General features: G+C 59.3%; 114 protein-coding genes, 4 tRNA genes and 1 other RNA gene (2 of these 119 cut by a window edge). 59 read left to right on the top strand and 60 right to left on the bottom strand.

What is annotated here, in order from left to right:
- From GBCGDNIH1_RS14175 to GBCGDNIH1_RS14145, 7 genes are all read right to left on the bottom strand, one after another.
- A protein-coding gene (locus tag GBCGDNIH1_RS14175) for a nonribosomal peptide synthetase MxaA (protein ID WP_157691963.1) crosses the window boundary here: on the bottom strand, positions 1 to 89 show its start. It extends 787 nt beyond the left edge of the window; 89 of the gene's 876 nt are visible here — the first part of the coding sequence; its start codon is at positions 87 to 89; the stop codon falls past the left edge of the window.
- Positions 90 to 183: 94 nt separating this feature from the next.
- Positions 184 to 1,047 carry a DUF58 domain-containing protein gene (locus GBCGDNIH1_RS14170; protein ID WP_011631057.1) on the bottom strand — a complete coding sequence of 288 codons (864 nt, stop codon included), beginning with the start codon at positions 1,045 to 1,047 and terminating at the stop codon, positions 184 to 186.
- A gap of 8 nt (positions 1,048 to 1,055) precedes the next feature.
- On the bottom strand, positions 1,056 to 2,087 hold the full coding sequence (locus GBCGDNIH1_RS14165) for an AAA family ATPase (RefSeq protein ID WP_025285913.1): 1,032 nt from the start codon (positions 2,085 to 2,087) through the stop codon (positions 1,056 to 1,058).
- 26 nt (positions 2,088 to 2,113) lie between these two features.
- Positions 2,114 to 2,425, bottom strand: a complete 312-nt coding sequence (locus GBCGDNIH1_RS14160; RefSeq protein ID WP_011631055.1) for a methanol dehydrogenase [cytochrome c] subunit — start codon at positions 2,423 to 2,425, stop codon at positions 2,114 to 2,116.
- Between the two features lie 29 nt (positions 2,426 to 2,454).
- On the bottom strand, positions 2,455 to 3,072 hold the full coding sequence (gene moxG, locus GBCGDNIH1_RS14155) for a cytochrome c(L), periplasmic (protein ID WP_011631054.1): 618 nt from the start codon (positions 3,070 to 3,072) through the stop codon (positions 2,455 to 2,457).
- A 66-nt stretch (positions 3,073 to 3,138) separates the two neighbouring features.
- Positions 3,139 to 4,032, bottom strand: coding sequence for a methanol oxidation system protein MoxJ (gene moxJ, locus GBCGDNIH1_RS14150; protein WP_011631053.1), 894 nt, complete (start codon positions 4,030 to 4,032; stop codon positions 3,139 to 3,141).
- 81 nt (positions 4,033 to 4,113) lie between these two features.
- Positions 4,114 to 5,991: a methanol/ethanol family PQQ-dependent dehydrogenase gene (locus GBCGDNIH1_RS14145; protein WP_011631052.1), complete on the bottom strand. Its 1,878-nt coding sequence runs from the start codon at positions 5,989 to 5,991 to the stop codon at positions 4,114 to 4,116.
- Between the two features lie 280 nt (positions 5,992 to 6,271).
- Between GBCGDNIH1_RS14145 and GBCGDNIH1_RS14140 the strand changes: the two genes are divergently transcribed.
- Both GBCGDNIH1_RS14140 and GBCGDNIH1_RS14135 read left to right on the top strand, forming a co-directional pair.
- Positions 6,272 to 6,814 carry an SRPBCC family protein gene (locus tag GBCGDNIH1_RS14140; RefSeq protein WP_011631051.1) on the top strand — a complete coding sequence of 181 codons (543 nt, stop codon included), beginning with the start codon at positions 6,272 to 6,274 and terminating at the stop codon, positions 6,812 to 6,814.
- 66 nt (positions 6,815 to 6,880) lie between these two features.
- Entirely contained in the window at positions 6,881 to 7,474 is a 594-nt protein-coding gene (locus tag GBCGDNIH1_RS14135) for a DUF1643 domain-containing protein (protein ID WP_050748380.1), read from the top strand.
- Here GBCGDNIH1_RS14135 and GBCGDNIH1_RS14130 read toward each other — a convergent pair.
- From GBCGDNIH1_RS14130 to GBCGDNIH1_RS14120, 3 genes are all read right to left on the bottom strand, one after another.
- The gene (locus GBCGDNIH1_RS14130; protein WP_011631050.1) at positions 7,417 to 8,358 is read right to left on the bottom strand and encodes a CDP-alcohol phosphatidyltransferase family protein; all 942 of its coding nucleotides are present in this window, start codon (positions 8,356 to 8,358) and stop codon (positions 7,417 to 7,419) included. The two genes, GBCGDNIH1_RS14135 and GBCGDNIH1_RS14130, sit on opposite strands and share 58 nt — an antisense overlap.
- Positions 8,355 to 9,026 (bottom strand): phosphatidylserine decarboxylase, encoded by a 672-nt coding sequence (locus GBCGDNIH1_RS14125; RefSeq protein ID WP_043452650.1) that lies wholly within the window; start codon positions 9,024 to 9,026, stop codon positions 8,355 to 8,357. Before GBCGDNIH1_RS14125 ends, GBCGDNIH1_RS14130 begins: the two co-directional genes overlap by 4 nt.
- Positions 9,027 to 9,116: 90 nt before the next feature.
- Entirely contained in the window at positions 9,117 to 10,169 is a 1,053-nt protein-coding gene (locus GBCGDNIH1_RS14120) for a hypothetical protein (protein WP_011631048.1), read from the bottom strand.
- 121 nt (positions 10,170 to 10,290) lie between these two features.
- On the opposite strand from GBCGDNIH1_RS14120, the gene GBCGDNIH1_RS14115 reads away from it, so the two are divergent.
- From GBCGDNIH1_RS14115 to GBCGDNIH1_RS14055, 14 genes are all read left to right on the top strand, one after another.
- Complete coding sequence (locus tag GBCGDNIH1_RS14115; protein ID WP_011631047.1) at positions 10,291 to 10,989, top strand: cytochrome b/b6 domain-containing protein; 699 nt, start codon at positions 10,291 to 10,293, stop codon at positions 10,987 to 10,989.
- Positions 10,990 to 11,055: 66 nt separating this feature from the next.
- Positions 11,056 to 11,667: a TIGR00730 family Rossman fold protein gene (locus GBCGDNIH1_RS14110; protein WP_050748379.1), complete on the top strand. Its 612-nt coding sequence runs from the start codon at positions 11,056 to 11,058 to the stop codon at positions 11,665 to 11,667.
- 113 nt (positions 11,668 to 11,780) lie between these two features.
- Positions 11,781 to 13,118 carry a hypothetical protein gene (locus GBCGDNIH1_RS14105; protein WP_011631045.1) on the top strand — a complete coding sequence of 446 codons (1,338 nt, stop codon included), beginning with the start codon at positions 11,781 to 11,783 and terminating at the stop codon, positions 13,116 to 13,118.
- Positions 13,119 to 13,341: 223 nt separating this feature from the next.
- Positions 13,342 to 13,418 (top strand) — tRNA-Pro (locus GBCGDNIH1_RS14100).
- Positions 13,419 to 13,475: 57 nt separating this feature from the next.
- Positions 13,476 to 13,946 (top strand): hypothetical protein, encoded by a 471-nt coding sequence (locus GBCGDNIH1_RS14095; protein WP_157691962.1) that lies wholly within the window; start codon positions 13,476 to 13,478, stop codon positions 13,944 to 13,946.
- 148 nt (positions 13,947 to 14,094) lie between these two features.
- Positions 14,095 to 14,610, top strand: a complete 516-nt coding sequence (locus GBCGDNIH1_RS14090) for an adenine phosphoribosyltransferase (protein ID WP_011631044.1) — start codon at positions 14,095 to 14,097, stop codon at positions 14,608 to 14,610.
- Between the two features lie 217 nt (positions 14,611 to 14,827).
- Positions 14,828 to 15,970, top strand: a complete 1,143-nt coding sequence (locus GBCGDNIH1_RS14085) for a hypothetical protein (protein ID WP_011631043.1) — start codon at positions 14,828 to 14,830, stop codon at positions 15,968 to 15,970.
- 36 nt (positions 15,971 to 16,006) lie between these two features.
- Positions 16,007 to 17,188 (top strand): OpgC domain-containing protein, encoded by a 1,182-nt coding sequence (locus GBCGDNIH1_RS14080; RefSeq protein WP_011631042.1) that lies wholly within the window; start codon positions 16,007 to 16,009, stop codon positions 17,186 to 17,188.
- Complete coding sequence (locus GBCGDNIH1_RS14075; RefSeq protein ID WP_025318124.1) at positions 17,188 to 18,093, top strand: hypothetical protein; 906 nt, start codon at positions 17,188 to 17,190, stop codon at positions 18,091 to 18,093. The genes GBCGDNIH1_RS14080 and GBCGDNIH1_RS14075 overlap by 1 nt, the downstream gene beginning before the upstream one ends.
- Positions 18,094 to 18,264: 171 nt before the next feature.
- Positions 18,265 to 18,387, top strand: coding sequence for a hypothetical protein (locus GBCGDNIH1_RS25055; RefSeq protein WP_257786266.1), 123 nt, complete (start codon positions 18,265 to 18,267; stop codon positions 18,385 to 18,387).
- A gap of 90 nt (positions 18,388 to 18,477) precedes the next feature.
- Complete coding sequence (locus tag GBCGDNIH1_RS14070) at positions 18,478 to 18,987, top strand: hypothetical protein (RefSeq protein WP_011631039.1); 510 nt, start codon at positions 18,478 to 18,480, stop codon at positions 18,985 to 18,987.
- Between the two features lie 61 nt (positions 18,988 to 19,048).
- Complete coding sequence (locus GBCGDNIH1_RS14065) at positions 19,049 to 19,894, top strand: carbon-nitrogen hydrolase family protein (RefSeq protein ID WP_011631038.1); 846 nt, start codon at positions 19,049 to 19,051, stop codon at positions 19,892 to 19,894.
- 29 nt (positions 19,895 to 19,923) lie between these two features.
- On the top strand, positions 19,924 to 20,727 hold the full coding sequence (locus GBCGDNIH1_RS14060; protein WP_011631037.1) for an NAD kinase: 804 nt from the start codon (positions 19,924 to 19,926) through the stop codon (positions 20,725 to 20,727).
- A gap of 15 nt (positions 20,728 to 20,742) precedes the next feature.
- Positions 20,743 to 21,672, top strand: coding sequence for a glycosyltransferase family 9 protein (locus GBCGDNIH1_RS14055; protein ID WP_043452643.1), 930 nt, complete (start codon positions 20,743 to 20,745; stop codon positions 21,670 to 21,672).
- A gap of 6 nt (positions 21,673 to 21,678) precedes the next feature.
- Here the strand turns inward: GBCGDNIH1_RS14055 and GBCGDNIH1_RS14050 are convergent, their stop codons facing one another.
- On the bottom strand, positions 21,679 to 22,824 hold the full coding sequence (locus GBCGDNIH1_RS14050) for a glycosyltransferase family 4 protein (RefSeq protein ID WP_011631035.1): 1,146 nt from the start codon (positions 22,822 to 22,824) through the stop codon (positions 21,679 to 21,681).
- Between the two features lie 88 nt (positions 22,825 to 22,912).
- Here GBCGDNIH1_RS14050 and radA point away from each other — a divergent pair, with 88 nt between their 5' ends.
- Positions 22,913 to 24,295 carry a DNA repair protein RadA gene (gene radA / locus GBCGDNIH1_RS14045; protein WP_011631034.1) on the top strand — a complete coding sequence of 461 codons (1,383 nt, stop codon included), beginning with the start codon at positions 22,913 to 22,915 and terminating at the stop codon, positions 24,293 to 24,295.
- Between the two features lie 2 nt (positions 24,296 to 24,297).
- Positions 24,298 to 25,272, top strand: a complete 975-nt coding sequence (locus tag GBCGDNIH1_RS14040; RefSeq protein ID WP_011631033.1) for a retroviral-like aspartic protease family protein — start codon at positions 24,298 to 24,300, stop codon at positions 25,270 to 25,272.
- An 18-nt stretch (positions 25,273 to 25,290) separates the two neighbouring features.
- Here GBCGDNIH1_RS14040 and GBCGDNIH1_RS14035 read toward each other — a convergent pair whose 3' ends face one another.
- The gene (locus GBCGDNIH1_RS14035; RefSeq protein WP_043452641.1) at positions 25,291 to 26,256 is read right to left on the bottom strand and encodes a glycosyltransferase family 2 protein; all 966 of its coding nucleotides are present in this window, start codon (positions 26,254 to 26,256) and stop codon (positions 25,291 to 25,293) included.
- Between the two features lie 884 nt (positions 26,257 to 27,140).
- On the opposite strand from GBCGDNIH1_RS14035, the gene GBCGDNIH1_RS14030 reads away from it, so the two are divergent.
- On the top strand, positions 27,141 to 28,340 hold the full coding sequence (locus tag GBCGDNIH1_RS14030) for a hypothetical protein (RefSeq protein ID WP_157691961.1): 1,200 nt from the start codon (positions 27,141 to 27,143) through the stop codon (positions 28,338 to 28,340).
- 34 nt (positions 28,341 to 28,374) lie between these two features.
- On the opposite strand, the gene GBCGDNIH1_RS14025 is transcribed toward GBCGDNIH1_RS14030, so the two are convergent.
- The 7 genes from GBCGDNIH1_RS14025 to htpG all read right to left on the bottom strand — a co-directional run bounded on the left by GBCGDNIH1_RS14025 (position 28,375) and on the right by htpG (position 38,162).
- Entirely contained in the window at positions 28,375 to 29,112 is a 738-nt protein-coding gene (locus GBCGDNIH1_RS14025) for a YoaK family protein (RefSeq protein WP_011631030.1), read from the bottom strand.
- Complete coding sequence (gene gyrB / locus GBCGDNIH1_RS14020) at positions 29,105 to 31,537, bottom strand: DNA topoisomerase (ATP-hydrolyzing) subunit B (RefSeq protein ID WP_011631029.1); 2,433 nt, start codon at positions 31,535 to 31,537, stop codon at positions 29,105 to 29,107. Before gyrB ends, GBCGDNIH1_RS14025 begins: the two co-directional genes overlap by 8 nt.
- 130 nt (positions 31,538 to 31,667) lie before the next feature.
- Complete coding sequence (gene recF / locus GBCGDNIH1_RS14015) at positions 31,668 to 32,777, bottom strand: DNA replication/repair protein RecF (protein ID WP_043452635.1); 1,110 nt, start codon at positions 32,775 to 32,777, stop codon at positions 31,668 to 31,670.
- A 67-nt stretch (positions 32,778 to 32,844) separates the two neighbouring features.
- Entirely contained in the window at positions 32,845 to 33,972 is a 1,128-nt protein-coding gene (dnaN, locus tag GBCGDNIH1_RS14010) for a DNA polymerase III subunit beta (RefSeq protein ID WP_025318118.1), read from the bottom strand.
- 215 nt (positions 33,973 to 34,187) lie between these two features.
- The gene (locus tag GBCGDNIH1_RS14005) at positions 34,188 to 34,571 is read right to left on the bottom strand and encodes a MarR family transcriptional regulator (protein ID WP_011631026.1); all 384 of its coding nucleotides are present in this window, start codon (positions 34,569 to 34,571) and stop codon (positions 34,188 to 34,190) included.
- Between the two features lie 205 nt (positions 34,572 to 34,776).
- Entirely contained in the window at positions 34,777 to 36,225 is a 1,449-nt protein-coding gene (locus GBCGDNIH1_RS14000) for a leucyl aminopeptidase family protein (RefSeq protein ID WP_011631025.1), read from the bottom strand.
- Entirely contained in the window at positions 36,222 to 38,162 is a 1,941-nt protein-coding gene (htpG, locus tag GBCGDNIH1_RS13995) for a molecular chaperone HtpG (RefSeq protein ID WP_025318117.1), read from the bottom strand. Before htpG ends, GBCGDNIH1_RS14000 begins: the two co-directional genes overlap by 4 nt.
- A 165-nt stretch (positions 38,163 to 38,327) precedes the next feature.
- On the opposite strand from htpG, the gene GBCGDNIH1_RS13990 reads away from it, so the two are divergent.
- The 4 genes from GBCGDNIH1_RS13990 (at position 38,328) to GBCGDNIH1_RS13975 (ending at position 42,371) form a co-directional block, all read left to right on the top strand.
- On the top strand, positions 38,328 to 40,886 hold the full coding sequence (locus GBCGDNIH1_RS13990) for a helicase-related protein (RefSeq protein WP_043453418.1): 2,559 nt from the start codon (positions 38,328 to 38,330) through the stop codon (positions 40,884 to 40,886).
- A 22-nt stretch (positions 40,887 to 40,908) separates the two neighbouring features.
- A complete protein-coding gene (locus tag GBCGDNIH1_RS13985; protein ID WP_025318115.1) occupies positions 40,909 to 41,334 on the top strand; it encodes an RNA-binding S4 domain-containing protein in 426 nt (141 codons plus the stop codon).
- Between the two features lie 102 nt (positions 41,335 to 41,436).
- Positions 41,437 to 41,769: a ferredoxin FdxA gene (fdxA, locus tag GBCGDNIH1_RS13980; RefSeq protein WP_025318114.1), complete on the top strand. Its 333-nt coding sequence runs from the start codon at positions 41,437 to 41,439 to the stop codon at positions 41,767 to 41,769.
- Between the two features lie 107 nt (positions 41,770 to 41,876).
- The gene (locus GBCGDNIH1_RS13975; protein WP_025318113.1) at positions 41,877 to 42,371 is read left to right on the top strand and encodes a DUF2165 family protein; all 495 of its coding nucleotides are present in this window, start codon (positions 41,877 to 41,879) and stop codon (positions 42,369 to 42,371) included.
- A 98-nt stretch (positions 42,372 to 42,469) separates the two neighbouring features.
- Here the strand turns inward: GBCGDNIH1_RS13975 and GBCGDNIH1_RS13970 are convergent, their stop codons facing one another.
- The 3 genes from GBCGDNIH1_RS13970 to GBCGDNIH1_RS13960 all read right to left on the bottom strand — a co-directional run bounded on the left by GBCGDNIH1_RS13970 (position 42,470) and on the right by GBCGDNIH1_RS13960 (position 46,145).
- Entirely contained in the window at positions 42,470 to 43,660 is a 1,191-nt protein-coding gene (locus GBCGDNIH1_RS13970; RefSeq protein WP_011631020.1) for a phosphoglycerate kinase, read from the bottom strand.
- 16 nt (positions 43,661 to 43,676) lie between these two features.
- A complete protein-coding gene (gene gap / locus GBCGDNIH1_RS13965) occupies positions 43,677 to 44,690 on the bottom strand; it encodes a type I glyceraldehyde-3-phosphate dehydrogenase (protein WP_025318112.1) in 1,014 nt (337 codons plus the stop codon).
- Positions 44,691 to 44,906: 216 nt separating this feature from the next.
- Positions 44,907 to 46,145, bottom strand: a complete 1,239-nt coding sequence (locus GBCGDNIH1_RS13960; protein WP_043452632.1) for a Zn-dependent hydrolase — start codon at positions 46,143 to 46,145, stop codon at positions 44,907 to 44,909.
- A 98-nt stretch (positions 46,146 to 46,243) separates the two neighbouring features.
- On the opposite strand from GBCGDNIH1_RS13960, the gene GBCGDNIH1_RS13955 reads away from it, so the two are divergent.
- From GBCGDNIH1_RS13955 to GBCGDNIH1_RS13940, 4 genes are all read left to right on the top strand, one after another.
- Entirely contained in the window at positions 46,244 to 46,753 is a 510-nt protein-coding gene (locus GBCGDNIH1_RS13955) for a hypothetical protein (RefSeq protein ID WP_011631017.1), read from the top strand.
- Between the two features lie 237 nt (positions 46,754 to 46,990).
- The gene (hemA, locus tag GBCGDNIH1_RS13950; protein ID WP_025318111.1) at positions 46,991 to 48,244 is read left to right on the top strand and encodes a 5-aminolevulinate synthase; all 1,254 of its coding nucleotides are present in this window, start codon (positions 46,991 to 46,993) and stop codon (positions 48,242 to 48,244) included.
- Between the two features lie 248 nt (positions 48,245 to 48,492).
- Positions 48,493 to 48,831, top strand: coding sequence for a hypothetical protein (locus GBCGDNIH1_RS13945; RefSeq protein WP_011631015.1), 339 nt, complete (start codon positions 48,493 to 48,495; stop codon positions 48,829 to 48,831).
- Positions 48,832 to 48,962: 131 nt separating this feature from the next.
- Complete coding sequence (locus GBCGDNIH1_RS13940) at positions 48,963 to 49,349, top strand: helix-turn-helix domain-containing protein (RefSeq protein WP_025285873.1); 387 nt, start codon at positions 48,963 to 48,965, stop codon at positions 49,347 to 49,349.
- 86 nt (positions 49,350 to 49,435) lie between these two features.
- Here GBCGDNIH1_RS13940 and GBCGDNIH1_RS13935 read toward each other — a convergent pair whose 3' ends face one another.
- A complete protein-coding gene (locus GBCGDNIH1_RS13935; RefSeq protein ID WP_011631013.1) occupies positions 49,436 to 49,822 on the bottom strand; it encodes a DUF6481 family protein in 387 nt (128 codons plus the stop codon).
- A gap of 271 nt (positions 49,823 to 50,093) precedes the next feature.
- Between GBCGDNIH1_RS13935 and GBCGDNIH1_RS13925 the strand changes: the two genes are divergently transcribed.
- Entirely contained in the window at positions 50,094 to 50,381 is a 288-nt protein-coding gene (locus GBCGDNIH1_RS13925) for a hypothetical protein (protein WP_025285871.1), read from the top strand.
- A gap of 7 nt (positions 50,382 to 50,388) precedes the next feature.
- Positions 50,389 to 50,778, top strand: coding sequence for a hypothetical protein (locus tag GBCGDNIH1_RS13920; protein WP_011631011.1), 390 nt, complete (start codon positions 50,389 to 50,391; stop codon positions 50,776 to 50,778).
- Positions 50,779 to 50,783: 5 nt separating this feature from the next.
- On the opposite strand, the gene GBCGDNIH1_RS13915 is transcribed toward GBCGDNIH1_RS13920, so the two are convergent.
- On the bottom strand, positions 50,784 to 51,929 hold the full coding sequence (locus GBCGDNIH1_RS13915; RefSeq protein WP_050748378.1) for an AI-2E family transporter: 1,146 nt from the start codon (positions 51,927 to 51,929) through the stop codon (positions 50,784 to 50,786).
- Between the two features lie 161 nt (positions 51,930 to 52,090).
- A complete protein-coding gene (locus tag GBCGDNIH1_RS24990; protein WP_011631009.1) occupies positions 52,091 to 52,564 on the bottom strand; it encodes a CsbD family protein in 474 nt (157 codons plus the stop codon).
- 68 nt (positions 52,565 to 52,632) lie between these two features.
- Between GBCGDNIH1_RS24990 and thiM the strand changes: the two genes are divergently transcribed.
- The gene (gene thiM / locus GBCGDNIH1_RS13905) at positions 52,633 to 53,550 is read left to right on the top strand and encodes a hydroxyethylthiazole kinase (protein ID WP_011631008.1); all 918 of its coding nucleotides are present in this window, start codon (positions 52,633 to 52,635) and stop codon (positions 53,548 to 53,550) included.
- A gap of 21 nt (positions 53,551 to 53,571) precedes the next feature.
- Here the strand turns inward: thiM and GBCGDNIH1_RS13900 are convergent, their stop codons facing one another.
- Positions 53,572 to 54,357 (bottom strand): class I SAM-dependent methyltransferase, encoded by a 786-nt coding sequence (locus tag GBCGDNIH1_RS13900; RefSeq protein WP_011631007.1) that lies wholly within the window; start codon positions 54,355 to 54,357, stop codon positions 53,572 to 53,574.
- Positions 54,358 to 54,475: 118 nt separating this feature from the next.
- Between GBCGDNIH1_RS13900 and GBCGDNIH1_RS13895 the strand changes: the two genes are divergently transcribed.
- The gene (locus tag GBCGDNIH1_RS13895; RefSeq protein ID WP_011631006.1) at positions 54,476 to 55,282 is read left to right on the top strand and encodes an AraC family transcriptional regulator; all 807 of its coding nucleotides are present in this window, start codon (positions 54,476 to 54,478) and stop codon (positions 55,280 to 55,282) included.
- Positions 55,283 to 55,289: 7 nt separating this feature from the next.
- On the opposite strand, the gene GBCGDNIH1_RS13890 is transcribed toward GBCGDNIH1_RS13895, so the two are convergent.
- The 4 genes from GBCGDNIH1_RS13890 to GBCGDNIH1_RS13875 form a co-directional block, all read right to left on the bottom strand.
- Positions 55,290 to 56,099, bottom strand: coding sequence for a nucleotidyltransferase domain-containing protein (locus tag GBCGDNIH1_RS13890; protein WP_011631005.1), 810 nt, complete (start codon positions 56,097 to 56,099; stop codon positions 55,290 to 55,292).
- A 79-nt stretch (positions 56,100 to 56,178) separates the two neighbouring features.
- Positions 56,179 to 56,418, bottom strand: a complete 240-nt coding sequence (locus GBCGDNIH1_RS13885) for a ribbon-helix-helix domain-containing protein (RefSeq protein WP_011631004.1) — start codon at positions 56,416 to 56,418, stop codon at positions 56,179 to 56,181.
- Entirely contained in the window at positions 56,415 to 57,464 is a 1,050-nt protein-coding gene (gene queG, locus GBCGDNIH1_RS13880; RefSeq protein ID WP_043452625.1) for a tRNA epoxyqueuosine(34) reductase QueG, read from the bottom strand. Before queG ends, GBCGDNIH1_RS13885 begins: the two co-directional genes overlap by 4 nt.
- Positions 57,465 to 57,492: 28 nt before the next feature.
- Positions 57,493 to 58,419: a LysR family transcriptional regulator gene (locus GBCGDNIH1_RS13875; RefSeq protein WP_025318104.1), complete on the bottom strand. Its 927-nt coding sequence runs from the start codon at positions 58,417 to 58,419 to the stop codon at positions 57,493 to 57,495.
- A gap of 105 nt (positions 58,420 to 58,524) precedes the next feature.
- On the opposite strand from GBCGDNIH1_RS13875, the gene wrbA reads away from it, so the two are divergent.
- The gene (gene wrbA, locus GBCGDNIH1_RS13870; protein ID WP_025318103.1) at positions 58,525 to 59,124 is read left to right on the top strand and encodes an NAD(P)H:quinone oxidoreductase; all 600 of its coding nucleotides are present in this window, start codon (positions 58,525 to 58,527) and stop codon (positions 59,122 to 59,124) included.
- Here the strand turns inward: wrbA and GBCGDNIH1_RS13865 are convergent.
- The 7 genes from GBCGDNIH1_RS13865 to GBCGDNIH1_RS13835 form a co-directional block, all read right to left on the bottom strand.
- Positions 59,088 to 59,567 (bottom strand): acyl-CoA thioesterase, encoded by a 480-nt coding sequence (locus GBCGDNIH1_RS13865; RefSeq protein ID WP_011631001.1) that lies wholly within the window; start codon positions 59,565 to 59,567, stop codon positions 59,088 to 59,090. The genes wrbA and GBCGDNIH1_RS13865 overlap by 37 nt on opposite strands.
- Before the next feature lie 2 nt (positions 59,568 to 59,569).
- Positions 59,570 to 60,361, bottom strand: coding sequence for a fumarylacetoacetate hydrolase family protein (locus tag GBCGDNIH1_RS13860; protein WP_011631000.1), 792 nt, complete (start codon positions 60,359 to 60,361; stop codon positions 59,570 to 59,572).
- Positions 60,362 to 60,366: 5 nt separating this feature from the next.
- Positions 60,367 to 60,828, bottom strand: coding sequence for a preQ(1) synthase (gene queF, locus GBCGDNIH1_RS13855; protein WP_011630999.1), 462 nt, complete (start codon positions 60,826 to 60,828; stop codon positions 60,367 to 60,369).
- Positions 60,821 to 61,948 (bottom strand): tRNA guanosine(34) transglycosylase Tgt, encoded by a 1,128-nt coding sequence (gene tgt / locus GBCGDNIH1_RS13850; RefSeq protein WP_025318099.1) that lies wholly within the window; start codon positions 61,946 to 61,948, stop codon positions 60,821 to 60,823. Before tgt ends, queF begins: the two co-directional genes overlap by 8 nt.
- Before the next feature lie 18 nt (positions 61,949 to 61,966).
- Positions 61,967 to 63,052, bottom strand: coding sequence for a tRNA preQ1(34) S-adenosylmethionine ribosyltransferase-isomerase QueA (queA, locus tag GBCGDNIH1_RS13845; RefSeq protein ID WP_011630997.1), 1,086 nt, complete (start codon positions 63,050 to 63,052; stop codon positions 61,967 to 61,969).
- Positions 63,053 to 63,115: 63 nt separating this feature from the next.
- A complete protein-coding gene (locus GBCGDNIH1_RS13840; RefSeq protein WP_011630996.1) occupies positions 63,116 to 63,517 on the bottom strand; it encodes a VOC family protein in 402 nt (133 codons plus the stop codon).
- Between the two features lie 65 nt (positions 63,518 to 63,582).
- Positions 63,583 to 65,691, bottom strand: a complete 2,109-nt coding sequence (locus tag GBCGDNIH1_RS13835; protein ID WP_011630995.1) for an NAD(+) synthase — start codon at positions 65,689 to 65,691, stop codon at positions 63,583 to 63,585.
- Positions 65,692 to 65,844: 153 nt separating this feature from the next.
- On the opposite strand from GBCGDNIH1_RS13835, the gene GBCGDNIH1_RS13830 reads away from it, so the two are divergent.
- A complete protein-coding gene (locus GBCGDNIH1_RS13830; protein WP_011630994.1) occupies positions 65,845 to 66,090 on the top strand; it encodes a hypothetical protein in 246 nt (81 codons plus the stop codon).
- A 41-nt stretch (positions 66,091 to 66,131) separates the two neighbouring features.
- Here the strand turns inward: GBCGDNIH1_RS13830 and GBCGDNIH1_RS24965 are convergent, their stop codons facing one another.
- Entirely contained in the window at positions 66,132 to 66,440 is a 309-nt protein-coding gene (locus GBCGDNIH1_RS24965) for a hypothetical protein (protein WP_011630993.1), read from the bottom strand.
- Between the two features lie 189 nt (positions 66,441 to 66,629).
- Between GBCGDNIH1_RS24965 and GBCGDNIH1_RS13820 the strand changes: the two genes are divergently transcribed.
- A complete protein-coding gene (locus GBCGDNIH1_RS13820; protein WP_011630992.1) occupies positions 66,630 to 67,181 on the top strand; it encodes a biliverdin-producing heme oxygenase in 552 nt (183 codons plus the stop codon).
- Between the two features lie 72 nt (positions 67,182 to 67,253).
- On the opposite strand, the gene GBCGDNIH1_RS13815 is transcribed toward GBCGDNIH1_RS13820, so the two are convergent.
- From GBCGDNIH1_RS13815 to GBCGDNIH1_RS13805, 3 genes are all read right to left on the bottom strand, one after another.
- Positions 67,254 to 68,252, bottom strand: a complete 999-nt coding sequence (locus GBCGDNIH1_RS13815) for a c-type cytochrome (RefSeq protein WP_157691960.1) — start codon at positions 68,250 to 68,252, stop codon at positions 67,254 to 67,256.
- A gap of 161 nt (positions 68,253 to 68,413) precedes the next feature.
- Positions 68,414 to 68,489 (bottom strand) — tRNA-Lys (locus tag GBCGDNIH1_RS13810).
- 153 nt (positions 68,490 to 68,642) lie between these two features.
- Positions 68,643 to 71,348 carry an Rne/Rng family ribonuclease gene (locus GBCGDNIH1_RS13805; protein WP_043452622.1) on the bottom strand — a complete coding sequence of 902 codons (2,706 nt, stop codon included), beginning with the start codon at positions 71,346 to 71,348 and terminating at the stop codon, positions 68,643 to 68,645.
- Between the two features lie 646 nt (positions 71,349 to 71,994).
- On the opposite strand from GBCGDNIH1_RS13805, the gene GBCGDNIH1_RS13795 reads away from it, so the two are divergent.
- The 4 genes from GBCGDNIH1_RS13795 (at position 71,995) to GBCGDNIH1_RS13780 (ending at position 78,490) form a co-directional block, all read left to right on the top strand.
- Positions 71,995 to 72,798 (top strand): N-acetylmuramoyl-L-alanine amidase family protein, encoded by an 804-nt coding sequence (locus GBCGDNIH1_RS13795; RefSeq protein WP_408874644.1) that lies wholly within the window; start codon positions 71,995 to 71,997, stop codon positions 72,796 to 72,798.
- 168 nt (positions 72,799 to 72,966) lie between these two features.
- Positions 72,967 to 75,741, top strand: a complete 2,775-nt coding sequence (locus tag GBCGDNIH1_RS13790) for a penicillin-binding protein 1A (protein WP_080504528.1) — start codon at positions 72,967 to 72,969, stop codon at positions 75,739 to 75,741.
- Between the two features lie 44 nt (positions 75,742 to 75,785).
- Positions 75,786 to 76,917, top strand: a protein-coding gene (gene prfB / locus GBCGDNIH1_RS13785) for a peptide chain release factor 2 (RefSeq protein ID WP_096912883.1) whose coding sequence is annotated in 2 segments (ribosomal slippage) — positions 75,786 to 75,854 and positions 75,856 to 76,917 — 1,131 coding nt in all. Because the reading frame shifts where the segments join, the coding sequence is not laid out codon by codon here.
- Positions 76,918 to 76,984: 67 nt separating this feature from the next.
- Complete coding sequence (locus GBCGDNIH1_RS13780; RefSeq protein ID WP_050748506.1) at positions 76,985 to 78,490, top strand: MFS transporter; 1,506 nt, start codon at positions 76,985 to 76,987, stop codon at positions 78,488 to 78,490.
- A 38-nt stretch (positions 78,491 to 78,528) separates the two neighbouring features.
- Here the strand turns inward: GBCGDNIH1_RS13780 and GBCGDNIH1_RS13775 are convergent.
- Positions 78,529 to 78,604, bottom strand: a tRNA-Ala gene (locus tag GBCGDNIH1_RS13775).
- Between the two features lie 217 nt (positions 78,605 to 78,821).
- On the opposite strand from GBCGDNIH1_RS13775, the gene GBCGDNIH1_RS13770 reads away from it, so the two are divergent.
- Genes GBCGDNIH1_RS13770 through GBCGDNIH1_RS13760 form a run of 3 tightly spaced genes read left to right on the top strand, consistent with a single transcriptional unit; the run spans position 78,822 to position 80,642 of the window.
- The gene (locus GBCGDNIH1_RS13770; protein WP_025285847.1) at positions 78,822 to 79,142 is read left to right on the top strand and encodes a YggT family protein; all 321 of its coding nucleotides are present in this window, start codon (positions 78,822 to 78,824) and stop codon (positions 79,140 to 79,142) included.
- A 22-nt stretch (positions 79,143 to 79,164) separates the two neighbouring features.
- Positions 79,165 to 79,488 (top strand): DUF167 family protein, encoded by a 324-nt coding sequence (locus GBCGDNIH1_RS13765; RefSeq protein ID WP_011630985.1) that lies wholly within the window; start codon positions 79,165 to 79,167, stop codon positions 79,486 to 79,488.
- Positions 79,485 to 80,642, top strand: a complete 1,158-nt coding sequence (locus GBCGDNIH1_RS13760; protein WP_080504474.1) for an MFS transporter — start codon at positions 79,485 to 79,487, stop codon at positions 80,640 to 80,642. The genes GBCGDNIH1_RS13765 and GBCGDNIH1_RS13760 overlap by 4 nt, the downstream gene beginning before the upstream one ends.
- A gap of 32 nt (positions 80,643 to 80,674) precedes the next feature.
- On the opposite strand, the gene GBCGDNIH1_RS13755 is transcribed toward GBCGDNIH1_RS13760, so the two are convergent.
- From GBCGDNIH1_RS13755 to GBCGDNIH1_RS13740, 4 genes are read right to left on the bottom strand one after another with little or no spacing between them, the layout of a single operon-like run.
- Positions 80,675 to 80,854: a DUF1674 domain-containing protein gene (locus GBCGDNIH1_RS13755; RefSeq protein ID WP_050748377.1), complete on the bottom strand. Its 180-nt coding sequence runs from the start codon at positions 80,852 to 80,854 to the stop codon at positions 80,675 to 80,677.
- 39 nt (positions 80,855 to 80,893) lie between these two features.
- Positions 80,894 to 81,250: a Rieske (2Fe-2S) protein gene (locus tag GBCGDNIH1_RS13750; RefSeq protein ID WP_011630982.1), complete on the bottom strand. Its 357-nt coding sequence runs from the start codon at positions 81,248 to 81,250 to the stop codon at positions 80,894 to 80,896.
- A 2-nt stretch (positions 81,251 to 81,252) separates the two neighbouring features.
- Positions 81,253 to 81,714, bottom strand: a complete 462-nt coding sequence (locus GBCGDNIH1_RS13745) for an EVE domain-containing protein (protein WP_011630981.1) — start codon at positions 81,712 to 81,714, stop codon at positions 81,253 to 81,255.
- A complete protein-coding gene (locus tag GBCGDNIH1_RS13740; RefSeq protein WP_011630980.1) occupies positions 81,711 to 82,004 on the bottom strand; it encodes a YciI family protein in 294 nt (97 codons plus the stop codon). The genes GBCGDNIH1_RS13745 and GBCGDNIH1_RS13740 overlap by 4 nt, the downstream gene beginning before the upstream one ends.
- A gap of 183 nt (positions 82,005 to 82,187) precedes the next feature.
- Here GBCGDNIH1_RS13740 and GBCGDNIH1_RS13735 point away from each other — a divergent pair, with 183 nt between their 5' ends.
- The 8 genes from GBCGDNIH1_RS13735 (at position 82,188) to acs (ending at position 89,639) form a co-directional block, all read left to right on the top strand.
- Complete coding sequence (locus GBCGDNIH1_RS13735; protein WP_157692047.1) at positions 82,188 to 82,967, top strand: heme ABC transporter permease; 780 nt, start codon at positions 82,188 to 82,190, stop codon at positions 82,965 to 82,967.
- Positions 82,964 to 83,125: a hypothetical protein gene (locus tag GBCGDNIH1_RS24730; protein WP_157691959.1), complete on the top strand. Its 162-nt coding sequence runs from the start codon at positions 82,964 to 82,966 to the stop codon at positions 83,123 to 83,125. The genes GBCGDNIH1_RS13735 and GBCGDNIH1_RS24730 overlap by 4 nt, the downstream gene beginning before the upstream one ends.
- 81 nt (positions 83,126 to 83,206) lie before the next feature.
- On the top strand, positions 83,207 to 83,734 hold the full coding sequence (gene ccmE, locus GBCGDNIH1_RS13730; RefSeq protein WP_025318088.1) for a cytochrome c maturation protein CcmE: 528 nt from the start codon (positions 83,207 to 83,209) through the stop codon (positions 83,732 to 83,734).
- Between the two features lie 3 nt (positions 83,735 to 83,737).
- A complete protein-coding gene (locus GBCGDNIH1_RS13725; RefSeq protein WP_011630977.1) occupies positions 83,738 to 85,690 on the top strand; it encodes a heme lyase CcmF/NrfE family subunit in 1,953 nt (650 codons plus the stop codon).
- Positions 85,691 to 85,713: 23 nt separating this feature from the next.
- Positions 85,714 to 86,298, top strand: coding sequence for a DsbE family thiol:disulfide interchange protein (locus GBCGDNIH1_RS13720; protein ID WP_011630976.1), 585 nt, complete (start codon positions 85,714 to 85,716; stop codon positions 86,296 to 86,298).
- On the top strand, positions 86,295 to 86,843 hold the full coding sequence (locus GBCGDNIH1_RS13715; RefSeq protein ID WP_011630975.1) for a cytochrome c-type biogenesis protein: 549 nt from the start codon (positions 86,295 to 86,297) through the stop codon (positions 86,841 to 86,843). The genes GBCGDNIH1_RS13720 and GBCGDNIH1_RS13715 overlap by 4 nt, the downstream gene beginning before the upstream one ends.
- Positions 86,840 to 87,556: a c-type cytochrome biogenesis protein CcmI gene (gene ccmI / locus GBCGDNIH1_RS13710; RefSeq protein ID WP_011630974.1), complete on the top strand. Its 717-nt coding sequence runs from the start codon at positions 86,840 to 86,842 to the stop codon at positions 87,554 to 87,556. Before GBCGDNIH1_RS13715 ends, ccmI begins: the two co-directional genes overlap by 4 nt.
- Positions 87,557 to 87,704: 148 nt before the next feature.
- On the top strand, positions 87,705 to 89,639 hold the full coding sequence (gene acs, locus GBCGDNIH1_RS13705) for an acetate--CoA ligase (protein WP_011630973.1): 1,935 nt from the start codon (positions 87,705 to 87,707) through the stop codon (positions 89,637 to 89,639).
- A gap of 54 nt (positions 89,640 to 89,693) precedes the next feature.
- On the opposite strand, the gene GBCGDNIH1_RS13700 is transcribed toward acs, so the two are convergent.
- The 3 genes from GBCGDNIH1_RS13700 to GBCGDNIH1_RS13690 form a co-directional block, all read right to left on the bottom strand.
- Entirely contained in the window at positions 89,694 to 90,371 is a 678-nt protein-coding gene (locus GBCGDNIH1_RS13700; RefSeq protein WP_011630972.1) for a MarC family protein, read from the bottom strand.
- A gap of 30 nt (positions 90,372 to 90,401) precedes the next feature.
- The gene (locus GBCGDNIH1_RS13695; RefSeq protein WP_025319514.1) at positions 90,402 to 91,631 is read right to left on the bottom strand and encodes an argininosuccinate synthase; all 1,230 of its coding nucleotides are present in this window, start codon (positions 91,629 to 91,631) and stop codon (positions 90,402 to 90,404) included.
- Positions 91,632 to 91,726: 95 nt separating this feature from the next.
- Positions 91,727 to 92,011, bottom strand: coding sequence for a hypothetical protein (locus GBCGDNIH1_RS13690; protein WP_025318083.1), 285 nt, complete (start codon positions 92,009 to 92,011; stop codon positions 91,727 to 91,729).
- A 172-nt stretch (positions 92,012 to 92,183) separates the two neighbouring features.
- Here GBCGDNIH1_RS13690 and ffs point away from each other — a divergent pair.
- The 5 genes from ffs to GBCGDNIH1_RS13665 all read left to right on the top strand — a co-directional run bounded on the left by ffs (position 92,184) and on the right by GBCGDNIH1_RS13665 (position 95,801).
- Positions 92,184 to 92,281: signal recognition particle sRNA small type (gene ffs / locus GBCGDNIH1_RS13685), an RNA gene on the top strand.
- A gap of 51 nt (positions 92,282 to 92,332) precedes the next feature.
- Positions 92,333 to 94,393, top strand: coding sequence for a DNA polymerase III subunit gamma/tau (locus GBCGDNIH1_RS13680; RefSeq protein ID WP_011630969.1), 2,061 nt, complete (start codon positions 92,333 to 92,335; stop codon positions 94,391 to 94,393).
- A 20-nt stretch (positions 94,394 to 94,413) separates the two neighbouring features.
- Complete coding sequence (locus GBCGDNIH1_RS13675; protein WP_011630968.1) at positions 94,414 to 94,737, top strand: YbaB/EbfC family nucleoid-associated protein; 324 nt, start codon at positions 94,414 to 94,416, stop codon at positions 94,735 to 94,737.
- A 71-nt stretch (positions 94,738 to 94,808) separates the two neighbouring features.
- Positions 94,809 to 95,417 (top strand): recombination mediator RecR, encoded by a 609-nt coding sequence (gene recR, locus GBCGDNIH1_RS13670; RefSeq protein ID WP_011630967.1) that lies wholly within the window; start codon positions 94,809 to 94,811, stop codon positions 95,415 to 95,417.
- A 39-nt stretch (positions 95,418 to 95,456) separates the two neighbouring features.
- Complete coding sequence (locus GBCGDNIH1_RS13665) at positions 95,457 to 95,801, top strand: hypothetical protein (RefSeq protein WP_011630966.1); 345 nt, start codon at positions 95,457 to 95,459, stop codon at positions 95,799 to 95,801.
- A gap of 6 nt (positions 95,802 to 95,807) precedes the next feature.
- Here GBCGDNIH1_RS13665 and GBCGDNIH1_RS13660 read toward each other — a convergent pair whose 3' ends face one another.
- A complete protein-coding gene (locus GBCGDNIH1_RS13660) occupies positions 95,808 to 96,806 on the bottom strand; it encodes a sulfonate ABC transporter substrate-binding protein (RefSeq protein ID WP_157691958.1) in 999 nt (332 codons plus the stop codon).
- 133 nt (positions 96,807 to 96,939) lie between these two features.
- On the opposite strand from GBCGDNIH1_RS13660, the gene ssuD reads away from it, so the two are divergent.
- A complete protein-coding gene (gene ssuD, locus GBCGDNIH1_RS13655; RefSeq protein WP_011630964.1) occupies positions 96,940 to 98,124 on the top strand; it encodes an FMNH2-dependent alkanesulfonate monooxygenase in 1,185 nt (394 codons plus the stop codon).
- 206 nt (positions 98,125 to 98,330) lie between these two features.
- On the opposite strand, the gene GBCGDNIH1_RS24925 is transcribed toward ssuD, so the two are convergent.
- The gene (locus tag GBCGDNIH1_RS24925) at positions 98,331 to 98,477 is read right to left on the bottom strand and encodes a hypothetical protein (protein ID WP_162288467.1); all 147 of its coding nucleotides are present in this window, start codon (positions 98,475 to 98,477) and stop codon (positions 98,331 to 98,333) included.
- Positions 98,478 to 99,004: 527 nt separating this feature from the next.
- On the opposite strand from GBCGDNIH1_RS24925, the gene GBCGDNIH1_RS13650 reads away from it, so the two are divergent.
- Complete coding sequence (locus GBCGDNIH1_RS13650; RefSeq protein ID WP_162288466.1) at positions 99,005 to 100,687, top strand: hybrid sensor histidine kinase/response regulator; 1,683 nt, start codon at positions 99,005 to 99,007, stop codon at positions 100,685 to 100,687.
- Between the two features lie 8 nt (positions 100,688 to 100,695).
- On the opposite strand, the gene GBCGDNIH1_RS13645 is transcribed toward GBCGDNIH1_RS13650, so the two are convergent.
- The 4 genes from GBCGDNIH1_RS13645 to GBCGDNIH1_RS13630 form a co-directional block, all read right to left on the bottom strand.
- Positions 100,696 to 101,577 carry an aldo/keto reductase gene (locus GBCGDNIH1_RS13645; RefSeq protein WP_011630962.1) on the bottom strand — a complete coding sequence of 294 codons (882 nt, stop codon included), beginning with the start codon at positions 101,575 to 101,577 and terminating at the stop codon, positions 100,696 to 100,698.
- 86 nt (positions 101,578 to 101,663) lie between these two features.
- On the bottom strand, positions 101,664 to 102,053 hold the full coding sequence (locus GBCGDNIH1_RS13640; RefSeq protein WP_011630961.1) for a gamma-butyrobetaine hydroxylase-like domain-containing protein: 390 nt from the start codon (positions 102,051 to 102,053) through the stop codon (positions 101,664 to 101,666).
- Positions 102,050 to 102,289: a Trm112 family protein gene (locus GBCGDNIH1_RS13635; RefSeq protein ID WP_011630960.1), complete on the bottom strand. Its 240-nt coding sequence runs from the start codon at positions 102,287 to 102,289 to the stop codon at positions 102,050 to 102,052. Before GBCGDNIH1_RS13635 ends, GBCGDNIH1_RS13640 begins: the two co-directional genes overlap by 4 nt.
- Before the next feature lie 29 nt (positions 102,290 to 102,318).
- On the bottom strand, positions 102,319 to 103,350 hold the full coding sequence (locus tag GBCGDNIH1_RS13630) for a tetratricopeptide repeat protein (protein WP_011630959.1): 1,032 nt from the start codon (positions 103,348 to 103,350) through the stop codon (positions 102,319 to 102,321).
- A 179-nt stretch (positions 103,351 to 103,529) separates the two neighbouring features.
- On the opposite strand from GBCGDNIH1_RS13630, the gene GBCGDNIH1_RS13625 reads away from it, so the two are divergent.
- Positions 103,530 to 103,604: transfer RNA gene (locus GBCGDNIH1_RS13625), tRNA-Gly, on the top strand.
- 95 nt (positions 103,605 to 103,699) lie between these two features.
- Here the strand turns inward: GBCGDNIH1_RS13625 and lptG are convergent.
- Positions 103,700 to 104,767 carry an LPS export ABC transporter permease LptG gene (gene lptG / locus GBCGDNIH1_RS13620; RefSeq protein ID WP_011630958.1) on the bottom strand — a complete coding sequence of 356 codons (1,068 nt, stop codon included), beginning with the start codon at positions 104,765 to 104,767 and terminating at the stop codon, positions 103,700 to 103,702.
- On the bottom strand, positions 104,764 to 105,951 hold the full coding sequence (gene lptF / locus GBCGDNIH1_RS13615) for an LPS export ABC transporter permease LptF (RefSeq protein ID WP_157691957.1): 1,188 nt from the start codon (positions 105,949 to 105,951) through the stop codon (positions 104,764 to 104,766). The genes lptG and lptF overlap by 4 nt, the downstream gene beginning before the upstream one ends.
- 137 nt (positions 105,952 to 106,088) lie before the next feature.
- Here lptF and GBCGDNIH1_RS13610 point away from each other — a divergent pair, with 137 nt between their 5' ends.
- The gene (locus GBCGDNIH1_RS13610; RefSeq protein ID WP_011630956.1) at positions 106,089 to 107,360 is read left to right on the top strand and encodes a glycosyltransferase family 4 protein; all 1,272 of its coding nucleotides are present in this window, start codon (positions 106,089 to 106,091) and stop codon (positions 107,358 to 107,360) included.
- Positions 107,353 to 108,792: an oligosaccharide flippase family protein gene (locus tag GBCGDNIH1_RS13605; protein ID WP_011630955.1), complete on the top strand. Its 1,440-nt coding sequence runs from the start codon at positions 107,353 to 107,355 to the stop codon at positions 108,790 to 108,792. The genes GBCGDNIH1_RS13610 and GBCGDNIH1_RS13605 overlap by 8 nt, the downstream gene beginning before the upstream one ends.
- Before the next feature lie 2 nt (positions 108,793 to 108,794).
- Here GBCGDNIH1_RS13605 and GBCGDNIH1_RS13600 read toward each other — a convergent pair whose 3' ends face one another.
- The 3 genes in view from GBCGDNIH1_RS13600 to GBCGDNIH1_RS13590 are tightly spaced (at most 16 nt apart) and all read right to left on the bottom strand, a layout consistent with a single transcriptional unit that may run on beyond the window.
- Complete coding sequence (locus GBCGDNIH1_RS13600) at positions 108,795 to 109,790, bottom strand: radical SAM protein (protein ID WP_011630954.1); 996 nt, start codon at positions 109,788 to 109,790, stop codon at positions 108,795 to 108,797.
- Positions 109,791 to 109,806: 16 nt separating this feature from the next.
- On the bottom strand, positions 109,807 to 110,706 hold the full coding sequence (locus GBCGDNIH1_RS13595; RefSeq protein WP_157691956.1) for a hypothetical protein: 900 nt from the start codon (positions 110,704 to 110,706) through the stop codon (positions 109,807 to 109,809).
- Positions 110,678 to 111,048: the 3' portion of a glycosyltransferase gene (locus tag GBCGDNIH1_RS13590; protein WP_043452611.1), read on the bottom strand. The gene runs 766 nt beyond the window's last position; the window shows 371 of its 1,137 coding nt (coding positions 767–1,137); its start codon lies off the right edge, out of view; the stop codon is at positions 110,678 to 110,680. Before GBCGDNIH1_RS13590 ends, GBCGDNIH1_RS13595 begins: the two co-directional genes overlap by 29 nt.

Genomic DNA, 111,048 nt, shown 5'->3' with positions numbered 1-111,048 from the left:
AGAACATCCCCGATATAATAGCCGAACAGACGATCAGGTGGATGAAATGCCAGAGAAGCACCTTTCATGGCGGCATCATGATGCGTCATGTCGGCCGCCCTGACGGGACAGGAGGGATGTACGGTCGCAGCTGTTATTGCCAACAGCAACGCAACCGCCGATCTGTGCGAAAAAGCATTCATCTCAGCCTGCCAGCAAATGTTCGCTCAAGCGTTCGTAATTGATCCGGTCCCAGGCAAAGAAAGGAGGCCGGCCATATGTAGACAATAACTGTCCCAGCATCCGCATATTCTCGGCTGCCGCCTGCGACCATCGTCGACGCAGAGCGGGACGCAACAGCAGACTGCGCGGCTGCCCGGTTTCCACGTCCCGCACATGGATAAAGCCAAAACCGGATGGCAATTCGCGCTCGCGCCGATCCCGCAAAACAATGGGGACGATGTCATGACGCCCCAGCGCCGCCAATGACGGTTCCAGCACTGATCGCGGGGCATGAAAATCAGACACCAGCAACACCAGACGCCGGCGGGTACCCAGATAGGCAGCAACATCCTTCAGGCCATTGATGTTGCGTGCCGTCAGCGGCTCCGTCTGCAAACGCTCAAGAACAGCCTGCTCTGCTCCCCTGACGCGGGAAGCCTTGAGAAGGTCGTCCCGCATTACAGTTTCCCCGAAACCGATAAAGCCGAACGCATCCCCGCTTCTGCGGGCTGATTGTGACAGAGCCTTCACCAGTTTGGCAATTTCGGCGCGGCGTGCACCATCTTCGGTCGGATCCATCGACGCCGACAGATCGGCGATAACGTAGACATCAATGGCGCTGCGTTGCTCAATCTGGCGGACCATCAGCGTGCCGTCCGGCTCCTTCGCCGAGCGGGCAAAGTCGATACGCCGTGTGTCGGGAGAGGACCAGAAGGGAACATATCCCCTCAGCTCCCCTCCGCTGCCATTCTGGCGGCCCCGGTGACTGCCGGGTCTGGCCCCCGGCACTCGCCAACGCACTTTATAGGCCAGATCAGGCAACGCGGCGTCATCGAACGCCGGCATTGCGTCGCTCACGGGGCCGGAACGCGCTCTAGCACCTGACGGCACAGCGCCGGCACCAGAGTCTCCCGTCGAAGTTCATAGAGTGGATCAAGGAAGATGCGATGTGCCATGGATTCCATGAACACGGCACGGAGATCTTCCGGCACGACCATATCGCGCCCATTGAGGAAGGCATTGACCCTGGCCGCACGCACCAGATAGCTGAGACCACGCGGGCTGGCACCTCCCTGCACCAGACGATCCATATCGACACCATCCAGCATGATGCCATGCTGACCGGGATAGCGCAGAGCATTCCAAAGCCGTACCACATACGCTTCGAACGCATCTGAAGAATGGATACGGGCCTGAATAGCCCTTGCCACCCCATCCAGTGTGGTATGAGGCAGAATATTGGTCTCAACCGCACCGATCAGACTGTCCACATCGTGGAAACGACGATCGAAGATCAGCTGTCGCCTAATGGTATCATCGGCAGGGGTTTCAACCGGGATTTCCATAAAGAAACGATCGCGGGCCGCAGCAGGCAGCTCATAGGTTTCTTCACGCTCCAGACGGTTGCGGTCTGCAAAAACCAGAAGATGCGGCAGCAGAATTTCGCGATTAAACGCCGTTACGCTCCGCTCAGCCATCAGACGCAGCAGCAGGGAATGCACCTGCGGACGGGCACGATTGATTTCATTGAAGAAAAAAACGGCCAGATCTTCACCATGATGCAGCACCGGCCCCGGCTCCAGCCTAGGCTTACCATCATCGCCAATGGCTGCATGGTAAATCAGATCACCAGGCATCAGATCGATCGTGCCTTCGACACGCTCGTATGGACCGCCAATCGCTCTTGCAACAGCTCTTAAAAGAGTGGTTTTACCGACACCCACATCGCCTTCGAGCAGCACGTGGCCCCGTGCCAAAATAGCGATGGTCATAAGACGAACGACACGTTGCTGTCCCAGAACGGCACCAGACACTGCCGCTTCGAACGCAATCGCACGCTCCCGCCAACCACCGAGGCTAAAAGCCTCGGCGCTGGCGTCGGCCATTGATCCTGACATAAAAGTCAGAGACCTCAGTTACCCTGACCCTGCAGCTTGTTCACATCGAACTCGAACTTGCCGGTCTTGACGAAGTTTTCGACACGCAACTTGTTGCGGGCTTCCTGAGCGTCCAGAGCAGCCTGCTGCTTCGCCAGTTCTTTCGGATCATGATGCGGGTCGTACTTGGACCCTTTCAGGATTGCCGGATAACCGGGTTCCGGCTCCCAGCACACGCCCGGCGCCTTGCAATGCGTGCCGTCATAAGCGGCATGAGCAACGGAAGCACCAGCCGCACCGGCGATCAGGGCCGCTGCCAGGGTTCCCTGGATGATTCTCTTGAACATATGACTTCCTCCTGATTTGGTTTGGATGGTTAGCCGGGAAGCTTGCAGGCTTTTGCGTCCTCGCTGGCGGGGAACTTGGCCTCATCTTCCTTCTTGAAGAGCTTGAAGCTCTTGCGCTGAGCGTCCGTCAGCCACGGCATGTCTTCATCCGTGTGCTTCGGGCCTTCATAGTGGAAACGAATCCAGGCCATCACGCGCAGGATCTGATCCATGGTCAGATCCTGATTATGCGGGCCCATCATACCGTTCGCGCCACCGAAGATCGTGGAGAACAAGCCCTGGTCGGTCTTGTTCGTCTCATAAGTCCAGTAGTCATCAGCCAGAGAGGGACCAACCTTGCCCTCCATCTCTCCGCCATGACAACCGGAACAGGCAGAAAGCCACAGGCTTTTGCCGTTGGGAAGGCAGGATTCAATCAGATTGTATGGGTTATGCCCGGTCTGAAGGAACTGCTTGACGGCAGGCGTATCACGCCCATCTGGCAGGGAGTCGTTCAGGTCCAGTGGATCACCACTGACCGTGTTGGTGAATTTGAGGGCGCTGGGCGGAACAGGCGTATCACCTGCATGCGCAGGCACAGAAACCGCAAAAGCAGCCGCAAACAGGGAGGCAGCCAGAGTTCCATTCAGGATATATTTAAACGTCAAGGGTTCGTTCCATTTCTTCTCGGCTGTGCGTCTCGATATTACACAGCTATCGGTCTTTAAGAGTTCTCAGGAATTAGGCGCGAGAGTCTGAATATTCTCGTCCTTGAGAATATTGGCGATCTGTGGCTTGGCCTTTTCCAGAGCACCATCGAGCTCTGCCTGCAACGCCGCATCATCCCGGCGCACACCCATGACCTCGCTATAGTGCATCGGCACTTTCTGGCCATCAGAGCGAGTGGCATTATCGGGAATGACAGTGACGCGCAGCTTTACCGGAGACGCCTTGACATAGCGTGCTACCTCCGGATCAAACGCAACTCCGAGATCGGCATTACCGGATGCAACCTCGGAAATTATCTTGTCAGATGGAACCTGAACATACTGGTTTCGAGGAGATTTAAAACCAACCAAAGACTGCTGATAGCTGAGATTATCTTCGTATTTACCGATCTGACGCAGCATCAGCTCGCCGGGCGAGCCAAACGCAACGGCAATTTTGGAGATATGCTCGAACGCCGGATCCTTCCAGTCCTTCGGCTGCGCCTTACCATCCTCACGAGTGATAAAAACATAGCTGGAACGATAATAGGGCTTCGTTGTCAGAACACGATCATCGCCTTCATCCAGGCCCGCAACCACATCGCAGGTATTTTTGTAAAGCTGGTCACGCACAGCATAAATGGCAGGCCGATCAGTCCAGACAAAAACCGGTTTGCGGCCCATTGCCTCCGCAACCGCAGTCATAATCTTGTTCTCAATACCTGTTGCTCCAGGTTCGGAGAACGGAGCCTGTTTAGTAGAGGCGCAGATTCGCAAAGTCTTCTGCGTATCCTGCCCGGAAGACGCGCTTCCAGTCGTATCGGACCGTGCGGGCTGCACTGTGGCGGACATTGCAAACAATGCACCCAAAGCTGATGCCGCAACATAGCGACGCCGGTTGTTCATATGACGATAGCGCATCGTAAAACCATTCGATTGCTGAAGCTGTGAGACCCGCCACGAAAAATATCATGGCGGGCCTTTCTTCACAGGCGAACCCGATTAGTTGGCGTACTCGCCAACCTTCGGATCGTCATACGGGCCTTTGCCACCCAGGGAGAACACGAACACGCCGCCACCCTGCTGAGTATAATGGGCCAGTTCCTTGAAGGCACCAACCGCACCGAGACCGGCAGACGGATCGTTCAGGTCGAACACCATACCAACACCGGGCCAGCCACCAACACCGTAGTAGATGGCGACATACTGCGTGCCCTTGTGTTCATAGGTGATCGGGTAACCGATCACGCCGGACGGCAGCTTGAACTTCCACAGCAGCTCACCGGTATCCTGATTACGAGCCTTAATGAAGCCATCAAGCGTTCCATAGAATACCAGGTTGCCGGCGGTAGCCATCGTGCCACCCCAAACAGCGAAGCGTTCCATCTTCTGCCATTTGAACTGACCGGTGATCGCGTTGTAGGACTTGATCTGACCCAGACCTTCATAGGTCTGACGATTGCCCTTCGGACCCGGATACATGTTCAGCGTCGCACCGACGAAGAACTGACCGGCACGGTATGGAAGCATGAACGGCTCCCAGTCCATGCAGATGTGATTCACACCCAGGAAGAACTGTTGCTTTTCCGGAGAATAGCTGTCGAAGCCCTGATTGTGATAGCCCATCGCGGACGGGCAGATGTCACGACCCTTGTGATCCATATAGGTCGCGTATTCAGGATCGCGAACCGGAATACCGGTCTTCAGATCAACATGCTTCACCCAGTTAACGGTGTCGTCGATCTTGTTGGCGGAAACCAGATCACCGTTTGTACGGTCGAGGGTGTAGACAATGCCGTTACGGTCAGGATGGGTCAGCAGCTTGCGCAGCTTACCGTCTTTATCCTTCTGTTCGGACAGCATCATCACGTTGACGCCGGCATAATCCCACTCATCGTGCGGGGTCTTCTGATAGCCGAACTTGGCTTCACCGGTATCAGCATCGCGACCGAAGATGGTCATCGTCCACTTGTTATCACCCGGACGCATCGTAGCGTTCCACGGAGCCGGATTGCCGCTGCCGTAATAGATCAGGTTGGTGCCGGGGTCATATGCATACCAGCCCCAGTTTGTGCCACCGCCGATCTTCCAGGTTTCTTCCTGCCAGGTCTCTGTGCCGAGGCCGAATTGACCGTATTGCGGGTTGTGGATGTTGAAATCCTTCGCCAGCAGCAGATCAGAATCCGGGCCAGTTTCATAAGCGCGCCATTTCTGTGCACCAGTATGCACGTCATAGGCGGTGATGAAACCACGAACACCCAGCTCAGCGCCGGAGCTACCCGTGATCACGAGATCTTTCACGACATAAGGAGCCTGGGTCTCCGTCTGACCCACCTTGATGTCGCCATTTTCCATCTGCCAAACGACGTCGCCGGTTTTGGCGTTCATCGCCGTCAGGCGACCGTCGAGCAGGTTCTTGAAGATCAGAGCAGGGGTCTTGCTGTCACCTGGCCAGTAGGCCATGCCACGATTGACAACGTCACAACAGGCCACAGAACGGGCATTGGCGCTCTGCTTCGGGTTGTTTTCCCAGATGATGCGGCCAGGATTGTCCAGACCCAGCGCAAAGGTGCGGTTGGGGAACGGACCCGTGACATACATCGTATTGTTGACGACCAGCGGCGCACCTTCGTGGCCGTTCAGAACGCCATCAGAGAAAGTCCACGCGACTTTCAGATCCTTCACGTTCTTCGTGGTAATCTGCTTCAGCGGGCTGTAGTTCTGGGCCTCATAGGTACGGCCCGGCATCAGCCAGTTTTCGTTGCTCTTGGACAGCTCGATCAGCTTGTCCTCAGCCATGGCGGACGTAGCGCCAGCGGCAACGCCCAACACCGCACAGAGCGATGCAGACGCGAGCAGTCCTGTTTTGGATTTGCGCATCGACTTTTCGTCTCCTCCCGTTTCGTTGGGCGGATCGTATGAACGGGTTTCGTCGACTTCCTAGAGGCAAAATTCAATTAAGGACTTATTGTCTAAATCAAGCATATAGTGTTTTTAGTAAGTTATAAATAAGAACACATAATTGCATAATATGCATATAATAATAGAAAAAACCCCGATTTATTCTGCTTTTCAATAACAACCCTCTTCATGAGGTTTGCGTGCTCTTCGAGCTTGCGTACAGCCGTGATGCTCACATGCTTCGCAAGAGGGTTATTCGATGAAAAGACGGCTTTTTATGGGCGCGATTCTCGGCGTTTCCCTGATTTCGCCCCTCACCGCGCATGCGCACGGCCCTACGCCGCAGAAGGTGGACGAATCCGTCACCGTGTCGGCCCCGCCGGACAAGGTATGGGCGATCGTCAAGGATTTCGGTGGAGTCGGAAAGTGGGATTCCCAGTTCACCGCAGTCACTTTCAAAAACGATAAGGATCAGGGGCAGGAACGCACCCTGACCCTGAAATCCGGCAAAAAGATTGTCGAAGGTCTTGATTTTATTGATGAAAATGCCAAGCAGATCGGCTGGCGGCGCGTCGATGACGATGTCACCGCTCTACCGGTCAGCTCCTATAACGTGAAGCTGACGGTCACGCCGGATGGCAGCGGATCGAAAATCACCTGGGATGGCCGCTTCTATCGTGGCGATACCGGCAATGAGCCGCCGGATAATCTGAACGATGCCGCCGCCGTCAGTGCCATGACCACGATGATCAAGACCGGCCTTGGCAACCTCAAAGACTATATCGGTAAAAATGTAAAATAAGACATATCGGGAAAGGGGGCACACAGCCCCCTTTTTTGCGGCTGCTTTGCATGGCAGAACAGGGCCATGACTATCATCGCTCGCCGTCCTCCCGCCTCTTCTTCCCTGCCTGAGCATGATCCAGGCGGGAAACGTTTACTGCGCCTGCCATCCGGCACCATCGGCAATGCTGTTTTTGACGGCCCCGGCAATTGCTATCGTTACGAATTGCGACGGTGCTGGGACAAGGCTGCACCTGTGGTCATGTTCATTATGATGAACCCCTCTACCGCCATTCCCACCCATGATGACCCGAGTGTGGCCAAATGCGGCCGCTATGCCCGGCGCTGGGGATATGGAACGCTGCTGGTGGGCAATACATTCGGTTATCGTGCGACCGATCAGCTTCAACTGGCCGCGGTCAGTGATCCTGTTGGACCAGGCAATGATGCAGCCTTGCTGCGCATGGCCGATGAAGCCGATCTGGTCGTTCTCGCTTATGGGCGGCCAAAGCTGAAACCGCTCCAGTCACGTGGGCCTGCTGTCATGCGCATGCTGCGTGACGCGGGAATCGCGCCCCACGCCCTGCGCCTGTCAGCCGATGGTTGCCCCCATCATCCGCTTTATCTGCCGGAATCGCTGACACCGTTCCCCTGCCCTTCCGCCTCCGTCACCTCCTGATCCTCCAGCAGCGCCTCGTTCTGTAAACGGCGGAAGCTGCGGGCGCTGAAGGGCAACATGGCGGCATAGAGCACTCCAAACGCGGCCAGTGCAGCCCATGGATCCGCCACAAGGAAAGCAATATAAACCGTCAGGCCGAGCAAAAGCGGCAGCACATACTGCGACGGTACCTTGAAGTTCTTGAAACTCCAGACCGGCAGTGTAGACACCAGCAGCAAGGCCGTGCCGATCAGGATCAGGGCGCAGAACAGCGGGGAATGCGACAATGCCAGCAGGCCCGGCCACTCCATTTCCCGCGCTTCCAGCCCGATGAACAGCGGGAACAACACCAGTGCAGCCCCCATCGGCGCCGGCACACCGGTGAAGAAATTCTGCACATAGGCCGGTTTACTGACGCTGGAGTCCTTCGGCTCATCCAGCGCAGCATTGAACCGCGCCAGACGCAGCGCCATGCAGACCGCGAACATCAGGCACGGCACAAAGCCGAATCCATGAACCGGGCGTAACGACCACAGATACATCACGAAAGACGGAGCCACCCCGAAGCACAGAAAGTCGGACAGGCTGTCGAATTCAGCCCCGAAGCGGCTGGTGGCCCTCAGCAGCCGTGCCAACCTGCCATCCAGACCGTCAATGCAGGCCGCGACACAAATGGCCACCGCCGCCCATCCGAACCGCCCCTCCAGCGCCAGCCGCATGGAGGTCAGGCCGGCACACAACCCGAGCAGGGTCAGCAGATTGGGAATGATCCGGTTGAAAGAAGGCCCCGCGAAACGCGGGCGACGACGCAACCGGCGACGGCGGCGCATGCCGAGTGATTTGGCAAAGCGCGGATGCCTTGCCGCGTCTCCGTGCGGTCTTGCCGATGTTTCGTCGCCGCTCATGGCGTCAGATCGGCGATCACGGTCTCGCCCCCGATCATGGTCTGCCCTTCCGTAACCAGCGGTACCACGCCTTCAGGCAGATACATATCCGTACGACTGCCGAAGCGGATGATGCCGAAACGTGCTCCGGCATTCACCACATCGCCCTCCCGCGCATCGCACAGGATACGGCGGGCAATCAGCCCCGCAATCTGCACCACCGCCACTGTGCGTCCATCCGGCATACGGATGGCCAGCGCATTACGCTCATTATCCTCGCTGGCCTTGTCGAGGCTCGCATTGACGAATTTACCAGGCCGATAGGCGATTTTCGTGACCGTCCCATCCACCGGCATACGGTTCACATGCACATCCAGCACAGACAGGAAGGTCGCTACCCGCCAGCGCGGCGTATCCCCCAGTCCAAGCTCCGGCGGAGGAACGGCGGGGGCCACGGATACGACATGACCATCGGCCGGTGCCAAAGCCAGCCCCGTTCGGCCCGGCGGCACACGCTCCGGATCACGAAAGAAGAACAGACAGAACAGCGTAAAGGCAACACCCAGCCAAACGATCCAGTGGGACAGAAACAGTCCGACCAACGCGACAGCCACACCGCCGATCAGGAATGGCCGCGCCGCCGGATGCGGAGGAGCGAGAACCATTTTGACAGATTGAACCATGGACATCTGGGCAGACTTCCCTTTGGGGATGGAGCGTACGGTTATGAAACCTTCTGAATAGAGGGGCAAGCGAGAGGGGTTTCACACTACTCCAGCCTATCGCAAACCGGCCAAGGCTGCTGCTGAATAGGTCGCCAACGCAGTCAGCAGGACAGCCATCGTGGCTGCAACCGGCTCCGGTTTCAGTAGTCGCCCTTTCCGCTGGAAACGGCTGTATAAGGACAGGCCTATCCAGGGGGGAAGCCAGATCAGCCCGGCCGCATATCCGGCTCGGGAAAGCGGGGCAACAGATGCTCCGCCCGGATGCAGGGCGACCAGCGCCACGGCCAGTATCAGTGTCGCCGCGGCATATTGAAGCGGCCGCAGAGGATGGTCGGCCTGCTCCACCCGATCCGCCCCAAGGGACAAGGCAGGTGGTTTGGTCTGCACGAGTTTTTTCCCGGTGCTACGAGAAGCGTTCGACGTTTTTTTGCCCGCAGCCGGGCGTTTGACGCCGGCAGGCCGCTCCCTTCTTCCCCCGGCGAACCATGTTCCCAGCGCCGCCGCCGCCACAACCCATGCCAGACCGGACCATCGCAGCCCCACCGGGCTCGTCACACGGCATGCGTCCAGCGTCAGAGCCAGACAGGTCGCCGCCGTCAGCAGCCCTGCTGCCCTCTGGCGCATGGAGCCATCAAGCAACAGAACAGCGCCAGTACCAGCCAACGCAAACGTCGCCCATCTGGCGATACTCACAGGAATCCCGCTCACACGGGTCAGCCACCAGCCTGCTGCCAGCAGGAGAAGCCCACGGGAAATAAGGGGCACCCAGCTTTTCCCTGCACTGACAGCGGTCACAGCACGGGAAAGGAAGGATGGTAATCGCCATGGCAGCAGCAGAGTAGACACAACCGCCAACAGCAGCAGCGACTCGAATAATGAAACGGCTTTGCCACTTGTATAAGAAGGCGTCGGCACGGGTGCCAACAGCAGCCAGCCCGCCAGCATGGCGGCACCGCCCCCGATCGTTGCCAGACCGTTCAGGCCGGACCATGCTGCCCCCCGCCGCAACAACCATGGTATCAGGGCCGCCAGAACCAGCGCATAGGGCACCGGACCACCCGGTATCGTCTGAAGCAGGCCCGGCGGTTGGGATGCCGCGATTGCCATGCGGTGCTGGCCTCCACAAAACGGTCAACTTGTCGCAAAAGGGGATCGCGTGATGCGCTGCCTTGCGTCAAGGTGCCGCGGTTTCGACCCTGAATAAACGGCCTGAACAAACGGATAGAGCATGAAATCGGCGAGTGGTATTCGGCTATCGATGCGAGTATGGGATGCGCCTCTGCGCCTGTTTCATGGGGCATCCACTCTTCTGGCAGCCTTGCTGGCATTGAGCTGGGTCGAGGGCTGGCCTGACATTCACCGCTGGACCGCAGAGACGCTGCTTCTTCTGCTGCTGTTCCGTCTTGGCTGGGGATTCGCGGGGAGCGAGACCTCCCGATTCAGCGCGTTCCTCGTCGCGCCGCTGAGCGGGGTGGAAAAGCGGAATACAAAACGCCACGCGCCAACCCGCCTCATGGCTTCGAGCCCCGGTCAGGCCACACGCCCCGATTTCGGCCATGGTGCTGCAGGGGGATGGCTCATATTGGTGATACTGCTGGCCCTGTCAGGGGCGTGCCTGACGGGATTATGTGCCTTACCATCGGATCCTTTTTTCCGTCTGCTTCCGCCGGAGGAAGCTGCCAACGCCGCTTTTGCCCATAGTGTTGCCTTGATCGTTCTCGGTGCGCTGTTTGCGCTGCATCTGCTCCTGCTCCTGATCGCCGGGCATATCTCCGGGGAAAGCCCGTTACGGCAGTTCATCAGCGGTAAAAAACGCCTGCCCGCCGCCACCAGAACACCCAAACTTGCCGGACCAGGCATGGCAGCGCTGGTGCTGCTGTGCGCCCTGCTGCTGACACTCCTGCTCTTGCGGCAATTCGGGGGCTGATTGATCCTTCGATTTATTTCTTTTGGACATTGCTCAATACAGGAGCCACTCTTGAAAGACGCCGGCATGAACGGGCTTCCTCTTACCGCCACTCCGCACCCCACTGTGAAAGCGGTCGCCGTTTTCTGCGGCTCCCGCACTGGCAATCGTTCGGTCTGGTACGAAGCCTCCCTGGCGCTGGGACGTGGACTGGCCAAGGCCGGGATCACACTGATTTATGGCGGTGGTAAGATCGGCCTGATGGGGGCCGTCACAAATGGCGTGCTGGCCGAAGGCGGCAAAGTCACCGGCGTGATCCCCGACTTCCTGCGTCAGAAGGAGGTCATGCATGAAAAGGTCATGGACATGATCGTGACGGACAGCATGCATACACGCAAGCGACACATGTTCGATCTGGCGGATGCGTTCGTCACCATGCCCGGCGGCCTCGGTACATTCGATGAGACGTTCGAGATCGTGACCTGGAGACAGCTGGGCCTCCACGATAAGCCGATCCTGATCTGTAACATTGATGGCTGGGCCGATGCCCTGATTAAGGTGCTGGACACCGCCATAGAAGATGGCTTCGCCGATGCCAGTTGCCAGCGATTGTATGAGGTCGTGCCAGATGTGTCCGCGCTTCTCGACCGGCTACAAAAGATGCCGGAAAAAGAAAATGGCGATTTGGATCGTCTTTAAAAGACGTGCCACCGGAATTTACAAAAAAATGAAATCTTGATGCTATTTTTACAGATATAAATTGGAAATTTACTTCCATCATTCAATAATAGAAAAATATAAAGGGAAAAATTATGCATACACAAAAAATTATTCAGAAAATAATGATTATTTCAACCTTTTTTATAACAGGAATCATTTTATTTGCATGGGTTTATCATTATGGGCCAATATGGCCATCTAATGATGATTATGGTTTTCTACGATATATTAACTTCTTTTCTTCTGGAAATGCAGGCTTAATCGATCTGATCAAGGCACGTAGCAACGAACATCTTATTGCATTTCATCTGGTCGTCGCTATGGCAACCCTGCAAGCGACTGAAATCTGGATGAAAGCACTTATTTATGAAAATGCCATTCTTCTGCTGTCGAGTGGTATCATGCTTTGGTTTGCACTTCGTCAATCAACCATCATAAAGACCTATCCATTCCTGACCATTCTGACCGTTACCCTGCCACTTCTCAATCCATCACAGACAAGCTACCTGCTATGGAGCTTCCAGATATGGTGGTATCTAGATCTAGCTATGCTGGCATGCTCGCTTCTATTGATCGAACGCTATGGTTTCCGCGCCTACCCTGCCATTTTCATTATATGTCTGCTTGCAACAGGATCTGAAGCTCAAGGCGGCGCTCTGTGGCTTGCAAGTGGCGCACATTTTGTCATGATTTCGCTGCGCTCCAAAGAAATACGCAAGGGCCTGTTGATTGGCTTGTTACATGCCATTCTTTTTCTTGTTGCTGTATGGCTGACTATGCTTGTGCCTAATATACATATTACAAAATCAGAAAAGGTTACCAGCCTTTTTGAACACCTGATGTATTTCACCAAAATGATCGGGGGTGGATTTGGTAATCAAAATGAGTCGTTTGCCCTCATTGCAGGAGCAATTTCACTTATAGTCTGGGCGTTTCTATTCACCCGCTCCCTGACCTTTAACACAATAGAAAAGCGCCTTGGTACTGTATTAACCGTAATACCGTTATTATGGACGGCAGAATTTACCGTTGGCAGAGAAAGCCTTGGAGTCGCATGGGCATTTAGCGACTTTCACGAAGCACCTATATTGGTGCCTTTCTTTATCGGCATCGCAATATATGCATTGGACTGCCTGCCCGGAAAATTTGCGCCTTCTGTGGCGTCGGCTTTCATAATCGTTCCACTCATCACAGGTGCTTCCTGGGGACATGCTCGATCAGTAGAAATGCGTGTTCTCTCCAACCGCGCAGCAGCAGCTAACTGCTCAGGCATAGCTATTCCCCGCAAGGATCTGCTCCGGCTGAGCATTCTTGATGATTACGGTTACATCTATGATGAAACAGCACATTTTATACCCAAGATGTGCCATCATGCCGGGGATGTATCAAAGTGGATACCAGACCTGCGAACCAACTTGAACCATCATTGATCTCAATGACAGCGCCCGCACTGGTCAAGACCAGTGCGGGCGCCTCCCTTGTTCGCCATGATATCCACCGCCGCATGTGAATGCCCATAGCGGAGGCTTTTCTTTAAACTCGCATAACAACCACATCCAGAAAGGGGGGAGGGACAAGAGAGATTTACGATCACCTTTTATGCCCAGGCATCTTGCATGATCACAGGAGTTTGGTTATACGCCCGGCCTCGGCCGGAGTGTAGCTCAGCCTGGTAGAGCACTGTGTTCGGGACGCAGGGGCCGGAGGTTCGAATCCTCTCACTCCGACCAGCCGATTTTCTTTCCCGCATGTTCGATGGACCCCATCACATGGTTCGGGCTTTTCCTATGATACTATATCCTGTCAAAGCGATGACATTGCTATGCCTGATGGCCGGTAGCATGGCCAATGCAAATGGCCCTGAGCCTATTGTTCCCTTTGCGGTTGATGTCACCCTTTCGCCATTGGCTCGGCAAACGCTGCTCGGGCGCCATGAGGCCATTACCGTTGCCGTCTTTTATGATGGCCTCCCCACCCCAGCGACTCAAAAAGAGGCCACGGAAGGGGAAATTGCTCTTGGTCAGGAAAAAACGACCCTCTCTGCAACTGGCGGCCGCGCTACTATTTCCGGGAGGGGCTTTCAGAAGAAAAATCTCGACAGAATCATGCCGGACTCTGCCAGGATTCTGATCAATGTCTATTCGGCCAGACGATCAGGCCCCGACAATCTTCTCGACTGCTCCAGCCATGAGGGTCTGCTGCCCAGACAGAACGGGCAGATCATTCCTGTTCATTGCCGGCTGATCGGAGAGCGATAACCGGTCTGACAGGATCACATCCTGCATTTAAACGCCTCGCAGTTACCGCTATAGAAGCGCGCCCGCGGTTACCGCTAGAAAGGCGCACCTGCGCCATGCGACAGGTCCGGGCAGGTAAAATTTTGGACGAAGAGCAAGGCCCGCGCGCATGGATCTCAAGAAGTATATTCGGGATATTCCGGACTTTCCAAAGCCCGGCATTCTGTTCCACGACATCTCCACCCTGCTGGCAGATGCAGATGCCTGGCAGGTCACCATGGGCCGACTCGCCAACCGAGTGCGCGTTCATCATCCTGATATACTGGCCGGGGTTGAAAGCCGTGGCTTCCTGCTGGCCGCCCCGCTGGCGCTGAAGCTGGGCTGCGGCTTCGTCATGCTGCGCAAGCGCGGCAAACTGCCGGGCAAAACCATCGGTCTGGATTACGCGCTGGAATATGGTACCGACCGTCTGGAAATTCAGGAAGGCGCGATCAAACCGGGACAGCGCGTGGTCATTGTGGATGATCTGCTGGCAACAGGCGGGACACTCGCGGCCGGCATCGACCTGCTACACAAAATCGGCGCTGACGTCGCCGCTGCCGCCACCATCATCGAACTCAGTTTCCTGAAAGGCCGCGAGCGGCTGAACGTTCCATGCGAAACGCTGGTTGATTATCAGGACTGATCCCGCTTTCTGATGATGTGTCATTTATATCCTGATTTCAGGCGAATTCATGGCAGATGCGCCGTGTTTTCGCCTGAAAACGGATGACAATATCTTTCGCGTTCCCCGGAGCGTTTGCTGTCACCACACAACTCGGTTAAGGCAAATACTTCGGGCCGTGAGGAGACCGGGCTGGGCCGGCCCTCCTCCACTTCAGTCATGAAGGTAGGGGAACCCTGTGCCACAGACCAATCAGCCGTTATTGTCAGACATCATAAACCGGGAAGGCTCTCCTGACGCCCTGCTGACAGGGCAGGCCCGTCGTTCCTTCCTGATCAAGCTGTTATCCTGCGCCGCTATGGGGGCGATTCCAGGGTCTGTGCTGGCCATTCCCCGCTATGGCCGTGCCCAGAGCACTGCTTCAAATCTTCAGGCCATTCTGGTTGCCGGAACCGAAAACGGCGCACTGGCCCCGCTGGCGCATGCTGTCGCGGATGCTCTTGGCGGGCATCTGAACGGATCGGCACGACCCGCCATTGTGTTTCAAGGCGCAGCCGATGGCGTGACGGGCGCCAATCAATTTGAAGCCCGCACCGCACCGGATGGGCAGACCGCTCTGCTGGCACCCGGTGCCGCCGCCCTCGCATGGCTTGCAGGAGATACACGGGTCCACTTCGATGCATCCGGCTGGGTTCCGGTTATGGCTGGAACGGTATCCGGTGTTGTCCTCTGTCGGCGCGACAGTTTCTCGCTGAAATCCGGGAGCCGCCCCCGTATCGCCGTTTCCGGTTCTATCGGGCCTGAAATGCCGGTTGTGCTCGCACTGGATCTGCTCGGTCTTGAGCCGGTGCCGGTGCTGGGCATCACGGATACAGCGGCCGCCAGCTCGGTTCTGGCCAATGGTTCAGTGGATGCCATTCTGTTACGTGGCCCGGCGATCCATAAATCTCTATCGGCCCTGAGCAGTGTCGCGCAGCCTCTTTTCACGCTCGACTGCGTGACCGAGGATGGCGCACCGGAACGCGATCCGGCCCTGGCAGGCATTCCACGATGCGGAGAAATTCTGGCACAACACGGCATCAGAGGAGTTTCCAGCCCGGCCCTGCTGCTCGCGTTGAATGCCGCCATGGCGGCATCACGCCTCAGCTTTACACTGGTGCTGCCTCATCTTTCCCCGGCAGCAACGATTGCCTTGTGGCGCCGGGCCTCCGGAGAGGCCGTCACAGCGACCGATCTGGCCACTTTCGCGGACTCCCGAACCATCAGCCTGCTGGCTCATGGGGCCGCCACCAGCAATACACTGGCCACCATTCCCACCACGGAAGCGTTGCTACAGCTTCGTCAATGGTTGGGCCGCCGGATGAACTGGCGGCCCGCCTGATACGGATGGGCCAGCATTTCCGAGGCCACCCGCCATGTGGAACAAGACACCGCCATGGATCTGATCCGCTTCAATCGTGACCTCAGGATCGACTTTTTCCGGGGGGTGGCACTCTGGATGATCTTTGTCGATCACATGCCAGGCAATGTGCTGGGCGAGTTGACGCTGAAAAACATCGCTTTGTCCGACGCGATGGAAGTCTTTGTCATGCTGGCCGGATACGGAGCCGGACTGGCATACGGAAAAGCAATGGATCGCAGCGGCTGGCTTTATGCCGCCGCCGAGTGCGCCCGGCGGGCCTGGACGCTTTATATCGCCCATATCTTCCTGTTCGTAGTCTTTGCGGCCCAGGTAACCTATGCCGCCCAGTTCATGGACCGTACCGATTATCTGGATGAGATCAATCTGGATGTGCTGGGGGCAGACCCTTACGGGGCGCTGCTGCATGTGCTGCTGCTGCACTACCAGCCTGCCTACATGAATATCCTGCCGGTCTATGTGGTTCTGCTACTGGCTTTTTCGGTCCTGATGCCTCTTCTGAGACGACCCTGGCTGCTGGGGGGGCTGTCTCTGACGCTGTATGCTGCCACCCGCCTTGATGGGCTGATCCTGCCGAACTGGACCGGTGGGGGATGGTATTTCAATCCGCTGGCATGGCAGGTGCTGTTCATGATTGGCGCAATCGTCGCCTATGCGCCCTCCACCATTCCGCATCCCCGGCAGCGGAGCCTGCAAATCGGCCTTGATGCGCTGGCTGCCATCATGCTGATTCTGGGGCTAGGCCTGCAAATTCTTTCCCGTTGGCCGGATACGGTCCATGACCTTTCCGCCACGCTGCCGCATCTGCTCTTCTCCATTGACAAGGAAAGCCTGCATCCGCTGCGCCTCGCCTCCATTCTCGCTATGGCATGGCTGGCAGCGCGACTGATCCCGGCCTCGGCCAACTGGCTGCGGGGAAGGATCGCCGCACCGTTCATTCTGGCGGGACAGCATTCTCTGCCGGTCTTTTGCAGCGGTATATTCCTGTCTTTCATGGGGCGCCTGCTGATGGAGCAGGAAAGCGGCCTGTGGCGTCAAATCTGGGTCAATGCCTCCGGCACCCTGATTCTGGCGGGAATTGCGATGGTCGCCGCCTGGTATCAGGCCAAAAGCCGCAATCGCTCCACCCGCAATGCCCAGGCTGCCAAACCCGCGCAGGAAGCTGAAGGAATCCGGTGATGAAACAGGCTTTCTCTCTCTCCTTCCCGGCCAAACGCTGGACAGTGCTGCTGCTGGCCACCGGTAGCAGTCTGCTCTTCACGATGCCCCTTGCGATACCCCTTGCTCTGGGCGGGAATGATGCTCCGCACGGGGCGGGGCTTGCGGCCAGCATCGTGGAAATCACCTCGCAGGATGTGGCCCTCTTGCCTGCTGGACCGGCCGAATGCCCCCCGGATGCCGGGGCAGAAGATCCGGGTGAACTTGCCCATGTGCGGCAGGCCATACAGACCAGTCATCTTATTCGCATCGTCACGCTGGGACCATGGGGGACACCAGCCAGCCGGACCGGCAAGGCCATGCCTGCCGTCCCATGGCTGACGGCGGTCATGCTGAAACAGGCCCTGCCGCAGGTTACGATTTTTCTCAGCCCGCAAGGCGCCCGCGGCGAACAGGTACAGACGACCGCTGACCGGCTACCCAGTATCCTGAAGGATGCCCATTACGATCTCGCACTGTGGCAGAGCGGCACTGTGGAAGCGGAACGGAATATGCCGCCTTCAGCCTATTATGATGCGCTGAAGGACGGGGTTGGGCGTCTGTTGTCTGCCAATACCGATATTGTGCTGATTGACCTGCCCTACAGCCACCTGCTGAACACCTATGCCGATCCTGCCCTTTACGAGGACGCGCTGGAGCAGGCCGCCGTGCCGGATGGTGTCGCGCTGTATCCGCGCTTCGACATCATGCGGCGATGGGTCACGACAGGTGCGATGTCTCGGCATACTGAGGGTAATATCCGTGTCAAGGACATCGCCCTGCAACATCGTGTATGCCTTGCCCGCAGCCTGATGCATTTCATCCTGCAGGGGGCCGGCATCAAACCGGAAAACCCCTCAACACCCTATCAGCCCCCCGGAAAATGAAGCATCTGTCATCCTCGGCGGGTTAATCATGTGATTGATGTAACGTGCCAAGGAAATAAAGTGTCGGGTGCAACCGACTGTATCGGCAGCACTTATCACCCTATGATGGCGCACTACCCTTTACAGCAAGGAGGCACTCCCCGCCCCTCGGGTGGTGTCAGGAAACCGAAAATGGCTCAGGATGTCCTTGATCTATGGGTCAGCCGCTCTCTCAAGGGCAGTCTGGCCAGTGTTCTGGAAGAGCCGCTTCCCGATGAATTGCGTCAGCTTGTAGAGAAACTGACCCACCAGTAACCGGCGCGGCACTCATCAAGAGCGTAAAAACCTGTCGGTTCCTCTGAAACGAGGTGCAAAGACGGTTGATTTCCAGATACATTCAACCGCATGACGATACCTTTCTCCCTGCCCGACTGGGCTCCTCCCTGGCTGACCTTCGCGGTTCTGGTCCCGGCGCTGCTGTATATGCTGGTTTTTCTGCTGATGCCGTTCAGCGTTTTCGGCGTCAAAAGCCGACTGGATAATCTGGAAGCCCGGCTGGACGAGATACAGGGGGAAATTCGTGCTCTGACCCTGCGCCTGCCCGAGCCGATACGCGGACAATATGACGACATGGCGCTGAACTATCTGTCTCCTCCCGTGATCCGAAAGGAGCAGGATCGCCCTGCATACACGCGTCCGCCAATTCCGCCAGCCCCACAGGAAGCGGAGTATTTTCCTCCTCCATCGGCCTATGACACGCCCAACTATGAGAATGACCTGCCCCAGATGCATGGCCAGATGCGTGGAGAGTCCAGGCGACGGGCGGATGATATGCGGACACCCCGCCAGAACAGCCGGCCACGGGACGGGGCAACCCGTTTCAGCAGATCAGAGCCGCGCTTCGACCGGGAGTGAGCCTGAACTGTTTGCCGCTATAGAAGGCATCTCTTATACAGAGCCGGGAAGAAAGCTGCCCATGCGCATCACCGTCATCCAGATGAATCCCGGCCATGATCGGGCTGCGAATATCGCACAGGCGGCCACATTGATCGAGGCTGCCGTCGCAGCAGAACGGCCGGAAATGGTGGTGCTGCCGGAAATGTGGGCCTGTCTGGGCGGAGAGCGGACCGATAAATTCGCTCAGGCAGAATATCTGCCGGCCCCCGGCAGCAATGCGGAGACCGGCCCTGCCTATGCTTTTCTGCGTGATACGGCCCGTCGCCATGGCATCTATCTGCATGGCGGCTCCATCGGTGAGCGTGATCCGGCAGGATCGGAAGAACGCCTGTTCAACACCACACTCGCCTTTGATCCAGAGGGGCGCGAACTGGCCCGCTACCGCAAGATTCATCTGTTCGACGTCCAGACTTCGGACGGGGTGGGATATCTGGAAAGTGCTACCTATGGCGCAGGACGGGAGATTGTCACCTATCGCGCTGGTCCGCTGACCGTGGGATGTGCGATCTGCTATGATGTGCGTTTTCCAGAACTGTTTCTGGCCTTGCGACGACAGGGCGCGGATCTGATCATGCTGCCAGCCGCCTTTACCCTGCTGACCGGCAAGGATCACTGGGAAACCCTGATCCGTGCCCGCGCCATTGAAACCCAGTGCTGGCTGGCCGCATCCGGTACCTATGGCCGACATGAAGAAAAAGGAGAGCCACGCTTCACCTATGGCAATTCCCTGATCGCGGATCCTTGGGGCATGGTGGTGGCTCGCGTGTCTGATGGCACGGGTTGGGCCACTACGCGGATCGACACCGCCCTGAGCGCGCGAGTCCGTCAATCCATGCCGGTCCTGACTCATCGGGTTCTGGCTTGAGTCCCCATCCGCTCCCTTCCGCCCCGCTGATGCCAGAAGCCGCCTTCAGTTGCCGCGCAGCCGAGGCAGCCCCCGGGCGGATCGCTTTTCTGGCTGCACCGACCTTGCTGGCGGAGGAATTCCGCGCACGGCTGGTCGCCCAGTATGGGGATTGCCCGCTGGAAGATGCCGTCTGTGTGGTAGCACTGGGCGGTGATGGCTTCATGTTGGAGACACTCCATCATGTGATGGGCAAAGATCTGCCGGTTTACGGCATGAATTGCGGGTCGGTCGGTTTTCTGATGAACCCGACGGTGGCCTCCCACCTGCCGGAGCACCTGCGGAAATCTCATGCGGCCCATCTGCATCCGCTGCGCATGCGGGCCGTCACGCAGGATGGCACCGTGGAAGAAGCCGTGGCGATCAATGAAGTCTCTCTGCTGCGGCAACGCAGCCAGACCGCAAAAATCCGCATTCTGGTCGATGATCGGGTCCGTCTGGAGGAGCTGATCTGCGATGGCGTGCTGGTTTCCACCCCGGCTGGCTCCACCGCCTATAATCTGTCAGCCCACGGGCCAATCGTGCCACTATCGGCCAATTTGCTGCCCTTGACGCCGATCAGCGCATTCCGGCCCCGCCGCTGGCGCGGTGCGCTGCTGCCCTGCGATGCCCATGTCGTGTTCGAAGTGCTGGAGGCCGAAAAGCGCCCCGTTGCCGCGGTTGCCGATTCACGCGAAGTACGGGATGTCGTCTCCGTCACAGTCAGCGAAGATCGCTCCATGTCGCTGACCGTCCTGTTCGATCCGGATCACAACCTGTCAGAACGGATCATCGCCGAGCAATTCACCGTCTAGCCGCCCGCGACAGTGATGGAACGGATTCTCGTCATCAAGCATGGTGCATTCGGCGATCTGGTGCAGGCGCTGGATGCATTTCATGCCATCCGGCTTCATCATCCCGCCGCCAGGATCACCTTGCTGACTGCACCAGCCTATCGCGGGCTGACCAGCCTGATTCCATGGTTCGATGACGTCGTCTTTGATCCGCGCCCGGCATGGTGGCGGCTGGATGCCCTGCTGTCACGGCGGCAATGGTTCCGCCGGATGCGGTTTCAGCGCGTGTATGATTTACAGTGCTCCAGCCGGACGGCGCGGTACTTCGCACTGATCCCTCATCGCGAGCGCCCCGAATGGATCGGTGCGGCACGCGGAGCGTCTCATCCCAATCCGGATTTTTCCACCGGCACCTTTTCCAACCGGGATAAAATGGCGGCACAGCTCCGCACCGCCGGATTGCCCCCGCCTTCGCCCGCACCGATGGACTGGCTGGATGCGAATATTGATGCGCTGGCACTGCCACCGCGCTTTGCCCTGCTGATTCCCGGCTGCTCTCCACATCTGCCATGGAAACGCTGGCCTGCACCGGGCTATGCCGCGCTGGCCAAGACGCTGGAGCAACAAGGACTGGCTTCCGTCGCGGTGGGAACAGAGGCGGATCGAGATGCCATTCGTGCTATCCGACTGCAATTTCCCGCTCTGATCGATCTGGCTGGCCGCACATCCCTGCCTGCTCTGGCGGCGGTCGCGCGACGCAGCGCACTGGCTGTCGGAAACGATACCGGTGCGACTTTCCTTGCCTCCGCCCTTGGTACACCGACCCTGATGCTGATGTCCGCGCATACCGACCCGGTGATTTCCGCACCGTGGGGACAAGACGCATGCTGGATCAAGCGCGATGATCTTTCCACGCTGCCGCCGGAAGACGTGCTGACCGCTCTGGCCGCCATCAGGCCGGGCTGAGTAATCTCAGCGCTGCCCCCAGGCGCGGATGGTTTTCAGGCGCAGCGCATCCAGCCGGGCCGCGGCCAAAGATGCGTCAAATCCCGCTGCCTGCACCCGCCCGGCTTCCGACACGGCAGCGCGGCGCGCGTCATCACTGGTCAGAGCCAGGAGAGCAGACGCAAATTGCTCCGGCTGGTCCGGGTCGATCAGGATCGCGGCATCGCCCGTGACTTCCGGCAGCCCCCCCCGGTTGCTGGACAGGACAGCAGCCCCACAGGCCATACCCTCCAGCGCCACCAGACCGAACGGTTCTTCCCAGAGGCTCGGCACAACCAGAATGGCAGCCCGTGCCATGGCCGCCAGCACAGCAGCATGCGGCTGATAGCCATCGACCATGATGCCTGCCGCCTCTGCTTCCGCCCGCACGCTACGCGCATAGGGAAGATCCTTGCCGGGTCGCAGACGTGACGCGCCGATCATCATTGCCCTCCATCCCGGCCTCCGCGGCAAGACGGCGCGGCACGCCGCCACAAAACGGTCGGCACCTTTTTCCTCCACCAGCCTGCCGGCAAACAGAATCAGTTTTTCCCGCTGCTCCGGCGGCAGAGAAGGTGGCAGGGCCGCCAGATCGAGGCAGTTCGGCTGAACCTCCGGGGCGGCGACATCCTCGTGACCACCCGTATAGCGATCCCGCAGAAAAGCAGAGACCACCGTCACACCAGCCAGTACTCGGCTGAGTCTGATCCGCTTTTCGACTGTCCGCGCGTCTTTCATGGCAATAGGATCGTTATGCAGAAACAGGCTTACCGGACAGCCCGGAAAGCGCCTTGCCAGGTCAATCGCAAGGCGTGGCCTGTTATGCACCTCGATCAAATCGGGCTGTGCCTGCGCCAGAGCCGCTTTCAGGGCATGAGAATAGCGCGCGGAGCGAGGAATCGGCAGTGGCAAAGGTCTGATCGGCCAGAACGGAATGCCAGGAAAAGCTGCCTCTTTCTTCGGTTCCGTCGCGAAAATAACCGGCCGTGTATGACAGGCGTGCGGCGCCAACTGAGCCTGCAACAAAGCAATGGCGCCTGCTGCTGAAGGCTGGAAACATTCATTGCCCGGCAGAACGACTGCAACGAGCGGACCACGGGCAGAGCGAGAGGGATTGGATCGGATCTGGGGCACAGCCTGGACATAGCAAGACCCTACACCGACCTCCAGCTTTCAGAATGGCGGCTTGACGATGATGCCATCCACCTGTTTCTGATCGGGGATGGTCAAAGATCGCGCCCGCTATGTATGTCAGGCCTGCGGAGCCGTTTACCCCAAATGGGCCGGACGCTGCGAAGCCTGTGGCGAATGGAACAGCATTGTCGAGGAAGCGCCATCCTCTGCTCCGGTGCGGGTCACGCCGGGGCGCAGGCTGGCTTTCGTCAGCCTGCCTGCCAGTGGCGCGGATGCCGCCCCTCCCCCCCGTATTGCAACCGGGATTGAGGAGCTGGATCGTGTGTTGGGCGGCGGCCTGGTTCCTGGCTCTGTCATTCTGGTGGGGGGTGATCCCGGCATCGGCAAATCCACCCTCATGTTGCAGGCTGCGGCGGCGCTGGCGCGGGCAGGCGGCAGGGCGCTTTATGTCTCCGGTGAAGAAGCGGTGGAGCAGGTCCGCCTGCGGGCGCGCCGCCTGCATCTGGCCGATGCTCCACTGGAACTTGCCGCCAGCGGCCATGTGAGGGATATCGCCGCCACGCTGGAAACAGCGCGTGATGCAGCGCTGGTGGTCATCGACTCGATCCAGACCATGTGGCTGGATAGTCTGGACAGCGCCCCCGGCACCGTAGCGCAGGTCCGTGCCTGCGGTTTCGAGCTGATCCGGCTGGCCAAAAGCGTCGGCTTCGCGCTGGTGCTGGTCGGTCACGTCACCAAGGAAGGCGCCATTGCCGGTCCGCGCGTGCTGGAGCACATGGTGGATGCCGTGCTGTATTTCGAAGGTGACCGGGGCCATCAGTTCCGCATTCTGCGCGGCGTCAAAAACCGCTTTGGTGCCACGGATGAAATTGGCGTGTTCGAAATGACCGATCTGGGTCTGTCTGAAGTCGCCAACCCATCCGCCCTGTTTCTGGCGGAACGACGCGGTAATATCGCCGGCAGCGCGGTTTTCGCAGGGATGGAAGGCTCCCGCCCGGTCCTGCTGGAAGTGCAGGCCCTGCTGGCCCCCAATGCGGGTGGATCGCCGCGCCGGGCTGTGGTCGGCTGGGACAGTGCAAGACTGGGCATGCTGCTGGCGGTTCTGGAAGCACGCTGTGGACTGAAATTGGCCCAGAATGACGTTTATCTGAATATCGCAGGGGGGTTGCGCATCACTGAACCAGCCGCCGATCTTGCCGTTGCCGCCGCCCTGATCTCGGCCGCAACAGAACAGCCCGTTGCAGCCAATGAAGTCTTTTTTGGGGAAGTCGGCCTGTCCGGCGAAATCAGACAAGTGCCGCAGACGGAAGCACGGCTGAAAGAAGCCGCCAAGCTTGGCTTCGAAGCGGCCTGCCGACCGCGTCGGGTAGCACGCGGCAAAAATCGTCCCTCCCCGCCAGAAGGGCTGAAGCTGGAGGAAATCGGGCATCTGTCTGATCTGGTCAGGCGGTTTGTTCCTGACCAGCCCTGATCATGTGGAGCCACACCCTGCGTTACACAGCACAGAGCCTGATCAGATCCTTGCTGAAAGCTATCAGCATGCGGCGTCAAGGGTTGTGGCTGCTGCCTTTATTACTGTCCGCCTGCGATGCCTCAGCTGGATCCCGTTGCGAACTGACGCGCCATGCCCATCTGACGCTGATCCCGTATGGACATCTTTTCGCCGTACCAGTCATCATTGATGATCAGCCGGCAACGATGATCGTGGATACGGGTGCAGCCGCAACCGTCATTGCCGTCAATGCCATTCAGAAACTGCATCTGGCGCCAGATCCGACCCAGTCCTCCATTATCCAGGGCATCGGTGGTTTGTACAGCCATGCCAATGTTCAGCTGCATACGTTGCAACTCGGTCAGGCCAGCATCCATGATATCAGTCTGGCGGTCGCAGGTGTTCCGGAGATCGAGGGTACTGCCTCTCCAGCAGTGGGCCTGCTGGGCCTCGATATACTGGGCCAGTATGACATTGCGCTCGATATCCCTCATCGCACGCTGGATCTTTACGACAGCGAAGCATGCAGCGGTGCTTTTCTGCCATGGAAAGGCAAATATGCCGCCTTGCCCCTGCATACCGACTGGCGGAACGCGCTGGTTCGACTGCCGGTGTACGTTGATAATACCTCTCTGACGGCTATTCTTGATAGTGGAGCCTCCATATCCGTCATCACCCTGGCCAGCACCCATAAGGCAGGTGAAACCCTCCACCCGGATGACGTGCTGAATCGTGGATCAGGCATGGATATGCATCCGGTTTCCATCTATCGCCATGCCTTTGACAGACTGACCGTCGGCAGGGAGGAATTCCTGAATCAGCCCATCGCTGTCGGCGATATCACATTACCAGGGGGCGATATGCTGCTGGGAACCGATTATCTGGCTACCCGACGGGTCTGGATTTCCTTCAGGCACAGAACCATTTTTGTTCAGCAGCAGGAAAGTAAAAAATAGCTATGATCTGCTGTTTAATTAAAATATTCGTCTGATGACAGAATGCATGCTCTCAATATTATTTTCTCTTAACAGATCAACAATATCTCCATGGCTTTGTGAAAGATTTTCAAAATAATTTATTATTGATATAATACTTTTCATATCATAGTCCGTTTTATTCGTATATCTCAAATCACCGCCCAAATAATTCATTGGATCATAAAAATATTGTCGATTTTTATTGTCTTTCGATAAAATATAATCACTTTTTAATATTTCCCAAGGTTTGTTTTTAATTTTTTCGTAAAATGGTTTATAATGAGCAGACCAGTTTCTTTCTTTTGCTTCTTTCCCTGTACTGATTGCTTTCAGATGACCGATGATAATCTTTGTTAATTCCTGCCAGACAGAGCGTCTGTTAAAATGAGCCAGTTTTACCTGATGACTTTTGCAATCTCGAGCATAGCGATCATCTATGATAACCCCGTGATTACCAGCTTCGATAACCACATTTGACCGGATTTGCCCCCTGACAGCGGTTTTCCAGACATTGGATCCACAGGGCAGACGATGGGTAATTCTGACAGGCACTGCAATTTCATCATGATCATCTTCAAAAGTATTTTGATAATTGTTCAGCTCAAACAAAACGCTTTCAATGTCTTCTTTCTGAATTTTTAGCGTTTCGTAAAACAGGTTTTCACTATTTCTTATGTCTATAAATTCATCTGCATCAATATACATAATCCAATCCGGATTCATATTATTTGCAAATTTATAAAATTCTGTATTAATTTGCATTTCCTGAAAAATAATAGATTTATTTTCAAAAAGAATAATATTAAATCCCTCATTTTTTAATTTTATTAATATATCAACTGTTTGATCTGAACTTCCATTATCGATGAATATATGGGAATTAAAAAAAATCGAATGATGACGGACAAATGATTCAATAATATCATCTTCATTAAATACTCTTGTTATTCCAATAATATTCATATTTTCCACAAATTTTTATAGATATCACTGCTTATATGACATTTTAACGATTGCTTCAAAAAATAATATTTTAATTATAATCAGCAAACATTTTACTAAAAAAACTATAAGAAGACTTTCTATATACTATAAATTTCAAGCTTAATACTATAAATAATAAGTCTACAGATTTTTTTCATAAACAAAGGAATCAATTCTCTAAATTTTTGGAAAAAATTAGTTGTTTTTCAACTATAAGTTCATATATATATTAACATCATCAATCAAATGATGATTGATTCGTAATATTTCTACTTTTAAATGAAAGCCTCTTTTTTATGCCCCGAATATCGGCTTTCAATAATCCCAGCCTCCTTTCTCCCCGCTTCAGGTTTAATACAGGCTCTGTCGAGAATGGCAGAGCAGAATATTATGCGCGTCCTCCTGAGCTTCCCTATACTGTGAATTCTCAATGGGACATCATCCAATGGCATTCTGAAAGTTTTCTGAATCCTTCGATCTATACCACTGGAAACCCACTTTATGCCGACAATGTTCTGGGGACCGCTGATTACACATGGACCAACGAAGCCTCGACAATGGCTTTGTCCGTCTATGGTTCGCCTGGTCAATGGACGTATCGTATCACAACGATAGATGGGCAGGACGGTTCTTCCGCCAATATAGGCGACACATCTCCCGGAGGCCGCAATCTGTTTTTGTCGACCTCGCTTAATGCGGCATCAAATTACACCTTCGACAAACAAATTACTTTTTCTTCTCAACAACGCTTGTCAGAGATTTTCCAGACTGGCCACGGACAAGGTGCAACCTTTGGGCTGAATTCGTTTACGATTGCTTTTAATAGCAAATCCAATCCAAATTATAATGCTGCTCTGCCGACGTTGAACGGTTTTCTGCAGTTTCCGCTGGCAGATTCCCGTGGTACCCCACCTTCATGGGGGCGCCTTTATTTTTCAGGTACCAATTTTGCCTGGAATGCACTTTCCTCTGATGCAGGCGGCGATTATCTGAAATGGGGAGAAGATCAGGGGGCCTTGCATCATATTACAATTGATCTGAATTCCGCTGTTGTAGATCTGGCCAGAAATCTTGCTCTGGAACATTCATCGTATTCATCATCCCTGATGAACATGTCTCTATGGAGCCTTGGTTCGTATTTCTACGGCGGTGAGTCCCTTGATGGAACGGGAGCAACATTCGACATCGCCGATCCCGTGATTTCCCGTGATACCGACCAGAATTTTGATGCCTCCATGGCAAATTCAAAATTTGTCACCATCTCCAACAATTATCAGACAGTGTACGATACCGGGCTTGCCAGCACGGCAAAAACCCAGTGGTGGTTTGCATCTCCGTCCGGCAATGCATCCATTGATATGGATGGTCAGACACTTCATACCAATGTCGTCATCAGCAATAACGATACTGTTTATGCAGGATCGGCGGACGGTTTCATTTTTGCCAATGGTCCCGGCATGAAACTGGTCGGAGGCAGCGGTTATAGCGTGCCGGTTCTGTCCAAGGGCAATGACACCGTGACGGGCGGAACCGGCCAGCAGCTTGTATTTCTGGGGTCAGCCGGTACGCTTTCCTATCACACGGAAGCCTCAACTCTTCAGCCCGCAGGGGACAGCACATATCGCCATTGGGTGATTGGCGATGGTGTCAACCAGGATCAGACTCTGAATTTCGTCGGAGGCGGCGTAAAAAGCGCTATTTTCCTTGGCCATGAAGATGCCAGTCTGCAACTGGGAAATGCCGGGGATTTTGTCTCGATCGGTTTTGGCGCCACCAGACCGGCTCTCGGTGGGGGTGCCGTATCCATCGTGATGGGTGCAGGCGATGATACCGTCTGGGTCAACAGCCTGGCATCCGGGCCACTGACGATTAAAAATTTCGACCCGGATCATGATCGTATTGCGCTGATCGGTCAGCAGGAGGGCATCACCCGTACCTACCCCACAAGCGATACGGCAACGCGATATCTTCTCAACAGCGGCAAATATCTCGACATCTATACATCGGACGGAACCAAGCTTGCGTCAGGAGATAATCTGATCCACGCCGTGCTGATGCAGTAGCTCGGGAAAAAACCGCTGCTGCCGATCCTGCGTGTTATTTCTCAGGCCGGTTAGGATAATACCGGTGCATGATTATGATCACGACGGCAAGGATCAAGGCCAGAGGCACACAGGTCAGTAACCCGATCTGGGTAAAACTCAGTACACCGAGCACACCACCCAGAAAAAACGATGTCACCAGACACAGGAGCAGAACGAGCTTGTAAGGGTTGGAGGTCAGGCTGGGGATGACGCGGCGCCCTGACCGCTCATAGAGCAGTCGACCGATTTCAGTGCCGATATCGGTTACCACCCCGGTAATATGTGTGGTGCGCATCCGCGCGCCGGAGATTGTGGTGATCGTCGCGTTTTGCAGCCCCATCAGGAAGCTGAAACCGATCACGACATCATAACGCCACTCCGGCAGCGCCATGGTCGAACCAATCCCGTATGCCGCAAGCAGGATTGCTTCCAGAATCAGCGGCCAGATATAGACGTTGCGATAGCGTCTACGGACGGCTTCATTCACAATCATGGCAGAGCAGGCTGCCCCGGCCACAAACAATATGAACACACCCGCCATCAGCAGAAGAATCTCGACCTCTCCGGCTGCTGCATGAAAGGCCATGGTCGAGACCACGCCGGACATATGCGACAGAAAGCGCCCGACCGCGAGGAAGCCACAAGCATTTGCAGCTGCCGCGACAGCAGTCAGCGTCAATCCCAATTGAGATTCCGGCTCCGTAACAACGCGTTCCAGTGCTGACAGGATCGCCTTTGCACGATCATACATCCAGATTGGCCACTTTCAATGCGTTTCCAACGATAAAATCGCGCCGTGGCTCGACAACGTCGCCCATCAGCGTGCTGAAAATCTGCCCGGCATCTTCGATATCGCCGACCTTCACCTGCAACAGGGTGCGGGTCGCCGGATCGAGCGTGGTACTCCAGAGCTGCTCGGGGTTCATCTCGCCCAGCCCTTTGAAGCGCTGGAAGGAGAGACCCTTACGCCCATGGGCCAGAATACGCTCCAGCACCGAGGCAGGTCCGGCTAGCTCCAGCCGGGCTGCATCCAGCGCCAGACTCACCGGCTGCGTATAGCGGGCTGCCAACTGGTCGGTCCGCTCCGCCAGCCAGCGGGCTTCCGCACTCCTCAAAGCAGTGGCCTCCAGCGTATGACGCTCCGCGACGCCCCGTACTGTGCGGCGCATGGTGAGCCCCTCGCCTTCCGAAGCGACGATCCAACCACGTTCGGACGCGGGAGAAATAGCATTGAGCCGCGCGCTGAGTGTTTGCAGGGTATCCGGCGTAGCATCAGGACGCAGCGCCCCCGCCACCACCGCCTGTTCCAGCAGCGCCAGAGGAATACCACCGGCCAGCCTGCGCATCCGGGCCGCAACATCACGCAGATGGTTGACTTCCTCGGCCAGTTCATCACCGGCGAACACCCGTCCATCCGCCAGAGTCAGTTGCGCCTCGTTCAGTGCCTTGGAAAGAAGATACTCTTCCAGAGCACGTTCATCTTTCAGATAGCGCTCATCCTTGCCACGTGTGGCTTTGAACAGAGGCGGCTGGGCGATGTACAGATGTCCATTGGTAAACAGCTGCGGCATCTGGCGGAAGAAGAAAGTCAGCAGCAAAGTGCGGATATGGCTACCATCCACATCAGCGTCAGTCATGATGACGATGCGATGGTACCGCAGCTTGGCAATATCGAATCCACCCTGCTCCGGCTCTCCACGGCCGATACCGGTGCCAAGCGCCGTAATCAGCGTACCGATTTCGGCACTGCCGAGCATACGATCAAAACGCGCCCGCTCCACATTGAGGATTTTACCCTTGAGCGGCAGGATCGCCTGAAATTTCCGGTCACGGCCCTGCTTGGCGGAGCCACCGGCGCTGTCACCCTCGACGATGAAAATTTCGCATTTGGAAGGATCGCGCTCCTGACAATCGGCGAGCTTCCCGGGCAGCGAAGAAATATCCAGTACACCCTTGCGCCGGGTCAGTTCACGCGCCCGCCGGGCTGCTTCACGGGCCGAGGCCGCATCCATCGCCTTCTGGATGATGGAGCGGGTTTCCTTGGGATGCGTTTCAAACCAGTGCCCGATCGCATCGGCGACCGCTGCATGAACCACCGGCTGCACTTCGGAACTGACAAGCTTTTCCTTGGTCTGCGAAGAAAATTTCGGGTCCGGAACTTTGACCGACAGAACGGCGGTCATACCTTCGCGCATATCCTCGCCAACCAGAGCCAGCTGCTCTTTTTTGCCCAGTCCTTCAGCATATTTGGAAACAACGCGGGTCAGCGCCTGACGGAAACCGGCCAGATGCGTGCCACCATCACGCTGGGGAATATTGTTGGTGAAGCACAGCATGGTCTCATGGAAACTGTCGTTCCAGACCAGCGAAAATTCGACCTTGATATCACCCTGATCAGCATTGGCAGAACCGGCGGCACTGATCGGTGGATCAAACAGCGCCACTTTGCCGCGATCAAGCCATTCGACGAAAGCGGTCAGCCCACCTTCATAGCAGAACACGCTTTCCTGAGCCGGCACATGACGTTCGTCACGCAGCACGATCTTCAGGCCTGAATTCAGAAATGCCAGCTCCCGCAAGCGACGTTCCAAGGTGGCGAATTCAAATTCGACCCTGGTAAAAGTCAGGTTGCTCGGCTTGAACGTGACCTGCGTGCCGGAACCGCGCGGTGAAGGGCCGATCTCGACCAACGGAGCCTCCGCATCGCCATGACGGAAGCGGATGAAATGTTCACGCCCCTCTCTCCAGATGCGCACTTCCATCCATTCGGACAGAGCGTTGACCACGGCCGCTCCCACGCCATGCAAGCCACCGGAGACCTTGTAGGAATTCTGGTTGAACTTGCCGCCCGCATGCAAGCGGGTCAGCACGACCTCCGCCGCGGAAATGCCTTCCTCGGCGTGAATATCCGTAGGGATGCCGCGTCCGTCATCGGTCACGGTCACACTGCCATCCCCATTCAGGGTCAGGGTGACTTCGCTCGCGAACCCGGCCTGAGCCTCATCCACCGCATTATCGATAATTTCAAACGCCATGTGATGCAGGCCGGAGCCATCATCAGTGTCGCCGATATACATGCCAGGGCGCTTTCTGACTGCATCAAGCCCCCGCAGTACGGAAATCGAGGACGCATCATAAGCATCAGAATCAGGCGGCAGCGGCGTAGGATCGGACATGCCGGCAAAAAGCTCCAGGACAGCGCGGGAATCACCTATTTATACTCGACTATCCCCCCGAGGGACAGCCCTAACCGGGGCTTCCCCCCCATCAAGCGGCTCCATCCGGCTGAAAAGAGAAGTCTATCCTCTAGGATACCGGGTGCAGGCATCCTTCCAGACAGGTCACACAGGATAAATCCGCATCGAACGCATCGCGGTCTGTCGCTGTCAGAAAACCTTGTCCACCCAGTCCCCGCAATGCCGTCAGCAACAGCCTCCGGCGTTCGGCATCCAGATGGGTCATAGGCTCATCCAGCAGCATCACGGGCGCCCGCCCTCTTACCGCCTTCAACAGGACGGCATGCCCTAAAGTCACTCCGATCAGCAGAGCTTTCTGCTGCCCGGTACTGGCAATCGACGCCGAACGGCCCGTTGCCGCATCCTTCATCAGCAGATCACTGCGATGGGCGCCTATTCCCTGCGTGCCACTTTCTCCATCAGTCTCGCGGCTGTCACGCAGGGCGGCACGCAGCCAGTCCTCAACCTCGACTGCCGGATGGCGGGAAAGACGGGTAGCAATGGCACAGTTCAGATCCAGCCTTGCAGGCGGAAAACCTCCTGCGCCTCCCTGAACCAGAACATCATTCAACCGTGTGACATACGCAAGGCGGGAAGCCGTCACCGCCGTCGCATGACGGGCAATGGAATCCTCAACCGCTGCCAGCCAGGCCGGATCGGCCCGCATTGCCAGCAGCCGCGCTCGTTCCGTGAGGCTCGCCGCCTGAGCCGCGACTTCCCGTGCATGCGCCGGTTCCAGCCCATAAACCAGACGATCGAGAAATCGTCGACGGCCGGCAGGGCCCTCCTGAAACAGCCGATCCATCTGCGGGGTCAGCCAGACCGTGGTGATATGTGCGCCCAGTTCGGCCTGACCACGGATAATATCGCCATCAATCCGCACCTGACGACGCTCGGTGCCGGGGAGGACGCCGGTTGCCAGTTCCACCGGCCCTGTCGGGGACAGAATCCGGGCATGCACTGCCCAACTGCCATCTCCCCCCTCCCCCTGTCTTGCAAGCTGGTCCGTGCGAGCATTGCGCAGCCCGCGACCGGGGGAAAGCAGGGAAATCGCCTCCAGCAAATTGGTCTTGCCGCTGCCATTAGGGCCGACAACCCCCACCAGCCCCGGCGGCGGAGACCATGCCAGAGCGGCATAATTTCGGAACCGGGTCAGTGTCAGCGTCCGGATATGGGGCAACGGCCCCTCCACGCTGGAGACAACAGTCGCTTCAGTCGCGGAAAGAGAGATAGCCAGCGATTGCCCCTCAGACGCGCATCGGCATCAGCACATAAAGCGCGCTGGAATCGGCTGCATCCTGTACCACCGTCGGGGCGGAACCATCGGCAAAACGGAACTCGACTTCCTCGGCGATCTGATCAGTGATGTCGTTCAGATAACGCGCCTGGAAACCAATCTCCAGCGCCCCGGCTTCATACTGGATACGGTCACCGTCCAGTTCCTCGGTCGCGGTTCCCTGATCCGGACTGGAGGCAGACAGAACCAGCAGATTGCGGTCGAGCGCCATTTTCACCGGGCGGGAGCGTTCGGAAGAAATAGCCGCCACACGGGCCACCGCAGCAGAAAAATCGTTTTTCCCCACCCGCAGAACCTTGTCGTTATCTTTGGGGATCACACGCTCATATTCCGGGAAGGTGCCGTCGATCAGTTTGCTGGTCAGGGTGACCGGTCCCGCCACAAACTGGATACGGGTATCGGAAAGGGCGACATCGACCGTATCCGTTACTTCATCCAGAAGCTTGCGCAGTTCCGCGACCGTTTTACGTGGCACGATCACTCCCGGCATACCGAGCGCGCCTTCCGGCAAAGGCTCCTCGACGCGCGCCAGACGATGGCCATCCGTCGCAACGGCACGAAGGGCGGCTCCATCCGGGCCACCCTGGGCCGCATGAAAATAAATACCGTTTAGATAATAACGGGTTTCTTCAGTGCTGATGGCAAAGCGTGTGCGGTCTATCAACCCCCTCAGCACATTGCCTGCCAGCCTGAATTGATGCGGCAGCGCACCCGTGGTCATGCTGGGGAAATCATCCGTCGGCAGTACCACCAACTTTGTGGCATAGCGGCCAGATTTCAGCATCAATTGCTGATCACCAGCCTGATGATCAAGCTCCACATCCGCCCCGTCAGGCAGCTTGCGGACAATTTCGTAGAGCGTACCAGCCGGAGCCGTTACAGCACCATCACGAAGGCCCTCGGCAGGAACATCCTCGACAATGGCAATTTCCATATCGGTTGCAGTGAAACGAAGGGAACCGTCTTTCACCTCAAGAAGCACATTGGCCAGAATCGGAATGGTGTTCCGCTTCTCGACCACGCTTTGAACATGCGCCAGCGCCTTGAGGAGCACAGCGCGTTCGGCCTTGAACTTCATTGCTTCAATCCTGCCAGCGCCCACAGCACCATGCATGAGCGCGCGGCTGCGGGGGCGACGAGACTAGCAACGCTTTTCCCAATGGAAAAGGCCGCCTTGCCATGATCGCCCTATATCAGTCCGCTTTCATATCTTTATGAGCGGGCACGAACCCGTCCCGCGTACCATCGGGTCACAATTGATGGCAGCGGTCGGGAACGGGAAGCGGGAAGAAATCAGCCATTCGCAACGCGTCGTCCTTCGTTGCTGCCGCGACGCTGCGGGGCAGCGGCCTCGGCCATAATCGAACGCAGATCGCGCAGGAAAGCATTGCCTTTCATGGTTCGCTGCACCAGTACGCTACGGCGATCCATGGGGTCCACTTTGCGACGGGCCAAATCCAGCTCACCCAGCCGATCAAGCGCGCGGGTAATGGCGGGCTTGGAAACATTCAGCTCCTGCGCCAGTCCACGCACCGTATGAGCGCCGTCCTGCATGTAGCATGTCAGAAAAACGCCAAGCTGACGGGCGGAGAGATCGGGACCGTCACGACGCACCATCGCAACAACCGTGTCGCGCAGAATGCCGACCATTTGATCCGTATTGCTAACACTAGCCATAATAATGATCCTTTCCCTGCCTGTAACGCGACAATTGCAGAAATCGTTTCAACAGCCGAGTTACAAAATGTTTTATCCAGCCAACAACCATATATTATCTGACTATATGGCAGCCGACCCTGCATATGCGATGCAGCATGGTCTGTGTTAATAAGGAAAATACTATCAAATTTACGTTCGCGTTCTTAAAACTTCTCGTAATGAATTATTTGTAATAATGAGACAATGAACCTACCAAGCCGCGCAATATCTGGCCTTCACCACCGCGCGGACGACCCGGCCTGTTCTCATCGTTCCATGCATAGAGGTCGTAATGAACCCATGCAGTCTCAGGCGGAACGAAACGGCGCAGAAACAGGGCTGCAATCATCGCACCGGCAAACGGACGGCTGGACACGCTATTCAGATCCGCCACATCGCTGGACAACCATGAATCATACCCGTCCCACAGAGGGAGCCGGCAGACCGGATCAGAGACGTTACCGCCCGCCCGTTCCAATCGCTCCGCCCAGAGCGGATCGTTGGAAAACAGCACTGGCAGATCAGGACCGGCTGCGACACGAGCCGCCCCGGTCAGGGTCGCGGCATCGACCAACAGGGAAGGCGTTTCCTCAGCAGCTTCCGCCAGAAGGTCACATAGTACCAAGCGGCCTTCAGCATCCGTATTGCCGACCTCGACCGTCAGCCCGCTGCGGGTGCGCAGAACATCGGATGGGCGCATAGCGCGACCGGAGACGCTATTTTCGACGCATCCAATCCGCAGCACCAGCCGGATCGGCAGATCGCGCTGCATGATCAGCCGGGCCGCTGCCAGCATCACCGCAGCACCGCCCATGTCTTTCTTCATCCGCAGCATGGCGGCGGATGGCTTCAGATCATACCCGCCCGTGTCGAACACCACCCCCTTGCCGCACAGCGCGATCAGCGGAGAAGTCTCATCCGCACGGCTACCCTGCCAACGCAGAATGGCAACAGCGGGAGGCCGGTCTGATCCTGCCCCCACCGCGGCAATGGCCGGATAGGCTGACTCCAGCGCCGGACCGGTCACGATTTCCACTGCCGCGCCTGCCTCATGGCCGATCCGGCGCACGGCGTCCGCCAGTTCCTGCGGTCCCAGCCGGTTGGGAGGCGTGTTGATGAGATCACGCGCCAGCCACACGGCACGGGCTTCTTCCACCGCGTCTGCGCTTTCCGCCGGCACAACCAGACGGGCCGGCGCCGGAGCATCCTGCCGCCCCTTGAACAGGTCGAACCGATAAGCGCCCAGCGCGAAACCGAGCGCCGCCTGATCGGGAGCATAATCCCCCGGCTCCAGATGCCACACCGTCCCGGCTGGCAGGCGACTGGACAAATCACCGAAACCCCACGGATCACGGCTGGCGCCAAGACCCAGCACTGCACCACCCGGACCAGTCCCGTCTCCTGCCGGATATAGCACAAGCTGCCCCGCTTTCGCCGTCAGCCCGGCCCCCCGCAGGAACCCGGCAGCATGCGCCCCTTCTCCGGCGAGAAAAGCCTCCAGACCCTCCGGCCGCAACGGGAAAATGGGGAGAGAATTACTCTCCCCCTCCACGAAACACTCCAGAGGCCGCCCCCAGATAATTTCATCCGGGGCAGCAACCACCCGTGAGCGGCCCTCCGGAGCGCCGCTCACGCGGAAGCCTTTTCAGCAGCCTGATGACCGGGCAGGCCCTGCTCGATCCAGCTCATGACCCGCCCGGCAAAAGCGGTCGGATCGGCCGGGGCCTCACCTTCCTGAATCCGCGCCAGATCGAGCAAGGTTTCCGCGACACTTTCCATACCGCGTGCCTCACCCTCACCCTGCGCGGCAGCGCTGACGAGGGAGGCAATCAGCTTGTGGCGCGGGTTGATTTCCAGCACCGGCGGAGCGGGTGGCAAGCCACGTCCGGCACGCGCCAGCAGACGCTGCATCTGAAGGTCAGGCCCCACGCCGGCAGAGGAGAGAATAACCGCGCTGGAGACCAGACGAGTGCTGGCACGCACCTCCGACACGCGCTCGCCCAGCGCGGCTTTGAGGGCGGAGGTCAGGGCCGACACATCCGGCACGTCGCCTTCCGGCGCCGCCAGATCCTCCGCCGAGCGGGCCACCGAACGGATCGGCTTATCCGCGAATGACTCGGCACGCTCCGGCCAGAATGCGTCGATCGGATCTTCCAGCAGCAGCACTTCATAGCCCTGTGCCCGGAAGCCTTCCAGCTGGGGTGAGTTGCGCAGCGTCTCCACCCGGTCTCCGGCGAGGTAGTAAATCGCCTTCTGCCCTTCCTTCATGCGCGAGACATAAGCGTCGAGCGAGGTCAGGCCGCCATCCTGATCCGCCGGAATGGCAGAGGATGCGAAACGCAGCAAAGGCAGCAGATCCTTGCGATGCTCGGAATCATCCCACACGCCTTCCTTCAGCACGCGGCCGAAATGCTGCCAGAAGGTCCGGTAGCTTTCCTCGTCCTTGGCACGGGTTTTCAGTTCGGTCAGCACACGGTTCGTCACCGCCTTGCGAATACGCGCCAGCACCGGGGTGGCCTGCAACATCTCGCGGCTGACATTCAGCGGCAGATCATCCGTATCGACCACGCCATGCACGAAACGCAGCCAGGCAGGCAGGATCTCGGCACGATCAGTGATGAACATCCGCTTCACATGCAGGCGGACGCGGCTTTCACGTTCCTCATCCATCGGCGTAAAGCCGGGACTGCCGGGGATGAACAGCAGGGCGGAGAAATCAATCGCCCCTTCTGCCCGCCAGTGCAGGGTCGCCCACGGCTTATCGAAAAAGCTGCCGACATGACGGTAGAAGGCTTCATAGTCCTCCTCCGTCACCTCCGACTTGCTCTTGCGCCACAGCGCGGCCCCATCATTGGCGGCCCTGTCCTCACCATCTTCCTGGGCCACCAGCACCGGGACGGCAATGAAATCGGCCCATTTGCGGATAATGTTTTCAAGACGCCAGGAATCGAGGAATTCATCAGCATCCGCCTTGATATGCATCACAATGGTCGTGCCCGCCGTATCCCGGCTGCCGGGCGCGATGGCGAACGTGCCGTTTCCCTCCGACGACCATGTCCAGGCATCCTCCGTGCCAGCGCGGCGGGAGGTCACCTCCACCCGGTCGGCCACCATGAAAGCGGCATAGAAACCGACACCGAACTGGCCGATCGTGGTGGGCTTTTCAGCGCCTTCCTTCTGCTCCTCGCGGGCTTTCAGGGCCTCACCAAAGGCGCGGGTGCCTGATTTGGCGATGGTGCCGAGATGGGTGATCAGATCGTCCCGCGTCATGCCGATACCACCATCGGCAATGGTCAGGGTGCGGGCGGCCTTGTCGGCGGAAAGACGGATCTTCGCCTCATCCGCGCCAGCCAGCAGGGTGGTGTCGGACAAAGCCTCGAATCTGCGGCGCTCAATGGCGTCGGCCGCGTTGGCGACCAGTTCGCGCAGGAAAATCTCGCGCTCGGTGTACAGGGAATGAATGACGAGGTGCAGCAGCCGGTCCACTTCGGCCCCGAAACGATGCTGCTCCGAACCGCTGGCCCCGGTTTCTCCGGCGGTGGCCTGTCCGGTTGTTGTCTGGTCGCTCATGATCTGAGTACGCTCCATCGTTGAAATGCTCAAACACGGCGGGAACAGGAACCGGCCCCTGACGGCGGACGGACCTCCTCTTGCATTCCCCTCCGTTTCAGTCATGGAGATGGCGCACATGATGCCCGCTTGCAATCCGTCTCCCTGCACACAGACTATATATCCATGACGCAGTTACTCCCCCGGGTGAAGGCCGTGCTCGGCCCCACCAATACCGGGAAGACGCATTTGGCGATGGACAGGATGCTGGCGCATGCAAGCGGCATCATCGGTTTTCCCCTGCGTCTGCTCGCCCGCGAGAATTACGACCGTATGGTGGCCACCAAAGGCGCCGATCGCGTCGCCCTGATTACAGGGGAGGAAAAAATCATTCCGCCCGGAGCCCGGTGGTTTGCCTGCACCGTAGAGGCCATGCCACTGGACCGGGCGGTCGAATGGATCGGGGTGGATGAAATTCAGCTCTGCGCCGACCCGGATCGCGGGCATGTCTTTACCGACCGGCTGCTGCATGCGCGTGGGATGGTCGAGACCATGTTTCTGGGCGCGGAGACAATCCGGCCGCTGCTGAAAAGCCTGGTGCCGCAGGCCGAGATCGAGACCCGTCCCCGCCTGTCCGAACTGCGCCATGCAGGGGCAGCCAAGCTCGGCCGCCTGCCGCCCCGCAGTGCCATCGTCGCGTTCAGCGCTGGCGACGTCTATGCCATCGCCGAGCTGATCCGCCGCCGTAAAGGCGGCTGTGCCGTGGTGATGGGACGCCTTTCCCCCCGCACCCGCAATGCTCAGGTGGCGCTGTATCAGGACAAAGAGGTCGATTTTCTGGTCGCCACCGACGCGATCGGCATGGGGCTGAACATGGATGTCGACCATGTCGCCTTTGCCCGCCTGTCGAAATTCGACGGCCACCGCGCCCGCCGTCTGGCCGCGCCGGAGATCGCCCAGATTGCCGGTCGCGCCGGTCGCGGCATGCGGGACGGCACCTTCGGCACCACCGCCGACTGTCCGCCACTGCCGGAAGAGCTGGTCGAAGCGGTGGAGACCCATCGTTTCGAGGCGATCGGCCAATTGGCCTGGCGCAATGCCGATCTCGATTTCAGCGATGGCGATGCTCTGTTGGCCAGCCTCAACGCGCCACCACCCCGCACGGGGCTGGTGCGCGGGCATGATGCCAGCGATGTCGAAACCCTCGATGCGCTGTTACGGGATCAGGAGATCCGCACACTGGTCTGCGGCCACAGCACCAGACGCAGCCGGGTGAGATTGCTATGGGAGACCTGCCAGATCCCCGATTTCCGCAAATTGGCGGACGACACCCATACCAAGCTCTGCGGCCGGGTCTTTTTGCAGGTCTTGCAGCGCCGAACCCTGCAAGCTGACTGGCTGGCCAGTCAGATCGACCATCTGGCCCGCGCCGATGGGGATATCGACACGCTGATGCAGCGCCTGTCCGGCATCCGGGTCTGGAGCTATATCGCCGCGCATCAGGACTGGGTGAATGATGCTCCGTTCTGGCAGGGCCGGACCAGAGAGGTGGAAGACCTGCTCTCCGACGCGTTGCATGAAAAACTCACTGCCCGCTTCGTGGATCGCCGCGCCACGCATTTGCTGCGACGGCTGGAAGATCAGAATGACGCCCCGCTGCTTTCTGCCGTCACGCAAGCGGGACAGGTGATCGTGGAGGGCCATGCGGTCGGTCACATCACGGGCTTCGGGTTTGAACCGGAAGCCGGTATTGTCGGGGAAGAAAGAAAACTGGTTATGCGCGCCGCAAGGCGGGCCTTGCGCGAATCCATGCCGCGGCGGGTCATCAGTCTGGAAGCCACACCGGATCAGGCCCTGTCGATCTCCGAGCGGCTGGAAATCCTGTGGGAAGGCCACCCGATCGCACGGTTGCGGGCCGGCCCGACCCTTCTGAACCCCATGATCGCGGTGGCGGACAGCGAGTTTCTCGACGGCAGCCTGCGTGAACGTATCCGGCTGCGGCTGCAAGCCTGGCTGGACAGAACAATTGCCACCGCCATGGCACCGCTGTTTCAGGCGCAGGAAGCCGCCCGCCCCCATGCGATGTTGCGCGGGCATCTGCACCGTCTGATGGAAAACGGCGGTCTGGTGCCCGGCGCGACCGAGGATGCCATTCCCCCGGCGGAACGCAGCGCCCTGAAGCAGATCGGGGTCCGGGCCGGACGATTCGGCCTGAGTATTCCCGCTTTGCGCCACGCTGCCTCCGTCATGGTACGCGCCAGATTACTGAGCATTGCCCGTGGGCTGAATGCCGTTCCCTCCCTGCCCCATCCGGCGCTGGTATCGATGCCGCTGGCCGAGGCCAGCCGCCTTGGATGGCCACCGGATTTTGCGGAAGCAATGGGATGGGTCCGGACAGGCCCGGTCTATCTGCGCCTGGACATTGCCGAACGCATCGCCGCCGAGCTTCAATTCGCCGCAAGACGCGGCCCGGTGCCGCTGCCTGCCGGCCTGGCGGGGCGCCTGTCCGTTCCAACCGCCATCCTGCCCATGGTTCTGAAAGCGCTGGGCCTGCGGATTGCCAACAAAGGACTGGAACCGTCCTTCTACGGACCACCCGCCCCGCCTATGCTGGTGCCACTGCCACGGCGCGATTCACACCGGGAAACCAGTCGCGAGACAAGCCGGCGACCGCCGCCCCCAAAAAGGCCGACGCCGGTCGCACCGGACCATCCTTTCTCCGCGCTGGCCGCCCTGCGGCGCTAGCTTTGATACGATCACAGGACCGATGAGCGGCAAGCCTGCCTTCCCCGAGATATCCCCGCACAATTCCGGTAGCCCCTCCGGTAGCGCCCAGAATTGGCAGCGACTGGACAGCTGGCTGTGGTGCGCCCGCTTTCTGAAAAGCCGTTCCCTGTGCGCAAGGTTGATCGAGCACGGATTGATCCGGTTGAACGGGCAGGCCACCGACAAGCCACATGCCAGACTCCGGATAGGAGATGTTCTGGTCATCCCGCTCGGCGATCAGCCGGAGCGGCAGACTGTGCGAGTGCTGCGGGTACTTTCACTGGCGACCCGCCGGGGTCCGGCCAGCGAGGCACGCAGGTTGTATGAGGATATTCCTGACGGGGGAAACACGGCTGCCTCCCCACCGTCCTTGCCGGCCATGCCGACAGCGGAAAGCGGCATCCCGCCCGAAACGGACGAAAACTGAGCGGCAATCCTTGCATCGGGGTGGAAAGCCCGGCATATGCCCGCCACATATTCAGCGCGACATCAGAAGACGATGCCGCTTTGGGCGATCGGGAGTGACTTTATGGCCTACGTGGTCACCGAGAACTGCATCCGCTGCAAATTCATGGACTGCGTGGAAGTCTGTCCCGTGGACTGCTTCTATGTCGGTGAAAACATGCTCGTCATCCATCCGGATGAGTGCATCGATTGCGGCGTGTGTGAGCCGGAATGCCCGGCGGAAGCGATTTTCCCCGACAGCGACGACCGTGCCACCGCCTGGGCGGAAAAAAACCGCACCTATGCCAGCGTCTGGCCGAACATCACCCGCAAGGGTGAGCCTCCGGCGGATGCCGAGGAATGGAAAGACAAACCGGGCAAAGCCGAACTGTTCTCCACCGAGCCGGGTGAGCCGTAAAAATTCGCTTCCATCCTGTTGAAATCATGCCGACAAAAAAGACCTGAACGTTCAGGTCTTTTGCGTTTGATCCCCGAAGCCCGACATAGCAGTTGGATCATGACGCAATGATCATACGCCTGTGCAAGATCATCGTGCTGGCATTGATTGCATTATGGATCACCCTGACCGCCTTCGGCAATCTGACTGATTACGGCACCAACTGGCCATTTGTACAGCACGTGCTGGCGATGGATACGATTTTTCCGGATGCACACATCCACTATCGCGCCATTCAGTCACCGCTGCTCCAACATGCAGCCTATGCTCTCATCATTGCAGTCGAAGGACTGGCTGCTACGCTGTGCTGGCTGGGCGTATGGCGCTTATGGCATGCACGTCATACGGCAGCGACGTTCCAGAGCGCCAAACCCATCGCCATACTGGGCCTCGTCAGCGGCATAACGCTTTGGCTGGGTGGGTTTTTGGTGATTGGCGGCGAATGGTTCGGCATGTGGATGTCCAGCCAATGGAATGGCATTGAAAGCGCATTCCGTTTCACCATCATACTGATGGCAATGCTGCTCTGGCTGGGGCAGCACGAAGGCACACCAAACGACTGATATGAGCGCAAAAAGCGCGTGCCCCTCGCCTTGCTGGCTCTTTTGTCTTCCCGCTCTCCTGCCTGTCCCGATTGGAACAGGCAGGAGAGCGGCATTTATCAGGCCCGCAACACCGCGACACCCGGCAGTTCCTTGCCTTCCATCCATTCCAGGAAGGCACCGCCCGCGGCAGAGACATAGGTCAGACGCTCAACCACACCGGCATGTTTCAGCGCCGCGACGGTGTCTCCACCGCCCGCCACGCTAACCAGACCGGCCGTTTCCGTCAGCCCGGCAACGGACTGGGCCAGCGCAACGGTCGCCTTGTCGAACGGGCTGATCTCAAACGCGCCAAGCGGGCCATTCCAGACCAGTGTTTTGACACCGGACAGGCGTTCCGTCAGCAGACGCACCGTTTCCGGCCCGACATCCAGCATCATCGCATCATCCGGAATTTCGTTGATGCTGACGGTGCGGGTCGGCGGATCAGCCCGGAATTCGGTGGCCGTCACCGCATCGACCGGCAGCAGGATCTCGCAGCCGGCCTTTTTCGCCGTTTCCAGAATGGCGCGTGCAGTATCATGCATCTCCGCTTCCTGAAGCGACTTGCCAACCTTGATGCCCTGCGCAGCCAGGAAAGTGTTGGCCATCGCACCGCCGATCACCAGCACATCCACTTTGGTGGACAAATTGCCCAGCAGATCGAGCTTGGTGGATACTTTCGCACCGCCGACAATCGCCGCCACCGGGCGGGTGGGCGAGCCGAGCGCCAGTTCCAGTGCCTCGACCTCCCGCTGCATCAGCCGTCCGGCATAGGCGGGCAGATGCGCGGTCACGCCATGCGTGCTGGCATGGGCACGATGCGCGGCGGAGAACGCATCGTTGACATACACTTCGGCCAGAGAGGCCAGCAGACGGGAAAATTCAGGATCGTTCTTTTCTTCCGCGGCGTGGAAGCGGGTGTTTTCCAGCACCAGAACGTCACCATCCTTCATCCCGGCCACAGCTTCTTCCACCGTGCCGCCGATGCAGTCATCCACGAAAGCGACCGGTTGACCCAATGCCGCCCCCAGCGCCTCGGCGATCGGGCGCAGGGACATTTCCTGCACCCGCTTCCCCTTGGGACGGTCGAAATGGCTCATGACGATGACACGGGCACCGCCTTCGGCCAGCTCCCGCACGGTCGGAGCCTGACGCTCGATGCGGGTGAGATCACTCACCCGCCCGTCACGCATCGGCACGTTCAGATCGAGCCGGACCAGCACCCGGCGTCCACGGACATCAAGCCCGTCCAATGTACGAAACGACATAGTGTACGACCGTCTCTTACAGGCTGCCGAACAGCGCGGCGGTATCGGACATACGGTTGGAGAAGCCCCATTCGTTGTCGTACCAGCCCATCACCCGCACCATCTGGCCGTCCACCACCGCCGTCTGAGTCGCGTCGAAGGAGCAAGATGCCGGGGCATGGTTGAAATCGATGCTGACCAGCTTTTCCGTGTTGTAGACCAGAATGCCCTTCAGATCGCCCTCGGCGGCGGCTTTCATCGCGGCATTCACCTCTTCGACGGTCGCGGTCTTTTCGAGATTGACGTCCAGCGACACCAGCGAGACATTCGGCACCGGTACGCGGATCGCAGTGCCATCCAGCTTGCCCTTCAGCTCCGGCAGCACAAGGCCGACGGCCTTGGCGGCACCGGTGCTGGTCGGAATGGTGGACATGGCGGCAGCACGGGCGCGATGCAGATCCTTGTGCAGCGTGTCCACGGTGCGCTGATCGCCGGTATAAGCATGGATCGTCACCATATAGCCGCGCAGAATGCGGAAGCGGTCATGCAGCACCTTGGCCATCGGCGCGAGGCAGTTGGTGGTGCAGGACGCGTTGGAGATCACCGTCATATCCGGGGTGATCGTGTTGTGGTTCACGCCATAGACGATGGTGGCATCCACCCCGTCGCCCGGCGCGGAAATCAGCACCTTGCGGGCACCGGCAGTGATCAGTTGCCCTGCCGTATCCTTCTTCGTGAACAGGCCGGTGCATTCCATCGCTACATCCACGCCCTGCAACGGCACCTTCGCAGGGTCGCGCTCGGCCGTCACGCGGATCGGGCCGAAGGTACGGCCGTTATGGCGGATGATGATGCTGTCACCGTCCACCTGCACCTCGCCGGGGAAACGGCCATGGACGCTGTCATAGCGGAACAGGTGGGCGTTCGCCTCGACACTGCCCAGATCGTTGATGACGACAGGGACGACATCCTCGCGTCCACTTTCCACGATAGCGCGCAGGACCAGCCGTCCGATGCGCCCGAAACCATTGATCGCGACTTTGACCGCCATGGCGTTCTTCCTTTTCCTCAAGCGCTCCACCAGCCTACCGAGACGCAAGAATACCTCGCGCAACAGGCGATCTGGCGTAACATTTTTTCTCCAGCGCGCCTTCCGCGCCGGTTCTCGCGATCATTCGTTATACAGGCCCCTACGAAGTGCGGAAGCCGCGAACCCGACAGAAACAGGGAAGAATCGACAGTCTGGGTTCAGCCATGCACGCCACGCTCATCCTGCGATCCCGGCCCGCGCCAGCACCGCATCGAACAGAACCTGCGTTCCGGCCTCTGCCTGGGCCTTGGTGATGCTTTCGGCCTCATTATGCGACAGGCCATTCAGGCAGGGCACGAAAATCATCGCTACCGGCATCTTGCGTGCCACGTAAATGGCATCATGGCCGGCCCCGGAAACAATTTCCCGCGCTGCATAGCCATGACGTGCCGCGGCTTCCGCCACCAATGCTACACAGGACGGGTCGAAGGGCCGGGATGCCAGCCTCAGCACCGCCTCCAAGGCCAGCGAGACATCGCAGTCACGGGCGATAAACCCGGCCTCTCGCGGGAACTGGGCGGCAATGCGGGCAATTTCAGCATCATCGGGATGGCGGAACTCCACGGTAAAGCGCACCTCACCCGGAATCACATTGCGGCTGTTAGGCAGCACATGCAGCTCCCCCACCGTACCACGCCCGGCCTCCCCCCTTGCGCGCATCATCCGATCTACCAGATCAATGATCCGGGCCGCGCAAAGCAGCGCATCCTTGCGCACAGAAGGCGGAGTCGTGCCAGCATGCGCATCCTGACCGGTGACGGTGACATCCCACCAGATCTGGGCCTGTGCGCCGGTGACGATTCCGATATCGGCATTCTCTGCCTCCAGAATCGGCCCTTGCTCGATATGCAGTTCAAAATAGCTGTCCGCCGGGAAAGCCTCTGCCGGGGCGTCTCCGGCAATGCCATCCAGAGCCTCGGCCACGCTGATACCGGCATGATCGCGCAGGGCCAGAGTCTCCTCCAGCCCGTTCACACCCGCCCAGACTCCGGACCCCAGCAATCCCCGGCCGAAGCGGCTGCCTTCCTCATCGGTCCAGTTGACCAGCTCGACCGGGGCCTCCGTGACGATTCCATGCTCATCCAGTGCGCGCAGCACTTCCAGCCCGGCCATGACCCCCAGCGCGCCGTCAAATTTTCCGCCGCTCGGCTGGCTGTCCAGATGGCTGCCGAACAGAACCGGTTTCCGGTCCGGAGTCTGCCCCTCTCTCCGCAGGAACATGTTGCCGATCGCATCGGTCCTGACGGCATAGCCCGCCGCACGGCCAAGCGCCGCCAGGCGGTCTCGCCCCATCCGGTCCTCTGCGCTCAGGGCCAGCCGCCGCACGCCCCCTTTCGGCGTTGCCCCGATCTGCGCCATCTGCATCAGGCTGTCCCACAGACGCTCACCGTTGATCCGCCGATTACTGCCGCTCATGCTGCCCTGTTCCTGTCTGCTGCGCGTCCTGTGCGATGATGATCTTGCCCTGCCTGCCAAACCCTGCAAGCCTGCGGGCATCGCGGAGCCGGAGCACAATGCCTTTCCTGCACAGAGTATTACCTTCCTCGCGTCATCCATGGGTGACGCCGGGATCCCTGCTGGTTCTGATGCTTGCCGCGGCCTCCGGCCTTGGCGGGTGCAAGCTGGTGGATCGCACCACTTTCGGGGCGGCCCCTGCCAAACCGCCGCCCTCCGCGCTGATGTCCGCCCTGAACTCCGAAGGGCGCATTCCGCTGTTGACCATCCGCTATGATGGTTATGACGAAGCGGATCGCAGTTATACGGATGCATTGAGAACGGCTGTGCAGCAGGCCAATATCTCCCATCCCGGGATTTTCTATGTCGTGACGACCGTCGTACCCGCGACAGGCAACCCCACGCGACAGATCGGGCGCGCCAAAGCCGCCCGCATGAAAGCCGTCACCGTTGCCGAAGACATGATGCTGATGGGAGTCGACTCTGACCAGATCAGCCTGGCAGCTATGACAGACCCCGCCATTCAGGCCTCGGAAATCAGAATCTTCGTCAAACGGGGACAGGACTAAATCCGGCATGGTCATGATAATTCCGCCATGCACCCTCTCCATTTGTGACGATTACTAAAACTTGACGCCTCCATCCCCAAAGAACAATTGTGTGTTCCCGCTCCGTCGGATATCCGGTAAGATCACGCAAGGGGCGATCCAGGGGTTGGCGCATCCACAGCGGGGCGTCGCTTATTCAGGACCAGGTTGAAACCGGCACGCCATGGCGTGAGCCAGCAGGAAGTAGACGACCACATCATGCACGCTTTCAATGATCTCTGTCGCCGGTCGCTCGACGACATCAAGGCACAGGGCCGGTATCGCACGTTCACCCCTCTGGTAAAGCAGGCCGACAAATTCCCCGTCTACCATCGGGAACACGAAGGACGCGTGCAGGAAGTCACTGTCTGGTCGTCCAACGATTATCTGGCGATGGGCACGTCCGAGATCACCATTCAGGCTGCCATTGCCGCCGCGCATGAGATGGGCGCAGGCGCGGGTGGCACACGGAATATCAGCGGCACCAATCCCCTGCATGATGCGCTGGAAGCCGAACTGGCCGCCCTGCATGGCAAGCAGGGTGCGCTGTTGTTCACCTCCGGCTATGTCTCCAATCAGGCAGCGCTGGGTACTATTCTGAACAGTCTGCCCGACTGGCATGTCTTCTCCGACGAGAAGAACCACAACTCCATGATCGTCGGCATGCGGGCCGCTGCCAATGCGAAGCGGCAGATCTTCCGCCATAACGACATGGAGCATCTGGAAGAATTGCTGGCCGCCGCCCCCACCGGAACGCCCAAGCTGATCGCCTTTGAAAGCGTCTATTCAATGGATGGCGACATCGCCCCGATCAGCGCGATCTGCGATCTGGCCCAAAAATACGGTGCCATGACCTATCTGGACGAAGTGCATGCCGTGGGGATGTACGGCCCGACCGGTGGCGGTGTGTCAGAACGGGATAATGTCGCCCATCGCGTCGACATCATCGAGGGCACGCTGGCCAAGGGCTTCGGCGTGCATGGCGGCTATATCACCGGCAACACAGAAATCGTTGATTTCCTGCGCTCGACTGCGGCCGGATTTATCTTCACCACCGCTCTGCCGCCCATGGTCGTGGCAGCCGCGCTGGCCAGCATCCGCCATCTGCGCAGCGATCCCACAAGGCGTATCCAGCTGTTCGAGCGGGCCGATATGCTCAAGCGCAAGCTGGATGAGGCTCAGCTACCCCGTATGCAGTCCGAAAGCCATATCGTTCCGGTTTTCGTAGGCGATGCCGCATTGTGCCGTGACATCAGCGCACGCCTGCTGGATGAATTCGGGATCTATGCGACCCCGATCAACTATCCGACTGTACCCAAAGGGGCTGAACGGCTGCGTCTGACCGCGACACCGAAGCATACGGATGAGATGATCGACCGGCTGGTAGAGGCGCTCCAGATCGTCCTGCCGCCCAATGAATGCAAGAGCAGACTCTATCGTCCCCAGCCTGCCTGGACCGGTGCCGGCGGCTGATCAGATAATCAGGGGAATAGTGCAGCCCATAAAAAGGGCTACACTATTCTACCCTTCCGTTCCATGACGGGGTCGGAATGCGGCGAACGGGCAACATAACGTTTTTTCATCAGTATGGTTGCAGGTTTTACTTGATTGTCCGGCAAGACGGGCGAATTCTGACATAGTTACAAGGCATATCGGATAACCGTCCGGCAGACAGATGAGGACGGGAGACGCGCTTTGGCGCTGGGAGGCAGAATAAAGTCATGAAGCCGGTATTCACGGCAGGACTGGTGGCGGTGGTGCTTTGTATCCCGTCCTTCACAGGGGCTTTTGCCGCTTCTCCCTCCGAACAGACAACCATCAGTGCCCCCCGCCAGGAAGACTATACCGCGGCCCCGATGCCTAATCTTGATGTCGGTGAACCCACCAGCCCGGTCCAACCCGCAAAACCGTATGTTTCGGCCACTCTTTACCAGCCGAGGGACCAGTTCAGGGGGGATGGCTATACCTGGAAAGACTCGTCGCAAGTGGTGATGGAGCGTAACCTCCAGCCGACCCCGACCATGCTGGTCAAGGTTCCCCTGCACAGCGACGATAACTGATCCCGCCCTTTCTTTCACTCAAGCCTCGCCCTTACCTCATCATAACAGGCCGGGCCGCTTTTCTTCACTATCCCATCTGCTTTAAGAACGCCCCCAAGACATTGTCATCATCTTTGGGGAGCCTGTCGGGCATGGATTTCAAACCGATCCGCGATGAAGCCGATCTGCAAGCGGCGCGTGTGGAAATGCATCGCCTGATGAACAACAATCCGGAACCCGGCAGCCGTGAACATGAGATGCTGGGCGTCTGGGCCATCCTGACCGGACACTACCTCGCTTCCCAGGCCGATCCCAAAAGCACCGATCCGATTGCCCTGATCCGCAATGCCATGGCTGAACGCTCCATTCCGCCGCGCCTTTTATCCGCTATTACCCGGCTGCCGGAAGAAGAGCTGAGCGCCATCCTGCGCAAGGACATCCCCCTTCATACATCGCATATCGAGGCCCTTTGCCCAGCACTTGATCTACCGCTGGAGGCACTGCTGAAGGCACATGCCGATTCGGCTGCCAAACGCTGAAGTGCAAAAAGCGGCGCGAAGGGATGCCCCCTCGCGCCGCTTCCTGGTGCGGGAATAGTCCCGCCTATTATTGTGGCAACCCCCGGTTATTTACGACCGGTGCGGGCCTTACGCGCAGCATAGCGGCGATCCCGCTCGGCCTTCTGTTCTGCCAGCAAAGCCAGGGCACGGGCTTTTTCCTCGACAGCCGCCGCAGCCTTGGCGGCTTCATGCGCACGCTCTTCCTCAATACGGGCCTTTTCGGCAGCGGCTTTTTCCGCGGCAATCCGTGCGGCTTCTTCCGCTTTCAGGCGCTTGCGCTCGGCCAGACGGGCCTCCCGCGCTTCATAGGCGATGCGCTGCTCCTCCAGCTTCTGCTTGATGTCGGGATCATCAAGGCTGGGTGCACTTTTGAAGCGGTCCAGCATGGCTGCCTTTGCTTTCGCGGCGGCCTCACGTCGATCGTTAAAGGCGTTGAATTTAAACGCGCTCATTCTCGCTTTCTCTTAGCAGTATCCACATTGCAGGCCGGAATAGGCATGGTGCGCCCGTATAGAACCCGCTGCCGAGATACACCACCGCCGCTTCCTCCTTGGCAGCCATACCAAAAACAGCCCCGCTCTGCTCCCCACGGCCCGAATCCGAAGATCGGTCGAAAAGCGGAAACATTCGGCACGAGCCCCTGTCCACTCTTGCCAGCACGAAGCATTGCACTTTTCCTGTCTGTGTTGGCACAGACCGATTCGCAATCAACGGAGAAAATTGATGAAGGCCAGAACACTCTATGGCGCCCTGATGATTGCTGCCCCGTTGCTGGTATCCTTGAGTGCCTGTGGAAGTGACACGCCAAAGGCCGCCGACACGGTCTCGATCACCTGCGACAGCAATGTCGTGCTGGTGGGAGCCACGCGCGTTGAGATGGCCGCCGAGCCAAAAAACGGAACTATTATTCTGACCTATCCCGATCCGGTAGACAGCACCAGAACCGGTTCCCTGACCGTCAATCGCAGCCAGCATTGCACGATCGCCCCTACCCGCAATACGAATTCCTGAGAGTACGATGGATATCAGACTGATCGGGCTGGCAGCAGCCTCATTGATCCTTCCCGCCGTTCTGTCTGGGTGTGATGCCCCGCCCCCCAAGGATCCGGCAACCGCACGGCTGACAGCGGAGCTTAACCTGTTGCAGGCTCATAAGGGCCAGGCCAGCAGCGACTGTCTCAAGGCTATGAAGGATTTCAATGCGTCGGCTGATCTCGTGATCAATAACCAGACCGTCAGCAAGGCCGACCCTGTGTCGGTCGATATCATGGAAGGCAACCGGCTGATCGCGGAACGATCATGCCGGGCCGGCGCAGAGGCAATCTGTGACACGACGGACACTCTGCCGCCTGAGCAGATGCAGGCGTGCCAGATCCTCCGCACCATTCCTGCGCCACGCTATTACTGACCGTATTACTGACCGTCCGGGGTCTGCTCAAGCGGAGGCAGCAGGGCACCATCGTGATCACCGAGAATGCTCTCGACATAGATCATTCTGACCGCGACCATGCCAACCGCGAAAATAGGCGTCGCCAAAATCAGACCCACTGGCCCGAAAATCGTGCCCAGCACGGTCTGGGACAGGATCGTCAACACCGGCGGCAGATCGACCGTGCTTTTCTGCACGATCGGCGCGATCACATTCCCCTCCAGCGCCTGCACGCCTGCGAACATCACTCCCACATAAAGCGCCGTCTGCGGTCCCTCACCGAACGCAACCAGCACAGCAGGAACAGCCCCTGCAATAGCACCGACATACGGTACGAAATTGCACAGCGCCGCGATCAGGGCGAGCGTACCCGCCAGTTTTACTCCCAAGAGGGACAGCCCGATCCAGGTCAGAACGCCGATCATCACCATATCGACCACCTGGCCGACAAACCACCATTGCAGCGCATGGGCCGTTTCATGCATCACCTCAGCCCCACGCGGCCGCCATGATTTTGGCAGACACCGCAATGTGCCACGCACGTAGATGCCGGGCGAAGCGGCCAGATATATTGCGACGATCAGGATCACCGTCAGACTGCCGATGCCACCAAGCGTACTGGTTGCCGCCCCCGCCGCCAGGCCGGCGATTTTCTCCCCTGCGGAAGACAGGTAGGCACGCGCCTTGTGCACCACCTGCTGGGCATAATCGAGCGAGCCGAGCCGGTCCCAGACTGCACTGAACTGATCATTCAGCCTGCCACCCAGTGCCTCGATTTCCGTGATCAGCGTTGGTCCGCGGAGCCAGATGGCACCGGCAATGATCCCGACGAACAACAACAAGATCAAGGACAGCCACAACCCCGGCGTCCCCCCCAGCCTGTTGGCGGCAGCATTGGCTGCACCACGCAACAGACAGGCCGCCAGAATGGCCGCGAACAGCAGCAGCAGCACGTCAGAGAGCAAGCTGAGCACGGCAATAGCGAGGATAGTACCGGCCACCCAGGCCAGAATACGGGCGATACGCTCCAGAGCCCGAGCCTGCCGTATCCCTGCTCCATGATTGGTATCCGTGGCGGATCCGGAAATTTTCAGGGTCGATTCACGATCAGAATAAGAAACATCATGCATAAAAGCCGGGGATATTCCATCCCCGGCAGAGTGTGTTGACTGGCTCAAAGCCCTGTTTCCGCTTTCTCTGGTGGGTCCGCGACTATACTGTACCGCCGCCTGCCGTCCACAGATGGCTGACGGAAGGAAATGAACAGATCCCCACCATCAAGCCTGGATCATCAAAACAGCCAACGACGTTTCGGCGGAGGCTCCGGAGCCAGCGGGCTTGAGGGAGAATGGATCATGAAAGCCGCAAGATACCCGACCACACCCGCCAGTGCGACAGAGAGAACCGGCTTCTGCTCAAGACTTTCCCCGAGTTTCTGCCCGCCACGCACACCGGTTTCATAAACCTTGCCACCCGCATCGGCAGCTTTTTCCCACGCTGTCTCGGCAAGATCACGCAACCGGGCAGTCACGGTTTCTGCATGCCGGCGTGCATGCTCTTCAGCGCTGTTCGCTTTATCCCGCAGATGCTCGACACCGTCCTGAACCGCATCCGTAGCATCGTGCGCAAACTGCTTTGCCTTGCTGATACCCTGATCCAGCTTGCCTTCTGCCTGCAGCCCGGTATCACCGGTCAAGCCTCCAGCAGCATCCTTCACCTTACCCTTCAGATCGGTGACTGCAGCGTCTATATCATGATTGCCCATACGATATCCTCCTTGACCTGCGAGGCGCGCGGACTGGCGCGCTTTTCGTATCTCGGACCGTCATACCGATGGCGGTACCGTCTCTGGTCTTTACGTCCCAGCCGGGATCGGGTTTCCCTTCTTCTGCCGGGGGATATGTTGCCCCGGAGGGAGCGCATGCGATGACGGAAGAGCCTTTATCTGCCGCCTGGCTGACAGAGCGGACCATTTATCTGCTCACTCTTCTGAGAGAAAAACGGCCGCTGGTGCACAACATCACCAATCTGGTGGTGACCAATACCACCGCCAACGCATTGCTGGCACTGGGAGCCTCGCCCGCCATGGTTGAGGGGGTGGAGGAAGTGGACTCCTTTGCGCGCATGGCCGACAGTCTGGTTATCAATCTCGGAACCATGTCCTCCCCCCGTGCCGCTGCCATGAGGCTGGCCATGGCGGCTGCACGCCAGGCCGGAAAGCCGGTGGTGCTTGATCCGGTGGCGGTCGGTGCCCTGCGTTATCGCACCGAACTGGCCCGTGATCTGCTGGAGGCAAAGCCGCATATTGTGCGCGGCAATGCCTCGGAGATCATTGCCCTGGCCGGAGATGGCGGCGGTGGGCGCGGCGTAGACAGCCTCGTCTCCTCCACAGCGGCGCTGGAGGCAGCTTCTATACTCGCCCGTCGCACCGGCGGAGCGGTGGCCGTGACGGGGGCCACAGATTACGTGACCGATGGCACGCGCCTGATCGGCATCGCCAACGGGCACCCGATGATGACCCGCGTCACCGGTCTCGGCTGCACCGCCACTGCGCTGATCGGCGCTTTTGCGGCGGTGGAGCCAGACCCGCTGGTTGCCGCCTGTGCCGGATTATGCGCCACCGGTCTGGCCGGAGAACTGGCCGCTATCCGCGCCGATGGCCCCGGATCGTTGCAGGTGGAATTTCTGGATGCGTTGTATGCACTGGACAGTGCCATTCTGCGTGATGCCGCACGCTGGGTTCTGCCCTGATCACTCCCTATCTCGTGGCCTTTAGACCTGCCATGCGATAATCGAGATGGGGAAAAACAGCCGCAGACCATCGACGGCACGGTAAGCCTGCACACCCAGGCGATCGTCACCGGAGCGGATATCTGCCTCGAACATCTCCGTCAGGGCGGGCATAGCCTCCGGATCGGCCAACTCCTCCAGTTTCGCTTCCAGACGGTAGCCGTCAATCAATTGTTCAATCAGGCCGCATTGCCGCCCGACCTCCCGCAACTGCATCAAAGTGAGAGCAGAGGTATGTGACGGATCGCGTATCCGTTCCATCCTGTCATAAGCAGTCTGACTTTCTGGTGCAGGGGTCGCATCGATCACCACCACCCTGCCACCTTCACAACAGACCCGCTTCATTTCCGCCAGAATGCGCCCCGGATCGGTCATGTGATGCAGGCTGTAGCGCGTGGTCACACAGTCGAAAGACCCATCCTCAAACGGCAGTGATCCGGCATGCCCGACATGCCATTCCAGATTGTGCAGACCGGCTGCATTCTGCCGCCGCCTTGCCTGTCCGATCATCGCCTCGGTCAGATCAATCCCGGATACATGCTGCGCCTGCTCTGCCATGGCGCATGCCAGAATGCCTGGGCCGCAGGCCACATCCAGCACACGCGAAGCCGGGGTCAGGGCACAGGCGGCCAGCGTACGGACCATGGCAGAGTGTTCCGCATGCACGGGTAATGCCGCAAAAGTCCCGGCCCATCGCGTAAATTGTGCGATCACCGCATGATCATGATTCTGCCGCGTTTCGTCGGGTTTGGTGTCTGAGGGGATCATGGCTCTCTCTCTCCTGCTGGGGCGGGAAAGATAGGCAAAGACATCATTGACCGGCTAACGCTTGCAGGCCAAATATCAATGAGCAACGGCCATACCTCACGACCATGAAAGGGCCGCCATGAAGCTCCTGACCCGGGACGAAACAGCCGATATTCTCCACCGTTACGGTATCGACAAACCATACGGAACGGGTTTTGCGTTCCGGGACCATACACGCAACACCACCTATGACTGGCACGCCCATCCGTATCATCAACTGATTTACGCTGCCTCCGGGGCCATGCGGATTGAAACCGAAGCCGGGCAGCATATCCTGCCGCTTGGGCAGGCGGTGTGGATACCGGCCAACATCCGTCATCGCACCACGATCATGGATATGGACAGTGTATCGCTCTATTTTTCACCGGACTGTGTGATGATTGGAGCAGGGCGGGTTCGTATTCTCCATGCAAATCCGCTGATGCGTGAAATGATCCTTTACGCCACGCGCTGGCCGGTCGGCGCATCAGAACAGGATCCTCTGGCACGCTGTTTTTTCCAGTCTCTGGCAATGCTCTGCGGGGAATGGCTGGAGGACGAATTGCCTCTGTTTCTGCCCGGTGCCCGCAGTACACGCATGACCCGCGCCATGGATTACGCACTGGCCGCACCCGGACAAGCCACACAGGCCGGAGCGATAGCCGCCGCAGCTTTGTCGGAACGCAGCTTCCGGCGCAGTTTTCAGCGGGAAACAGGCATAAGCTGGCAAGCTTGGCTGACACAGGCACGTATGCTGCACGCCATGAGTCTGCTGATGGAAGGCCAACAAGTTACCATGGTGGCTGCCGAATGCGGCTATGCCTCGCTCAGCGCCTTTGCAAAAGCCTTTGCCGCTGTTGCCGGGGAAAATCCTTCCGTTTTCAGGGCACGCCAGACTCAGTCATAAGTCTCCCTTATGACGCATTGATCAGATCCAGAAAAAGCTGATCTGCCTCTCTGCGGTGCCTATCCAGCATAGGCGGACGTGTCTGCTCCGATTCCGGTAGGATTGCGAGTTCCTGCCTGATCAGCGCATCAAGTTCAGGATAGCGTGCGCCGTTCGTCTGTTCGTTGGTAAGCCGTTTCGCCGCGATCAGAGTGTTAATCTGTTCCAGCAGAGACCGCGATAAGTCGGAGGCTTCCATCAGGGCACTGACATGCATCGGCAGGCGCTTTCCCGCATGCAGCCGCAGATAGCGCAGAGCAAGGGCAGGTCTCAGAGCGTAAAAATATCGCTTGACCGGTACCGGCTCATCCCCCGTCAACCAGCGTTCCGCTGATTTGCGGCCCATGCTGTGATAGTGCCAGGCCAGATGATGCCGGTTCAGAACCTTGCCGGCCAGATCGTTCAACCGTTCGATCACCGGATGCGCGGTGCAATACTGAATTGGAGACACCATCCACTCACCAATCACAGCATTCGATTTCAGCAACAATCCCAACGCCTTGCGAATATCCCAGCCATTCAGGTCAATTTCGTCGAGCAGAGGTGTTTCAATCACATCACGAGGCGCGTGCAGACGCAGATACTCATCCCTGTTCCTGACATAAACGAAACGCACATCATAATCGCTGTCAGGGGAAGGAAACCCCCATGCGCGGGAGCCGGACTCAACGGCCAGCAGAATACGCACATGATTTTCCGCCACGATCCGATCAAGGCGTTCCTGAATGACGCTTCGGATAGAAGAGGGAATAAAAGCATCATTCTGCACTTCGGTCACTCATCCTGTTCATCAAACAGCAACATATCGCATCATCATCACGATGATGGCTTGATATTTAATCTACGCACCAGACAATTCAGCTCTGCTCTGCCTGTTTGATGCCTGCCATCCTCAGCGCTGCTTCCAAAGCCAGCACCCGCAATGCAGAAGCCAAAGGACGATCCGGATTACGGGAAGCATCGACCATGGCAATCAACTGCGCCAATGTCTGCGACTGACCGGAAGCAATATTCGTCAGCATCGTCCAGAATTCCGGTTCCAGCGCGACGCTGGTGCGATGACCGGATAAGGAAAAGCTGCGTTTGATCAGACTCATGATGGACTCTGTGCCTCTGCCAGTCTGGCAACAGCCCAACGCGCGGCGTCAGCAACGATGTCTGATGCATCGTCGGTCAGTGCCTGCGCCTTTGGCAACAGGGACGAATCACCGCTATTGCCGATCGCATATAATACATTGCGGATAAAACGATCCCGCCCGATACGCTTGATGGGCGATCCCGAAAACAGCAGACGAAAACTTGTATCATCCAGTTGCACCAGCTGATCCAGTCGAGGTGCCACCAGTTCCGGACGGGCTTTCAACTTTGCCTCTGAAGCCTGTACAGCGAAGCGGTTCCATGGGCATACAGCCAGACAATCGTCACAGCCATAAATACGGTTTCCCATGGCATGCCGGAATGGCTCCGGCACCGGGCCATGAAATTCGATCGTGTAGTACGACACACATCGCGTCGCATCCAGACGATATGGCGCTGGAAAAGCACCGGTTGGACAGGCATCCAGACAACGGCGGCAGGTGCCGCAGCGATCCGGGTGTGGATCATCGTGCGGCAGAACCAGCGTGGTAAAAATCTCGCCCAGCAATAACCATGATCCATGCTGACGGGAGACAAGATTGCTGTGCTTGCCTTGCCAGCCCAATCCGGCCTGCCGCGCCAGCGGCTTTTCCATCACCGGTGCTGTATCGACGAAAACCTTCACCATACCGCCATGCCGGGAAACGATCCTCTGCGCGATCTGTTTTAATTTTCCCTTGATAATATCATGATAATCCCTGTTTCTTGCATAAACCGAGATATTGCCGATCTGAGGCTGATCAAGGTTGCCAAGCGGGTTTTCCACCGGCGCATACGACATCCCCAACGCGATAACCGTTCCGGTTTCAGGCCATAATATCTTGGGATCAGCACGCTGATCACTGCGCTCCGCCATCCAGCCCATGGTGCCGTGGCCACCAGCCTCCAGAAATGCCGCCAGTCCATCCTGCGCCGTCTGCGTCAGGGTGGCAGGCGAAAACCCGACCGAGGCAAAGCCCAGTTCCTGCGCATAGGCAGCGATATCCTGTTTCGCTTTTTTCTGCATCTTCAACGTCAACGCTGACTGCAGAGGGTCAGGCTGCTTTGTCACGAACAATCCAGCAGCATTTCGATAATTGCCCGGTCAGGAAACTGGCGACAGCCGCAATACGGGCCGGGCGCAAAAGCGAAGGTGGTAAAACGATATTCAGCTCCAGCAATGGCAGTGACCAGTCCGTCAGAACCGGAACCAGAGTGCCTGCCGTCAGATCATCCCAAATCAGAAAATCAGGTGCCAGCGCAAATCCCTGACCACTCCGTGCCGCCTCCAGCATGATTTCGCCGTTATTGGTGCGCAAACGGCCCGCAGGCAGCAGAGAGGCTTCTTCGCCCGTACTTTCACGGCGCAAACGCCAACGCCCGGCCATCGTGCCGTGACCGTAGCCAAGACACAGGGCCATATCCAGATCACGAGGATGCTCTGGACGTACACGTTCCAGCAAGGATGGCGCGGCCACGATCTTCATCTGCATCCGGGCAATCCGGCGCACCCGCAGACCGGAATCCGGCATCTGCGCAATACGGATCGCCATGTCATAGCCCCCTGCGACCAGATCAACGACCGCATCATCCAACCGTAAATCAATATCAATCCCCGGATGCTCGGCCAGAAGCTGGGGCAGCAGTGGTCTCACATGCATCAGCCCAAAACTGACCGGGGCCGAGATCCTGACCAGCCCACGCGGCGCAGCAGAAGAAGAACGTGCGTTTTCCTCCAGCCCCTGTGCCTGCTCCAGCATGCTCAGAGCACGCTCAAGAGAGGCGCGGCCGACTTCGGTCAGGGATAAGCGGCGGGAGGTACGGTTGAACAGCGCCGCGCCGATCCGCCCCTCCAGCCGGGCGATGATCTTGGAGATGGTGGCTCTGGACAGGCCCAGCTCCTCCGCCGCACCGGCGAAAGAACCGCTATCGGCCACACGGGCAAAGACCGCCCAGCCTTCAAGATCAGGAAGAAACGGCATCACAGATCCGGAAAAGATGCATTTCCATTGTTTCTCTTTCTGAACTCTACGGCCTGCCCGATCATTAAAGCCGGAAAGCCGATCTGACAGCAAAGGAACGTACGAATGGCCAAAGTTCTGGTTCTCTATTACTCCACCTACGGACATATCGAAACCATGGCGGAAGCCGTCGCCGAAGGTGCCCGCGCCGCCGGGGCCGAGGTCGATATCCGCCGTGTTGCCGAGCTGGTACCGGAAGAGGTCGCCCGCGCCAATCATTTCAAGCTCGATCAGGCTGCCCCGATCGCCAGAACGGAGGAACTGCCGAATTATGACGCCATCATCGTCGGTGCAGGGACAAGGTTTGGCCGCTTGCCATCCCAGATGGCTCAGTTCTGGGACCAGACCGGCGGTCTGTGGGCCAAAGGCGCCCTGATCGGCAAGCTCGGTGCTTCGTTCACCTCCACCGCCAGCCAGCATGGCGGGCAGGAGACCACGCAATTCTCCCTGCTGACCAATCTGCTTCATCACGGCATGGTGATTACCGGCCTGCCCTATTCTTTTCAGGGACAGATCAGACTGGATGAAGTCTCCGGCGGTACGCCTTACGGGGCCTCCACCCTCGCCGGCGGCGATGGGTCACGTCAGCCGAGCACCAATGAGCTGGATGGTGCGCGCTTCCTCGGCGATCACGTCGCCCGGCTGGCGGCCAAACTCGCCTCCTGATCGGATAGACCTTCGGACAATGCCCTCAGCCGCGCAATGAGGGCATCATCCACCACGACCGGGCGGCGTGTGTTCCGGTCGATCAGCACCAGAACCAGCCGCACAGTTGCCACGCAGAGCGTCTCGACAAACAGCCCCTGCCGCAGCGTGATACTGCTGCGCCCGATCCGTTCCAGTGCGGTGCCGATCCGGACGACAGCCGGGTAGAAAATCTCGGAGCGGAAATCTATCTCGATCCGGGCCGCAACCGCCATGCGGCCCGGATCGCTCAGCAACCCGGCCGCCCGCATGAACGGCACATAGCCTGTCTCGGCGTAACGGGCGAAGGTCACGTTGTTGACGTGACCCTGCGCATCCGTATCCCCAAAACGAACCGCATCCTCGATCCACGCATGAAATTCATCGGGAGAGCAGACCGAGGGAGCAGGATCCGGTTGCGTCATGGTCAGGCCGCAACCGCATCGGCCTTTTGCGCGACCGTATTACGCAGCGTGCCGATCCCGTCGATCGTGACCTCCACCACCATACCGGGCCGCATCGGCAGCACACCCACCGAGGTGCCGCAGGCAATGACATCTCCGGCACGGAGCGTCATTTCCCGCGACAGCAAGCTGACGATCCGGGCGGGAGACAAAATCATGTCGCTGGCCGGGTAGTTCTGGCGTTCCCGCCCGTTCAGGGCCACGCGGATACGCGCTTCCTGCCAGTTGAAGCCGGTGGCGATGGCGGGACCGATCGGTCCGAACGTGTCGCAGCTTTTGGCCCTCGCCCATTGCGGAAAAGACGGATCGGCATTGAGAATATCCAGCGCCGTCACATCATTCACCGCTGTATAGCCGAAAATCGCGGCCTCGGCGGCTGCTTCATCGCCGTTATGGATGTCCTGCCCGATCACAATACCCAGCTCGCCTTCGTAGAGCACTTTCCCCTGATAGGATTCAGGCGGCACGATCTCCGCATCCGGGCCAACCACGCTGTCCGGCGATTTCAGGAACCAGAGCGGCTGGTCGGGAACAGAGGTGCCGAGCTTGGCCGCCAGCTCATGAAAATTGTTCCACAGCCCGATGAATTTACGCGGCATAACGGGTGCCAGCAGACGCACCGTCTCCAGCGGAACGACCTCGCCAGAGGGTGCATTGTCGCCGAACATCGTGCCGGTATGGGCCGTGATCACCCCATCCGCCAACGTTCCGAAACCGGTTTCCCCATCCCGCGCAAAACGGACCCACAGAGCCATGTGATTTAACCTCTTCCCCGATAACCCGGCACATCCTGCGCCGGAATCCATACGCCATCCGGTGGTGAGCCGGTCTGCCAGAACACGTCGATGGGAATACCGCCGCGCGGGTACCAGTAAGCACCGATCCTCAGCCAGACAGGATCAAGCAGGCTGACCACACGCTCCGCGATTTTCATCGAGCAGGCTTCATGAAAACTGCCGACATTGCGGAAACTGGTCAGAAACAGCTTCAGGGATTTGCTCTCGACGATCCAGTCACGCGGCACGTAATCCAGCACGATATGCGCGAAATCCGGCTGGCCGGTCAGCGGGCAGAGAGAGGTGAATTCCGGCGCGGTAAAACGGATCATATACGCCTTGCCCGGTGTCGGATTAGGCACTTTCTCCAGCACCGCCTGATCAGGGCTGGCGGGCTGGGAAACGGTCTGGCCGAGCTGGGTCAGGCCCGCATAATTTTCAGCCATCCTGTTTCTCCCGATCTCCCGCCGCCCAGGCAGCGCGCAGCGTGACGGCATGCTGCTCCAGCCGTCCCTCCATGATCGCGCTGCGCAGGCCACGCATCAAGGACTGGTAGTAATTGAGATTATGCCATGTCAGCAGCATCGGTCCCAGCATCTCGCCGGCCCGGAACAGATGATGCAGATAGGCCCGGCTGTGACGTGTGCAGGCAGGACAGTCGCAGGCCGGATCAATCGGGCGGCCATCATCCGCATAACGGGCATTGCGCATGTTCATCACCCCCTGCGAGGTGTAGGCGCGGGCCGTTCGTCCGGCGCGTGTGGGCATCACGCAGTCAAACATATCCACGCCCCGCATGACCGCACCCAGAATATCATCCGGTGTGCCGACCCCCATCAGATAACGCGGCTTGCCACGCGGCAGCAGCGGCAGGGTATGGTCGAGCGTGGCAAACATCGCTTCCTGCCCCTCTCCTACCGCCAGACCACCCACTGCATAGCCGTGGAAATCATCGCCCAGCGCCGTCACGGATTGCGTGCGCAGATCGTTATAGACACTGCCCTGCACGATCCCGAACAACCCGTACCCGTCACGCGGCACAAACGCATCCCGGCAGCGCGCCGCCCAGCGCATCGACAGCTCCATGGAAGACGCCGCCTCCTCATGCGTGGCGGGGAATTTGGTGCATTCATCGAATGCCATGGTGATCGTCGCATCCAGCTTGTGCTGGATCCCGATCGAGCTTTCTGGCGTCAGACGATGGCGGGAGCCATCAATATGGGACTGGAACGTCACGCCATCCTTGTCCAGCTTGCGCAGGGAGGACAGGGACATGACCTGAAACCCGCCGCTATCGGTCAGGATAGGGCCGGGCCAGTCCATGAAACGGTGCAGCCCGCCCAGCGCCGCCACGCGGTCAGCGCCTGGGCGCAGCATCAGATGGTAGGTATTGCCAAGCACGATCCCGGCACCGGTGGCGCGGACGGAATCCATCATCATGGCCTTGACGGTGGCCGCCGTACCGACCGGCATGAAGGTCGGGGTCGGCACGTCACCATGCGCGGTATGCAGCGTGGCGGCTCGCGCCCGGCCATCCTCGGCCTGAAGAGACAGGGTAAGGGACATGAGCAACGCTGTGCCGCCTTAATGCCTGTCGCGCAAGTCCCGCTCGATCAGACAGGCATCACCGTAGGAGTAGAAACGGTAAGCCTCAGCGATGGCATACGCATAGGCCGCCCGCATCCGCGCTGTTCCGGCAAAGGCACAGACCAGCATGAACAGGGTCGAACGCGGCAGATGAAAATTCGTCAGCAATGCATGCGCGGTGCGGAACCGGTGGCCCGGCTTGATGAAAATATCGGTCTCGGCATCAAAAGGACGTACGCCCCCCGCAGCATCAGCCGCACTTTCCAGCAGGCGCAAGCTGGTGGTGCCGACCGCAATGACCCGTTTGGCCGCATTGATCCGTGAGGCAGCCTCCGGCGTGATAACGCCGCGCTCTGCATGCAGACGATGGGCCTCGATCGTATCATCACGCATCGGCAGGAAAGTACCGGCGCCGACATGCAGGGTGATCGTGACACGTTCGATCCCCTTTGCCGCCAGCCTGTCCAGCAAGGCCGGAGTAAAATGCAGCCCCGCCGTCGGCGCCGCCACCGCGCCGCGATGACGGGCAAAGACAGTCTGGTAATCTTTTGCATCCTGAGCGGTCGGCCCTTGCGGACGATCGATATAAGGCGGCAAGGCCAGCGCCCCGTACTGCGCCAGTGCCGCATCGAAATCCTCCGCGACAAAACGCAGGATGGCGCCCCCGTCTTCGTCACGGGCCACCACCTCGGCCGCCAGCATGCCGGTGGGCTGCGTGTGGGTGGACTGCGTGTCATGCTCGGTAAAGCGCAGCCTGTCCCCGGCCCGCAGGCGACGCGCATTGCGGGCCAGCACATGCCAGCTTCCATCCGGCAGAGGCCGGTTGAGCGTCAGGCCGATCCGCGCCTGTCCGCGCCATGCCGTGAGTTGCGCCGGGATCACCCGCGTATCATTGGCCACCAGCACATCGCCCGGCCTCAGCAGGTCGGGCAGATCGCGGATATGATGATCATGGACCCCCTCCTCCCCTGCCGGCACATGCAGCAGACGGGCGGATTCGCGCGGACGCGCCGGTTCATGGGCGATTCGCTCCGGCGGCAGATCGAAAGTGAAATCGGCAATATCGAGAGGGGCTGTACTCATGGCCCTCTATCTGCCGGGCCTGCCTCCGCGCTTCAAGCTCTGCCTGCGCACAGGCAGGGCAGATTATTCAGCGAGATAGGAGGCGATCTCCACCAGATTACCATCAGGGTCGCGGCAGTAGATGGAATGAATCTGCCCCAGCGCACCATGTTTGCGCACCGGCCCTTCCTCGACCGTGACGCCGCAATCGTGCAGATGTTCGACCACCTGATCCGGCCCGACCGCCGTGATGAAACACAGATCGTCGCTGCCGATCTGAGGATGAGCGGCGGTAGACCAGCTACGGGTTTCATTATCGAACGGGCGCAGATTGATTTTCTGGCCGCCGAAACGCAGCGCGGTACGGCGCTCTGTTCCGAATTCCTCCCGTTCCATCCCCAGCACACGCTGGTACCAGGATGCGGATATTTCCACATCGCGGACGTTCATAACGAGATGATCAAGGCGGTCGATGGTGAATCGCATCGTGACAGATGACGTGAAAACGGGCCGCTAATCAAGCCGAAGCTGTGCCGACAAAGCGCAGTTGGTCAGGAAAAATCATCCGGTACATGAGCAGCCAGCTCTTGCAGCCATATCTCCGCACTGCCATCGGACGGTGCCCGCCAGTCACCACGCGGGGACAATGCTCCCCCGGCAGAGATTTTCGGACCGTTCGGAAGGGCGGATCGTTTGAACTGGCTGAAGCCGAAGAAACGCTTCAGGAATACCTGCATCCACTGTCTTATATCGGCCAGATCGTAGGAGCGCCGCTGATCTAACGGATAGTTGGGCGGCCATACGCCCTGCTGTGCGTCATGCCAGGCGTGCCAGGCGAGAAAAGCGATCTTGGATGGACGGAATCCGTAGCGCAGGACATGGAACAAGGTGAAATCATGCAAGGCATAGGGACCAATGGTACCTTCCGTGCTCTGCGGCTTCTCTCCCTTCGCAACCGGGATCAGCTCCGGCGAGATTTCCGTGTTCAGAATCGCCTCGAAAATCACGCGTGCCTCATCGGAGAAATCGCCGCTGCCCCCGGCCCAGCGGATCAGATGCTGGATCAGGGTCTTGGGCACTCCGGCATTGACGTTATAGTGCGACATCTGGTCGCCGACGCCATAGGTGCACCAGCCCAGCGCCAGTTCGGACAGGTCACCGGTGCCAAGCACAATCCCGTTATGCTGATTGGCGAGCCGGAACAGGTAATCGGTGCGCAGCCCGGCCTGCACGTTCTCGAACGTAATGTCATAGACCTGTTCCCCTCCGGCAAAAGGGTGCTCCAGATCGGCCAGCATCTGCCGGGCGGCCGGCCGGATATCCAGCTCATGCGCGGACACGCCGAGCACCCGCATCAGCGCCAGCGCGTTGTTGCGTGTTTCATCCCCGGTCGCGAAACCGGGCATGGTGTAGGCCAGAATGTCGGAGCGGGGCCGCTGCAGTACATCCATCGCCCGCGCTGCCACGATCAGGGCATGGGTTGAATCCAGCCCGCCCGACACCCCGATGACCAGCTTGCCGATCTTGGCCGCAGACAGGCGCTGCGCCAGACCGCGCACCTGAATATTGTAGGCCTCATAGCAATCCTGAGCCAGACGGGCGGGATCGGCAGGCACGAAGGGAAAACGCTCTACCCGACGGCGCAGCCCCAGATCACGGGAGGGCGGATCCAGCCGGAAACCAATCCGGCGCATGGCCGCGCCCGCCATTGCATGCCGGTTTTCCTCGAACCCATGCACCCGCATCCGCTCCTGCATCAGCAGGCCCGGATCGATATCGGCCACCGCCATCGTGGCTTCCTGCGCGAAGCGAGGGGTTTCGGCCAGCAGGGTTCCGTTCTCATAAATCGTCGCCTGCCCGTCCCAGGCGAGATCGGTCGTGCTCTCCCCCCAACCCGCCGCGGCATAGACCGTGGCCGCGACACAGCGCATGGAGGCAGAGCGGCTCAGCAATGCACGACTGTCGGCACGCCCTATCGTGATCGGGCTGCCGGAAAGATTGGCCAGCACCGTCGCCCCGTTCAACGCGCCCAGACTGGCCGGTGACACCGGCATCCACATGTCTTCGCAGATCTCGACATGCAGGATCAATCCCTCCACATCCTCGGCTGCAAACAGAAGGTCTGTGCCGAAAGGCGCATCCTCATCACCGATGCGAATGCTCTGCCCCTGCACCGAAAGCCCGGGCGTGAAATGACGACGCTCGTAAAATTCGCGGTAATTCGGCAAATAGGATTTCGGTACCACCCCCAGCACGCGCCCGCGATGCAGCACAATGGCAGCATTAAACAGGCGCCCGCCCTGCCGAACCGGTGCACCGATGACGATCACACTCATCCAGCCCGCGCTACGGCGTAGCAACGCGCCTATCGCCGCATCCACCGCATCCAGCAGCACATCCTGCTGCACCAGATCGTCAATCGCATATCCGCTCAGGCAGAGTTCAGGGAATACCACAACCGCCACGCCCTGCGCATCGGCACGCATTGCCAAAGCCGCAATCTCGTCCGCATTCCGGGCCGGATTGGCGATATGAACAGGCGGCACACATGCCGCCACCCTCACCAGACCATGGCTGTAAAGGGAGGAGAAAGGGGCAAACGGACGCTGCTCGACATGGGACATCCCACCATTATCGCATGAAGTAACGGCCATCTCCATGGTCAGCTATGTTTCCGGCAGCAGCAACAGCCGGACATGTGCTCAAAAGTTGAAAAAAGCAGCGAACAGTTCTCCGTATCTCCCGAAGATCATTCAGGTTTATGAAAACAGTCTTGTTCCTGAACAGACCATGAGAATCATACCGGAGCTGCCATGCCATTCAGCCATCATACGCCCGACGCACGCATTCTGGCCCTGAGCAATGAGCTGAATGCTGCCACGGACATGCTGCGGGAGCTGGTGATCCTGCTCGACCGGCATCTGGCTGATGACGGACGCAGCGCCCTGCACGAGCGTCTGCTGACGCTGCGCCGCAATGATCGCATGAACGGTGCCAGAAAAAACGGCCCCCTGTCCCATCTGGCCGAAACCTTGCTGACATCGCTGCCACACGCCTGAAACCGGCAGCGCGTGGCGGATGCCGACCCGTGCATAGAGACTCAGTGCGTGTTCGCGACCGAGGCGAAATGATCCATCAGCCGGCTCGCCTCATCGACACATGTTTTCGTATTCTCTCCTTCCGCACATTTGACGGCGACACTCAGATCACCGCGGTGGAGCCTGAAAAATGCAGCCTTTGACGGGGGCGGAGGAGGAGGCCCGAACGGATGATGGTGATCCGGCGGCAGCATAGGGGCAGCAGGCCCATGCGCTGGACCCTCCGGAACCGGAGGGACGCCCTGAGCATAGACAGCACCAGCCACGCTAAAAGCCAGCAAGCCCGCACCTGTTAACATGATCCTGCGCATTGTGAATTATCCTCCTGAATTCTGGCCATCACCACCTGACCGGTGGCAACAACCGAAGGAAACACCGGTTGCGTAACAGGCCGGCATCACAAACGTGACGAATTGCAACAGGAATGCAGGGAAAGGCCGTCAGAAACCATGTTGTTGGTAGATCGTTATTGATAAAAATATTTTCTTTCAGTTTTCGCAATGCAAGACAATTTATCAATCACACTGAAACAACAGACATATTCCTATCACGACAGGCTGGACCGGATTGTCAGAAAACTTCTGATTACCCTTGATGGATACAGGCATTTTCTGACAGCACAGTATTGTTTTCACAGGGATATCGTTCCGCTCTATCAGAAGAAAGCACTGCTTCAACTGATCCCCGACCTGGCGGAGCGCAACCGGCTGCCGGCCATTGAGGCCGATGCCGCTGCCCTTGGACTGACACTGCCATCCATGCAGTCAGCCATTCCAACCGGTGCAAAAGATACCTCCTCTGCTCTCGGCTGGCTTTATGTCGCCGAAGGATCGAAGCTTGGCGCTGCGCATATTGCGAGACAACTTGAAAGACATGGTCTGCATGACACTTATGGTCTGCAACATCTCCATCTAGGGCGCGATGGAGTATCGGGGGGATGGCTGCGTTTCAGATCTCTGCTGGATCATACGGCTGTGGAAGCCGAGCAGTGCATCCGTCATGCGCAACAGGCCTTCAGACGTATCACGCGCTATCTTGAGTGCCCTGGCTGACAAAAAAGATTCCATCCCGGAATCCCATCATCATGGTGATGCAGCCACACATCATATTCCTCAAAAGCATATTTATCTGTCTGCATTGCGCAGACGCTTGAGAGCATCGCGAATAGGCTGAAACGGCCCGAGAACATGCTGTTTCTGGCTGAACCCGTCCGCATAAGGGCCATAGGGTGTATCAACGGGTTTTTCCATCCTGTTCGGGAAGTCCCGCTGAAGATCTGCTTTGGCAGGTCTTGGCTGTATATCGATAAACGCCGCCACATCCCATGAATCCTCGATGGAGAGCACCGGCTGTGTCCAGTTCGTACCATCAGGCATGTTGTTGTGGATAAAATTCGCTGTATTGATCAGACGATCCATCCCGGCACCATTATTGAAGCTGTCAGCCCCCCATAGCGGTGGTACCGCGTATCCTTGTGCATCACCCACTCTGCCGACACGCTGTCCCTGCCCATCCTGACCATGGCATGCGGCACAAACCTGCTTGTACAGGGTCTGACCACGCACGGGATCAGCAGCCCGCATCAGCTCCGGCATGCGGCCGGACCCTCGTCCCAAAGTAGGCGCACCGACAGGACGACCAGTGGACAGAAATTGCAGATAGGAGACGATCGCCTTCATCTCCTTCCCATCCCAAGGCAGAGGCTTACCGTTCATGCTCCGTTGCATGCATCCCTGGACACGATCCTCAATTGTCCCGACAGTGCCGGAACGGGCGCGATAATTCGGAAAATCCGCGAATACACCGATCAGTGGCAGGCCAAATTTTTTGGTGCCGCCCTGCAGATGACAGCTCTGACAATTCAGATTGTTGCCGGCAAAACGCCGTGCCGGATCAGACACTTCCGGACCGATCAGGGACGCTGTCCTGACAATCAAATCGCGGCCATATCTGACCGTACGGCCCCATTCATCCTGCGGCAGGGTATTGATATCGGGAACAGACCAGGGTGCCTGCACCATAACAGATGGATCAGGAGCGGCTTTATCAGCCTTAGCAGCAGTGTCCGATGCACCCGCCAATACCACAGTCATGACCAGAAAAACCGGTACCACTGCCTTCACGGAAATTTTCTCGGTTTTGGTGACTAGAAAATGTCTGACTGTATTAAAGGATGAAGGATGTCCACATCCCTGAACGACGGCAGTGATCGCATCGCATGCAAGAAGTATATTGCCAGAATATTCGGGCGTATACGACAAAATAGAAGGGATTTTCGGCAAGTTGGTGGGCGCACAAGGACTCGAACCTTGGACCCGCTGATTAAGAGTCAGCTGCTCTACCAACTGAGCTATGCGCCCAACCTGCCGAGGCGCGCGTAATACCGTTCCGGGGCTGACCTGTAAAGCCCATCGACATGATTTTTATCATGCGCGGACAAAAGAGGCCGGGCGAGCGTTCCAAGACGCGCGACCCGGCCTTTTTTCATTCAGGCTTCCGCAACAGGGGTTGCCTCAGCGTTTCCACCAGCCTCGTCTGGCCCGTGGAGCGGTATCCTCAATCACCACTGGCTGGATGGGGGGCGCAATATAGGGCTCAGCCTGCTCCTCAGACACGACAACCGGCTCAGGCACCAGGTCAGGATGGCGTTCGGAGCGGGAGCCCTGATCCACTTTCCCGTCACGGATCATCGGTTGCTCAATACCATCCATCACGTCGAATACATCCAGCGGCTGCTGACCGAACGGATCAGCCGGGGTGGGACCGGTATAGGCCACTTCCCCCGCATCATGGCCATTCGCCTGAGCAGGCTGACGCCGCCCACGCCCGCCACGGCGGCCACGGCGGCGCGGACGGGAATCCTCCGCAAACTCATCACCAAATTCACCGGAGACAGCCTGCGTACCATCGATGGCGTCGCCCTGTGTTTCCGCACTGGTTTCTTTGGAAGCAACTCCGGCCACTGTCAGCTCTGTGGTTTCCACGGGCAGCGCAGAGGTATTGGCATCCCCGTGCCTGACACCCTCACCCTCTTCGACCGGATTGCCGTTCTCATCCTGCTCCGACCGGGCATCCATCCCATTCTCGGCCCCGTCATTACGGCGATTGCCACGACGACGACGACGACGGCGACGGCGGCGCTCTCCATCATCCGGCCCGGGTTCAGAATCGCCTTCCGCGGAAGGCAGCCTGCCACCGTTGTTACCTTCCTCGGCGGTTCCAACCGGTTCTGCCTGCACAGCCACGGGCAATGCCGCCACCGGGGCCGCCTCGAACGTCGCAAAACCGTCAGAGGCATCAGCGAAATCATACAGATCACCCGCAACGCTCGGCTGCGGATCAGCAACGCCGATCAGCGGAGTCCGGACCACGTCTTCCATCGCACGGGCACGGATTTTCTCAATCCGCAACTGGGAACCACTGAACTGCGTATCAGCGGAGAAAAGCACCTTCATGCCGAAGCGGGATTCCAGCGTGGCCAGAAAATCCCGGCGATTGTTCAGAATGTAGAACGCCACATCGGCAGCGGCGTGCACCATGATCTCGGCATAGCGACGGCGTGCGCCCTCTTCCTCGATCGCCCGCAGCACATGGACGGAAGCACCCTCAGTGGTGCGGACCAGACCAAGCCCATTGCAATGCGGGCAGGTGATCATGCTGGTTTCGGTCAGGGACGGGCGCAGACGCTGGCGGCTCATTTCCAGCAGGCCAAAGCTGCTGATCTGGCCGACCTGAATGCGGGCACGGTCGTTCTTCAACGCTTCCTTCAGCCGCCGCTCGACCATGCCGTTATGCTTGCGGCTTTCCATGTCGATGAAATCGATCACGATCAGACCGGCAAGATCACGCAGACGCAGCTGACGGGCGACCTCATCCGCCGCTTCCAGATTGGTGCGGAGGGCTGTTTCCTCAATCCCCCGCTCCTTCGTGGAACGACCGGAATTGACGTCGATCGCCACCAGAGCCTCGGCCTGGTTGATTACCAGATAGCCCCCGGATTTCAGCGAAACATTCGGCGCCAGAATGGCATCAAGTTGCGATTCGACCTGATAATGAGCGAACAGGGGCTGTCCGGCACGTTCCTTGTCAGCGTTCCAGCAGATCACCTTGCGGGCATGGGACGGCATCAGCATGCGCATGATATCGCGCGCAGCCCGCCAACCTTCTTCCCCATCGACCAGCACTTCCTCAATCGTACTGGTATAGACATCACGGATCGCCCGCTTGATCAGGCTGGCTTCCTCGTGAATCAGCGCGGGCGCGGATGAACGCAGGGTGATGTCGCGGATATCATCCCACAGGCGCAACAGGTATTCGCAGTCCCGCATGATCTCCGCCTTCGGGCGGTTCCCGCCAGCCGTGCGGACGATGATGCCCATGCCGCGCGGGATCTCCAGCGCGCCGATAATGTCTTTCAGACGGCGGCGATCCGTGGCGGAGGTAATCTTGCGTGACACGCCACCACCACGCGGCGAGTTCGGCATCAACACGCAATAGCGGCCAGCAAGAGAAATATAAGTGCTCAGCGCGGCCCCTTTATTGCCCCGCTCTTCCTTCACCACCTGAATCAGCAGGATCTGGCGGCGCTTGATGACTTCCTGAATTTTATAATTGCGCAGAAAACGGGGAGAGCGGCGCTCACGATCTTCTTTCTGGCGGGCCGGGCGCGAGGCCTGACGGCTCTCCTCCTGATCATCGCCTTCCCCGGCGGAGGCAGGAACGCTCCCCTCATCCCCGGCCTCTCCAGAAAAATCGGCGGCGGATTCATCCTGCACCCCATGATCGGCCCCGTCCTCTTGCGGATCGGATGCTTCGGGCTGTTCTGAATCCGCCTGGATGACCTCCCGAGCGTTGTTCAACGGTCGGGAGGCGGAACGACGCGCCTCAGCGGCGGAAAATTCGGCTTCCTCAGCCTCCTCCTCCTCACGTGCTTCCTCTTCCTGCATGGCGAGCAGGCGCTGACGGTCGGCAACAGGGATCTGATAGTAGTCGGGATGGATTTCACTGAAAGCCAGAAAGCCATGCCGGTTACCGCCATATTCGACGAAAGCGGCCTGAAGGCTCGGCTCTACCCGGACGACTTTGGCGAGATAAATATTCCCTTTGATCTGTTTACGGGACGCTGCCTCAACGTCGAAATCTTCAAGCCGGTTTCCATCCATCACCACCACGCGGGTTTCTTCCGCATGGCTGGCGTCGATGAGCATTTTTTTGGTCATTGAATAATGAGCTCCGGTACACACCCGGGATATGCGCGAACGGCGCGCTCCACCGGGCATGACGTTGTGTCGGTGTATCGTCGCGAAGGGCACGCACAGCCGCAACCGTATCCGGGCCAGCGCCTGAGGCGCATGGCATGACAATCTCAGTCAGTTCCGAATATAGCCACACAGCCTGGCGTCTCGATCCTTCGGTCTAAAAAACTGGGTGCGGCAGCCGTTTCAGGCGCCAGACCCGGCGGTTTTCCCAACGCCACATGATGCGTGGCCGCGGCGCGGGTGCGCTCGCTGTCCAGTATGAAACCAGCCCGGCGGTTGGCCCCATGCATCCGGCTGACGATCCGAACGATCTGTCGGCGGGCATGGAGACGCCGCTGGCAATCTCTCTGGCACACCCAGCATGGAACAAATGCCGGCCCACTGCAAGACGCGATCCTGTGATCCAAAGGAGACAGGCCGCCCAAAATGCGCCATATTTCAAAGCTTAATAGTCAAAACCGACCGTACGGTGTTAAAAACACGCACTATGGCTGATCTTCTGTCACTGCACCGCCGCAGCTTCCTCGGCGCGATGACCTCCGGGCGGCTCCTTGCCAGGGCGGGCCTGCTTGCCAGCTGGATGATGCCCCCCGCATTGCTGGACAGCATGGCAGAGGCCGAGGCTGCCGGGCCGCAGAAACACGGCCATCCTCATGCCATAAAAACATTGCATGCTCCGCCAGCCGGCCAATCTGCTGCCCGTAAAAACAGCGCGCCCCGTCTTATCATGCTCGATCCCGGCCATGGCGGCAAAGATCCGGGTGCCATTGGCATCACCGGCACGTATGAAAAACATGTCGCCCTTGCTGCCGCACAGGAACTGAAGCGCCAGCTGGAACGGACCGGGCGCTACCGGGTGGAAATGACCCGGACCAACGACACCTTCATTCCCCTCGACGGAAGGGTGGATCGCGCCCAGAGCAAGGGAGCTTCCCTGTTCATCTCCATGCACGCGGATGCGCTGCACAATGCCGGGGTACGCGGGGCCAGCGTCTATACGCTGGCAACATCAGCCTCCGACGCGCAGACAGCGTCTCTGGCGAAACGGGAAAACAGCGTGGACCGGTTTGGCGGCCCGGCCTTCAGCAATCAGCCGCCCGATATCGCCCGTATTCTCACCAGTCTGGTGCGGAGAGAGACCAAAATTGGATCAGCCCGATTGTCACACAGTATGGTCAGCAGCCTCGACAGCACCGTGCCGATGCTGACCCATCCTGCCCGCCATGCCGGCTTTGTCGTTCTGAAAGCCGCTGATATTCCCAGTGTGCTGGTCGAGATGGGCTTCATGTCCAATCGTCAGGACGAGGCATTGTTACGCCGCCCCGACCATCGCATACGGATCGCCACCGCCATGACCCGCGCGGTGGAAGCCTATTTCGCCACCAGCGCCGGCTATGCCATGCGGGGATGACCCGACATGCTCCGTCCATCAGGCACCATGTGCCCGATCATGGATTGACGGACATAAACGCCCTGCCTTGACTTCTTTTCCACACGCTTCCAGCCCACGGCACCATCGCATGGCGGATCAGTCACCTTCCCCATGCACGGGATCACGAAATCTGATACAGAGCCGCGCATGACGTCATCCGATTTGCCGCCCCCCGACCGTTCCATTGCCGTTCCGCCGCGCCCGGTGCTGACCGCGCGGGAACGGCTGGCGCCTCCTTCTCCGGAACCAGGGCGGGAGCCTCCCCGCAAACAACGCAAGGATAATCAGTCCTCGCGGCATGCGGCGCGTGAAGCCGGAAAAAGACGGGCTGGCGGGCGTTTTCGCTGGATCGGCCGTCTGATCGGCGCGCTGGCCGGCCTGATCGTACTGGGCGGTCTGACAGGGGTGGTCGCGATCTATGCCGCCTATCGCCATTACGCATCCGATCTGCCTGATCTGGAGGGGCTGCGCGTCTATCAACCCCGTGTCATGAGCCGCGTCTATGCTGCTGACGGCCAGATCGTCAGTGAACTGGCCACCGAACGGCGCGTCTTCGTGCCATTTTCAGCCATTCCCGACATTGTGAAAAAAGCTTTCGTCTCTGCCGAGGACCAGCATTTCTGGACCCATCCCGGCGTTGACCCCGTTGCCATGTTCCGGGCTGCCGTCACCGATCTGAACCATTTACATGATGGAAAGCGGCCCATCGGTGCATCGACGATCACTCAGCAGGTCGCCAAGAACATGGTGCTGACCAATGAGGTCTCGATCGCCCGCAAGATCAAGGAAGCCATTCTGGCCCTGCGGATCGAGGAAAGCCTTAGCAAACAGCGCATTCTGGAGCTGTATCTGAACGAGATTTATCTCGGTCAGGGCGCCTATGGCGTTGCCGCCGCGGCACAGGCCTATTTCAACAAGCCGCTGGACGAAATCACAATACCGGAAGCCGCTTTTCTGGCTGCCCTGCCCAAAGCACCGAACAATTACAACCCGTTCCGCTATCCCGATGTCGCGCGGGGCAGACGGGACTGGGTGCTGGATCGCATGGCGGAAGACCATGCCATCACCCGTGAGCAGGCCGCCGAAGCGAAACAACAACCTGTGCTACCCACCGCGTTCCACCGGCCCGAAGGCATCCCGGGCGCCGGTTACTTCGTAGAGGAAGTCCGGCGCAAACTGGTCGAGCGCTTCGGGGCCGACACCACGACACAGGGTGGCCTGTCGGTGCGCACCAGCCTTGATCCAGCCCTGCAGAATGCCGCCGATCAGGCGCTGCATCGGGGGCTGCTGGCTTATGATCAGTCCCATGGCGGCTGGCGAGGTCCCGTTGCCCATCTGGAAGAAAACAGCCTTTCCAGCCCGCAATGGGAATCCGAACTGGCGAAGCTGCCACGTCCGGCCGGTATGCTACGCAACTGGCGACTGGCTGTAGTGATGAAAATTCAGCCTGCCGATGCCTCCCTGGCCTGGACCGATCCGCCCGCCAGCCCGCTGCCCACCGCAACCCCCGCTCCGGTGCATCATGGCATGATGCAACTGGCGGATACGAAATGGGCACGTCCCGTGAAAGACGGGAAGCTGGGTGGCGTCCCCCGCCGGATGAATGATGTCGTCTCCGTCGGCGATGTCGTGATGGTCGAGGTAGACGAAGCAGCGCTCGGCAGCCCGGTTGTTCAACCCGCCGCCTCATCGACCCGCAAAACACCCGCCACCCAGATCAGGGAAGTCCCTGGCCCGGCCCTGCATGTCCGGCTGCGCCAGATTCCCAATGTGCAGGGGGCGCTCGTTTCTCTCGATCCCCGCTCGGGCCGTATTCTGGCAATGAGCGGCGGCTGGAGTTTCGAAACCAGCCAGTTCAATCGGGCGACACAGGCCAACCGTCAGCCCGGAAGCTCATTCAAGCCATTCGTTTATCTAACGGCGCTGGAACAGGGCATTGCACCGGGCCAGACCTTTCTGGATGCGCCCTTCGTGATGAATATGGGGGCAGCAGGTGTGTGGCGGCCCAATAACTATGAGATGACCTTCTCCGGTCCGGTGCCGCTGAGCGTCGCACTGCAAAAATCGCTCAATCTGGTGACGCTGCGGGTCGCGCAGAAAGTCGGTATGGAGGCGGTGGCCAAGACAGCGATGGATTTCCATCTGGTCGAGTCCATGCCGAAAGTCCTGCCCGCCGCGCTCGGTGCGGTGGATACCACCGTACTGCGTGAAGCCGGCGCCTATGCGTCGCTGGCGCAGGGCGGCAGGCTGGTTACACCCCATCTGATCGACAGTGTGCAGGACCGTGACGGGCATGTCATCTGGAAGCCGGAAGACATTACCTGCGAGAACTGCACAACGCCTGCGACCCCGCCCGCAACGTCTCCTTCCTCCTCTGCTCCCCCGGCCATCTCCACCGATGCCGGGCCGGTGCTGGATGACAAGCGCAATCCGGTGGCGGATGCGATGAGCACCTTCCAGATTGTCACCATGATGGAAAATGTGGTGGCACACGGCACCGGCTATCAGGCCTCGATCGGTATGGGCGGACGCCCCATTGCCGGCAAAACCGGCACGACTCAGGATTTCGTTGATGCCTGGTTTGGCGGCTTTACACCGACGCTGGTCACTATCGTCTGGATCGGTTTCGACAACCCCACCTCTCTGGGCGAACACGAAACCGGCGGAGCGCTGGCAGCCCCTGTCTGGCGCGAATATATGAGTGCCGCGCTGAAAGATCATCCCATGCTGCAATTCCCGATGCCGGAAGGCATGACACTGGTGAAAAGCCCGGCCGGTTGGGATGCCCTGAAGCCCGGTCAGCCCGATGGGGGTGCCATGATTGATGGCGGCAGCGCATCCGGGACGGCACAGCCCGGCGATTCCTCCGGCAGTGGGGGAAGCAGCGGCGGTCTCGACACCGGAATGGGTGGGCTGTATTGAGCGCCTCTCGTTTTCTTTGACTTCAGTATGACCGGAACAGGACCATGTCCGCCGAAATCGACGCCCTCAACCAGCAGATCAAGCAGTCCGTTGCACTGCTGAGGAGGCATCTTTGACTGGGATGCCGCTCAACACCGCCTTGCGGAGCTGAATGCCCGCGCCGAAGACCCTGATCTATGGAACGACTCCGCCGCCGCGCAGGCGGTGATGCGTGAACGCACCCGTCTGGCCAGCCAGGTGGAAGGCGTGCTGCGCATGGAATCGGAAGTCAGCGACGCTACCGAGCTGGCCGAAATGGCTGAAGCCGATGGCGACGAAGCCATGGCCACCGATGCCCGCCGCATGCTGGAAACCATTGCCGCCGAAGCCAAGCGGCTGGAAATCGAAAGCCTGCTGTCCGGCGAGGCTGACGGCAACGACGCCTATCTGGAAATCAATTCCGGCGCAGGCGGAACAGAGGCTCAGGATTGGGCCGAAATGCTGTTGCGCATGTACACGCGCTGGGCCGAAGCCCATGGTTACAAAGTCACGCTGATCGAACAGAGTGATGGGGAGCAGGCGGGGATCAAATCCGCGACCCTTCAGGTCGCCGGCCCCTCCGCCTATGGTTGGCTCAAGACCGAGGCTGGGGTGCATCGTCTGGTCCGCATCAGCCCATTCGACAGCGCCGCAAGGCGGCAGACCAGTTTCGCCAGTATCTGGGTCTATCCGGTGGTCGACGACAATATCGAGATCGAGATCAACGAAGCTGATCTGAAGGTCGATACGTTCCGCGCCTCCGGTGCGGGTGGTCAGCACGTGAACAAGACGGAAAGCGCGATTCGCATCACCCATGTGCCATCGGGTATCATCGTCGCCTGTCAGACCGACCGCTCCCAGCATCGCAACCGCGCCACGGCGATGAACATGCTGAAAGCCCGCCTGTATGAGGCGGAGCTGCAAAAGCGTGAAGCCGCGGCACAGGAACAGGAAAACGCCAAAAGCGAAATCGGCTGGGGCCACCAGATCCGCAGCTATGTTCTGGCCCCTTATCAGCTGGTGAAAGATCTGCGCACCAACGTTGAAAAAGGCAATCCGGGTGCCGTTCTGGATGGCGATCTGGACGAGTTCATGGCTGCCGCCCTGGCCGCCCGCGTCGGTGCACATCGCAGCGAGGCGAGCGCCAGCGCACAGTAAGGTCTGACCATTCCGGCCGGACAGGAGGGCATGCAACCGGCCTCCCTGCCCGACCGTTTTGCGTTTCATGGAAGCGCGCCAGGCTGATTGCATACATTCCGATTGCCCACATTCCAGGGTGCAATCCCCACCTTCAGTCACAAGCGATATTCCGGCTCGGCTGGATCGGCTGCCCTGGAGCCGGTTTCACACGCTGGTGATCATAGCCCTCGGGATTACCTGGATTCTGGACGGGCTGGAGGTTACTCTCGCCGGGTCTCTGGCGGGTGCAATCGCCAGCAGTCCAGCCCTGACGCTTACCGGCGGACAGGCCGGTCTCACAGCCAGCGCCTATCTTGCGGGTGCCGTCGGAGGGGCTTTGTTTTTCGGCTGGCTGACCGACCGGCTTGGGCGGAAGAAACTGTTTACCCTGACCGTACTGCTCTATCTGACCGCTACGATTTTGTCGGGATTATCGTGGAGTTTCTGGTCCTTCGTGCTGTTCCGGTTCCTGACCGGTGCGGGCATTGGCGGGGAATATGCCGCCGTCAACGCCACGATTCAGGAACTGATCCCGGCACGCAGCCGCGGTTTTGTCGATCTGACGATCAATGGTTCGTTCTGGCTCGGCGCGGCGATCGGAGCGCTGGGATCAGTGCTGGCGCTGGGCCATCCCGAGTGGATTGATCAGGAAACAGGCTGGCGGGCGAGCTTCGTGATCGGGGGCCTGATCGGCTTCATAGTGCTGCTGTTACGGCGCTGGATTCCGGAAAGTCCGCGCTGGCTGATGACGCATGGCAGACCCGGCGAGGCTGATGAAGCCATGCACCAGATCGAAACGATGGTCGCCAAGGACAGACCGGATAATGCGCTTCCGCCCATTCCTCCCACCCGGTTACGTCTGCGCACCGATGTCAAAAGCTGGTTTCTGCCCAGCCTGCATAGTCTGTTCACGCAGTATCGGGACAGAACCATTCTCGCAGCCGTTCTGATGGGCGCTCAGGCATTCTGTTATAATGCGCTGCTGTTCACGTATGCGCTGGTGCTGAATAAATTCGAAGGCGTCGGCAATGCGCAGGTTGGATTTTATATCTTTCCTTTTGCGCTCGGGAATTTTCTCGGCCCGCTGCTGCTGGGGCGATGGTTCGATACGCTGGGGCGTAAAACCATGATCACCGGAACCTATCTTCTCTCCGGCTTGCTAATGACCTTGGTTGGTCTGCTGTTCGGCGCGGGGATGCTGGATGCAACTGCACAGACAGTCGCCTGGACGATCGTATTTTTCTTCGCCTCTGCCGCTGCCAGTTCAGCCTATCTTACCGTCGGCGAGAATTTTCCGCTGGAAGTCCGCGCCGTCGCAATTGCGATTTTCTACGCGCTGGGCACCGGGATTGGCGGCATTGCAGGACCAGCGCTGTTCGGTCATCTGATCGATGCGGGACGAAACGCTGTGATGTGGGGTTACGCTGCCGGAGGCGCTCTGATGATGGCGGCCGGGGTGGTAGAATTCCGGCTGGGTGTGGAGGCCGAAAACAAATCCCTTGAAGAGATCGCTCCACCCCTGAGCAGCCTGCGGCTTCAAGAAAGCAGATAAGAATGGGGAAGAGTATTTTCAGAACGACCCGCGAAGCGTGGTGGAGCTGAGGGGAATCGAACCCCTGACCTCCTCATTGCGAACGAGGCGCTCTCCCAACTGAGCTACAGCCCCGCTCCGCGTCGTCTCCTGCACTGCGTTACAGCGTAGGCGGCGCGTAATGCCGCGCGCGCGCGCCGAAGTCAAGCTGATAGTGGAGAGGAATCTGCATCGCACCCTCCCCCCTGATTTGCAAGGCAGAAGGGGCAACATGCTTGCGGTTCCCAAGCCGGCACGGCTAGACCAAACGACCAGACCTACTGTCACCTGATGTTTGACGGAGACGCTTCGCGTGCTCACGATCGCTTTCAATCTGCTGGATACGTTGATCCAGCTTTATATCTATGCGCTGATTCTATCGGCGATCATCTCGACGCTGATGTCGTTCGGCGTGCTGGACAGCCGCAACCGACTGGTCTGGTCGATCGCCGATTTCCTGTATCGCGTGACCGAACCGGTTCTGCGCCCGGTGCGCAGTATTCTGCCCAATATGGGTGCGATCGACCTCAGCCCGCTGATCGTGCTGCTGGTGCTGCAACTGCTGGTCCGGCCGATGCTGGGCAAGCTGTATATTGCTATCGCATTCGGACAGTGGAACGCATTGCTGCAATAATGCCATCCACGGGCATCTGGCGATGAGCATCTGGCGCAGTGTCGAAAACGGCATCACCCTTGCCCTGCGTGTCGTACCGAAAGCCCGCAAAATCGGGCTGGGAGGCACTGTTCCCGGGGCTGATGGCAAACCGCGGCTGAAAATCTCCGTCAGTGCCCCTGCCGATAAAGGACAGGCGAACGAAGCGGTGCGGGACATGCTGGCCAAAGCCCTGCGCGTGCCTGCCTCCCGCATCACCCTGCTTCAGGGTCTGACCGCACGCGACAAGCTGGTGCGGGTCGAGGGAGACCCCGAAACGCTGGGGAGCACAGTCGAAACGCTGGCCAGCGGGGGGACAGACTCCTGATCAGATCATTCCATCGTGCACGGATCGGCACGGCCCTGCTTTTCGTCGGATGCGGCGCCGGGATCGGCACATGGTCTGCCAGCGTCGCTCATGTACAGCGTGATGCCGGTCTCAGTGACAGGGCGCTGGGCTTTGCCCTGCTGGCCATGGCCGTTGGCGCATTGGTCTCTATGCCGCTGGCGGGACGTCTCGCCGCCCGTTACGGAACCGCATGCCTGTCCAGTTGGAGCGGGCCGGCTTTTGCCCTCTCCGTGCTTTTGCCACCCTTCTCCCGCCTTTGCGGAGACTGGGCCATGCCCGCCCTTGCCGGAGCGCTGTTTCTGATCGGCGGCACGCATGGAGCCACCGATATCGCCATGAATGGTGAAGCGGCCCGGCTGGAACGGGAAGGAGGTCGCGCCATGATGTCCTCCTTCCATGCAGGATGGAGTTTGGGCGGTATGGCTGGTTCCGCCTTTACCAGCCTCCTGTTTGCATGGGGATGGAGCGCGGAATTAGCCATGGGTCTGTCCGCAGCCATGCTGATGCTGGTGTTTCTGGCCGCGTTGCTGATCAACCGTCCGGTGGAGGGCACTCCTTCGCAACACAGGGAAGCACCCGCCGAAAAAGGATGGACGCCACCGCTGATCTATCTGGGATGCCTCTGCTTTCTGGCCTTTATGGTGGAAGGCGGCATGATGGACTGGTCAGCCGTTTATATGAGCACCCTGTCGAAAGAAGGCATGGCACTGAGCGGCGGCGGATTTGCCTCTTTCTCGCTGATGATGGCAATGATGCGGCTGGTGGGAGACGGGATCATCACCCGGTTAGGCCCGGTACGGACCTGTGCGCTGTCTGCACTGATCGCCGCCATCGGGCTGGCGACCGCGCTTGCCACCCGTCAGCCACTGGTTTCCATGGCCGGATTCGCATTGCTGGGGATAGGGATGGCGAATGTGGTGCCGATCCTGTTCGCCGCATCGGGACGACGGGGCGGCAATGCCGGTGTCGCCACTGTGGCAACACTCGGTTATGCGGGCGGGCTGTGCGGGCCGCCGATTATCGGCTTCATGGCCGGGCAATGGGGGTTGCGTCTTGCGCTGACCTCACTGCTGGCGGCGATCGCCATTATCGGTCTGAATGCGCGCAGCGCGGCAAATCGTCCCAAAAACTAAACCTTCGCCGCATCGTCCATCAGCCATTCCCGTCAGAAATCAATGCAGCGCCCGTTACGTTCCCAGTCACCGAAACGGGTTGGTTCCGGTCCTTTCGGGCCGCCATGCTCCACCGGCTGAGCCGTATCAGCGATGGTTGCCGGATCAATGGGAGTCACTGTTTCCTTGTGACCGTCCCTGTCCGGTACGGGTTTTTGGTCGGTTCCGGCCATAACGTGGCTCCCTTGTTCCTTCATCATAGCAGCCGGACTCTACAGCCCGGCATCCGCAGCCACATAGACCGCGCCATTCTCGATCGTGACCGGCACCATGGTCAGATGATCACCCTTACATGGGCCAGCCTGACACGCTCCGCTCAGCAGATCGAACAGAGCGCCATGCGTGCCGCAGACAATATGCTGCCCGTCCGAAGACAGGAAGCGATCCGGCGCCCATTCCAGCGGGACACCGATATGCGGGCAGGCATTGACGTAAACCCGGACATTATCCCCCCGACGGATGGCGAACAGACCAAAAAATCCACCCGGCGCAGGAGGAAACCCTTTGGCTCCGGGATCGGACAGATCCTGCACATGGCACAGAAAACGAAGTGCGCAACTGACTGTCATCGTCAGCCTTCCGCACCTTTCCAGCCATCCATCTGGCCCCCCATCCGGCACAGGATCGCCCAGTGTTGCGGTGAAACGGACGATACGGACAGACGGGATTGCCGCACCAGTGCCAGATCGGCCAGGCCCGGCTCCGCCTTGATCATGGCGAGCGTCACCGGAGAGGGCATTTTCCCGACGGCACGCATATCGACACAGAGCCAGGGATTGCTGCCATCCCGGCTCAGCTCATCCGCCTCGACAGTGGGATCCGGATAGGCTTCCCGGACCACTTGCACCACGCCCACGATCTCCCGGCCAATATTGGAATGGTAGAAAAACGCCAGATCGCCCACCCGCATCGTCGCCAGATTGCGCTTGGCGGCATGGTTGCGCACCCCGGTCCATGGCTCCACACCATGCGCCACCTGCTGATCCCAGCTGAAGGCATCCGGCTCCGATTTCACCAGCCAGTATGCGGTCATCCGACGAACTGACCGTCCTTGAACACCTGACGATAGGCACGGACCGTGACAGAGGCAAACAACCCGGCCTGCGCATAAGGATCACCCGCCGCGAAAGCCTGGGCTTCCTCAAGACTGGTGGCATCGATGATCAACAGACTGCCTTCCGGCTCCCCTGCCGCATTCAGAACCGGTCCGACCTGCACCAGACGCGATTCGTGATCCCGCAGATATTCCAGATGGGCCGGGCGGGTTTGCTTGCGAAGCTCAAGACCGCCTTCACGATCCGTGCAGATGACTGCGAACAACATGACTTTCCACTTTCGTTTTCAAAGCCAGCAGGCACTTAAAATTAAGGTAACAAGCAGGCGCTTCAAACGGAACGCATGGCAGGGTATGATGGAGCCGTGGAAACGTCAGCTTTATCAGATCAGGATACTCACCAGAACGCGCTGCCGGAAGGCGCGGCGGGGAAAAATCCTTCAGGCCGCGCCATGCCCGGATCGGGTGGGGAGATGCGTGCGAAACCCAACCTGCATCGTTTTGCCAATCCGGGCCGGTTCCTGCGCATCGCCGGAAAAATCGTCCCGCCAGTGGCAGTGGCAGGAATCCTTATCACCGCCTTCGCACTGGTCTGGGGACTGTTCTATGCCCCCGCCGACTGGCAGCAGGGTGATACCGTGCGCATCATGTATATCCATGTGCCTGCCGCCTGGCTCGGCTCCATGGGCTATGCATCGCTGGCCGCCGCCTCCGCCGCCTCTCTGATCTGGCGGCATCCTCTGGCTGATCTTGCTGCAACGGAGATCAGCCCGGTAGGAGCCATGTTCACCGCTATCTGCCTTGCCACCGGAAGTTTATGGGGCAAGCCGATGTGGGGGGCATGGTGGGTATGGGATGCACGCCTGACATCGGTTCTGGTGCTGTTTTTTCTCTATCTGGGCCATATCGCGCTGGTACGGGCTTTCGACGATCCGCAACGCGGCTACCGCGCAGGCGCCATTCTGGCGCTGGTCGGGGTGGTCAACCTGCCGATCATCAAATTCAGCGTTGATTGGTGGAACACGCTGCATCAGACCGCCAGCATCAGCCTGACCGGTGCCCCCACCATGTCCACCGAGATGCTATGGCCGCTGCTCTGGTCCGCCATCGGCTTTACCCTGATCTTCATTGCTCTGGTGCTTACCCGTATCAGGGCGGCGGTCATGGAACGGCGCATCCGCGCCCTGCTGCTGGCCAATGCCGCCCGGGCCGAGCAAGGGAACATTCCATGACCCATGCGTCTTTCATCATCGCGGCCTATACAATTGCGCTGGGCCTGCCACTGATCATGGGATTGATGACGGCGACACGGCTTGCCTCTGCCCGAAAAAAACTGGCAGCGCTCGAAACGGGGCTACGTGCAGGCCGACGCAGGGGCCAGAATACGTAGTGGCCTGCATCCAGTGACACGCATCCGTCTCCCGCATGAGTTTCCCCCTGCATGCGGAACAGGCTTCAGGAAATTTTGATCATGACCCGCAAACGCCGCCGTCTGTATATCCTGCTGGCCTGCGGCATCGGCCTCGGCTCCGCCACCGCGCTGACCCTGTTCGCGTTCAGCGATAATCTGGTGTTCTTCATGGCCCCGTCGGATTTCGCAAACAACCATGTCGCGGCGGGACGGACCATTCGTCTCGGCGGTCTCGTGCAGGCAGGCAGCGTGCATCGTGAGGTCGAAAACGGCCAGCCCGCCGCCAAATTCGTGGTGACGGATGGCAAGGCCTCGGTTCCGGTAACCTTTACAGGGATTCTCCCCGACCTGTTCCGCGAAGGACAAGGCGTGGTCGCGCTGGGAACCGTCGAGCCGGATGGCAGCTTCCATGCCTCCGAAGTGCTGGCCAAGCACGACGAAACCTATATGCCGAAAGACGTGGCCGAGGCCCTGAAAAAAAGCGGCCGCTGGAACCCGGCTTCCGGTCCGCCGCCAGCCGCCAGCACATGGTACAGGATGAACCCGGCCTCGACCGCCGATCTTCAGAAAAACAGGACAGGCGGCTGATCCATGATTCCTGAACTGGGCCATTTCGCGCTGGCACTGGCCTGCGCCTTTGCCGCCGCGCAGGCCATTCTCGCGCTCTGGGGTGCACAGCGCCGTGATGCAAGGCTGATGGCAGCGGCACCGGCCCTCGCGCTCGGGCAGATGATGGCCCTGATCACCTCGTTCGGGGCCCTGATGTGGGCCAGCGTGGTCAATGATTTCACCGTGCTGAACGTGGCCCAGAACAGCCAGTCCGCCAAGCCGCTGCTGTACCGGATCAGCGGCACATGGGGAAATCATGAAGGCTCCATCCTGCTATGGTGCCTGATCCTCGCGCTTTGCGGCGGCGCGGTGGCAGCGTTCGGGCGCAACCTGCCTTCCGCCCTGCGGGCACGGGTTATCGGTGTGCTGGGGGCGTCCTCGGTCGGGTTTCTGCTGTTCAGCCTGATCGAAAGCAATCCGTTCGTACGGATATGGCCTGCACCGATGGAAGGCAGCGGCATGAACCCGCTGCTGGAAGATCCCGGCCTCGCGATTCATCCGCCTATTCTCTACACCGGCTATGTCGGCTTCGCGATCCCGTTCGCTTTCGCGGTGGCGGCCCTGCTGGAAGGGCGGATCGATGCCTCCTGGGGGCGCTGGGTGCGTCCATGGGCGCTGGTTTCTTGGGCGTTCCTGACCTGCGGCATCGCACTGGGATCATGGTGGGCGTATTATGAACTCGGCTGGGGCGGCTTCTGGTTCTGGGATCCGGTCGAGAACGCCTCCCTGCTGCCATGGCTGACCGGAACCGCGCTGGTGCATTCAGCCATCGTCGTGGAAAAGCGCGAGGCGCTGAAAATCTGGACCGTTCTGCTGGCCATCGCGACGTTTTCGCTTTCCCTGTCAGGCACGTTCCTCGTGCGGTCGGGTATCCTGAATTCCGTCCATTCCTTCGCCAATGATCCGGCCCGCGGCGTGTTCATTCTGGGCCTGCTGGCACTGGTGATCGGCTCTGCGCTGCTTCTGTTCGTGTTCCGCGCCCCGGTTCTGTCCGTGTCCGGCGTCTTTGCACCGATTTCGCGTGAAGGCTCGCTGGTGCTGAACAACGTGCTGCTCTGCTCCATTGCAGCCGTGGTATTCACCGGCACGACCTATCCGCTGTTCGCACAGTTACTGTTCGGAGCGCAGATCAGCGTGGGGGCGCCCTTCTTCAACGCTACCGTGATGCCGCTGGCCATTCCCGTTTTCATCGCCATGGCGGTCGGGCCAATGCTGCCATGGAAACGCGCCCGGCTCTGGCCTGCCCTGTCCCGGCTGTGGTGGGCGGCGCTGGTTGCCCTCGCGGCCGGTCTATGGGGGGCTATGGGACGCCAGTTCCTGCCGGCGCTGGCTTTCGGCTGTGCAGGCTGGCTGATTACTGGCTCCTTCGCCGACATCATCGAGCGGATCAAGCTGTTTCGTGTGCCGCCCCGTACCAGTTTCGCCCGTCTCGGTGGGGTGCCGCGATCCGCATGGGGAGCCGCCATCGCCCATGCCGGGCTGGGGATCACCATCTGCGGTATTGCCGCGATGTCGATGGCCCAACAGACCATTGTTGCGGTGAAACCGGGCCAATCCACCGAACTCGGTGGCTATCGCTGGACACTGGACAGCATCACCGATGCGCCCGGCCCGAATTACGTCGCCCGGGTGGCCACCATCACCGTGACCAGTCAGGGGCACCTCGTCACCGTGCTGACCCCGTCCCGCCGTGCCTATCCGGTGCAGCGGCAGAACACCACCGATACCTCTATCCAGACCAACGGCCTGCGTGACCTGTATGCCGTGCTGGGTGAGGAACGGGATGGCACTGCCGTACTGCGCCTGCATGTCAATCCGCTGGCGCCGTGGATATGGCTGGGTGCGCTGGTCATGGCGATTGGTGGATGCCTGTCCCTGACCGACCGCCGGTTACGTGTGGGTGCCCCTGCCCGCAGCCGTGCCGTTCACGCCTGATAGCGCCGGAAGAGTCAAATTCCATGATCCCCTCCCCACCACCTTCACGGCCTGTCTGGACACGCCGGTTGCTGCTCTCCGTGCCGCTGGTGCTGGCCGTTGCTGCCGGTGCCGCGTTTCTCGGCATGCTGCATGGTATGGAGGACGGGCATTTCGATCCGCGCGGCGTCCCCAGCCCGCTGATCGGCAAACCCGTTCCGGTCTTTGATCTGCCAGCGCAAACTCCCTCTCCGGAAGGGTTTACCTCGGCTGCCCTCACGCAGCATGGCCATCCGGTGCTGGTGAATTTCTTCGCGTCCTGGTGCGTTCCCTGCAAAATCGAGCAACCTGCGTTGATGGCGCTGAAACAGCGCGGCATCGCGTTATGGGGCATTGCCTACAAAGACAAGCCTGAAGCAGCCGCTGCCATGCTGAAGGCGGATGGCAATCCCTACCAACGGATTGCCAGGGATGCAGCGGGCGGTACCGCCATCGATTGGGGTGTCTATGGCGTGCCGGAAACCTACTTCGTCGATCCTAAAGGGATCGTGCGCTGGAAATGGGCCGGCCCCCTGACGGAGCAGGTTATCAAGGACCAGATTGAGCCTTTGCTGAAAGCCTATCCATGATTCGGTCTCGTTCCATGCCCCGGCTGGCCATGCCCCGGCTGGCCATGCCCCGGCTGGCCATGCCCCGGCTGGCCATGCCCCGGCTGGCCATGCGCTGGCTGGCTCTGAGCACCATCCTGTTTCTGCTTCTGCCGGTCCGGCATGGATGGGCGGTCAGCAGCCCGTCGGAGATGCTGCCCGATCCGGCACAGGAACATCGCGCCGAAGCGATCGGTTCCCAACTGCGCTGTCTGGTCTGCCAGAATCAATCCATCGAGGATTCGGAAGCCGATCTGGCCCGGGATCTGCGCGCCAAGGTCCGGCAACGGGTGGCCGCCGGGGACAGTGATGCCCAGGTCATTGCCTGGATGGAAGCGCGTTACGGCGAATTCGTGCGGCTGCGCCCACCATTTTCCCCGCTGACATGGCTGTTATGGCTGTCACCCGTTTTTGCGCTGGGAATCGGGGCCGCCATCGTGCTGGCAGCGCGCAGAAAGCGCACCACGGCCATTCCCCCGCTGAATGATGATGAAAAAGACCGGCTGAACAGGTTGCTCCGTCCATGATCTGGCTTTTTATCGCTACTCTGGCGTTGGTGTGTGTGGCGCCACTTGGCTGGTCACTGCGGGAAAATACCGTGATGCTGCGCGGTCAGCGGGAAGCAGCCATGGCCCTGCACCGCGCGCAGTTGCTGGAATTGGACCGCGACCTGGCCGAGGGGCGCATTGGCGCACCGGAACACGCCACCGCCATGGTGGAAGTGCAGCGCCGTTTGCTGGCCAGCGATGCCAGCATTGATACTGCTCCACGTTCTGCCGCACGCCTGCCGATACTGGGCTGTATGATACTGATCCCGTTGGCGGCGCTGGCGCTCTACTGGCGATCCGGGCAGCCCCGGGTTCCCTCCGCCCCCTATGCACAGCGCATGGCAGAGGCCCAGAGACAGGCTCGGAATATCAATGATCTGGTGGCAAAGCTGCGGGAACGAATCGATTCGCTTGACCCGCATAGCGAGGAAGCGCGTCAGGGCTTCCTGCTGCTGGGCACCGTGGAAGGCAGGATGGGCCACATGCCGCAAGCCGTCGCCGCGTGGCGCAAGGCGCTTGCTGTCCGGTACGAACCGGGCCTTGCCGCCCGGATCGCCGAAGCAGACTCTGAAATCGCCGGAAAGGTCACACCGGAAGCCCGCACCATGTTCGAGCGCGCCCTGAAAGAGGCGCCTGCCAATGCGCCGTGGATTGCCCTGGTCAAAAAACGGCTTCAATCCGGCATGGAATAAAGGCGGCGCAACACATTCGACAGGGAAAGGAATATTTATTTTCGTCTGTTGCGTGAAGACGTGCAAAAACCACTCGAAAGTTTCCTATCACACGATATATACAGCCAATCGAGCGCGTGGATAACGCGAGCCGCCCCGGAGGAAACGAATGTCCGAGCCGACCCTGATTCATGTGAAGCCGTCTCTTGCGGATTCGGCCCATGTGAATGCCCGCCGTCACAGCCTGATGACTCATCAGGCCGGAACGGATCCCGATGCTTTCTGGGCCGAAGAAGCCAGGCGCATCCCGTGGTTCCGGGAACCGACCCTGATCAAAAGCACGTCCTTCGAGGGTGATGTCTCGATCCGCTGGTTCGAGGATGGCCGCCTGAACGCTTCTGTCGCCTGTCTGGATCAGCATCTGGAAACGCGCGGCGATCAGAGCGCGATTCTGTGGGAAGGCGATGAACCCGGAACACAGGGCAGCCTGACCTATCGCCAGTTGCATGACCGCGTCTGCCGTCTGGCGAATGTCATGAAATCCATGGGCATCGGGCGAGGTGATCGCGTTACGATCTACCTGCCGATGGTGATAGAAGCCGCCATTGCGATGCTGGCCTGCGCCCGTATCGGCGCGGTGCATGCTGTGGTGTTCGGCGGCTTTTCCCCCGACAGCCTTGCCGACCGTATCCGTGACAGCGAATCCAGCCTGCTCATCACCGCCGATGAAGGTCGCCGGGGCGGACGGAAAGTGCCGCTGAAGCGCAATGCCGATGAGGCCCTGTCCAGGGTTGACTGCATCCGGAACGTGATTGTCGTCACCGTCACCGGCGGCGATGTCAACATGCAGGCAGGGCGCGATCAACGATACGAAACCCTGATCGAGGCAGCCTCCCCCGACTGTCCGCCAGAGGAAATGAACGCCGAAGATCCTCTGTTCATTCTCTATACCTCCGGCAGCACCGGCACGCCGAAAGGCGTCCTGCATACCACCGGCGGCTATATGGTCTGGGCCAGCTTCACGCATGAGCTGGTGTTCGACTACCACGCCCCCGAAGTATACTGGTGCACCGCGGATGTGGGCTGGATCACCGGCCATACCTATATCGTGTACGGACCGCTGGCGAATGGCGCGACCACGCTGATGTTCGAGGGCGTGCCGAACTACCCGGACAGCAGCCGTTTCTGGCAGGTGGTCGACAAATACAACGTTTCGATCTTCTACACCGCGCCGACCGCAATCCGTGCGCTGATGCGGGAAGGCGATGCACCGGTCAAAAAGACCTCCCGCAAATCCCTGCGCATTCTCGGCACGGTGGGCGAGCCGATCAATCCGGAAGCATGGCGCTGGTATTACGAGGTCGTCGGCGAAGAACGCTGCCCGGTGATCGACACATGGTGGCAGACGGAAACCGGCGGTCATCTGATCACGCCGCTGCCCGGCGCGATCGCCCAGAAACCCGGCAGTGCCACCCTGCCACTCCCCGGCGTCAAGGCGGTTCTGGTCGATAACGAAGGCAATGTGCTGGAGGGCGAAGCCGAAGGCAGTCTCTGCATCGCCGATAGCTGGCCGGGCCAGATGAGGACGCTGTATGGCGATCATGAACGGTTCGTGCAGACCTATTTCTCCACCTACAAAGGCCTGTATTTCACCGGCGACGGCGCCCGTCGCGATGCAGATGGCTATTTCTGGATCACCGGGCGTATCGACGATGTGCTGAACGTCTCCGGCCACCGTCTCGGCACGGCCGAGGTGGAAAGCGCACTGGTTGCGCATGGCGATGTTGCCGAAGCCGCCGTGGTCGGTGTTCCGCACGACATCAAGGGTCAGGGAATCTATGCGTTCGTCACCCTGAAGGACGGGTACGAACCCAGCGACACACTGCGCAGCGAGCTGATCAACTGGGTCCGGCGGCAGATCGGGCCGATCGCCACGCCGGATGTGATCCAGTGGGCACCCGGACTGCCGAAAACCCGCAGCGGCAAGATCATGCGCCGGATTCTGCGTAAGATCGCCTGCAATGAAACCGATGGGCTGGGGGATATCTCAACCCTGGCCGATCCCTCGGTGGTGGAAGATCTGATTGCCAATCGCCCGGCCTGACGATCTGGCGACGTATGGGAAGGAAGAAAGCGGGTGCCGCGGCATCCGCTTTTTTTACCCGGGAAATACGATCCGCAACGTATCGACAACCCCGGCAATAATGATCTGCGTGCCGATGCAAAGCAGCAGGAAAGCGGCAATCCGCGCTACGATCCGAGCCCCGGACGTGCCGAGCAGACGCACGAACCGTTCAGCAGAACGGTAACAGAGCCAGATGAGGACAGCCATAACGGCTCCCGCCAGGCTGCTGCCAATGGTAAAAGCAAACTGATCCCGTGATCCCGGAGGATGTGCGGCGGTCAGTGCCACCGCTACCGAAATCGTACCCGGCCCGACGGTAAAAGGCATGGTCAGCGGGAAAAACGCGACCCCGGCATCACGCGGGCGGGCCGATTGGGGGGAGGCGGGGGCCGCCTGTTCCTGCTTTCTTTCCTCATGGGCTTCGGGGGCGGAAAGCATCTCCCATGCCCGCACCGCCACCACCAAACCACCCGCGATCCGCAGGGCTGCGAGCGACACGCCGAAAAAGGCCAGCACATAGGAGCCGAGCCACAGCGAAACCAGCAGCATGACCAGGGAATAAAGCCCGATCCGCCCGGCCAGCCATCTCCGTTCCGCTGCCGAGCGGTCGGCCGTAACCTCCTGATAGATCAGGGCCGACCCCAGCGGGTTGATAATCGAGAACAGAGCGGGGAAAGCGAGCAGGAAGCCGGCGATCATCTGGTTGATCATGACCGCTTTCTCCCGCCCGGCTTTGAAGTCTTACAGGCTGCCGCCGCGACGGCCCGCTATCGCCGCCAGCCGCAGACGCAGCGACTGCAACTTGATAAAGCCCTGCGCATCGACCTGATCATAGGCGCCCTGATCGTCCTCGAAAGTAACATGCTTCAGGGAATACAGGCTGTTGGGGCTTTCACGGCCGATCACGATGGTGTTGCCCTTGTAAAGCTTCAACCGGACGCGACCGGTCACGCTCTTCTGGCTTTCATCAATCGCGGCCTGCAGCATCCGGCGCTCCGGGCTGAACCAGAAGCCGTTATAGATCAGCTCAGCATAGCGCGGCATCAGGCTGTCCTTGAGATGGGCCGCTTCACGGTCGAGCGTGATGCTCTCGATCCCGCGATGCGCCACCAGCAGGATGGTGCCACCCGGCGTTTCATAGACGCCACGAGATTTCATGCCGACAAAACGGTTTTCCACCAGATCGAGACGGCCGATCCCGTTAGCCTTGCCCAGCTCATTGAGCTTCGCCAGCAGAGTGGCGGGGGACAGGCGGATGCCGTCGATCGCCACCGGGTCACCATGCTCGAAATCGATGGTGATGATGGTGGCCTTGTCGGGGGCGGCTTCCGGACTGATCGTGCGCTGATAGACGATCTCATCCGGCTCCTCCGCCGGGTCTTCCAGCAGCTTGCCCTCGGATGAGGAGTGCAACAGATTGGCATCGACGCTGAACGGGGCCTCGCCACGCTTGTCCTTGGCAATGGGAATCTGGTTTGCCTCGGCGAATTCGAGCAGCTTGGTGCGGCTGGTCAGATCCCATTCACGCCAGGGGGCGATCACCTTCACATCCGGCTTCAGCGCGTAATAGCTGAGTTCGAAACGAACCTGATCATTACCCTTGCCGGTCGCACCATGCGCCACCGCATCGGCACCGGTCAGTTCGGCGATCTCGATCTGGCGCTGGGCGATCAGCGGGCGGGCGATGGAGGTGCCGAGCAGGTACTGCCCCTCATACACCGCATTGGCGCGGAACATCGGGAACACGAAATCCTTCACGAAGGTCTCGCGTAGATCGTCGACGAAGATTTCCTTCACGCCGAACATCTCGGCCTTGCGGCGGGCCGGCTCCAGCTCCTCTCCCTGGCCGAGATCGGCGGTAAAGGTCACAACCTCGCAGTTATACGTCGTTTGCAGCCAGCGCAGGATCACGCTGGTGTCCAACCCGCCGGAATAGGCGAGAACGACCTTCTTCACATCCTTGACAGCCATGGTCTGAATATCCCTGGTCACCGGTTATCCGGGGGTTAGCTTCTCATTGCCCCCGGAGGCAAGGGGGGCGCTCATGCATCTGCCTGCATCATGCATCAGTGATGCACGGGTAGCAGCACCAGCGCCACCCGCAGCGCAAAGAGAGCAGCCGCCACCACAAGCAGAACCCGCACCACGCCCCGCCGCAGATGCAGCGAAGCCGCCAGCAGCAGCCCGGCGATCAGGACCAGCGCGAGCAGACGCAGCTCCGCCCCCAGCCCCAGCGCCCGCATGCCGTTTTCCAGCCAACCAACCAACGCCCCCGTCACCTGCATGGCAAAACCGATCAATTGCCGCAGCAAATGCAGCACAACATCGGCCATGGCCTGCAATTGCGACATGAAATCTGCCCCCTTCCGTCAGCGTTGCAGCCTCTGTCTGCCTTTGTAAAAGCGGCATAGCATGGATGCAGACCAGGAAAACAATGGTTCGGAACCGTATCGTCAAGACCATTCCCGGCACCGGCATTGTCATCTCTGGCCATCCGGCGCGGATCAGGGTAAGAAGGGGGTGGGAGATCGGCGGCGGACGGGCGCCTCGCCAACCCGGTCAGGGCCGGAAGGCAGCAGCCGCAACGAGTTTCCGCCCGGGTCGTTTGTCCGGTCTCCCACCCCGGATAACGTTACGCCAGAGGATGGCGGCCCGCTTCCCTGGATCTCCGTGTGACCCCTGTCGATCCATCATCACCCGATACCGATCCCTGCCGGGATACCCTGCCTGAACCGGAACAGCCCTCCGGCCCGGGCCTGTTCGGCGATGCCCCTGCCACACCGCCAGCAAGGACGGCGGCTGGCACCCAGCCTTATCGCGTGCTGGCACGTCAGTACCGTCCCCGCCATTTCGACGACCTGATCGGTCAGGATGCGCTGGTCCGGACCCTGCGCAATGCTTTTGCGCTGAACCGCGTCGCCCATGCCTTCATGCTGACCGGCGTGCGCGGAGTCGGCAAAACCACCACCGCCCGCATCATCGCCCGCGCCCTGAACTGCACCGGAGCCGATGGTCAGGGTGGCCCCACCGCCGATCCTTGCGGCGTATGCCCCAACTGCACCGCCATTCTGGCCGACCGCCATCCCGATGTCGTGGAGATGGACGCCGCGAGCCGCACCGGCGTGGATGACGTGCGCGAGATCATCGAGGCCACCCGGTTCCGGCCATTACAAGCCCGCACCAAGGTTTTCATCATCGACGAAGTGCATATGCTGTCACGCAATGCCTTCAACGCGCTGCTCAAAACGCTCGAAGAACCACCGCCGCACGTCACCTTCATCTTCGCCACGACAGAGCTGAGGAAAGTCCCGGTCACGGTCCTGTCCCGCTGCCAGCGTTTCGACCTGCGGCGTATTGATGCGGAGGTGCTCAGCGCGCATTTCAGCCGGATTCTGGAACAGGAAGGCGTCAGCGCCAGCCCGCAGGCCCTCGCTCTGATCGCCCGTGCCGCCGATGGATCGGTGCGCGATGGCCTGTCCCTGCTCGATCAGGCCATCGCCCAGAACGATCCCGGCATCCCTATCAGCGAGGCACAGGTCGCAGACATGCTGGGCCTGGCCGATCGCGGCATGGTGCTCGACCTGCTGGAAGCACTGATGGCAGGCGACACAGCCAGTGCTCTGGCGGTCACCGACACAGCTCATGCACGGGGGGCCGATCTGGGCATGGTGCTTCAGGATCTGCTGGAGCTGATCCATACGCTGACCCGCCTGAAAACCATTCCCCATCTGCGCACCGCACCGGGCATGGCAGAAGCCGAACGGCTGCGTGGCAGTGCTCTGGCAGATCGTCTTGCCATGCCGGTGCTCGGCCGTGCCTGGCAGATGCTGCTGAAAGGCATTGCCGAGGTCGAGGCCGCTCCGGACCGACGGGCTGCGGCGGAAATGGTGCTGATTCGCCTGTGTTATGTTGCCGACCTGCCGCCACCCGCAGAACTGGTACGGCGCCTGACCGGCGCACCGGGCACTCAACAGCCGGGGCATCAAGGAGGGGGCGGCGTCGCACCGTCCACACCTTCATCATCCCCGACCGCCTCATCCACAGGCTTTCGTGCCATTGCCGGAGGCATCATGTCCGGGGGGAGCGGCGCCGCCACAGCGCGCCAGCCGCACGCCATGGCTGACTCCGTACCCGATGTTCCCGTCCCGGTCTTTCACAGTTTCCGGGAGGTCGCACAGTTCGTAGAGTCACGCCGCGAAGCAATGCTGCACGCCCATCTGCTGCATAATGTTCATCTGGTCCGTTTCGCCCCGCCGGTGATCGAATTACGGCTTGAGAGCAATGTACCACACACTCTCCCTGCCCAGCTTGCAGCCCTGCTGGGGGAAGCCAATGGTCAGCGCTGGACCATTGCCCTGTCCTCGGCCCCCGGAGAACCGACTCTGGCAGAACAAGGCCGGGCCGCAGGCGAATCCCGGCTGGCACAGGCCAGCAACCATCCTGTCGTCCGTGCCATTCTGAACGCTTTTCCCGGGGCGAGGTTGGGAACGGTGATCGACAGCACTGTTGATGTCTACGGGCTGACACGCGAAACCCATGCCGATCCGGGTATGATGACCGCCTCCCCCATGCTGGGTGGCGGACATGGCGACCGGTTCGATTCTCTGGATGAAATACCGGGTGATCCCGATGACGGACCCGGCTTTGCCCCGCTGGATGCGGAACCGGCCGATGATCCTTCCGGAGATGCCTTTCCGGGGCTTAATCGGCCGACACAATCGGAACAGTCTTAACCACTTCTGGAGCACCGAGAATGAAAAATCTGGCAGGCCTGATGAAACAGGCATCACAGATGCAGGCGAAAATGGGAGAAATGCAGGCCAAGCTGGAAACCGTCGAGGCGGAAGGTTCAGCCGGGGCAGGCATGGTCACCGTGACCCTGAATGGAAAGGGCGACCTGCGCCGCCTGCATATTGATCCGAAACTGGCCGATCCGGCGGAAACCGAGATGCTGGAAGACCTGATCGTCGCTGCGCATAACGATGCCAAGAAAAAAATCGAGACGATGGCTGCCGAAGAAATGCAGAAAGTCACAGGCGGGCTGAATCTTCCCGCGGGGATGAAGCTGCCATTCTGAAACGGTTTTTCGTGCTGAACCGTTCTCATCCGCATGAGATTGTCATCCGGCAGCACCGGTAAGGGAGTTTCATGGGCGGACCGGAACTGGAGCAACTGATCGCCTTACTGGCCCGACTGCCCGGACTGGGTCCGCGCAGCGCCCGCCGTGCCGCCCTGCGCCTGTTGCAGCAGCCGGAGACCCGGCTGTTGCCCCTTGCCGCCGCCATGCAGAACGCTGCCCGCGCCGTCAAAACCTGCCGGGTCTGCGGCAATCTGGACAGCGCCGATCCATGCTCTGTCTGCACTGACCCAAGCCGGGAAAATGGACTGATCTGCGTCGTCGAAAGCGTCGGCGATCTGTGGGCCATGGATCGGGCGGGGATCTATCGCGGGCTGTACCATGTGCTGGGCGGGGTGCTGTCCGCTCTGGCCGGGACCGGTCCGGATGCCCTCAACTGGCCCGCGCTCATGCGGCGTATCGAGTCTTCCCGCCCATCCGCAACCCCGGTCACAGAAGTCATTCTTGCCCTGGGTGCCACCGTTGATGGGGCCACAACCGCACATTGGCTGGCCGAGCAACTGCGACCAATGGGGGTTTCCGTCACCCGGCTGGCACAGGGGATTCCCATTGGCGGCGCGCTGGATGTTCTGGATGACGGTACCCTTGCTGCCGCTATGCGGGCAAGGCGGTCTGCATGATCCCTGCTTTTTATCCACGATCAGTAAGGCTCATGCACCATGGCTGACACGCCGATCAAATCCGTATCGACACCATGGCATGATGTTCTGCTGATCTGTGCCAAGTGCAATAAAAAGCTCAAGAAACGTGGTTTTGGAAAAAATGCGCGGGACAGCCTCAGCACAGCGCTGAAAAATGGTTTACGACAACTGGGCCTGCGGCGGACGATCCGCGTAGCCGAAACAGGCTGTTTCGGCGTCTGCCCGAAAAAGGCGATCTGTGCGCTACGGACCGGTATGGCGGAGACGATACTGGTGATCCCCGCCAAAACCGAAACCGTCGCCATTCTGGGCCGGATGGAGCTGCTGCCCGTTCCATGCGTTCTGCCGGACGAACAGGACTGACAAGGCTTAGCCAGACTGGCCTTCATGCCAGACCGCGTCGGCAACCCGGATACGGCCCGGCAGAAGATGCTGATCCGCAAAAGCATCGGCAATGGCCTGCTGTGAGGCGATGACGTCCGGGGTGATCGGGGACAACCCGAAAGGCAGGAGTTTGACCGCACGTTGCACCACCGGCAACGGCAGACGGGTGCCTGCTGAAAGCGTCAGGGCAACCTCTTCCTTATGCGTCTCCGCCCAGCGATCCAGGAGGGCGAGTTGGTCAAGTACCGCCCGCACCAGCCCGGGCGCTTTCTGTGCAAAAGAGCGACCAGCCAGAAAAAATTCCCGATTTTCCACCAGCCCGGCCCCATCGACCAGAACACGTGCATCCGTACGCTCCCGCGCAGAGGAAAGATACGGATCCCAGATCGCCCATGCGTCCAATCGACCGCTGTCAAACGCCGCCGCACCATCCGCCGGGGCAAGATAGGAGACGTGAATGTCCTTCATCATCAGCCCCGCATTCTGCAATGCTTTGAGCAGCAGCCAATGCACATTGGCGCCTTTGTTCAGCCCCACTGTACGGCCTCGTAAATCCGCAACTGACTTTATCGGGCTGTTACCTGGAACCAGTATGGCCTCGCCATGCGGTGCGGGAGGCTCCACCCCCACATACAGAATGCTGTCATTGGCAGCCTGCGCAAAAATGGGCGGTGTCTCACCCGTGCTACCGAAGTCGATCGCCCCCCCGGCCATAGCTTCCAGCAGCTGCGGGCCTGCCGGAAATTCGCTCCACACCACCTGATGGCCGGAGCTTTCGAGCGCTTTCTCCAGCCATCCTTTCTGACGCAACAGAACCAACGTGCCGTATTTCTGAAAACCAATCCTGATGGTGGTTGGGCCATCCGCCGCAGAAGCAGACGCCCCCCCAGCCAGACTACCCATCGCGGATGCCGCCAGAGCGGAAGCGATAAAACCACGCCTTCCCAATGTTAATTTCTGTGCAATAGTCCGATTATTCGGCATATATAGTCTTTCAATAATGTAATTTTCGGTACAACCGCTTGATTGCACGTTATATATGTGAATATAAACCATCAACACGTTTTTAGCGTTTTTTTGATCAGAAATACGTTTTCTGAATGGAGTTTCCTGACCAATGTCTCACTCCAGCCATGCTGCCGAGGCTGCGGATGTTTTGTGGTTCCTGCCCACACATGGTGATGGGCGGTATCTGGCTTCCCAGGTCGGTGCGCGTCATGTCACCCTGAATTATCTCAGCCAGATTGCCCGTGCGGCTGATGAACTCGGCTATTATGGATTGCTGCTGCCGACCGGGAAATCCTGTGAGGATTCGTGGATCATTGCCTCTGCCATGGTTCCCCTGACACAGCGGACACGGTTTCTGGTGGCGGTAAGGCCCGGATTGTCCGAACCTTCCATGACAGCACGCATGGCAGCAACACTGGACCGTCTGTCTGGCGGCCGTCTACTGATCAACGTCGTTGCCGGGGGAGATCCGAAGGAATTGCAGGGGGACGGGGTCTTCCTGGATCACAGCGAACGCTATGAAGCAACTGCTGAATATCTTCAGGTCTGGCGTGCCCTGCTAGAAGGGAAGACAGTGGATTTCGAAGGCAAACATGTACGCTCAAAACAGGGAAAGCTGCTGTATCCGCCGGTCCAGACGCCTTATCCGCCGCTTTATTTCGGCGGGTCTTCCGAAGCCGGTCAGGAGGTCGCGGCCGAGCAGTGCGATGTCTATCTGACCTGGGGTGAGCCACCCGGGGATGTCGCTGAAAAAATCGCCGACATGCGGGCACGGGCTGCAAAACGCGGTCGAAAGCTGAGCTTCGGTATCCGCCTGCATGTCATCGTGCGGGAAACGGCTGAGGAAGCCTGGGCGGCAGCCGATCATTTGATCCAGTATGTCACCGACGAAGCCATTGAGACGGCACAAAAAGCCTTTGCCCATTTCGACAGCGTCGGGCAGCAACGTATGGCCCGGCTTCATAGTGGCCGCCGGGAAAAACTGGAAATCAGCCCTAATCTGTGGGCCGGTGTGGGGCTGGTTCGCGGCGGAGCCGGCACGGCGCTGGTCGGCAGTCCACAACAGGTGGCGGACCGGATGAAAGAATATATGGCGCTGGGCATCGACCGCTTTATCCTCTCCGGCTACCCGCATCTGGAAGAATGCTATCGCTTTGCCGAACTGGTTTTTCCTCTGCTGCCGTTGCGGGAAACAACGGGCAATCGTACTCTTGGTACAGCCCGCAATGCCGGACCCTTCGGCGAGGTCATCGCCAATGTCACAGCCCCCACCCATCGTGTCTCCGCCAGCTGAAACGATTTGCAACGGCCCGTATTTTAAAAAGGGAAAAGCCAAACTGGCTTTTCCCTTTTTTGGTGATATGAAGCGATACTATAAAATAGAAACTTGTCTTTAAAAGCCATCCCAGCAAAATAGCGGGATGGCCATCCATAAAAACAGCACGCTTTATGATGATTATGCTCAGCTTGTCGCTGAAACATGTGGATTGGCGGCTGTTTTTATCGTTCTGCAGGAAAATCATCATTTTTCTTTACTTGGTCACGCATGCGCTGCGGAGGAAAAAATGGTCTTTTTTCCATCCCGGCCACCTGCCAACCACCCGATTCTGGCGCGGCTGATATCACTGGCGGGATCAGAGCCTTCATGGCACCCGCTTGATCAGGAAAATATTTTTCGAAGCCATGCTGGTCGTCCTTTCATGGCCCGTTTCAGCATGTGCTGTGTCATGGCGCTGGACGATTCAGGAGGTTCCCCCACAGGGGCTATCATCGGGTTCAGCAGCACGCTTCGTCCCGACATGCTCTCCGTTACAGAGCAGAATGTTTTGCACCTGACCGTCCGGCTACTGCGCCGTGCCTTGGCTGTACAATCCCAGCTTCCACAAGAACAAGCTACGCTCAACCAGAATACAGCGCATCATATCCCGTCTGACATACAGATTGCTTTTAACAATAATCCATCGGGACTGGTGATTCTGGAAAGAGGATCAGGACGGCTGCTGAGAGCCAACCAAGCGGCTGATAAGCTCTTCGAATTGGGTAGCAGACATTTCTTGCCAGACGCGCCAACCGTATTCAGAAGCCTTGTTCAAAGAGCCATTTTACACGGCGTCGGATGCACACGACAGTGGGTGGAGCATCAATCACATTCTGGAAATCCGATTGCTTTCTTTGTGCTGATCAAAATTCTGCATGATGAAAATAATACCCTCAGCCTTGTCCTGCTGATTGTTGAAAAAGAATTTTCACCGGAGATTTTTCCACAGCAGGATTATTATAAATCGCTTCTGCAACAGCATATGATGGAAATTACGACCCAGCCTGTCTGGATCAGTGATGGCAGCAAGCGCATCATCTATCTGAACAGATTCTGGCAGGATTTTACCGGCATCTCCGTTACCTCCAGTCATGATAAGAAAGATATTGATCTTCGGCCATTATGGGAAATGGCTTTTCATCCCGATTACGTGACGAAAGTCGTGCATCATCGGGAAACTGCTTTCAACGACGGCATGCATTATGACATTGAAGTGCCGATGCGTCGGGTGGATGGGGAATATCGCTGGTTTTTGATTCGCAGCATTTCCCTGAATTCTGATCGGACGCCAAAACTATGGATCGGCATTGGAACAGACATTCATGACCGCATCAAAGCCGATCATGAGCTGCGCACGATCATGGACACAATGCCCCAGATGATCTGGTCGGCCCAGGCTGACGGATACCATGATTTTTTCAATCAAAGATGGATTCAGTTTTCCGGTCTGCCGACCAATCAACTGATCGGGCATGGCTGGACAACATTGCTGCATCCCGATGACCGCGATCATACGCTTGCCCATATGAATAATAGCATTGCAAGCGGTCAATCCTATGAAATCGAACACCGCATGAAACGTGTCGATGGACAGTGGCGGTGGATTTTAACGCAGGCTCATGCCATCAGCAATGAAGAGACCGGTGCTGTTACGCGCTGGTATGGAAGCTGCACGGACATCGAACACTCTGTTCAGGCAAGAGAGATTTTAAAGCGAGATGCATCAGCCCTTGAAACTCTGGTGCAGCAGCGGACATTGGCTTTACAGAAAGCACTGCGTGAAAATACTGAGACCCAGGAACAGCTGCGGCAGGCCCAGAAAATGGAAGCTGTGGGGCAGCTGACAGGCGGGATTGCTCACGATTTCAATAATATCCTGGCCTGCATTATCGGCAATCTTGAGCTGTTGCAGATCAAAACACAGAAAACCGAAAATTCAGAAATTGAGAGATATATCCAGTCCGCACTGAACGCTGCCGACAAGGCATCTTCCCTGATCGATCGATTACTTTCTTTTTCCCGCCGCCAGCCTCTTAATTCTTCCTCCGTCAATATCAACAGCCTGATCGTCGGGTTGGATGATCTTCTCAGTCGTACACTTGGCGCCTCCATTCATGTGGTGACCGAATTGCAGTCTGATCTGTGGCTGACACTGTGCGACCCCCATCAGTTGGACAATGCCATTTTGAATCTGGCGATCAATGCACGGGATGCCATGCCAGACGGAGGATCTTTACAGATTACAACAGGTAATTTCCGGAATGATCCCGATCAGCCGGACAATTATATGTCCATCCTGCCAACCGGCGATTATATCTGCGTGACCGTCAAGGATAGCGGAACGGGTATGCCTCCGGATGTCATGGAACGTGCCTTCGAACCGTTTTTTACCACCAAACGGCTGGTTGGTACCGGGTTAGGCCTGTCTATGGTTTATGGCTTCGTCAAGCAGACAGGCGGCCATATCAGTATCGACAGCAGGCCCGGCGCAGGCACAACGATTTCCATCTACCTGCCCCGCCTGCTTGATCAAGACTGATAGGCTTCTTATCCGGCAGCCGCCCAGGCAGCCTTCCCTTGCTCATCCAAAGCTCTGAAATCGCCTTCATCCAGGTGAATATCGGCGGCCATGACATTATCGTCCAGATGGGAGGGGCTGCCGGTTCCTGGAATGGGCAGCATCACGGGCGACCGCTGCAACAGCCATGCCAGCGCAATCTGCCCGGGCGTCTTACCCATTCCCTGCGCCAACCGATCCAGCAAAGAACCGCTCTGCGCCAGACTTCCCGCAGAGAGCGGTGCCCAGGGGATGAAACCGATGCCATGAGCCTCGCAATGGCGCAGCACATCCTCACTGGTGCGATCCACCAGATTGTAGCGATTCTGCACTGTCGCCACGGGAAAGTAATTCTGTGCCGCCTGAATATCCGCCACCGAGACCTCACTGAGGCCCACATGCCGGATCAGACCCTCCCTGACGAAGCCGGCAATGGCCTCGAACTGCTCGGCACGGTCAACTTTGGGATCAATCCTGTGCAGCTGCCACAGATCAATCCGTTCTACCCGCAGGCGGCGTAAACTCATCAGCACGCATTGACGCAGATATTCGGGCCGCCCCACCGGGCGCCATATATCCGGTCCATGGCGCGTCAGCCCGCCCTTGGTCGCAATTACCAGGCCGGTATAGGGATGCAAAACCTCCGCAATCAGGTCTTCGCTGACAAAAGGTCCGTAACTATCAGCGGTGTCGATCAGGTCGACACCAACATCACGCAGGCGGCTCAGCGTTGCACGGGCGGCATCGGGATTGGCAGGCTCACCCCAGATTCCCTTGCCGGTGATACGCATCGCACCGAAACCCAGTCGATGAACTGGCAGATCCCCACCAATCCTGAAAATCCCGGATCCGGCAGCACTGGGCTGGCTCATGGCTTGCTCCCCTCAGCAACATAGATAGGGCGGGCAAAACCCGCCTTGCCCCATATGGGTGGCCCTGGATGCGTTGCAACCGAGGGTCAGCGTGTCAGCTTCTTGTCCGCCAACCGATGCAGATAAGCCGCCCAGCGCTCGGTCTGTTCCCGACCGAGTCGGCGCAGATAGTCCCACGTGTAAATACCGGTATCATGCCCGTCATCGAAGATGATCCGGACGGCGTAATGCCCGACCGGCTCCAGCCCCCGCATTCCGACATGACGCTTGCCGGAGACAGTACGGCGCTCTGCCGGCGTATGGCCTTGCACCTCAGCACTGGGACTTTCGACACGGAGATACTCGGCAGGCAGGCTGTAGGCGGCGCCATCCTCGAATGTGACGTGCAGCAGTGCCTCACCACGATCCAGCCTGATTTCGGTCGGCGTCACTGCCGCCCCATCCGATGCCTGCCCCAAAGGCGGTATGCCGGTCATTCCGGCAACCGCCTTGCCTCTTCCGGCAGCATAATCGGAATACCATCCCTGATCGGATAGGCCAGACCGGCCTTCCGGCTGATCAGCTCTCCGGCGGCGGCATCATAGACCAGCGTGTCCCTCGTCACCGGACAGACCAGAATTTCCAGCAGCCGTGGATCAACAGTCTCGGCGGCAGACCCGCGCTCCGGAGTCGCCGCGGGATCAGACAGCGAAGGAAGAGTATTGTCAGTCATGATGATCGCTCCAGTCAGGGACAGCCGGATCAGCTGAACAGCAATGCGGAGAGTTTTCGTCTCGCCGCGAGGGTGGCCGGATCGCCCTGTCCCCATGCATCGAAAAAGCGCAACAATTGCAGACGCGCTGCATCCTCGTTCCAGGCGCGATCATGCCGGATGATGTCCAGCAGCAGGCCCGCCGCCTGCTCCCGCTCTCCAGCCGCGGACAACGCCGCAGAGAGATCATAGGCGGCCTGCCGATCATCGGGGTTGGCCTCATGAGCGGCCTGCAGCTCGGCCAGTCTGGCGCGGGCCTGCCGGCCTTCCTCAGCCACTGCAACAGCGGAGCGCGCACCTTCGATGTCTGCATGCGCCGCAATCGCGGGGGGAGCCTGATCCAGCACAGCGGCGGCTTCTTCCGGCTGATCCAGCGCCAGCAGGCTGCGGGCCAGACCGGCCCAGCCTTCCGGCTTTTCCGCATCCTGCTGGATCAAGGCGGAATAGAGCTGGGCCGCCATCTCATGCTCGCCTGCCTCGGTCGCACGTTTGGCTTCGGCCAGAAGATCCGCACCGGGCAGCTCTCCACCCGTCATCTTGAGCAGAGGTTCAACGAAGCGTTTGATTTCCGATTCCGGCACAGCCCCCTGAAACAGGTCGGCAATCTGCCCCTGCCAGAATGCCGCCACGGTCGGGACCGACTGCACCGGCAGACCGAGCTGGGCCAGCTGCTGCACAAGAGAGCGGTTCTGATCGATATCGATCTTCACCAGCTTGATACGCCCCTGTGCCGCACGAACGGCTTTTTCCAGAACCGGGGTTAATTGTTTGCATGGGCCGCACCAGGTGGCCCAGAAATCCACCAGCACAGGGGTGGTGCGCGATGCCTCAATCACGTCTTCCATGAACGTGTCCTGAGAGCCATCGATGATCATCTCCTGCGCCGAGAGGGTCGCGGGATTCTGACTGGACACGTCCTGACCGGCTGCGCCGACCAGACCACTCCCCTGAGCGGAAGGGCCTCTTCGGGATGCGCCTGCCCCTCCGGCAGAATTTCCTCCAGCGCCAATGATCAGGCTCATGATTCACATCCCTCAGCAGCACAACAAGACCGGATTGATAGATGTTTGCGACCGGTTAGGAAACAACCCGGCGCGGGGTGTTTTTCGCGATTGTCGAAATCATGACAAAAAAGGGGCTTGCCAAGCTTTTCATCCCCCTATAGAAGCCCGCCCACCGCTGCTTCGGCACGGTCACGGATGCGGGCGTAGCTCAGGGGTAGAGCACAACCTTGCCAAGGTTGGGGTCGAGGGTTCGAATCCCTTCGCCCGCTCCAGTTTTTTAAAATATTGTCTTGCTGTTGGAACGGTGACCAGCGTGGTCGCCGTTTTGTTTTATGGGCCTTACGATATGAACCGTTCGCTCAGGGTCCTATCTCTGCCGCCGGTAAAACAGGTCAATTCCCAGCCACATCAATAACACAGGCGGCGTTAATGCCGTCACCGCCGGATTGAGATTCAGCAGCACATCCAGATGGCCTGAAATCTGCTGAACAAGTGTGAACACGACACCGATCGCCGCCCCCAGCGCAATGAAGGCTCCTGTATTCTGCACACGGCCACCGCCAAAAACAAAAGGTGTCGCCGCAATCACCATCGCCATCATCGTCAACGGAATACTGATTTTAGCCCACAACTCCTGCTCATAGCGTATAGCCTGCAAGCCCCGCTGCTTCAGACTGTGTACATAGCGCCATAATGCCAGCGGCGGCATTGCATCCGGCCGCAAGCGCAGGAACTGAGTCTGCTGCGGAGTCAGAAAAGGGGTCCAGTCCAGACGGTCCAGATGAGCCTTGCGGAGTTGCCCATCCACAAGAGTTCTGCTCAGTACATCATGCAGAACCCAGCGATCATTCGGCAGAATATCGGCGCTTTGCGCATGCAGATAACGATGCAGTTCTCCATCCGGCGCAAAGGAGAATATGTCGATATTATAAGGTTCATCATGATGTTCGAAATGCTGAATATTGAGAAAATGCCTGTCCCCGTAAGCCCAGAAACTGTCCTGGCTGCGAAGAGCCGTGGTATCCGGCAGCGCGTTGCTGCGCCATGTCTGGGCTTCTCTCTGCGCTGGTGGAATCACAAACTGGGCCATCAGAAACAGAATAACCATCAGCGGTATGGAAAAAGCGATCACCGACAGGATGATCCGTCGCTCTGACATGCCGAGGCCGCGCAACGCCGTCAGCTCCCCATTTCGGGCAAGGCCGCCCAGCCCCAGCAACGTTCCGATCAGCATGGAGACAGGAAAGACCTGCAACAATCGGTAAGGGATGGTCAGGGCAACGTAAATCGCGGCATCGAGCATACCGTAACGCCCCTGTCCGACAGAGGCCAGTTGCTGCACAAATTCCAGCAGGCTGAACAAGGCCGTCAGTGCGATGGCGGAAAGACCGACCGCTTTCAAAGCCGCCATCGCCGCGTAGCGTTCTTTCTTCATCTCCTGACCCGGGCACCGCGGCGGGAAAGTGCAAGTCGCCAGCGTGGCCCATACAGCAGGATCAACAGAACCACACCCAGCAGCGCCGGTACCCACCAGATACCGGGGATGGCGGGCACAACCCCATGTTGCACCCATGTCCGCGCCGAAGTGCACAATAGATAATAGCTGAAATACGCCAGAATCGCGGCTCCAAAACGTGCATAGCGGCTTTGGCGCGGCTTTGAACGGCTCATCGGGATTCCCAGCAGCCCAAGCAGCAAGGTGGAAACAGGGGTCGAAAAACGCCACTGAAGCTCTGCAATATCTGCCGGACTGGGCGATCCAAGCAACAGACGGCTCGCAGTCGCGACAGCGCTGTAAGCGGCGGCATCAGCCTTGTTCGGCTGGATATCGAGAACGGTCTCAGCCGCATCCAGCACCTCATCGTTTCCCTCACCGGAGCGGTTGAAACGATAAATATGAGCATCACTCAACAGGATTTGCGATTTCGCATCCGGTGAGGCCGGCCGCAGGGTCATAGCCTGCCGTGCGGAGATGATCTCCATCCGATCAGGCGACCAGAGCTGCACGAAAACACCGCTGGCCGGTTCTTCAGGCCCTTGGCGATGGGTGAAGAAAATCACCCGATTGCCTTTGGGACCGATATAAAAAGTCCCTGCCTCCATCGCATCGGTATTGAGCGACACATGGGCCTGATCCGACAGGGCATGCAGCCGCGCATAGGCCCATGGTCTGGCAAACAGGGACAAGGCCCCCACCACCACCGCCATAGCCAGACACAGGCTCAGCACGATACGCCATATGCGCTCCGGCTGGACGCGCAGCGCAGCCATGGCGGTTATTTCCTGATCACTGTTCAGCCGCCCGAACGCCAGAAGTACGGACAGATAGAGCGAAATGGGGATCAGCACTTCCAGCGCGATCAAAACTTTCAGGCTGACCATCTGGATGATCGAGCCAGTCGGCAACAGACCATTCACCGCATCAGACAGGAAACCAGCCGCGCTGAAACTGCCGAACAAGCCTGCCAGCACCGCCAGCACCGGCACGAAAGGGCGCATGATCTCACGGATCAGGTAGGTCTGGATAATCAACGGTACAAAAGCCTGATCCAGAAGGCAGCCAAAAGGGCGAAAGCAGCGGGCCAGCGTCACGCGGATCATCGTTGATCGACCGGCCATGATCGCGCCAGCTATAATCCGAAACATCTGCTGCGCAAACGCCGCATTGCAGGGCAGGCCGCCCGGCGGCTATGCCGCTGGATCGTCATCACACGGCCAACGGTCGACCAGCAGCCAGGATGAAAGCGCCGTAGCCGATGAAAATCCTTTTTGCGTTCGAAAATCCCCTGCCCAGCCGGGAAGCCGACGCCGAAGTCTTTACCACCACCGCCCGCTATCTGTCCCGGCACCTCGACCAATGCTGGTTGCATGTTCCCGTCTCTACGCCGGAGGGTTTAAAGGCCAGCGAAACCCTCGCAGGCATGGACGTTATCCGTGCATGGGCACCGCGTGGACCGGGACTGGTCCGGCATCTGGCCTGTGGCCTGACGATCGTGCTGCGCCGGGCTTTCCGGGAAGCGGATCTGGTCTATTCGCGCAATCTGTTCGTCACCTGGATGGCCGTGCTGTGCGGAAAGCGCGTTGCCTTCGATCATTACCGCCCTTGGCCGGACCAGATCCCGCCTTTGCAGAGATGGTTGTTTCGCCTGTTCTCCCACCGCCATGTCCTGATCCATATCTGTCATTCCGAGTATACACGGCAAAAATATCTGGCGCTGGGGATACCCCCCGACAAGCTGCTCTGCGTGCATAACGGGTTCGAGCCTGAGCGGCTGCGCCACCCCGTGCCGGTCGAAGATGCGAAACGCGCGCTCGGCCTCGATCCGACGCAGATCACCGCGATCTATACCGGCCGCATCAATCACAAGAAGGGATTGCCGCTGCTGATCGAGGCCGCACGCCTTCTGCCGCAGATCCGTTTCCTGCTGGTCGGCTCTACGGGCCATGGCCCGATCGAGACCATGGCGGCTGGTCTTGCCAATGTGACATTCATCCCGTGGCAGACCGAAGCGACCCTCTCCCGCTATCTGTTTGCCGCGGATGTGCTGGTGATTCCTCCCTCCTCCAGCCCGCTGATGCAGTTCGGCTCCACGGTACTGCCGCTGAAGCTGTTTCTGTATCTGGCCTCCGGGCGGCCCATTCTGGCGGGCGATACCCCGGATGTCCGGGAATTGCTGGAGCATGACCGCAATGCATGGCTCTGCCGGGCAGACGATATCGAGGCGCTGGTAGAGGGCCTCACGACCCTGATCACCGATCCGGCACGGGCGCACAGGCTGGCACAGACCGCTCAGGCCGATAGTCAGAGCCTGACCTGGGAGGCCCGCGCCAGCCGCATCGCCGCCATCCTGCAAACAAGGATGCAGGCTCCTCCTCCACACGCATCCCGCTGGACAGCCAGGCACTGGCGTCAATGGCTCGGTCAGTCCCGGCAGTGGCTTACGCACCTGCTCAAGACCCGTTCATGGGTGCTGCCGCCACGCCCATCCGCACCCTTTCCTGCCCCGGAAACGCCACCGCATGGATAACCACCGGCAGCATCTGGCCCGTGGCTTCAACTGGCTGGGCGGAGCCGCCATCGCCACCAGAATCATGGATATTGCCAGCACGCTGATCGCCCTGATGTTTCTGACCAAGGAGCAGGTCGGCATCGCCGCCATGGTAATCGCCACCGGCATGGTGATCGAAGCGCTGGACGGAATCGGCACTGCCGAGGCGCTGGTACAGGCCCCCCGTATCAGCCGCACCCAGTATGATAGCCTGTTCTGGTTCATCATGACCGCCGCTGCGGTGATCGGCCTGCTGACATGGCTGCTGGCCATGACTGGTAGTGCGCTGTACGGGATTGGCGGCATAGCGGGATATTTCGTGGCGGTCGCGCTGAAACAGCCTCTGGTGGCCGGAGCGGTCATTCCACTGGCACAGATGAACCGTGCCTTGCAGTATGAACGCATTGCCGTTGTCGGACTGGCAGGCACATTCGGCGGTGCCCTCACCCGCGCCGGGCTGGCGGTCTGCGGGGCGGGAAGCTGGGCGCTGGTGGCGGCCTATACGATCAGCGGCGCATGCATTCTGACGGCCTCCCTGATTGCGCACCCCTTCCGGCCGCGTCTGCGCTTCCGGTTCATCACCATCCGTTTTCTGCTGCGTTTCGGTCTCCGCTCGGCCTCGGCCAGCCTGCTCGATCAGGTGTTCCGCAATATCGATTTCCTGCTGGTGGGCGGATTATATGGCCCGGCATCGCTGGCCCTTTACCGGGTCGCCTTCGATGTGGCGATGGAACCGGCCATGGCCGTCAGCCAGTTGATCAAGCGTGCGACCCTGCCGGTTTTTTCCCGCATGGCGCATACGCCACAAGCGCTTCAGGAAGGGGTCACCTGGGCCCTCCGCCGCCTGTTGATGCTGGTCACACCCGTCACGATCGGACTGATCCTTGCAGCCCATCCGCTGCTGGCGCTGCTGAAAGACGGTCATGGCGGAAGCTATGCCGCCGCCGCTCTGCCCCTTCAGCTTCTGGCCGGTGCCGCCCTGCTGCGTGTGATGCTGGAACTGATGTTTCCGCTGATGCTGGCCACCGGGCAGCCCGGTATGGCGGCAAAACTCTCGGCAACAACCCTGACGCTGCTCAGCCTTGGTATTCTGTGGGCCGGGCTGGTTCTGCCGCCGGAACAGGGTGTGATCGCCGCCGCCGCATCATGGCTTGCGATCTATCCCTTCGCCCTGCTCTGGGCGTCCCGATATGTGCACCGGCGCTGGGGCTGGTCACCATGGATATGGCTGCACACCATACGGGGGTCTGTGGAGCGGGCGACCATTCTGGTGCTGATCGTGATCGGTCTGGAAACACTCGCGGGAACGGTACCTCCCATGCTTCGGCTGGGGATGATTGCCGCCATCATCACGATTGGCTCCCTGCTACCGCTCTCGCAGCGCAAAAAGGCGCCTTCCTCTACCGGATAAATCTACTCAGCTACCGCAGGGACAGGCTCCGGCAAGGTCTGCGCCCCACGGAAGCCGTCGAACATGCTCATCTGATGCACGCAGGATAAAGTGCAGGTCGGCGCGCAGGATTTGGGCGTATGATATTCGCGCCGCAGATCCTCCCGCGTGTATTCCAGCAACGGAATGGCCGGATAGCCCCGCTGCTGTGAACACCAGTGTACCCGTCCGTCCTCGGTCACATACAGGTAACGCGCGCCGGCGCGGCATTTCCATTGATTGGGTTGCCCCTGCATCAGGTTCCGCTGAAACAGCCGGTAATTGAGACCATGCACCAGAGACGGCGAGATTTTCGTGACCGTCGCATAGGCCGCCATCTGCAGCGCACTGAGCGGCTTCAGCGTTCCGGTATGGTCGTGCAGCACGCCGACAGAATGCTGAAGCCCATATTTGGCGGCGGTGCGCGCGACCTCAATCACATCCGGGGTGCGTTCATCACTGATCCCAAGCACCGAATTGACGTTGACCTTGAACTGCGCATGCTCTGCCAGCAATCCGAGTTTCTTTTCCACCGAATGCAGGCTTTTCATCGACACCTCATCCGGTTCCAGATTGTCGATGCTGATCTGCATACCCTGTAATCCGGCCGCATTCAGACGGTCGATCCAGGCTTTGGTCAGACGGAACCCGTTGGTGATCATGGTCACGATCATGCCGTGACGCCGGGCCGCCCGGATCGCCTCATCCAATTGCGGATGCAGCAGCGGCTCGCCTCCGGTAAACGTGATGGAGGCTGTGCGGAGTTTCGCCAGATGATCAATCCGCGCCAGCAATTCCGGCAACGGCACAGGCGGAGAAAACGTATCGTATTCGTTACAGTATCCGCAGGCCAGGTTGCAGCGCCGCGTTACCACCACCTGTGCCAGCAGAGGATTATAACGGGAACTGGCAACAAGACCGAGAAAGCGCAGGCCCGACCGGAGACCTTTGAGTTTCTTCGACAGAGGAAGCTTCGCCATGGAATTCCCGGACTGGTTATGCCTGCCCCGCCACCGGCGGGCGAAACAGGGACGATAAAGGCGGCTGAACCGGCAGAACACGCAGAGCACGGCGCCAGGGTGGCGGCCACAGGCGTAATCCCGCGACATCCAGCAATGCCTCGCCCGCCAGCGTCGAGAGACATCCTTCCGGAGGAACCGAAAACAGCGTCTCCCGCTCCGGCCAGACATGCCAGCGTGTCCAGGTCCAGGCTCCGTGGCGGCGATAAACCCGCATCAGCCCACGCGCAACCCCCGGTGCCGTAGGGACAGTTCTTCGCTGTGCATAACAGGGAGATGCCCCGATCCGGGCTGCGAGGGTCAGGCTGCGTGCATCCACGTAATTGCTGTACCAGACCGTAAAGCCCAGCTCCGCCTGCAACTGCATCACGGCACGGTGAACCTGAAAATGCTCGGCATGGCCGTATTCGCCCCATGGATTATGGGTGCAGACATGCAACGCACCGGTCAGATGCGGCCTCAACGCGGTGAGCACGCGGTCAAAATTGGCCTCGTAGCGCGCCCGCGCCGCTGGCTCGTTGATCGCAATGCCGAACCGGGTCAGTGCGGTGTCGAGATGCTCATCCGCCCAATCAACCTTAAATCCGGCTCCGCTTTCGGGGATCGCCAGATTGACCAGCCCCGGCAGATGCCCCGGGGGATGCCCAGGGGGATGCCCAGGGGGATGCCCAGGGGGATGCAAGGCCGCCACGGCCCGCCGCCGGGCTGCTGCACGCTGTGGACGTGTAAAGGAATCGCCGAATACGAACACCACATGGCGGGCCGTCGGCAGTACGGAACTCAGCCAGAGACATTCATCATCCGGGTGCGCGACGACGATGGTCGCTCCTTCTGGAACCAAACCCGCTTCAGCCCGCATGGTCGAGCACCGAATCATACAGTGTTTCCAGACCAGCCGTCTGACGCTGGCGGTCGAATTCCCGCTCGGCCATGCGCCGGGCAGCATGGCCCATACGCCGGCGAAGCGCGTCGTCATCCAGCAGATCATTCATCCGGCGGGCCAGCGCTTCCACATCCCGCTCCGGCGTCAGGAAACCGGTTTCCCCGTCCCGGACGGCTTCCGGTATCCCGCCGCTGAGCGATCCGATCGCGGGCACACCGCTCGCCGCAGCTTCCAGCAGGACCATGCCCAACCCTTCCTCCCTGCCGCTGCGGGTGCGCACGCTCGGCTGCACCAGCATCGCCGCCTGTCGCATATGGTGCAGGACAGCCTCATGCG

Source organism: Granulibacter bethesdensis CGDNIH1, assembly GCF_000014285.2.
GTDB classification, from domain to species: Bacteria; Pseudomonadota; Alphaproteobacteria; order Acetobacterales; family Acetobacteraceae; genus Granulibacter; species Granulibacter bethesdensis.
This window is presented reverse-complemented; position numbering and strand designations above follow the sequence as displayed.

Excerpts from the sequence above, each read along its gene's own strand:
- GBCGDNIH1_RS14145 (WP_011631052.1), bottom strand. The coding sequence starts at position 5,991 with ATGCGCAAATCCAAAACAGGACTGCTCGCGTCTGCATCGCTCTGTGCG.
- GBCGDNIH1_RS14160 (WP_011631055.1), bottom strand. The coding sequence starts at position 2,425 with ATGTTCAAGAGAATCATCCAGGGAACCCTGGCAGCGGCCCTGATCGCC.
- GBCGDNIH1_RS13665 (WP_011630966.1), top strand. The coding sequence starts at position 95,457 with ATGGCTGACACGCCGATCAAATCCGTATCGACACCATGGCATGATGTT.
- GBCGDNIH1_RS14075 (WP_025318124.1), top strand. The coding sequence starts at position 17,188 with ATGAAACAGGCTTTCTCTCTCTCCTTCCCGGCCAAACGCTGGACAGTG.
- ccmI (WP_011630974.1), top strand. The coding sequence starts at position 86,840 with ATGATCTGGCTTTTTATCGCTACTCTGGCGTTGGTGTGTGTGGCGCCA.
- GBCGDNIH1_RS14170 (WP_011631057.1), bottom strand. The coding sequence starts at position 1,047 with ATGCCGGCGTTCGATGACGCCGCGTTGCCTGATCTGGCCTATAAAGTG.
- hemA (WP_025318111.1), top strand. The coding sequence starts at position 46,991 with ATGCACGCTTTCAATGATCTCTGTCGCCGGTCGCTCGACGACATCAAG.
- lptF (WP_157691957.1), bottom strand. The coding sequence starts at position 105,951 with ATGGCCGGTCGATCAACGATGATCCGCGTGACGCTGGCCCGCTGCTTT.
- htpG (WP_025318117.1), bottom strand. The coding sequence starts at position 38,162 with ATGAGCGACCAGACAACAACCGGACAGGCCACCGCCGGAGAAACCGGG.
- GBCGDNIH1_RS14065 (WP_011631038.1), top strand. The coding sequence starts at position 19,049 with ATGCGCATCACCGTCATCCAGATGAATCCCGGCCATGATCGGGCTGCG.
- moxJ (WP_011631053.1), bottom strand. The coding sequence starts at position 4,032 with ATGCGCTATCGTCATATGAACAACCGGCGTCGCTATGTTGCGGCATCA.
- GBCGDNIH1_RS14040 (WP_011631033.1), top strand. The coding sequence starts at position 24,298 with ATGTGGAGCCACACCCTGCGTTACACAGCACAGAGCCTGATCAGATCC.
- gyrB (WP_011631029.1), bottom strand. The coding sequence starts at position 31,537 with ATGTCCGATCCTACGCCGCTGCCGCCTGATTCTGATGCTTATGATGCG.
- GBCGDNIH1_RS13740 (WP_011630980.1), bottom strand. The coding sequence starts at position 82,004 with ATGTTGTTCGCAGTCATCTGCACGGATCGTGAAGGCGGTCTTGAGCTT.
- GBCGDNIH1_RS13635 (WP_011630960.1), bottom strand. The coding sequence starts at position 102,289 with ATGACTGACAATACTCTTCCTTCGCTGTCTGATCCCGCGGCGACTCCG.
- GBCGDNIH1_RS14035 (WP_043452641.1), bottom strand. The coding sequence starts at position 26,256 with ATGAATATTATTGGAATAACAAGAGTATTTAATGAAGATGATATTATT.
- GBCGDNIH1_RS13630 (WP_011630959.1), bottom strand. The coding sequence starts at position 103,350 with ATGAGCCTGATCATTGGCGCTGGAGGAAATTCTGCCGGAGGGGCAGGC.
- GBCGDNIH1_RS14120 (WP_011631048.1), bottom strand. The coding sequence starts at position 10,169 with ATGGCAATCGCGGCATCCCAACCGCCGGGCCTGCTTCAGACGATACCG.
- GBCGDNIH1_RS24730 (WP_157691959.1), top strand. The coding sequence starts at position 82,964 with ATGACCCATGCGTCTTTCATCATCGCGGCCTATACAATTGCGCTGGGC.
- GBCGDNIH1_RS13720 (WP_011630976.1), top strand. The coding sequence starts at position 85,714 with ATGATCCCCTCCCCACCACCTTCACGGCCTGTCTGGACACGCCGGTTG.
- GBCGDNIH1_RS13935 (WP_011631013.1), bottom strand. The coding sequence starts at position 49,822 with ATGAGCGCGTTTAAATTCAACGCCTTTAACGATCGACGTGAGGCCGCC.
- GBCGDNIH1_RS13725 (WP_011630977.1), top strand. The coding sequence starts at position 83,738 with ATGATTCCTGAACTGGGCCATTTCGCGCTGGCACTGGCCTGCGCCTTT.
- GBCGDNIH1_RS13745 (WP_011630981.1), bottom strand. The coding sequence starts at position 81,714 with ATGACCGCATACTGGCTGGTGAAATCGGAGCCGGATGCCTTCAGCTGG.
- GBCGDNIH1_RS13605 (WP_011630955.1), top strand. The coding sequence starts at position 107,353 with ATGGATAACCACCGGCAGCATCTGGCCCGTGGCTTCAACTGGCTGGGC.
- GBCGDNIH1_RS13835 (WP_011630995.1), bottom strand. The coding sequence starts at position 65,691 with ATGGAGATGGCCGTTACTTCATGCGATAATGGTGGGATGTCCCATGTC.
- wrbA (WP_025318103.1), top strand. The coding sequence starts at position 58,525 with ATGGCCAAAGTTCTGGTTCTCTATTACTCCACCTACGGACATATCGAA.
- GBCGDNIH1_RS13970 (WP_011631020.1), bottom strand. The coding sequence starts at position 43,660 with ATGTCGTTTCGTACATTGGACGGGCTTGATGTCCGTGGACGCCGGGTG.
- acs (WP_011630973.1), top strand. The coding sequence starts at position 87,705 with ATGTCCGAGCCGACCCTGATTCATGTGAAGCCGTCTCTTGCGGATTCG.
- GBCGDNIH1_RS13945 (WP_011631015.1), top strand. The coding sequence starts at position 48,493 with ATGAAGCCGGTATTCACGGCAGGACTGGTGGCGGTGGTGCTTTGTATC.
- ssuD (WP_011630964.1), top strand. The coding sequence starts at position 96,940 with ATGTCTCACTCCAGCCATGCTGCCGAGGCTGCGGATGTTTTGTGGTTC.
- fdxA (WP_025318114.1), top strand. The coding sequence starts at position 41,437 with ATGGCCTACGTGGTCACCGAGAACTGCATCCGCTGCAAATTCATGGAC.
- GBCGDNIH1_RS14025 (WP_011631030.1), bottom strand. The coding sequence starts at position 29,112 with ATGTATGATCGTGCAAAGGCGATCCTGTCAGCACTGGAACGCGTTGTT.
- GBCGDNIH1_RS13735 (WP_157692047.1), top strand. The coding sequence starts at position 82,188 with ATGCCCGGATCGGGTGGGGAGATGCGTGCGAAACCCAACCTGCATCGT.
- GBCGDNIH1_RS13715 (WP_011630975.1), top strand. The coding sequence starts at position 86,295 with ATGATTCGGTCTCGTTCCATGCCCCGGCTGGCCATGCCCCGGCTGGCC.
- queF (WP_011630999.1), bottom strand. The coding sequence starts at position 60,828 with ATGGCTGAAAATTATGCGGGCCTGACCCAGCTCGGCCAGACCGTTTCC.
- GBCGDNIH1_RS13700 (WP_011630972.1), bottom strand. The coding sequence starts at position 90,371 with ATGATCAACCAGATGATCGCCGGCTTCCTGCTCGCTTTCCCCGCTCTG.
- GBCGDNIH1_RS13645 (WP_011630962.1), bottom strand. The coding sequence starts at position 101,577 with ATGAGCCAGCCCAGTGCTGCCGGATCCGGGATTTTCAGGATTGGTGGG.
- GBCGDNIH1_RS13830 (WP_011630994.1), top strand. The coding sequence starts at position 65,845 with ATGCCATTCAGCCATCATACGCCCGACGCACGCATTCTGGCCCTGAGC.
- GBCGDNIH1_RS13985 (WP_025318115.1), top strand. The coding sequence starts at position 40,909 with ATGAGCGGCAAGCCTGCCTTCCCCGAGATATCCCCGCACAATTCCGGT.
- gap (WP_025318112.1), bottom strand. The coding sequence starts at position 44,690 with ATGGCGGTCAAAGTCGCGATCAATGGTTTCGGGCGCATCGGACGGCTG.
- GBCGDNIH1_RS14165 (WP_025285913.1), bottom strand. The coding sequence starts at position 2,087 with ATGGCCGACGCCAGCGCCGAGGCTTTTAGCCTCGGTGGTTGGCGGGAG.
- GBCGDNIH1_RS13925 (WP_025285871.1), top strand. The coding sequence starts at position 50,094 with ATGAAGGCCAGAACACTCTATGGCGCCCTGATGATTGCTGCCCCGTTG.
- lptG (WP_011630958.1), bottom strand. The coding sequence starts at position 104,767 with ATGAAGAAAGAACGCTACGCGGCGATGGCGGCTTTGAAAGCGGTCGGT.
- GBCGDNIH1_RS13940 (WP_025285873.1), top strand. The coding sequence starts at position 48,963 with ATGGATTTCAAACCGATCCGCGATGAAGCCGATCTGCAAGCGGCGCGT.
- GBCGDNIH1_RS13865 (WP_011631001.1), bottom strand. The coding sequence starts at position 59,567 with ATGACGCAACCGGATCCTGCTCCCTCGGTCTGCTCTCCCGATGAATTT.
- GBCGDNIH1_RS14135 (WP_050748380.1), top strand. The coding sequence starts at position 6,881 with ATGACTATCATCGCTCGCCGTCCTCCCGCCTCTTCTTCCCTGCCTGAG.
- GBCGDNIH1_RS13695 (WP_025319514.1), bottom strand. The coding sequence starts at position 91,631 with ATGGCTGTCAAGGATGTGAAGAAGGTCGTTCTCGCCTATTCCGGCGGG.
- ccmE (WP_025318088.1), top strand. The coding sequence starts at position 83,207 with ATGACCCGCAAACGCCGCCGTCTGTATATCCTGCTGGCCTGCGGCATC.
- GBCGDNIH1_RS14115 (WP_011631047.1), top strand. The coding sequence starts at position 10,291 with ATGAAATCGGCGAGTGGTATTCGGCTATCGATGCGAGTATGGGATGCG.
- GBCGDNIH1_RS13885 (WP_011631004.1), bottom strand. The coding sequence starts at position 56,418 with ATGAGTCTGATCAAACGCAGCTTTTCCTTATCCGGTCATCGCACCAGC.
- GBCGDNIH1_RS25055 (WP_257786266.1), top strand. The coding sequence starts at position 18,265 with ATGGCTCAGGATGTCCTTGATCTATGGGTCAGCCGCTCTCTCAAGGGC.
- GBCGDNIH1_RS13955 (WP_011631017.1), top strand. The coding sequence starts at position 46,244 with ATGCCTTTCCTGCACAGAGTATTACCTTCCTCGCGTCATCCATGGGTG.
- GBCGDNIH1_RS24925 (WP_162288467.1), bottom strand. The coding sequence starts at position 98,477 with ATGAAGGCTCTGATCCCGCCAGTGATATCAGCCGCGCCAGAATCGGGT.
- GBCGDNIH1_RS14125 (WP_043452650.1), bottom strand. The coding sequence starts at position 9,026 with ATGTCCATGGTTCAATCTGTCAAAATGGTTCTCGCTCCTCCGCATCCG.
- GBCGDNIH1_RS14005 (WP_011631026.1), bottom strand. The coding sequence starts at position 34,571 with ATGGCTAGTGTTAGCAATACGGATCAAATGGTCGGCATTCTGCGCGAC.
- GBCGDNIH1_RS24990 (WP_011631009.1), bottom strand. The coding sequence starts at position 52,564 with ATGGGCAATCATGATATAGACGCTGCAGTCACCGATCTGAAGGGTAAG.
- GBCGDNIH1_RS14090 (WP_011631044.1), top strand. The coding sequence starts at position 14,095 with ATGGATCTCAAGAAGTATATTCGGGATATTCCGGACTTTCCAAAGCCC.
- GBCGDNIH1_RS13875 (WP_025318104.1), bottom strand. The coding sequence starts at position 58,419 with ATGCCGTTTCTTCCTGATCTTGAAGGCTGGGCGGTCTTTGCCCGTGTG.
- GBCGDNIH1_RS13765 (WP_011630985.1), top strand. The coding sequence starts at position 79,165 with ATGAGCATCTGGCGCAGTGTCGAAAACGGCATCACCCTTGCCCTGCGT.
- GBCGDNIH1_RS13975 (WP_025318113.1), top strand. The coding sequence starts at position 41,877 with ATGATCATACGCCTGTGCAAGATCATCGTGCTGGCATTGATTGCATTA.
- dnaN (WP_025318118.1), bottom strand. The coding sequence starts at position 33,972 with ATGAAGTTCAAGGCCGAACGCGCTGTGCTCCTCAAGGCGCTGGCGCAT.
- GBCGDNIH1_RS14070 (WP_011631039.1), top strand. The coding sequence starts at position 18,478 with ATGACGATACCTTTCTCCCTGCCCGACTGGGCTCCTCCCTGGCTGACC.
- GBCGDNIH1_RS13840 (WP_011630996.1), bottom strand. The coding sequence starts at position 63,517 with ATGCGATTCACCATCGACCGCCTTGATCATCTCGTTATGAACGTCCGC.
- GBCGDNIH1_RS13915 (WP_050748378.1), bottom strand. The coding sequence starts at position 51,929 with ATGCATGATGTTTCTTATTCTGATCGTGAATCGACCCTGAAAATTTCC.
- GBCGDNIH1_RS14105 (WP_011631045.1), top strand. The coding sequence starts at position 11,781 with ATGCATACACAAAAAATTATTCAGAAAATAATGATTATTTCAACCTTT.
- GBCGDNIH1_RS13820 (WP_011630992.1), top strand. The coding sequence starts at position 66,630 with ATGCAAGACAATTTATCAATCACACTGAAACAACAGACATATTCCTAT.
- queG (WP_043452625.1), bottom strand. The coding sequence starts at position 57,464 with ATGCAGAAAAAAGCGAAACAGGATATCGCTGCCTATGCGCAGGAACTG.
- queA (WP_011630997.1), bottom strand. The coding sequence starts at position 63,052 with ATGAGTACAGCCCCTCTCGATATTGCCGATTTCACTTTCGATCTGCCG.
- GBCGDNIH1_RS13600 (WP_011630954.1), bottom strand. The coding sequence starts at position 109,790 with ATGGCGAAGCTTCCTCTGTCGAAGAAACTCAAAGGTCTCCGGTCGGGC.
- GBCGDNIH1_RS13900 (WP_011631007.1), bottom strand. The coding sequence starts at position 54,357 with ATGATCCCCTCAGACACCAAACCCGACGAAACGCGGCAGAATCATGAT.
- GBCGDNIH1_RS14110 (WP_050748379.1), top strand. The coding sequence starts at position 11,056 with ATGAACGGGCTTCCTCTTACCGCCACTCCGCACCCCACTGTGAAAGCG.
- GBCGDNIH1_RS14055 (WP_043452643.1), top strand. The coding sequence starts at position 20,743 with ATGGAACGGATTCTCGTCATCAAGCATGGTGCATTCGGCGATCTGGTG.
- GBCGDNIH1_RS14060 (WP_011631037.1), top strand. The coding sequence starts at position 19,924 with ATGCCAGAAGCCGCCTTCAGTTGCCGCGCAGCCGAGGCAGCCCCCGGG.
- GBCGDNIH1_RS13640 (WP_011630961.1), bottom strand. The coding sequence starts at position 102,053 with ATGACCGGCATACCGCCTTTGGGGCAGGCATCGGATGGGGCGGCAGTG.
- GBCGDNIH1_RS13990 (WP_043453418.1), top strand. The coding sequence starts at position 38,328 with ATGACGCAGTTACTCCCCCGGGTGAAGGCCGTGCTCGGCCCCACCAAT.
- GBCGDNIH1_RS13895 (WP_011631006.1), top strand. The coding sequence starts at position 54,476 with ATGAAGCTCCTGACCCGGGACGAAACAGCCGATATTCTCCACCGTTAC.
- GBCGDNIH1_RS13675 (WP_011630968.1), top strand. The coding sequence starts at position 94,414 with ATGAAAAATCTGGCAGGCCTGATGAAACAGGCATCACAGATGCAGGCG.
- GBCGDNIH1_RS13795 (WP_408874644.1), top strand. The coding sequence starts at position 71,995 with ATGGCAGAGGCCGAGGCTGCCGGGCCGCAGAAACACGGCCATCCTCAT.
- radA (WP_011631034.1), top strand. The coding sequence starts at position 22,913 with ATGGTCAAAGATCGCGCCCGCTATGTATGTCAGGCCTGCGGAGCCGTT.
- GBCGDNIH1_RS13690 (WP_025318083.1), bottom strand. The coding sequence starts at position 92,011 with ATGTCGCAATTGCAGGCCATGGCCGATGTTGTGCTGCATTTGCTGCGG.
- GBCGDNIH1_RS13660 (WP_157691958.1), bottom strand. The coding sequence starts at position 96,806 with ATGCCGAATAATCGGACTATTGCACAGAAATTAACATTGGGAAGGCGT.
- GBCGDNIH1_RS14140 (WP_011631051.1), top strand. The coding sequence starts at position 6,272 with ATGAAAAGACGGCTTTTTATGGGCGCGATTCTCGGCGTTTCCCTGATT.
- GBCGDNIH1_RS13790 (WP_080504528.1), top strand. The coding sequence starts at position 72,967 with ATGACGTCATCCGATTTGCCGCCCCCCGACCGTTCCATTGCCGTTCCG.
- GBCGDNIH1_RS13610 (WP_011630956.1), top strand. The coding sequence starts at position 106,089 with ATGAAAATCCTTTTTGCGTTCGAAAATCCCCTGCCCAGCCGGGAAGCC.
- thiM (WP_011631008.1), top strand. The coding sequence starts at position 52,633 with ATGGCGGTACCGTCTCTGGTCTTTACGTCCCAGCCGGGATCGGGTTTC.
- GBCGDNIH1_RS13860 (WP_011631000.1), bottom strand. The coding sequence starts at position 60,361 with ATGGCTCTGTGGGTCCGTTTTGCGCGGGATGGGGAAACCGGTTTCGGA.
- GBCGDNIH1_RS13805 (WP_043452622.1), bottom strand. The coding sequence starts at position 71,348 with ATGACCAAAAAAATGCTCATCGACGCCAGCCATGCGGAAGAAACCCGC.
- GBCGDNIH1_RS13960 (WP_043452632.1), bottom strand. The coding sequence starts at position 46,145 with ATGAGCGGCAGTAATCGGCGGATCAACGGTGAGCGTCTGTGGGACAGC.
- GBCGDNIH1_RS13750 (WP_011630982.1), bottom strand. The coding sequence starts at position 81,250 with ATGACAGTCAGTTGCGCACTTCGTTTTCTGTGCCATGTGCAGGATCTG.
- GBCGDNIH1_RS13920 (WP_011631011.1), top strand. The coding sequence starts at position 50,389 with ATGGATATCAGACTGATCGGGCTGGCAGCAGCCTCATTGATCCTTCCC.
- GBCGDNIH1_RS14095 (WP_157691962.1), top strand. The coding sequence starts at position 13,476 with ATGATACTATATCCTGTCAAAGCGATGACATTGCTATGCCTGATGGCC.
- GBCGDNIH1_RS13595 (WP_157691956.1), bottom strand. The coding sequence starts at position 110,706 with ATGATTCGGTGCTCGACCATGCGGGCTGAAGCGGGTTTGGTTCCAGAA.
- GBCGDNIH1_RS13780 (WP_050748506.1), top strand. The coding sequence starts at position 76,985 with ATGGAAGCGCGCCAGGCTGATTGCATACATTCCGATTGCCCACATTCC.
- GBCGDNIH1_RS14130 (WP_011631050.1), bottom strand. The coding sequence starts at position 8,358 with ATGAGCGGCGACGAAACATCGGCAAGACCGCACGGAGACGCGGCAAGG.
- GBCGDNIH1_RS24965 (WP_011630993.1), bottom strand. The coding sequence starts at position 66,440 with ATGCGCAGGATCATGTTAACAGGTGCGGGCTTGCTGGCTTTTAGCGTG.
- GBCGDNIH1_RS13755 (WP_050748377.1), bottom strand. The coding sequence starts at position 80,854 with ATGGCCGGAACCGACCAAAAACCCGTACCGGACAGGGACGGTCACAAG.
- tgt (WP_025318099.1), bottom strand. The coding sequence starts at position 61,948 with ATGTCCCTTACCCTGTCTCTTCAGGCCGAGGATGGCCGGGCGCGAGCC.
- recR (WP_011630967.1), top strand. The coding sequence starts at position 94,809 with ATGGGCGGACCGGAACTGGAGCAACTGATCGCCTTACTGGCCCGACTG.